The organism is Curtobacterium sp. ISL-83, assembly GCF_018613895.1.
Classification (GTDB): Bacteria; Actinomycetota; Actinomycetes; order Actinomycetales; family Microbacteriaceae; genus Curtobacterium.
The window spans coordinates 1-84,682 of the sequence record NZ_JAGGPH010000015.1; the positions used below are offsets into that span (position 1 = coordinate 1).

The 84,682-nt window shown below is 69.3% G+C and carries 92 protein-coding genes; 30 read left to right on the forward strand and 62 right to left on the reverse strand.

What is annotated here, in order from left to right:
- Positions 1-231: 231 nt before the first annotated feature.
- On the forward strand, positions 232-435 hold the full coding sequence (locus J7E22_RS14410) for a hypothetical protein (RefSeq protein ID WP_214982528.1): 204 nt from the start codon (positions 232-234) through the stop codon (positions 433-435).
- Positions 436-502: 67 nt separating this feature from the next.
- On the opposite strand, the gene J7E22_RS14415 is transcribed toward J7E22_RS14410, so the two are convergent.
- From J7E22_RS14415 to J7E22_RS14425, 3 genes are all read right to left on the reverse strand, one after another.
- Positions 503-808: a hypothetical protein gene (locus J7E22_RS14415; RefSeq protein WP_214982529.1), complete on the reverse strand. Its 306-nt coding sequence runs from the start codon at positions 806-808 to the stop codon at positions 503-505.
- A gap of 614 nt (positions 809-1,422) precedes the next feature.
- Positions 1,423-1,641: a hypothetical protein gene (locus J7E22_RS14420; RefSeq protein WP_214982530.1), complete on the reverse strand. Its 219-nt coding sequence runs from the start codon at positions 1,639-1,641 to the stop codon at positions 1,423-1,425.
- A gap of 105 nt (positions 1,642-1,746) precedes the next feature.
- Positions 1,747-1,941, reverse strand: coding sequence for a hypothetical protein (locus tag J7E22_RS14425; RefSeq protein ID WP_214982531.1), 195 nt, complete (start codon positions 1,939-1,941; stop codon positions 1,747-1,749).
- Between J7E22_RS14425 and J7E22_RS14430 the strand changes: the two genes are divergently transcribed.
- The gene (locus J7E22_RS14430) at positions 1,940-2,269 is read left to right on the forward strand and encodes a hypothetical protein (protein WP_214982532.1); all 330 of its coding nucleotides are present in this window, start codon (positions 1,940-1,942) and stop codon (positions 2,267-2,269) included. The two genes, J7E22_RS14425 and J7E22_RS14430, sit on opposite strands and share 2 nt — an antisense overlap.
- A 57-nt stretch (positions 2,270-2,326) precedes the next feature.
- On the opposite strand, the gene J7E22_RS14435 is transcribed toward J7E22_RS14430, so the two are convergent.
- The 11 genes from J7E22_RS14435 to J7E22_RS14485 all read right to left on the reverse strand — a co-directional run bounded on the left by J7E22_RS14435 (position 2,327) and on the right by J7E22_RS14485 (position 10,842).
- Positions 2,327-2,578: a hypothetical protein gene (locus J7E22_RS14435; RefSeq protein ID WP_214982533.1), complete on the reverse strand. Its 252-nt coding sequence runs from the start codon at positions 2,576-2,578 to the stop codon at positions 2,327-2,329.
- A gap of 418 nt (positions 2,579-2,996) precedes the next feature.
- Positions 2,997-3,188, reverse strand: a complete 192-nt coding sequence (locus J7E22_RS14440) for a hypothetical protein (RefSeq protein WP_214982534.1) — start codon at positions 3,186-3,188, stop codon at positions 2,997-2,999.
- A gap of 167 nt (positions 3,189-3,355) precedes the next feature.
- Positions 3,356-3,673, reverse strand: a complete 318-nt coding sequence (locus J7E22_RS14445) for a hypothetical protein (protein WP_214982535.1) — start codon at positions 3,671-3,673, stop codon at positions 3,356-3,358.
- A 210-nt stretch (positions 3,674-3,883) separates the two neighbouring features.
- Complete coding sequence (locus J7E22_RS14450) at positions 3,884-4,561, reverse strand: hypothetical protein (protein WP_214982536.1); 678 nt, start codon at positions 4,559-4,561, stop codon at positions 3,884-3,886.
- A gap of 108 nt (positions 4,562-4,669) precedes the next feature.
- Positions 4,670-5,713, reverse strand: coding sequence for a YeiH family protein (locus J7E22_RS14455; RefSeq protein ID WP_214982537.1), 1,044 nt, complete (start codon positions 5,711-5,713; stop codon positions 4,670-4,672).
- A 189-nt stretch (positions 5,714-5,902) separates the two neighbouring features.
- The gene (locus J7E22_RS14460) at positions 5,903-6,349 is read right to left on the reverse strand and encodes a hypothetical protein (RefSeq protein ID WP_214982538.1); all 447 of its coding nucleotides are present in this window, start codon (positions 6,347-6,349) and stop codon (positions 5,903-5,905) included.
- Positions 6,350-6,410: 61 nt separating this feature from the next.
- On the reverse strand, positions 6,411-6,920 hold the full coding sequence (locus J7E22_RS14465; RefSeq protein ID WP_251009204.1) for a GNAT family N-acetyltransferase: 510 nt from the start codon (positions 6,918-6,920) through the stop codon (positions 6,411-6,413).
- Positions 6,921-6,969: 49 nt separating this feature from the next.
- Entirely contained in the window at positions 6,970-7,692 is a 723-nt protein-coding gene (locus J7E22_RS14470; protein WP_214982540.1) for a VIT1/CCC1 transporter family protein, read from the reverse strand.
- A gap of 237 nt (positions 7,693-7,929) precedes the next feature.
- Positions 7,930-8,592 (reverse strand): response regulator transcription factor, encoded by a 663-nt coding sequence (locus J7E22_RS14475; RefSeq protein ID WP_214982541.1) that lies wholly within the window; start codon positions 8,590-8,592, stop codon positions 7,930-7,932.
- Complete coding sequence (locus tag J7E22_RS18305) at positions 8,589-9,896, reverse strand: histidine kinase (protein WP_214982542.1); 1,308 nt, start codon at positions 9,894-9,896, stop codon at positions 8,589-8,591. The genes J7E22_RS14475 and J7E22_RS18305 overlap by 4 nt, the downstream gene beginning before the upstream one ends.
- Positions 9,883-10,842, reverse strand: coding sequence for a type II CAAX endopeptidase family protein (locus tag J7E22_RS14485; RefSeq protein ID WP_214982543.1), 960 nt, complete (start codon positions 10,840-10,842; stop codon positions 9,883-9,885). The genes J7E22_RS18305 and J7E22_RS14485 overlap by 14 nt, the downstream gene beginning before the upstream one ends.
- Positions 10,843-11,158: 316 nt before the next feature.
- Between J7E22_RS14485 and J7E22_RS14490 the strand changes: the two genes are divergently transcribed.
- Positions 11,159-12,304 carry an esterase family protein gene (locus tag J7E22_RS14490; protein WP_214982544.1) on the forward strand — a complete coding sequence of 382 codons (1,146 nt, stop codon included), beginning with the start codon at positions 11,159-11,161 and terminating at the stop codon, positions 12,302-12,304.
- Positions 12,305-12,558: 254 nt separating this feature from the next.
- Entirely contained in the window at positions 12,559-12,915 is a 357-nt protein-coding gene (locus tag J7E22_RS14495; protein WP_214982545.1) for a hypothetical protein, read from the forward strand.
- Positions 12,916-12,962: 47 nt separating this feature from the next.
- Here the strand turns inward: J7E22_RS14495 and J7E22_RS14500 are convergent, their stop codons facing one another.
- From J7E22_RS14500 to J7E22_RS14520, 5 genes are all read right to left on the reverse strand, one after another.
- Complete coding sequence (locus tag J7E22_RS14500; RefSeq protein ID WP_214982546.1) at positions 12,963-13,151, reverse strand: hypothetical protein; 189 nt, start codon at positions 13,149-13,151, stop codon at positions 12,963-12,965.
- Between the two features lie 559 nt (positions 13,152-13,710).
- Positions 13,711-14,550: an ABC transporter permease gene (locus J7E22_RS14505; RefSeq protein ID WP_214982547.1), complete on the reverse strand. Its 840-nt coding sequence runs from the start codon at positions 14,548-14,550 to the stop codon at positions 13,711-13,713.
- Positions 14,547-15,470: an ABC transporter ATP-binding protein gene (locus J7E22_RS14510; protein WP_214982548.1), complete on the reverse strand. Its 924-nt coding sequence runs from the start codon at positions 15,468-15,470 to the stop codon at positions 14,547-14,549. The genes J7E22_RS14505 and J7E22_RS14510 overlap by 4 nt, the downstream gene beginning before the upstream one ends.
- Positions 15,471-15,674: 204 nt before the next feature.
- The gene (locus J7E22_RS14515) at positions 15,675-16,676 is read right to left on the reverse strand and encodes an ROK family protein (RefSeq protein WP_214982549.1); all 1,002 of its coding nucleotides are present in this window, start codon (positions 16,674-16,676) and stop codon (positions 15,675-15,677) included.
- The gene (locus J7E22_RS14520) at positions 16,673-18,145 is read right to left on the reverse strand and encodes an APC family permease (protein ID WP_214982550.1); all 1,473 of its coding nucleotides are present in this window, start codon (positions 18,143-18,145) and stop codon (positions 16,673-16,675) included. Before J7E22_RS14520 ends, J7E22_RS14515 begins: the two co-directional genes overlap by 4 nt.
- A 149-nt stretch (positions 18,146-18,294) precedes the next feature.
- Between J7E22_RS14520 and J7E22_RS14525 the strand changes: the two genes are divergently transcribed.
- From J7E22_RS14525 to J7E22_RS14545, 5 genes are all read left to right on the forward strand, one after another.
- Positions 18,295-19,530, forward strand: a complete 1,236-nt coding sequence (locus J7E22_RS14525) for an ROK family transcriptional regulator (RefSeq protein ID WP_214982551.1) — start codon at positions 18,295-18,297, stop codon at positions 19,528-19,530.
- A gap of 218 nt (positions 19,531-19,748) precedes the next feature.
- Positions 19,749-20,525, forward strand: a complete 777-nt coding sequence (locus tag J7E22_RS14530) for a LamB/YcsF family protein (RefSeq protein WP_214982552.1) — start codon at positions 19,749-19,751, stop codon at positions 20,523-20,525.
- On the forward strand, positions 20,522-21,151 hold the full coding sequence (locus J7E22_RS14535; RefSeq protein WP_214982553.1) for an allophanate hydrolase subunit 1: 630 nt from the start codon (positions 20,522-20,524) through the stop codon (positions 21,149-21,151). Before J7E22_RS14530 ends, J7E22_RS14535 begins: the two co-directional genes overlap by 4 nt.
- Positions 21,148-22,032 (forward strand): biotin-dependent carboxyltransferase family protein, encoded by an 885-nt coding sequence (locus tag J7E22_RS14540; RefSeq protein WP_214982554.1) that lies wholly within the window; start codon positions 21,148-21,150, stop codon positions 22,030-22,032. The genes J7E22_RS14535 and J7E22_RS14540 overlap by 4 nt, the downstream gene beginning before the upstream one ends.
- Positions 22,033-22,183: 151 nt before the next feature.
- A complete protein-coding gene (locus J7E22_RS14545; protein ID WP_214982555.1) occupies positions 22,184-22,486 on the forward strand; it encodes a putative quinol monooxygenase in 303 nt (100 codons plus the stop codon).
- Here the strand turns inward: J7E22_RS14545 and J7E22_RS14550 are convergent.
- Genes J7E22_RS14550 through J7E22_RS14560 form a run of 3 tightly spaced genes read right to left on the reverse strand, consistent with a single transcriptional unit; the run spans position 22,483 to position 25,380 of the window.
- Positions 22,483-23,610, reverse strand: coding sequence for a DUF2891 family protein (locus J7E22_RS14550; protein WP_214982556.1), 1,128 nt, complete (start codon positions 23,608-23,610; stop codon positions 22,483-22,485). The two genes, J7E22_RS14545 and J7E22_RS14550, sit on opposite strands and share 4 nt — an antisense overlap.
- Positions 23,597-24,667: a DUF979 domain-containing protein gene (locus tag J7E22_RS14555; RefSeq protein WP_214982557.1), complete on the reverse strand. Its 1,071-nt coding sequence runs from the start codon at positions 24,665-24,667 to the stop codon at positions 23,597-23,599. The genes J7E22_RS14550 and J7E22_RS14555 overlap by 14 nt, the downstream gene beginning before the upstream one ends.
- Positions 24,664-25,380 carry a DUF969 domain-containing protein gene (locus tag J7E22_RS14560; protein ID WP_214982558.1) on the reverse strand — a complete coding sequence of 239 codons (717 nt, stop codon included), beginning with the start codon at positions 25,378-25,380 and terminating at the stop codon, positions 24,664-24,666. Before J7E22_RS14560 ends, J7E22_RS14555 begins: the two co-directional genes overlap by 4 nt.
- Before the next feature lie 117 nt (positions 25,381-25,497).
- On the opposite strand from J7E22_RS14560, the gene J7E22_RS14565 reads away from it, so the two are divergent.
- On the forward strand, positions 25,498-26,133 hold the full coding sequence (locus J7E22_RS14565; RefSeq protein WP_214982559.1) for a GntR family transcriptional regulator: 636 nt from the start codon (positions 25,498-25,500) through the stop codon (positions 26,131-26,133).
- A gap of 93 nt (positions 26,134-26,226) precedes the next feature.
- Here J7E22_RS14565 and J7E22_RS14570 read toward each other — a convergent pair whose 3' ends face one another.
- From J7E22_RS14570 to J7E22_RS14580, 3 genes are read right to left on the reverse strand one after another with little or no spacing between them, the layout of a single operon-like run.
- Positions 26,227-27,663 (reverse strand): sugar porter family MFS transporter, encoded by a 1,437-nt coding sequence (locus J7E22_RS14570; RefSeq protein WP_214982560.1) that lies wholly within the window; start codon positions 27,661-27,663, stop codon positions 26,227-26,229.
- A 35-nt stretch (positions 27,664-27,698) separates the two neighbouring features.
- The gene (locus tag J7E22_RS14575) at positions 27,699-28,694 is read right to left on the reverse strand and encodes a Gfo/Idh/MocA family oxidoreductase (RefSeq protein ID WP_214982561.1); all 996 of its coding nucleotides are present in this window, start codon (positions 28,692-28,694) and stop codon (positions 27,699-27,701) included.
- 11 nt (positions 28,695-28,705) lie between these two features.
- Positions 28,706-29,593, reverse strand: coding sequence for a sugar phosphate isomerase/epimerase (locus tag J7E22_RS14580; protein WP_214982562.1), 888 nt, complete (start codon positions 29,591-29,593; stop codon positions 28,706-28,708).
- Between the two features lie 93 nt (positions 29,594-29,686).
- On the opposite strand from J7E22_RS14580, the gene J7E22_RS14585 reads away from it, so the two are divergent.
- Entirely contained in the window at positions 29,687-30,724 is a 1,038-nt protein-coding gene (locus J7E22_RS14585) for a LacI family DNA-binding transcriptional regulator (protein ID WP_214982563.1), read from the forward strand.
- Positions 30,725-30,819: 95 nt separating this feature from the next.
- On the opposite strand, the gene J7E22_RS14590 is transcribed toward J7E22_RS14585, so the two are convergent.
- Entirely contained in the window at positions 30,820-31,275 is a 456-nt protein-coding gene (locus J7E22_RS14590; protein ID WP_214982564.1) for a hypothetical protein, read from the reverse strand.
- Between the two features lie 198 nt (positions 31,276-31,473).
- Between J7E22_RS14590 and J7E22_RS18310 the strand changes: the two genes are divergently transcribed.
- A complete protein-coding gene (locus J7E22_RS18310) occupies positions 31,474-33,051 on the forward strand; it encodes a phospholipase D-like domain-containing protein (RefSeq protein ID WP_214982565.1) in 1,578 nt (525 codons plus the stop codon).
- A gap of 55 nt (positions 33,052-33,106) precedes the next feature.
- Here J7E22_RS18310 and J7E22_RS14600 read toward each other — a convergent pair whose 3' ends face one another.
- The 3 genes from J7E22_RS14600 to J7E22_RS14610 form a co-directional block, all read right to left on the reverse strand.
- The gene (locus J7E22_RS14600) at positions 33,107-33,679 is read right to left on the reverse strand and encodes a TetR family transcriptional regulator (protein ID WP_214982566.1); all 573 of its coding nucleotides are present in this window, start codon (positions 33,677-33,679) and stop codon (positions 33,107-33,109) included.
- Positions 33,680-33,778: 99 nt separating this feature from the next.
- Positions 33,779-34,780 (reverse strand): TerC/Alx family metal homeostasis membrane protein, encoded by a 1,002-nt coding sequence (locus J7E22_RS14605; RefSeq protein WP_214982567.1) that lies wholly within the window; start codon positions 34,778-34,780, stop codon positions 33,779-33,781.
- 195 nt (positions 34,781-34,975) lie between these two features.
- Positions 34,976-35,518: a hypothetical protein gene (locus J7E22_RS14610; RefSeq protein ID WP_214982568.1), complete on the reverse strand. Its 543-nt coding sequence runs from the start codon at positions 35,516-35,518 to the stop codon at positions 34,976-34,978.
- Positions 35,519-35,780: 262 nt separating this feature from the next.
- On the opposite strand from J7E22_RS14610, the gene J7E22_RS14615 reads away from it, so the two are divergent.
- Positions 35,781-36,074, forward strand: a complete 294-nt coding sequence (locus J7E22_RS14615) for a hypothetical protein (RefSeq protein WP_214982569.1) — start codon at positions 35,781-35,783, stop codon at positions 36,072-36,074.
- Between the two features lie 84 nt (positions 36,075-36,158).
- On the opposite strand, the gene J7E22_RS14620 is transcribed toward J7E22_RS14615, so the two are convergent.
- Positions 36,159-37,721 (reverse strand): MFS transporter, encoded by a 1,563-nt coding sequence (locus tag J7E22_RS14620; RefSeq protein ID WP_214982570.1) that lies wholly within the window; start codon positions 37,719-37,721, stop codon positions 36,159-36,161.
- Between the two features lie 123 nt (positions 37,722-37,844).
- Here J7E22_RS14620 and J7E22_RS14625 point away from each other — a divergent pair, with 123 nt between their 5' ends.
- From J7E22_RS14625 to J7E22_RS14635, 3 genes are all read left to right on the forward strand, one after another.
- Positions 37,845-38,831, forward strand: coding sequence for an aldo/keto reductase (locus J7E22_RS14625; protein ID WP_214982571.1), 987 nt, complete (start codon positions 37,845-37,847; stop codon positions 38,829-38,831).
- Positions 38,832-38,853: 22 nt separating this feature from the next.
- Entirely contained in the window at positions 38,854-39,807 is a 954-nt protein-coding gene (locus J7E22_RS14630; protein ID WP_214982572.1) for a DMT family transporter, read from the forward strand.
- Positions 39,808-39,965: 158 nt separating this feature from the next.
- On the forward strand, positions 39,966-40,190 hold the full coding sequence (locus J7E22_RS14635; RefSeq protein WP_214982573.1) for a cold-shock protein: 225 nt from the start codon (positions 39,966-39,968) through the stop codon (positions 40,188-40,190).
- Positions 40,191-40,379: 189 nt separating this feature from the next.
- On the opposite strand, the gene J7E22_RS14640 is transcribed toward J7E22_RS14635, so the two are convergent.
- Both J7E22_RS14640 and J7E22_RS14645 read right to left on the reverse strand, forming a co-directional pair.
- Positions 40,380-40,958 (reverse strand): hypothetical protein, encoded by a 579-nt coding sequence (locus J7E22_RS14640; protein ID WP_214982574.1) that lies wholly within the window; start codon positions 40,956-40,958, stop codon positions 40,380-40,382.
- A gap of 101 nt (positions 40,959-41,059) precedes the next feature.
- Positions 41,060-41,656: a TetR family transcriptional regulator gene (locus tag J7E22_RS14645; RefSeq protein WP_214982575.1), complete on the reverse strand. Its 597-nt coding sequence runs from the start codon at positions 41,654-41,656 to the stop codon at positions 41,060-41,062.
- A gap of 83 nt (positions 41,657-41,739) precedes the next feature.
- Here J7E22_RS14645 and J7E22_RS14650 point away from each other — a divergent pair, with 83 nt between their 5' ends.
- Positions 41,740-42,498: an SDR family NAD(P)-dependent oxidoreductase gene (locus tag J7E22_RS14650; protein ID WP_214982576.1), complete on the forward strand. Its 759-nt coding sequence runs from the start codon at positions 41,740-41,742 to the stop codon at positions 42,496-42,498.
- Positions 42,499-42,539: 41 nt separating this feature from the next.
- On the opposite strand, the gene J7E22_RS14655 is transcribed toward J7E22_RS14650, so the two are convergent.
- Together J7E22_RS14655 and J7E22_RS14660 are read right to left on the reverse strand one after the other, a co-directional pair.
- Positions 42,540-43,160: a hypothetical protein gene (locus J7E22_RS14655; protein WP_214982577.1), complete on the reverse strand. Its 621-nt coding sequence runs from the start codon at positions 43,158-43,160 to the stop codon at positions 42,540-42,542.
- Positions 43,157-44,098 (reverse strand): LysR family transcriptional regulator, encoded by a 942-nt coding sequence (locus J7E22_RS14660; RefSeq protein ID WP_214982578.1) that lies wholly within the window; start codon positions 44,096-44,098, stop codon positions 43,157-43,159. The genes J7E22_RS14655 and J7E22_RS14660 overlap by 4 nt, the downstream gene beginning before the upstream one ends.
- A gap of 119 nt (positions 44,099-44,217) precedes the next feature.
- Here J7E22_RS14660 and J7E22_RS14665 point away from each other — a divergent pair, with 119 nt between their 5' ends.
- Both J7E22_RS14665 and J7E22_RS14670 read left to right on the forward strand, forming a co-directional pair.
- Positions 44,218-45,201: a putative oxygenase MesX gene (locus J7E22_RS14665; RefSeq protein WP_214982579.1), complete on the forward strand. Its 984-nt coding sequence runs from the start codon at positions 44,218-44,220 to the stop codon at positions 45,199-45,201.
- 31 nt (positions 45,202-45,232) lie between these two features.
- Entirely contained in the window at positions 45,233-46,282 is a 1,050-nt protein-coding gene (locus tag J7E22_RS14670; RefSeq protein ID WP_214982580.1) for a methionine synthase, read from the forward strand.
- A gap of 210 nt (positions 46,283-46,492) precedes the next feature.
- Here J7E22_RS14670 and J7E22_RS14675 read toward each other — a convergent pair whose 3' ends face one another.
- From J7E22_RS14675 to J7E22_RS14695, 5 genes are all read right to left on the reverse strand, one after another.
- Positions 46,493-47,128, reverse strand: coding sequence for a CPBP family intramembrane glutamic endopeptidase (locus J7E22_RS14675; RefSeq protein WP_214982581.1), 636 nt, complete (start codon positions 47,126-47,128; stop codon positions 46,493-46,495).
- A 136-nt stretch (positions 47,129-47,264) separates the two neighbouring features.
- Positions 47,265-47,600 (reverse strand): SdpI family protein, encoded by a 336-nt coding sequence (locus J7E22_RS18435; RefSeq protein ID WP_374193281.1) that lies wholly within the window; start codon positions 47,598-47,600, stop codon positions 47,265-47,267.
- A gap of 36 nt (positions 47,601-47,636) precedes the next feature.
- On the reverse strand, positions 47,637-48,497 hold the full coding sequence (locus J7E22_RS14685) for a serine hydrolase domain-containing protein (RefSeq protein WP_308159267.1): 861 nt from the start codon (positions 48,495-48,497) through the stop codon (positions 47,637-47,639).
- On the reverse strand, positions 48,497-48,736 hold the full coding sequence (locus J7E22_RS14690) for a PLDc N-terminal domain-containing protein (RefSeq protein WP_214982584.1): 240 nt from the start codon (positions 48,734-48,736) through the stop codon (positions 48,497-48,499). The genes J7E22_RS14685 and J7E22_RS14690 overlap by 1 nt, the downstream gene beginning before the upstream one ends.
- 31 nt (positions 48,737-48,767) lie before the next feature.
- Positions 48,768-49,517 (reverse strand): hypothetical protein, encoded by a 750-nt coding sequence (locus J7E22_RS14695; RefSeq protein ID WP_214982585.1) that lies wholly within the window; start codon positions 49,515-49,517, stop codon positions 48,768-48,770.
- A gap of 314 nt (positions 49,518-49,831) precedes the next feature.
- On the opposite strand from J7E22_RS14695, the gene J7E22_RS14700 reads away from it, so the two are divergent.
- Together J7E22_RS14700 and J7E22_RS14705 are read left to right on the forward strand one after the other, a co-directional pair.
- On the forward strand, positions 49,832-50,821 hold the full coding sequence (locus tag J7E22_RS14700; protein WP_214982586.1) for a carboxypeptidase-like regulatory domain-containing protein: 990 nt from the start codon (positions 49,832-49,834) through the stop codon (positions 50,819-50,821).
- A 76-nt stretch (positions 50,822-50,897) separates the two neighbouring features.
- On the forward strand, positions 50,898-51,323 hold the full coding sequence (locus J7E22_RS14705; protein ID WP_214982587.1) for a PRC-barrel domain-containing protein: 426 nt from the start codon (positions 50,898-50,900) through the stop codon (positions 51,321-51,323).
- Positions 51,324-51,447: 124 nt separating this feature from the next.
- On the opposite strand, the gene J7E22_RS14710 is transcribed toward J7E22_RS14705, so the two are convergent.
- From J7E22_RS14710 to nrdH, 7 genes are all read right to left on the reverse strand, one after another.
- Entirely contained in the window at positions 51,448-51,738 is a 291-nt protein-coding gene (locus J7E22_RS14710; protein ID WP_214982588.1) for a hypothetical protein, read from the reverse strand.
- Between the two features lie 358 nt (positions 51,739-52,096).
- The gene (gene drt3b, locus J7E22_RS14715) at positions 52,097-54,076 is read right to left on the reverse strand and encodes an antiviral reverse transcriptase Drt3b (protein WP_214982589.1); all 1,980 of its coding nucleotides are present in this window, start codon (positions 54,074-54,076) and stop codon (positions 52,097-52,099) included.
- A gap of 43 nt (positions 54,077-54,119) precedes the next feature.
- Positions 54,120-55,409 (reverse strand): antiviral reverse transcriptase Drt3a, encoded by a 1,290-nt coding sequence (gene drt3a, locus J7E22_RS14720; protein WP_285439927.1) that lies wholly within the window; start codon positions 55,407-55,409, stop codon positions 54,120-54,122.
- 26 nt (positions 55,410-55,435) lie between these two features.
- On the reverse strand, positions 55,436-56,410 hold the full coding sequence (nrdF, locus tag J7E22_RS14725; protein ID WP_214982615.1) for a class 1b ribonucleoside-diphosphate reductase subunit beta: 975 nt from the start codon (positions 56,408-56,410) through the stop codon (positions 55,436-55,438).
- 128 nt (positions 56,411-56,538) lie between these two features.
- Positions 56,539-58,644 (reverse strand): class 1b ribonucleoside-diphosphate reductase subunit alpha, encoded by a 2,106-nt coding sequence (nrdE, locus tag J7E22_RS14730; protein ID WP_214982616.1) that lies wholly within the window; start codon positions 58,642-58,644, stop codon positions 56,539-56,541.
- Positions 58,645-58,661: 17 nt separating this feature from the next.
- A complete protein-coding gene (gene nrdI, locus J7E22_RS14735; RefSeq protein ID WP_214982591.1) occupies positions 58,662-59,078 on the reverse strand; it encodes a class Ib ribonucleoside-diphosphate reductase assembly flavoprotein NrdI in 417 nt (138 codons plus the stop codon).
- Positions 59,079-59,189: 111 nt separating this feature from the next.
- On the reverse strand, positions 59,190-59,423 hold the full coding sequence (gene nrdH, locus J7E22_RS14740; protein WP_022904483.1) for a glutaredoxin-like protein NrdH: 234 nt from the start codon (positions 59,421-59,423) through the stop codon (positions 59,190-59,192).
- Between the two features lie 322 nt (positions 59,424-59,745).
- Between nrdH and J7E22_RS14745 the strand changes: the two genes are divergently transcribed.
- Both J7E22_RS14745 and J7E22_RS14750 read left to right on the forward strand, forming a co-directional pair.
- Positions 59,746-60,951 carry an MFS transporter gene (locus J7E22_RS14745; RefSeq protein WP_214982592.1) on the forward strand — a complete coding sequence of 402 codons (1,206 nt, stop codon included), beginning with the start codon at positions 59,746-59,748 and terminating at the stop codon, positions 60,949-60,951.
- Positions 60,952-61,117: 166 nt separating this feature from the next.
- The gene (locus J7E22_RS14750; RefSeq protein WP_214982593.1) at positions 61,118-61,936 is read left to right on the forward strand and encodes an aldo/keto reductase; all 819 of its coding nucleotides are present in this window, start codon (positions 61,118-61,120) and stop codon (positions 61,934-61,936) included.
- 139 nt (positions 61,937-62,075) lie between these two features.
- Here J7E22_RS14750 and J7E22_RS14755 read toward each other — a convergent pair whose 3' ends face one another.
- On the reverse strand, positions 62,076-62,417 hold the full coding sequence (locus J7E22_RS14755; protein WP_214982594.1) for a hypothetical protein: 342 nt from the start codon (positions 62,415-62,417) through the stop codon (positions 62,076-62,078).
- A gap of 182 nt (positions 62,418-62,599) precedes the next feature.
- Here J7E22_RS14755 and J7E22_RS14760 point away from each other — a divergent pair, with 182 nt between their 5' ends.
- Positions 62,600-63,121 (forward strand): ribonuclease H, encoded by a 522-nt coding sequence (locus J7E22_RS14760; protein ID WP_214982595.1) that lies wholly within the window; start codon positions 62,600-62,602, stop codon positions 63,119-63,121.
- A 34-nt stretch (positions 63,122-63,155) separates the two neighbouring features.
- On the opposite strand, the gene J7E22_RS14765 is transcribed toward J7E22_RS14760, so the two are convergent.
- Together J7E22_RS14765 and J7E22_RS14770 are read right to left on the reverse strand one after the other, a co-directional pair.
- Positions 63,156-63,407 carry a DUF6458 family protein gene (locus tag J7E22_RS14765; protein ID WP_214982596.1) on the reverse strand — a complete coding sequence of 84 codons (252 nt, stop codon included), beginning with the start codon at positions 63,405-63,407 and terminating at the stop codon, positions 63,156-63,158.
- Positions 63,408-63,496: 89 nt separating this feature from the next.
- Positions 63,497-66,067: an RNA helicase gene (locus J7E22_RS14770; RefSeq protein ID WP_214982597.1), complete on the reverse strand. Its 2,571-nt coding sequence runs from the start codon at positions 66,065-66,067 to the stop codon at positions 63,497-63,499.
- 165 nt (positions 66,068-66,232) lie between these two features.
- Here J7E22_RS14770 and J7E22_RS14775 point away from each other — a divergent pair, with 165 nt between their 5' ends.
- Positions 66,233-67,246, forward strand: a complete 1,014-nt coding sequence (locus tag J7E22_RS14775) for an LLM class flavin-dependent oxidoreductase (protein ID WP_214982598.1) — start codon at positions 66,233-66,235, stop codon at positions 67,244-67,246.
- 668 nt (positions 67,247-67,914) lie between these two features.
- A complete protein-coding gene (locus J7E22_RS14780; RefSeq protein WP_214982599.1) occupies positions 67,915-68,778 on the forward strand; it encodes an NAD(P)-dependent oxidoreductase in 864 nt (287 codons plus the stop codon).
- 96 nt (positions 68,779-68,874) lie between these two features.
- Here J7E22_RS14780 and J7E22_RS14785 read toward each other — a convergent pair whose 3' ends face one another.
- Entirely contained in the window at positions 68,875-70,500 is a 1,626-nt protein-coding gene (locus tag J7E22_RS14785) for a methyltransferase (protein WP_214982600.1), read from the reverse strand.
- A complete protein-coding gene (locus J7E22_RS14790) occupies positions 70,497-70,862 on the reverse strand; it encodes a helix-turn-helix transcriptional regulator (protein WP_214982601.1) in 366 nt (121 codons plus the stop codon). The genes J7E22_RS14785 and J7E22_RS14790 overlap by 4 nt, the downstream gene beginning before the upstream one ends.
- Before the next feature lie 116 nt (positions 70,863-70,978).
- Between J7E22_RS14790 and J7E22_RS14795 the strand changes: the two genes are divergently transcribed.
- Complete coding sequence (locus J7E22_RS14795) at positions 70,979-72,241, forward strand: MFS transporter (RefSeq protein ID WP_251009207.1); 1,263 nt, start codon at positions 70,979-70,981, stop codon at positions 72,239-72,241.
- Positions 72,242-72,336: 95 nt separating this feature from the next.
- On the opposite strand, the gene J7E22_RS14800 is transcribed toward J7E22_RS14795, so the two are convergent.
- A complete protein-coding gene (locus J7E22_RS14800) occupies positions 72,337-72,759 on the reverse strand; it encodes a TIGR02611 family protein (protein ID WP_214982603.1) in 423 nt (140 codons plus the stop codon).
- Positions 72,760-72,923: 164 nt separating this feature from the next.
- Positions 72,924-73,256: a TraR/DksA C4-type zinc finger protein gene (locus J7E22_RS14805; RefSeq protein WP_214982604.1), complete on the reverse strand. Its 333-nt coding sequence runs from the start codon at positions 73,254-73,256 to the stop codon at positions 72,924-72,926.
- A 56-nt stretch (positions 73,257-73,312) separates the two neighbouring features.
- Between J7E22_RS14805 and J7E22_RS14810 the strand changes: the two genes are divergently transcribed.
- Both J7E22_RS14810 and J7E22_RS14815 read left to right on the forward strand, forming a co-directional pair.
- Positions 73,313-74,344: an LLM class flavin-dependent oxidoreductase gene (locus J7E22_RS14810; RefSeq protein WP_214982605.1), complete on the forward strand. Its 1,032-nt coding sequence runs from the start codon at positions 73,313-73,315 to the stop codon at positions 74,342-74,344.
- Between the two features lie 106 nt (positions 74,345-74,450).
- Positions 74,451-74,900 carry a DUF2510 domain-containing protein gene (locus J7E22_RS14815; protein ID WP_214982606.1) on the forward strand — a complete coding sequence of 150 codons (450 nt, stop codon included), beginning with the start codon at positions 74,451-74,453 and terminating at the stop codon, positions 74,898-74,900.
- Between the two features lie 25 nt (positions 74,901-74,925).
- On the opposite strand, the gene J7E22_RS14820 is transcribed toward J7E22_RS14815, so the two are convergent.
- The 9 genes from J7E22_RS14820 to J7E22_RS14860 all read right to left on the reverse strand — a co-directional run bounded on the left by J7E22_RS14820 (position 74,926) and on the right by J7E22_RS14860 (position 84,257).
- Positions 74,926-75,963, reverse strand: a complete 1,038-nt coding sequence (locus J7E22_RS14820; RefSeq protein WP_214982617.1) for a site-specific tyrosine recombinase XerD — start codon at positions 75,961-75,963, stop codon at positions 74,926-74,928.
- 12 nt (positions 75,964-75,975) lie between these two features.
- Entirely contained in the window at positions 75,976-76,563 is a 588-nt protein-coding gene (locus J7E22_RS14825) for an NUDIX hydrolase (protein ID WP_214982607.1), read from the reverse strand.
- Between the two features lie 187 nt (positions 76,564-76,750).
- Entirely contained in the window at positions 76,751-78,421 is a 1,671-nt protein-coding gene (locus J7E22_RS14830) for a CTP synthase (protein WP_214982618.1), read from the reverse strand.
- A 306-nt stretch (positions 78,422-78,727) separates the two neighbouring features.
- Positions 78,728-80,422 (reverse strand): DNA repair protein RecN, encoded by a 1,695-nt coding sequence (gene recN / locus J7E22_RS14835; RefSeq protein WP_214982608.1) that lies wholly within the window; start codon positions 80,420-80,422, stop codon positions 78,728-78,730.
- On the reverse strand, positions 80,419-81,345 hold the full coding sequence (locus J7E22_RS14840; RefSeq protein ID WP_214982609.1) for an NAD kinase: 927 nt from the start codon (positions 81,343-81,345) through the stop codon (positions 80,419-80,421). Before J7E22_RS14840 ends, recN begins: the two co-directional genes overlap by 4 nt.
- Complete coding sequence (locus J7E22_RS14845) at positions 81,342-82,136, reverse strand: TlyA family RNA methyltransferase (protein WP_214982610.1); 795 nt, start codon at positions 82,134-82,136, stop codon at positions 81,342-81,344. Before J7E22_RS14845 ends, J7E22_RS14840 begins: the two co-directional genes overlap by 4 nt.
- A 19-nt stretch (positions 82,137-82,155) precedes the next feature.
- Complete coding sequence (locus J7E22_RS14850) at positions 82,156-82,323, reverse strand: hypothetical protein (protein WP_214982611.1); 168 nt, start codon at positions 82,321-82,323, stop codon at positions 82,156-82,158.
- Positions 82,324-82,333: 10 nt separating this feature from the next.
- Entirely contained in the window at positions 82,334-83,308 is a 975-nt protein-coding gene (locus J7E22_RS14855; RefSeq protein ID WP_251009219.1) for an HAD-IIA family hydrolase, read from the reverse strand.
- 31 nt (positions 83,309-83,339) lie between these two features.
- Positions 83,340-84,257, reverse strand: a complete 918-nt coding sequence (locus J7E22_RS14860) for a hypothetical protein (RefSeq protein ID WP_214982612.1) — start codon at positions 84,255-84,257, stop codon at positions 83,340-83,342.
- Positions 84,258-84,305: 48 nt separating this feature from the next.
- On the opposite strand from J7E22_RS14860, the gene J7E22_RS14865 reads away from it, so the two are divergent.
- Positions 84,306-84,682 (forward strand): hypothetical protein (locus tag J7E22_RS14865; RefSeq protein ID WP_214982613.1); only part of this gene is annotated, 377 nt, incomplete at its 3' end.

Consider the following 84,682-nt stretch of genomic DNA (forward strand, 5'->3'; position numbering starts at 1 on the left):
CAGCATCCACACCCCGGAACGGCTCCTCGAAGTCGCCACCGAACTCAACGGACGACCACGCAAGACCCTCGGCTACCGAACCCCAGCAGAAGCCTTCGGACAGCTACTGTCAGACCCGAAACAACCACCCGTTGCAACGACCCCTTGAAACCGCCATCGGCTACCGGGACGGGAGCCTCGGTCGGGAAACCGAGTGCCGGCGGACACCGTGGTCCGAGTATGGTCCGCGGTATGCCAGGTGGATCGCTCGGTCAGCGACGACGACGTCAGTTCGCGCTGCTCGTTGGATGCGGTGCGCTGGTGCTGGGCGTCGTCACAGTCCTGAGCCACGATGTTCCACTCGTGATCGCCGGCGTCGTGATCCTCGTGGGCGCGGCGCTGACGGTGGTCACTGCAGCCGTAGGGCTTGCTCAAAGCGACAAGCCCCTGCGCTAAGGGATCGGCTACCGACACAGCTGCCGGTGTTCGCTGAGTGAGCTCAGGACGAGTATCGGCCGGCTACTTACACTTCCCTGGATTCCCGCCCGGCAACGTTCGTCTCCCAGTGCGCGAACACGATTGAGTCGCCCAGACTCAGTTCCCGAGCAATCGCCCCGGCCAGACGCTCACCCTTGAGCCGCTGCTCCTCGCCAGTCCGTGCATCGGGCCAGCCGGTCTCGTAGGAGTACAGCGATTCGAATGTCGCAGCCCACTGGCGGATGTCTGCCTCCAGCCACTCCGGTAGCTGCGGCTCCCCATCTGGCGCTCCTCCGTCATCCCGCCAGAGCGGCCAGTCCGCGCTGTAATCGTTCATGAGTCGGTAGCGCACCCTCACAGGATCGCACGGGCGCCTGCACCATGTCCCGGTGGCGGATCCTCAACTGGCACCGCGCTAGCTGAGGCAACCCGGTCGGCTAGTCAACCGGCTTTCGGGACACCAAGCGGTACGGCGGACACGCTGTTCCTCGCCACACCGAGAGGGCTCGGCCGCCCACACCGACAGCCGTGCAATCTAGACGGAGGCCAACCCGCGCTCAGCCCGTACATCTCACTCAGCAAGGAGCACACCTCGCGTTTCTTCAACGCCAAGAATCCGGTCACGGTTATCGTTCTTGGAGTCTTCTTTGCGGCGTTTGGCGTTTTCTACGCGCTATCGCCGTTCGACTCCAGCCCGAGGCCCGCTGCACAGATCGTCATCGCAATCGTCCTCGTCGTCATCGGTCTGCTCTTCGTGGTCCAGGGCGTCGGAAGCAGGAAACGGTAGCGAGGGCGGTTGGTCCAGCGACAGCCGGATCTGCTCACTTTTCGTACTCACACCCTGTATCCACATCGAGCGGGAGAAAAGTTCACACCGCAATCCTCTCCCGATGCTCCCGGCCCCTCCATGATTCCGATAGGCGATCGGCTACCGAACAGACCGGTAGCCGCTCATGTTCGCTTCGTTCAGTCGCGTTCGGATCGGGCGGACCCGTGAAGCGCGAAGCCGATCGCGCCGACCATCGCCGCCAGCAGTCCCATCCCAGCGATGACCAACCCGGCCGCTGAGAGCCCGACGTCACCGGCGCCGAAGACGAGGCCGAGAAGCGCGATGACGAGGCCCGCAACCAGAGCCCCGACGCCGAATGCAAGGGCGAGGACGCGAGGCTGGAGGTTGGATGGCATGCCTGGATCCAACTCCCTGCCATCCTCATCCGACAACCGATCCTCCACCGAGGCCAGAAGGTCGACCGCAATCGATCGGGTCGTCTTCTCTCAGCGGTCGCTTGACTAGTACTTTCCCCGGCGGTACGCGACGTGCAGAAGCGCCAGCACGAGTGCGCCGAGACCGACGAAGGCAACACCCACCCAAGCGCTCCTCGGGCCAACGATGAGGATGCACAGGCCGGCGACGACGAACGCTGCGCCGGCTACGAGGCGAGACGCCATCACGTAGTTCCAGCCCCGGTCCCCGCGTTGCACCATGCTGGCGACGGTACCCGACTGCGACGGGGTTCGGAGGGCGTCGTCCGACGAGGATGCAGCCGAGCAGCGACGTTCGTTTTTCGACAGCTACCAGACGCTATTCGGCGACGGTATCGTTCGAGCCGTGAGAGCCCCCGACCACGACGATCGCCCAGCCCGTGCACGTTTCAACCTGCTCGCCGGCGGATTGTTGGTCGTAATCGGCGTCGTCCTCCTCGTGGCAAGGTGGGACGCAGTCGCAGGTGTCATCTTCACCTTCTTGGGCGCGGTGATGCTCCTCGCGAGCTGGCTCTTCTCCTGGTCGCGCAAAGACCGCTCGAGCCGGTAGCTCAACGACAGCATCCGGTAGCCGATCACCTACCGAACAAGGTCCCGCCCGGCGTGATCATTCGCCGTGATCTTCCTCGCCATCCCATCCAGCACTGCGCTCGATTGCTTCGTCCGCCGCGCGAGTCATGCCTGCTCGTTGCGCAAGGCCTATCACCGTCGCGCACGCTGCAGCACCAGCAGCGAAGAGGGAACCCTCGAGAATGCGGCCTACGTCTCCGTGGGCAGAGGCTATGAGGGCGATTGCGACCCCGGCGAGTCCGAGGAACGGCAGCCCAAGAAGCCAGGAGAGTCCTACGAACCACTTCACGCCTCGATGGTACGTACCGGGAAGGGAACACGGCCGGCCCCTGGTTGATCGAAGGATGTGGTTCTCGGTCGCCGACGGCCTAGCGGACGCTTCTGGGCAGGAGGATGCTGGTCAGATGACAGACGAGGACGATACAAGCGGGACTCCACGTCGCTTCCGAACGCTGCGACCTAACCCTCTCCGGGACGTTCTCCCCTGGGTGGGCGTTGTGGTGGGAGTAGTCTTGGTTGTTCGAGGGGTCTTCGACCTCGCCAACCACCATGGGCCCGAACAGTTTTGCGTGGGCGCCGGCTTGGCAGTCATCGGCTTAGTCGTGTTCTTCATCAACCGGTGGCAGGCGAAGAGAGGACTCTGACGTCGTCTCGTTTGGGGAGCAACACCCCGCAAGCCTCATCGACGCTCGGGAGCCGACCGCGCTTCATCCTGAGCGGCGTGACCGAACGAGAAGCGCGATCCCCACGATGATCTCGACCGCTCCGAACGGCACCAGGATCTGCGGGATCAGCGTGTTCTGCGACCGAGGGTAGAGGAAGAACAACAACCCGAAAACCACGATGAAGAGGATCCCGCCACCGACGAAAATGAGGCCTTGCTTCCTCGTTCGTTGCACGACGTGAGACTAATCGCGTCGTTGGCCGTGAAACGCCCGTTGGATCGTTCCGACGGACGGTGTCCGCCGGACGCCGCCGGCGCCCTCAGCTCGTACCGTTAGGGGATCGGCCAACGAAACAGTTCGAGCGGCGTCCTCACGGGTTGCGATCCCGTCGGTCAGGCAGGTCAGCCGCGCTCTCGTCCGGGCAGCGACCCACCACCAAGGAACGCCTCGTAAGCAGCGCTTGCGTCGTCCTCGACGGTAGGCTTCCCGCGGCCGTATCGAGCGTCTGTCTTGTTGCGCTTTGGACCTGATACCCAGTAGCGCTCGCCCGACTCGACATCGTAGAAGTTGGAATCGAAGTTCGCGTGGGCAGTGCCGGTCACTCGCGCCAACGTGCGGCCATGGAAGTAGATCGTTGACCAAGACTTCGAGAATCGGACGCTGGCGATCCAGGACGGGCCCGCGTCTGTGTCGTAGCCAGTCTTGAGCTGGACGAACATGATCCTTTCGTTCACGACACATGACTCTAAGCCCGACCTGTCGCGCACACGACGACCCTCGACGACTCCGCGCGGCATGGGACTCCCGTTAGCGCTCAGTTCAACCGTCCGGTGGCGGATCGGCTACAGGGCACGTTGTAGCCGACCATGTACCCGGACGGGAGCCTCGCTGCTGCTGCAACGAAGTGACTCAGAGGGCCTCGGCAGGGATCATTCGAAGGAGCGGAGTGCACTGGCATAGTCGGTTACTTCAGCCCGCGTCTCGGCCGTGACCAGGAGTGCGTGGTCACCGACGCGACGAGTGAACGTTCCGTGGCAGGGGATCACGATGAGCTTTGTGAGCCCCGCTCGCCATGCGGGCACCAGCTGCTCAAGGCACTGCCGTTCCGGCTCCTTTCGCACCGCGGATGGCGAGGTCCGTTCCTCGAATCGGGCCAGGTTCCATTCCTCGTGCTGCTCCGTGAACGCGTCGCCTCCAAATGCGCCTTGCCACGACGGACCGTGGAGCCGAGACAGCAACTCAAGCCGTTCCTGCGGCCTGGTCGATGACGCTCGCAGCCGATCGAACACGCTCGCGTCTCGCTCCTCGGCGGCGTGGGTGAGGCAGGCACGCCAGATCTCGGGCCATGCGTTCGACCAAGCCTCGCGATCAGCGTCAGCCGACGCTGGTTCAGGGTTCGGCGTTGCGACGAGACGCGGCGGGAGCTCGCTCCCGACAGGGTCGAGTTGCCATGCTTCCCGAATCCAGAGGAGATCGAGCAGCGCCTGCGAATCGTCCTCGACTGTGATGACCATGTCCTGTGGCCACAGGTTCCCGGGCATCGGTGTTGGCGAACGCATCTGACTCCCCATCCCTCCCCCATAGCGAAGCAGGGTGAGCGTCTCCATACAAGACTCTCCTTCCTACTGGGCCGCCGCGCGCCAAGTCGTCCGGTAGCCGATCGCCGAACGGCCCGCCGTCCCCCGGTTAACTGGCCAGGCAAGGGCCGCCCACCGTCAGAGCTGCCCGAACGCCGCCTGCACGCCGAGACTCGTGGCCGCGACCAGTACCCACAGCACGACGCCGAGCAGCAGCGGGCGGAACCCCGCGCGACGCAACGCCCCGAAGTCCGTCGAGAGGCCGATCGCCGCCAGCGCCACCGTGATCAGGAACGTCGCCGCCGTGGAGAACCCGGGAGCAGCCGCGGCGGGCAGCACGCCGACGGTCCGGAGGAGCACCACCACGAGGAACCCGATGAGGAACCACGGCACCAACCGCAACACGCGGATGCCGCTCCGCGACCCGGTGGCGGGCGCGCGCTCCTCGAGGGCGGTGCGCCGTGCCTCCAGTCCGGCCAGCCCGATGACGATCGGGATGATCATCAGGGTCCGCACCAGCTTCACGACCACCGCCGTGTTGGTCGCCTGCGTGCCGTAGATCGTCGCCGTCGCGACCACCGAGGACGTGTCGTTCACCGCGGTCCCCGCGAAGACGCCGAACGCGTGCTGGCTGAGACCGAGCGCGTGCCCGATGATCGGGAAGACGAACACCGCGGCGATGTTGCACAGGAAGATCGTCGACATCGCGTAGGCGACGTCCGCCCCCACGGCGCCGACCACGGGTGTGACCGCTGCGATCGCCGAGGCGCCGCAGATGCCGGTCCCGACGCCGATCAGCGTGCGGAGCATGCGCGAGACGTTCAGCAGCCGACCGATCCCCCACGCACCGAGCAGGCAGACCGCGAGCGTGGAGAGCATCACGGGCAGCGTCTGGCCGCCGATCCGCAGGACCTCCCCGAGGGACAGCTGCGCACCGAGCAGCACGACGGCGAACTGCAGGACCCGACTCGACGCGAACTTCGCGCCCGGCTGGAGCCCGCCGAGTTCCCCGCTCCGCCGTCGCCGCACGAGCCACCCGACCAGCGCGCCGATGACGACCGCGGGGACGGGACCGCCGGCGACGGGGACCGCACGGCCGATGAGGGTCGCGGCGATCCCGATCAGGACGGCGAGGGCGACTCCGGGGAGGGCGGCGGTGACCGCCGGACGTGACAGGGGCATGGGTCCAGCATCGTCGTCACGGGACGGCTCGGGCCAGCAGACGCGCGTTGCGCTGCCGCAATCGGGGATTGCGGCGTCGGCCTGGAGGCACGGCTCGCTGATGCGGGCAGCGCACGTCCGCCGCGCTCCGGCTGCTCAGTGCGCGCTGGCTGGTCAGCGGGCGTCGGCTGGTCAGTGCGCGCTGTCTGGTCAGCCCGCGTCGCCGCAGCTCGGCCCGTTGGGGAGGTCACGGAAGTCGGCGCAGGTGGAGGTGCTCCATCCCCCGCCGCCGTACTGGTCGAACGCCGCGGTCGTGGAGACGGTGGTGCCGCGCGTCGTGATCCTGGCGAACGTCGGCGTCGGGTCACCCTCGGTCGTGCGGGTCACCCAGGCGAGCGTCGCCACGTCGCTCGACTGCTGCGCGGCGGTGACGCACGCGGTGGTCTTCGCGGAGAGCGGCTTGCTCTGGCTCAACTCGGCACCGCCGCAGTCGTGCCCCGTGCGGTGGGCGACCCAGGTCGGGGCGTCGGACAGGCCGCGGGCAGCAGCGACCGGGTCATTCGGGTTGGCGGCCAGCGACGAACACCCGGTGAGTGCGAGGGCGGCGGCGAGCAGCACCGTGGTGGTGGTCAGCGGTCTCGGTCGTCGCGGGTGCACGTGTTGAGCATGCCTCGCGGGGCTGCTCGGCACGAGTCACGATCCGGCAACGGCCCGATCGTCAGAGGACCAGGCGCCACAGGAGCGAGTCGCCGTGCACCGCATCGGGCTCACGCTCGCCGGAGTCGCTGAAGCCGACCTTCTCGAGCACGCGGAACGACGCTGTGTTCCATGCACGGACGGTGGCGACGAGAGATCGGTACCCGATGGTCCTGGCGCGTTCGATGACCACGTTGGCCGCTTCGGTCGCGTACCCGTGACCCCAGGACGCCTGCAGGAACTCGTACGCGATCTCCGGCTCCTCTGGGTGCCCGAGCGGGTTCGGGATGAGCCCGCAGTACCCGATCGAGGTCCCAGATCCGCGCTGCTCCACGACGAGCAGACCGGGCGTGGGCTGGTGGTCGCCGGTTCGGATGCGCTCTGCGAACTCCTCGACCGTGGGGTGTCCGGCGGGCGTCAGACGCCGATGTTCCGGGACCCGGGGATCGCGTTCCGTCCACAGCTGGTGCTGCAGCGTGGCGTCGGTGGTGCGCCATGGTCGCAGGCGCAGGCGCTCGGTCTCCAGGATCATCACGGCTTCGTCGCCGTGCGGAACCATCTCGGCCGCCGAGCGGTCAGCGTCAGAAGGCGTGCGCGCCGAGGATCGCGCCAGCGGCGTAGGTGGCGGCGAGGGCCAGCGCCCCACCGATCACGACCCGGAGCGTCGCACGACCACGCGGAGCACCACCGAGCGTCGCACCGGTGGTCCCGGTGACTGCGAGGGCGACCAGGACGGCGATGACCGTGACTGCCACCTTGATCGATCCCGGCGCGAGGAGCATCGCGAGGAATGGCAGGGCCGCACCGGCGGTGAAGGTCGCTGCGGAGACCCAGGCCGCACGCATCGGGCTGACGACCTCGTCCTCGGCATCGCGGAGAGCCGCTGCAGCACGGCGGTCACGCACCTCGGGACGCACGAGTTCCGACGCCACCGAGTCCGCGACCGCAGGCGAGACACCGAGCGACCGGTAGTGGGCGGCGATGGTCACCGCGTCCTCTGCTTCGGCCTCCAGGTGCGCCTGCTGCGCGGCCTGCCCGGTGCGCTGCGCGTCGCGGGCCCCGCTCACCGAGACGTACTCGCCGAGCGCCATCGACACGGCGCCACCGACGAGCGCGGCGGTCCCGGCAGCGAGCACGGGGCCGGTTCCTGCGCCGGCACCCGCGACACCAACCAGGACGGCGGCGACGGACACGATGCCGTCGTTGGCGCCGAGGAGTCCGGCGCGGAGCCAGTTGAGACGAGCAGCACTGGTCGAGTCGTCGTGCTCGACCACGGGAAGCGCGAGTTCCGTTGCAGTGGACATGGGATGAGCAAAGCACTCGAACAGCATCTGCGCCAGCAAGGGAAGGCTCCCCTGACCTGGGATTTCTTGGTCAGGCAAGGCTGTCCTCACCTGCCAGGAGACGCCCCCCGCCGTTTGTCCCGAGACGAAACCGGAGTGCTCGGAGACCGTCGTCGTCCGCGTCGTCTCAGGATTGAGACACAGAGTCAATGCGTCTCACCGCTGAGACGCCACCGCGGGCAGTCAAGTGGCCCGAGGTCAAGCCGGCGGGACCCGAACGATGTGGTTCTGGTACGCCCACACCACGGCCTGCAGGCGCGACCGCACACCGAGCTTCGGCAGCATCCGTGCCAGGTGCGACTTCACCGTGGAGACCTCCACCACGAGCGCCGCCGCGATCTCCTCGTTCGACATCCCCTGCGCGAGCAGGAGCAGCACGTCACGCTCGCGGGCGGTGAGCAGGTCGTCCACCAGGTCGCCGGACACCGGCTGCAACCGACGACGCGACACGAACTCGCGGAGCACCCGGCGAGTCAGGGACTGGTCGATCGTCCCGTTCCCGGCCGCGACCTGCCGCACGGCCCCGACGATGACGTCCGGCTCCGCGTCCTTCAGCAGGAACCCGGCCGCTCCCGCCTCGAGGGCGCCGAACACGTAGTCGTCCATGTCGAACGTCGTGAGCATCAGGACCGCGACCTGGGGGTCTGCACCCGACAGGGCGCGGGCGACCTCGATCCCGTCGAGCACCGGCATCCGGATGTCCAGGCACGCCACGTCCGGAGCGGTCTCGCGAGCGAGCTCGAGCGCTTGGCCGCCGTCGACCGCGACGCCGACGACCTCGATGTCCGGCTCCGCGTCGAGCAGTGCGGTGATGCCGGCCCGGACGAGCGGCTGGTCGTCGGCGACGAGCACCCGGATCACGCGACCACCTGCCCACCCGGGTCGGTGTCGTCGGCTGCGGGAGGAGCCTCCCGGCCGACCATCAGCACCACCTGCCATCCGCCGCCCTCCGTCGGGCCGACCGTCAGGTCACTGCCGACCAGCTCGGCACGCTCCCGCATCCCGCGCAGGCCGAACCCACCCGATGGCGCATCCGCGGATGCCGTGTGCGCAGACGGCCCGTTCGTGACCCGCACGGTCAATCGATCCGCATCGCGGTCGTCGAGCTCGACGACACAGCGCGCATCGGGCGCGTGCATGGCCGCGTTGGACAGGGCCTCTTGCACCGTGCGGTAGGCGGCGAGCTGCGCGAGCGGGCCGATCCCGGACCCGAGCGGGCGGACGTCGTCCTCCAGCACTCGGAGGTCGATCGCGGCCCGCCGGGGCGAGCGGGCAACCAGATCGGGGATCGCGGCGACCGTCTCCACGGCGAGCGTGGCGGCGGAGTCGTCCCGCAGCAGACCGACCAGCCGACGCAGGTCGTCGAGCACACTCGTGCTCTGCGCGCGCATCTGCCGGACGCCGTCATGGGCACGCTCCGGGTCCGTGTCGATCTGCCGGTCCACGACCCCCGCCATCAGCGCGATGCCGGAGAGGTGGTGCGCGGCGATGTCGTGCAGTTCACGGGCCATCGCGGCACGCTCGCGGGCGACCGCGACGTCCACCAGGGCGTCGCGCTCGCGGACCAGTGCGGACTGCTCCTGGCGTTGCGCGCGGCGGACCTCGATGCGGGACTTCGCCACGAGCGCCCCGAGCAGCGGCAGCCCCACGACGCCCACGCCCTGCACGAGCCCCTGCCCGATGCCACCGACCGCACCCGTTGCGTCGGCCACGACGGCGGCCGTCGTCTCACCCGCGGCGACGAGCAACGCGGCGAGCGCCAGTGCGGGCCAGAGCCCGGCGAGCGGTGTCGCGAGCACCGCGACGACGACGGCGACCATGACGGCGAGACCTCCGTCGCCGTGCAGGCTCGGCGGCACGACGACCGCGGGCACCACGGCGAGCGCGGCGACCACGACGACCGCGGTCCGCGGCGCGACCCGCGCCACCGTGAGCACGACCGCCTGCACCAGGAGCACGGCCGCGGTGATCCACCACGCGGCAGACCACGCCTGCGGGAAGGCGAGCGAGTCGGTGGACGGGTCGCCCTCGGCGAGTGTCGGGGCGGCGACCAGCAGGGCGAGGGCGGCCAGGGCCGTCGCCCCGGCCACGATCACGTCGCGGCGACGGATCGGGGCCCGGGAGCGGGTGGGCGCGGTCTCGCCGCGCGCCTCAGCGGTGGCCATCGCCGAAGTCTACGGAGTGGGCGGCGTCGTCGGCAGGCGCCGTCGTGTGCTCGCGCTGCGCCGGTCCGGGGTACCCGAGGCGCCCGCGGGTCGCGATCACGATGACGGTCGCCCCGACGGCGGCCATCGCGAACAGCCCGAACATCAGCTGGTTGGCCGGGATCGTCGGGTAGATGTCGGTCCAGAGCAGCGAGACGGTGTTGTTCACGCCGACGTGCAGCAGCATCGCGACGGGCAGGCTCTCACCGGTGCGGTTGAACACCCACGCCATCACGACGTTGAAGGTGATGCAGAACCCGGCGAACCAGACCACGTCGGTCCAGTGCGCGTTCGGCCAGCCGCCCCAGTCGCTCAGGAACAGGGGCATGTGCCAGAGCGCCCACACCGGTCCGAGGACGGCGGCAGCACCGAGCGGCGTGAAGCGCTGCTGCAGGCGGGGCAGGGCGAAGTCGCGCCAGCCCGGTTCCTCGGCCAGCCCGGTCGTCAGGAGCTGCAGGACCAGACCCGGCACGATCGAGACCAGGGCGAGCGTCGACGGTGCGTGCACGACGCCCCCGGAGAACGGCAGGCCGGACAGGACGACCAGGGCCGGCACCCCGACGAGCGCCAGTGCGTACCACTTCCACGAGACGCGCCACCGCAGCAGGCGCCCGACCCAGCGGCGCAGCCCCGGTCGGCCGTCGGCGAGCGCGGTCACCAGGAACGCGGATCCGAGCGGGCCGAGCAGTGCCCCGGGCAGCACGCCCGAGAGCTGGGACGTGCCGAGCACGGTCGGGAAGCGGAAGTCCCACACGCCGAGCCCGTTCTGCGACAGCACGTAGGGCAGCCACGCGAGCCAGCTCAGGCCGCAGGCCAGGACGAAGAAGGTCAGCAGCGGGTGGTCCGCGACCCGCTCGCGCACACCCCGCGCCCCGGTTTCGCGGCGGTTCTCGATGATCGTCGTCATGACGTCCTCCTCGGTCGGGTGGCCGTCTGTCGACCACACCCTCGACGCTAGGAAGGGCCAGGCACCGGGACGACCGGCGAAGGACGGGACGTGCGGGGTTGCATCGAAGTATGCAGGCGTCCTGCGGGTGGCCGGGAGGCCCGTGGCCGGCCCCGTCAGGCCCGGAACCGCTGAGGACCCTCAGACACAGCGACCAGTCCGGCAGGTGCTTCCCCGACGCCGCTCCCTAACGTGAGGAGTCGCCGGGTCGGCGCCGACGCGGTGTCCTCGTCGTCGTGCCCCACCGGTCGCGCCGCCCTCGTCAGCGGGAGCCCCCATGTCCAGCAGAACCGTCCGGAACCTCGTGCTGTGGCCGATCGTCATCGCCGTCGTTGCCGGGGCCTTCGGGGTGGGGACCGTCGTCGGTCGGCACGGCGCGGACGACGCTGCTGGAGCGGGCGGTGCCACGACCGTCGCAGCGGCCACCGGGACCCCGAGCCGCACGGCCTCGACGAGCACGCCGGCCGCGACGTTCGGTCCGGCCGAGAAGGCGGGCCCCGCGACGCCGCCTGCGGACGCGCAAGGACCCGAGGGCATCCCGGCCGCGGAGCACCCGACCGGCACCGCGCCCAGCAGCCTCGACCTCGCCTCCACCTGGATGCCGCCGACGACCATGCCGACCGTGGGCCGACTCCTCCGCGTGCAGATCCCGGGGACCCTCTCGCACTTCGCCGCCCGGACGGCCCTGCTGTACCTGCCGCCCGCTGCGCTGACCGCGGATCCGCCGGCGCTGCCCGTCGCCGTGCTCCTGTCCGGCCAGAGTCGCTACGCGTCGCCGGAGGACCTCGCGGACGGCGGCCAGATCGAGCGCACGCTGAACGGCCTCGCGGCGGTCCACTCAGGGCTCACGCCGATCGTCGTCGTCCCCGATCAGCTCCGCACCGGCAGCAACAACCCGATGTGCGTCGACGGGCCGCTCGGCAACAGCCGGACGTACCTGCTGCAGGACGTCCCGGCGTGGATCGGCAGCCACCTCCGGGTGCAGACCGGAGCGTCCGCGTGGACGATCGGCGGGTTCTCGCAGGGCGGGACGTGCGCGATCCAGCTCGGCGCCGGCGCACCCTCGCGGTTCGGGAACCTCATCGACGTCTCCGGCGAGATGGGCCCGACGCTCGGGACGGAGTCCGCCACGATCGAGCAGGGGTTCAGCGGCGACCGCGCCGCGTACGAGGCAGCGATGCCCGTTGCCCTGCTCCGGGCACACACGCCGTACGCGCACTCCGGTGCGTTCTTCGCCGCCGGGGCGCTCGACCACACCTACGGGCCGGTGATGCCGGTGTTGGCCGACCACGCTCGCACCGCTGGCATGCAGGTCGCGACGTGGACGCTGCCGGGAGGCAAGCACAGCTGGTCGACGGCATCGCAGGGTCTGGCAGCCGGGCTGTCCTGGGTGATGCCACGCTGCGGGTTGGCTCCGGCCTGAGCGGAGCGGTCATCGCCCCGCCTCCCGCCGTCCGGGACGTGCCCGCCGGCAGGTCGGGCTCTGTTCGCGCGCACCGGACAGGCCGCCGCCGTGGACCAATCTGTCCGCTCGTCCGCACCGGACAATCCGTGAACCCCTCCACGGTCTCGGCGTATTCTTTGATGTGGAAGCAACGACGATTCCGGCCCTCCCCCACGGCCCGAGCGTCCCACCGCTTCCGGGCCGGTCTCGACCAGACCCGAACAAGAGCCCTCGTGACCGAACACCTCATCGAGTACGTCGCCCGTGACCGAACGGGCATCACCGCCGTCGTGACGCCCACCGGCGTCGTCGACGTGGACACCGTCATCCGGAACATCCACGCCGGGCACGCCGGCTACTACGTCGCTGCCGACTCGTGGAAGCGCACGCCGGTCCGCAGCATGTCGTTCCTCGGCGGCGCCTACCTGTTCGCGAACTGGGACGGGTCGAAGCGCAACATGCTGCACGACCTGGCGTTCCGGGCCGAGACCCGGTCGATCCAGACCGTCAGCCGGCGATCGGTACGCCGGTCGTCACTCGGAGCCACCGTCCGGGCGTTCCTGCTCGGCGAACGCCGCCCCCAGCGCTGAGCACCGGGGCCGGTCACCGACCCACCGACTCGCTCGGGTCGTGCTGACTAGCTCGGGTCGTGCTGCTGCTCCGGCTCCGCCGGCTCGCCGCCGGAGTCGACGTCGCTGTCCTGCTGCGGGTCCTTCGTCGCGTCCCCCGTGCTCGAGCCGTCGCCGAGGGACTCGGTCCGCGCGGCTTCGGACTCCGACACGTCGGTCGAGCCGTCCGGGGTGTCTGCTGTCGATGCGTCTGTCATGGCGCGGACGCTACCCGTCCGGCGCGCACGGCCTTGCCAGGGCCGTGTCCCGCCCGCTCGACACGGCGGCGTCCGCGCGACGCGCCTCCACAACACCGAGACGCCGTCGAATGCCGCGGCGTCTCGCGCAGGGGGCGGCGTCTCCCGTTGACGGGGGCGTCTCGCGGTGACGGGGGCGTCTCACGTTGACGGACGCGTCCCGCCCGCTCGACACGGCGGCGTCCGCGGGAAACGCCTCCACAACACCGAAACGCCGTCGAATTCCGCGGCGCCTCGGGCGCGTGGCGGCGTCTCCCGTTGACGGGGGCGTCTCGCGGTGACGGGGGCGTGCCGCCCGCTCGACACGGCGGCGTCCGCGGGAAACGCCTCCACAACACCGAGACGCCGCCGAATTCCGCGGCGTCTCGCGCGCGGGGCGGCGTCCTGCGTCGACGCAGGCGTCTCGCGGTGACGGGGGCGCCTCGCGCGGACGGGGGCGTCTCGCGGTGAGACGGCACCGAGACGGACGGGAGGCGCGGTGCCAGCTGGCACCGCGCCTCCCGTCCGCCGGATGGTCGCGTCAGACGTCGCGTCGGCGCGCGGCGGTGAGCGCGAGCGCGCCGACCACCAGTACCTCGGCGGCGAGCACGGCGAAGCCGCCCCAGCCGTTCAGCATCACACCGGGCTGGGGAGGCGTCCCCTCGGTCGTGTACGAGTACAGCTGCGCGCCCGCCTCTGACGGAAGGAAGCGCGTGACGTCGTCGATCCACTGTGCGTTCGTCAACGCCGCGAAGAGCGACACGATGACCGGCAGCACGAGCAGCAAGCCGAGCGTGATCGCGATGCCGCCCGCGGTCGAGCGGACCAGGAGTCCGATCCCGTAGGCCAGCAGGGCGATGAGCGTCACGTACACCGATGCGCCGAGGATCGGCATGAACACCGACGGGTCGGCGATGTCGGCGTGCACTCCCTTGCCGGCCTGCAGCACCGCGGAGATCGCGACACCGATCCACGTGGCGACGACGCTCACGACGAAGGTCGTCGCCGCGAGCACGAACGCCTTCGCCAGGATGACCCCGGTGCGACCCGGGTCGGCCGTGAAGGTCGAACGCACCTGGCCGGTGCCGTACTCGCCGGTGATGATGACGGCCCCGAGGACCGAGATGACCAGCGCGCTCAGGTAGACACCAGCGGTGTTGATGTTGACGATGGTGGCGTTGGCCTGCGCCTGCGGGATCTGCCCGCCGTCGCTGCCGCTGCCGGCGAACGCCCCGAGCAGCATGGCCATCGCGATCGTGATCACCACGAGGATCGCGAAGCACCACACCGTGGAGCGGATGCTCCGGAGCTTGATCCACTCACTCCGCACCAGGCGGGGGAAGCTCAGGCCGATGGTCGTGGTCTGCAGTGCGGCACTCATGCGGCGCCCTCCGATCGGTACTCGACGTCGTCGCGGGTGAGGGCCATGTACGCCTCTTCCAGGCTGGCGCCCATCGGGGTGAGCTCGTGCAGCACGGCACCGACCTGCGCGGCGATCGCACCGACGGTCTGCGCGTCGGGGCCGACGACGACGAACGCGCCGTCCTCGCGCGGGGTGACGGCGGACGCGGCCGAACCGATCGCGCCGAAGAGGCGGTCCGGGTCCGGGGTGCGGACGAGCACGCGACTCGCACCGCCGTCCGTTCCGGCACCCGCCACGAACTCGGCGATCGGGGCGTCGGCGAGCACACGGCCGCGACCGAGCACGACCACGCGGTCCGCGGTCTGCGCCATCTCGCTCATGAGGTGGCTGGACAGGAAGACCGTCCGGCCGTCGGCAGCCATGCGCCGGGCGAGTTGCCGCACCCACACGACGCCGTCAGGGTCGAGGCCGTTCACGGGCTCGTCGAGAATCAGGGTCTTCGGGTCACCGAGCAGCGCTGCGGCGATGCCGAGCCGCTGTCCCATGCCGAGCGAGAACCCGCCGACACGCTTCTTGCCGACGGACTCGATGCCGGTCATGTCCATGACCTCGTGCACGCGCGACTTCGGGATGCCGTGGGTCGCCGCGAGCGCGAGCAGGTGGTTGTAGGCACTGCGTCCGGAGTGCACCGCCTTTGCCTCGAGCAGCGCACCGACCTGCCGGAGCGGATCGCGGAAGGTCTGGTAGGGCTGCCCGTTGACCAGGGCCCGTCCGGACGTGGGGCGGTCGAGCCCCATGATCATGCGCATCGTGGTGGACTTGCCGGCGCCGTTCGGGCCGAGGAAGCCCGTCACGCTGCCGGGGCGGACGACGAACGAGACGTCGTCCACGGCGAGCTTCGGGCCGTAGCGTTTGCTGAGATGGTCGACTTCGATCACGGGCATCACGCTAGGGCAGCGAGGGTAGACCGTGCGTCCTCCGCGAGACGGACATCCGTGGGAGGTGGTGTCCGTCGCCCGTCGGAGGGCTGGTGCGATGTGTCGGGCTTCGCGGAACGCGGGTCGCAGGGCGACACCGCCGCTGTCGCGCGACAGCGGCGGTGTCGTCTTCGACGGTGGTCGGCCGCTCGCTCGCCGTCACCGTCAGGGCGCGGTCGGCCGCTCAGGCCGCGTCGCCACGAGGACGTCGCGCCCGTACGGGTTGGCGACGTCCTCCGGGCGCCAGCCGGCAGCGTCGCAGGCGATGCGGATCGCTCCGAACAACGAGCTCTCGTCGGGGCGCGCGGACACCGACAGCTCCGGCGGGAACGGGACGTACTCGTCGAGCAGGCTCCGGAGCGGCGCCAGGAACGAGTCCGTCGCCGCCGCGATGCCACCGCCGAAGCAGATGCGATCGGTGTCGAGGGTGATCGCCAGGTTGGCCACGGCGCGGCCGAACTCCCGGACGAACTCGGTCGCGAGTCCGTGGAGCGGGGATCCGGGATCGCCGTAGCCGTCGATGATCGTGCTCGCGACCACGTCCGGAGACCCGCTCCGCGCCGCACGCGCGCGCAGCGCACGACCCGAGATGAGGTCCTCCAGCGGTGCCGCGCCACTCCGGTGACCTCGGTCGGACGGACCGCCCGGCAGCAGGTACGCGATCTCGAGGGCCGCTCCGTGGGCACCGTTCAGGGGACGCCCGTCGATGACCGCTCCCGCAGACAGGCCGGTCCCGAGGTTGACGTAGAGCCCGCTGCGCGCGCCGATGAGTCCGCCCCAGGAGTGTTCCGCCAGCGCTGCGGCCTTGACGTCGTTCGCCCACACCAGGTCCACCACACCGAGGGCAGCGCCGATCGAGCTCACCGTCAGGTCGCTCATCCCGGGGTTGTTCGGCGCGAGCGCGATGCCGCCGTCCGACACCACGCCCGGACTGACGAGCCCTGCGGCGACCACGGTGACGACTGCGCCACGTCGTTCACGGACCTGTCGTTCGAGCCGGTGGAGGCCCTCCCGCACGTCGGTGAGGAGGTCCGCGGCGTGCGTCTCCGGGCCGCTGGGCAGCTCGTCACTCACCAGGACGCCGGACTCGTGGTCGGCGAGCGCGATCTTGACCTTCGTGCCGCCGATGTCGACGGCGGCGAGGACCGGGAGCGGGTCTCGACTCATGCGACGACGTCGTCCTTGTTCGCCAGCTGGAGCTCCTCGTCGACCGCGCCCTTCTCGAGCGGGAGCGGTCCGAACGGCCAGCTCTTCTCGGCCTTGGCCCAGATCAGGAAGACGACCACACCGAGGGCGACCCAGCAGAGCGAGAGCTCGATCGGGTGCAGGCCCGGGGCGGTCTTGTCCGCGAAGACGTACACGGCGAGCCAGCCCGCACCGGCGATGATGACCGGCAGCGGGTAGAGCAGCATCTTGTACGGCTTCTTGATGTCGGTCCGACGGCGCAGGACGACGACCGCGACGACCTGACCGAACGACTGCACGATGACCATGACGGTCGTGAGCAGCTGGATGAGCGCGGTGATGTTCGTCGCACGGCCGATGAGGAACCCGACGGCGGTGACGACGACCATGGAGACGAGTCCCGCGATCGGGAACTCCTTGGTGCGGTGGAGCCGGGCGAAGGCGGAGAAGAAGACCTTGTCGCGTGCCGCGTCGTACGGCACCCGCGACCCGGCGAGCAGGCCGATCAGGATCGAGCCGAACGCGGTGATCAGGATCAGGACCGTGACGACGATGGCCGCCGCGGGGCCGAAGGACCGCTGGATGACCAGGGACACGACCGACTGGTACGCGACCGAGTCGGTGTGCAGCATCGCCTGCCACCGGACCACGCCGAGGATGCCGACCTGCATGAACAGGTAGATCACCATGATCCCGAGGACCGAGAAGATCACGGAGCGCGGGATCGTGCGGCCCGGCTGCCGCATCTCGGCGCCCATGTAGGCACTGCTGTTGTACCCGAGGTAGTCGTAGATGCCGATGGTCAGGCCCGAGACGAACGAGAGCCAGAAGCCGCCACGGCTCAGGTCGAACGCACCGGCGGGGAACGTCAGGACCTGTGATCCGTGGAAGTGCGTGTAGCAGGCGGCGAGGACCGTGAGCACGGTCAGGATCATGACGACCCAGATGACGACGCTGAGCCGCCCGAGAGCCTCGACCCGGCGCCAGAGCACGACGCCGACCAGGGCGATCAGGGCGAGTCCGACCCACGTGCCGGTCGCCTCGTCCATCCCGGGGGCGAGGTAGCCCAGGTACTGGACGAACCCGATGACCCCGGTGGACATCACCAGGGGGATGAAGATGGCCGCGGACCAGACGAACAGGAACGGCATGAGCCGGCCGGTGCGACGCTTGAACGCTTCGCGGAGGTACACGTACGTCCCGCCGGCGCCAGGCAGGGCGGCCCCGAGCTCCGCCCAGATCAGGCCGTCCGCGAGCGCCAGGATCGCGCCGGCGATCCAGCCGATGACCGCCTGCGGGCCGCCGAACGCGAGCACCATCGCGGGGATGGTCACGAACGGGCCGATCCCGACCATCTGCGACATGTTGATCGACGTCGCCTGGAACGACCCGATCCGACGTCGGAGCTGCGGGGTCGGATCGGAGACGGGGGGTGCGGAGGGTGACGCCATCGTGGAGCCCTTCTGGACGGGAGCGCCGGCGTCGTCGCCGGTGCGACGCAATAGTAAACAGCATTTACGAACGGCACAAGGCTCTGTCCCCAGCGGCACGGTAACCTCGCGCTGTCCCGGCACGACCAACCCGGGCGAGGGAGACGACGGTGGCCAACGACTCGGGGAACGGCAGGGGCGTCCAGGTCGCCGACCTGAAGCGGATGAACGCTCGCGCGGTCCTCGCCGCACTGCGCGCGACCGGTCCCGCCACGGCACCGGAACTCGCCGCACTCCTGGGGATCACGAAGCCGACGGTGAGCGCCTCGCTCAAGCGCCTCGCCGCCGCGAGCCTCGTCTCGAGCCTCGGGGTCCGTGCCGGTGGCATCGGGCGGTCACCGGAGGTGTGGGAGACGAACGAGCACGCCGGCGTGGTCCTCGCCCTCGACGTCGGCAGCCGCGTCGTGCAGGCCGCGATCGGCTCGCTCTCCGGAGCGGTCCTCGCCCGGAGCCGACAGCCCCTGCGGGACACGTCACCCGAAGCGGTCCTGGCGGCGATCTCGGCAGCGACCGACGCGGTCCTGCTGGAAAGCGAGGCGTGGGCGGCCGCGACCCCCGAACCCGCCTTCACGGTCATCGGCGTCCCCGGGGCCGTCAACCCGAGCGACCTCGGCATCCGCCTCGCGACGAACCTGCCGGGGCTCAGCGACCCGATGGTGACGGCAGCGCTGCGGGACCGGTTCGGCGAGCGCTTCGACCTGCAGAAGGACGTCTACCTCGCGGCCCGGGGCGAGCTCCGCGTCCGCCCGCCGGAGGCGCGTGACTTCGTCCTGCTCACGCTCGGCCGTGGTGTCGGTGCCGCCATCGTGCGCGACGGCGAGCCGGTCCTCGGCACCACCGGGTTCGCCGGTGAGGTCGGCTACCTCCCGCTCGGCCCGCACACGACCGCCTCACCGGACGAGCCCGCGCTTGAACGGGCCGCGTCACGGGACGGACTCCTGGCGGCGGCGGCGCGGGCGGGCCTCCGACTCGACGACGTGGGCGAGCTGTTCTCGGCGGCCGCGTCCGGGGACCAGCGTGCCGTCACCGTCCTCGCGGCGGAAGCCGACCTCGTCGCCTACGCGCTCGCAACCCTCGTCGTGGCGACCAACCCGGCCGGCGTCGTCCTCGCCGGCAGCATCGCCCTGCACGGCGGCGACCCGTTCTGCCGTGCGGTGCGCGCTCGACTCGACCAGCGCCTCCCGTTCGACGCACCGCCCGTCGAGATCGCCCGGACCGGCCCGGAGGCGACGCTCCTCGGGGCGCTCGCCGTCGCGGCGGAACGTGGCTGGGAGGTCCTGGCGGACGAGATCGACCAGCCGGACGCGGGCAGCCAGTCGTTGGCGCCTCAGCGCGCAGCGGGATGAGCCCCGCGCGCGCAGCCGGAGGCCTCCGGCGGTGCGTCGGCTTGGCAAGTTCACAGCCGAACCGCACCGGGTGGCAGCCGGCCGTCCGCTAGCCTGAAGACGTACGGGGGGCGCGCCTATCGGGGCGCCTTGTCTGGTTCGATTTCCGGAGCCCTCCACCATCTGCTCGTCCCTGCCGCTAGATTGTTGAACAACCTCAGCGACGACAGGGAGTCCTCGTGACGACGATCGACCTGAACAGCGACCTCGGCGAGGGCTTCGGTGCCTGGACCATGGGCGACGACTCCGCGATGCTCGACGTCGTGTCGAGTGCGAACATCGCCTGCGGGTTCCACGCGGGCGACCCGACGATCATGGTCGACACCTGCCGTGCCGCTGCGGCGCGAGGTGTCGCCGTCGGGGCGCACGTCGCCTACCGTGACCTCGCGGGCTTCGGCCGCCGCCCGGTGCACGTCACCCCGGACGAGCTCTACGCCGACGTCGTGCACCAACTCGGTGCGATGTCGGCGACCGCCCGGGTCGCGGGGACGACGGTGACCTACGTCAAGCCACACGGGGCCCTGTACAACACCGCCTGCGCCGATCCCGTGCAGGCTGACGCCGTGGTCCGTGCGGTCGCCGACGTCGATCCGACGCTCGCCGTGCTCGCCCTGCCGGACTCCGAACTGTTGCGCGCGGCCGAGCGGTACGGGCTGCGGGCGGTCAGCGAGGCGTTCGCGGACCGCGCCTACGAGCCGGACGGGTCGCTCGTGCCCCGGAGCCGCCCCGAGGCGGTCCTGCACGACCCCGACGCGGTGGCGGCCCGTGTGCTGCGCATGGTGACCGAGGGCATCGCGACCGCCGTGGACGGGACCGACGTGCGGGTCCGCGCGGACTCGGTCTGCGTGCACGGGGACTCCCCCGACGCCGTCGCGATGGCGCAGGCCATCCGGACGCTGCTGACCGAGCAGGGCATCACGATCGCGCCCTTCACCCGAGCCGGAACCGCCGGATGACCTCCCTCGACGTCCGCACGGCGGGCGGCAGCGCGGTGCTCGTCACGTTCGCCTCGCTGGCCGAGGTCGTCGCCTTTCGCGCAGGACTGCCCGACGCTGGCCCGACGGGCCTGACCGACGTCGTCTCCGGCGCCCGGACGCTGCTCCTCCGGTTCGACCCGACCCGCACGGACGCGACCCGCCTGCGCGCGGAGCTCGCGCAGGTCGCACCGGCGCCCGACGACGACGCGGCCGTCGACGCCGAGCCGGTCGTCGTCCCGGTGACCTACGACGGCGAGGACCTCGACACCGTCACGAGCCACACGGGCATGTCCCGTGCCGAGCTCGTCGCATGGCACACCGGACAGGTCTGGACCAGCGCGTTCTGCGGCTTCGCGCCCGGCTTCAGCTACCTGACCGGAACGGCCCGATCGCTCGACCTCCCCCGCCGTGCCACGTCGCGCACGGCCGTCCCGAGCGGCGCCGTCGCCCTCGCCGGGGAGTTCAGCGCCGTCTACCCGCGCACCTCCCCCGGCGGCTGGCAGCTCATCGGTCGCACCGAGGTCCCGATGTGGACGCTCGACCGCACCCCGCCGGCACTCGCCCCCGCGGGCACCCGCCTGCGGTTCGTGGACGCCGCAGCATGAGCGCGCTGACCGTCCTGCAGGTCGGGTTCGGCGCGACGATCCAGGACCTCGGCCGACCGGGTCTCAGCGACATGGGACTCGGCGCGGCCGGCTCCGCGGACCGCGGGTCCGCGGCCCTCGCCAACCGACTGGTCGGCAACCGTCCGACCGCAGCCGTCCTGGAGGCCCTGCTCGGTTCCGTCACGCTGCGCTCGGACGCCCACGTGGTCGCCGCCGTCACCGGAGCCGGCTGCCCGATCGTCATCGAAGGGGCGGACGGGCGCGTGCGTGGTGCGGCCGCGTACGAGGTCCTCACCCTCACCCCCGGCGACACCCTGCGGATCGGACTGCCGTCGACCCGGTTGCGGGCGTCCCTGGCCGTGCGCGGTGGCTTCGCGGTCGAGCCGGTCCTCGGCAGCCGCTCGTGGGACTCGCTGGCACACCTCGGTCCGGCTCCGGTGTCGGTCGACGACGTCCTCCCGGTCGGCGACGACGCCGAGGGGTGGCCGGTCGTCGACGCGGTGGCCCCGCCGCTCGACCCGTGGCCGGGCGAGCCGGTCGTGCTCGACGTCGTCGCCGGCCCCCGTGACGACTGGTTCACGCCGGCGTGGCGCGGGACCGTGACCGGGCAGGACTTCTCGGTCAGCGCGGACAGCGACCGGGTCGGGGTCCGGACGACGGCGGCGGTACCCCTGGAGCGGTCGGTGACGCACGAGCTCCCCAGCGAGGGCGTCGAGACCGGCTCGCTGCAGGTCCCCCCGCAGGGGTTCCCCGTGCTGTTCCTCGCGGACCACCCCGTGACCGGCGGGTACCCGGTCGTCGCGGTGCTCACCCCCGAGTCGGTCGACCGAGCAGTCCAGCTCCGGCCCGGCGACACGATCCGGTTCCGCCTGCGCCGCTGAGACACCGCGCGCCGCGCAACGCGCACCGCGCACCGCGCACCGCGCACCGCGCACCGCCGGCGCTCGACCGCGGCGCGCGGTTGACCGCTCGCCGCGGAACAACGCCGGTCGCGACCGGGTTGGCTCGGAGACACACGACGAAAGGTGTCCCATGTCCCAGACGGTCTTCCTCGAGGTCCAGCTCCGATCCGACGTCCCCACCGAGACCGTCGAGACGGTGATCCGCGAGACGCTCGCCCAGACGGCGGCCTTCACGGGCAACGAGTCCCTCGAGGTCCTGGTCGACGACGCCGACCCCACCCGGCTGGTCGTGCTCGAGCGATGGGCGACCGCCGCCGAGCACGACGCCTACGTCGCGTGGCGCGCCACGCCGGAGGGCGCGTCGGACCTCGGCACGATCATCGCCGCACCGCCCGTCACCCGGACCTTCGACCGGACGATCGGGCTGTCCTAGAGCGACCGGACGGCGCCCGCCAGGGTCAGCGGCTCGACCGACGTCGCTGACCCGGGCGGCGCAGGCGGCTCACCGAGCACCGTGCTCGCGGGCCTCCATCGCGTCCCAGGCGAAGCTCGCGAGCCAGTGGGTGGAGTAGTACTCCGCCCCGACACTGGCGCGAGGCCGGACACGAGCAGGTGGTCCGCGGCGCCGTCGAGCAGTGCCCCGAGCTCGGCGACCCCGGGCCCGGACTGCCGGAGCGCGTCGGCGATGCGCCGTGCAGCACCACTGCGCGAGAGGTCGAGCCCGAACAGGTGCACCTGCTGCGGGTCGTTCTCGTCCCGCACCTCGGCCGGGCGGAGGACCGCCACCCCGGGACGGACCTCGGACAGGAAGCCCCTCGCCCACACGGCGAACTCCTCGGCTGGCAGCACGGCGCGCATCAGGTCGGCCTCGGCAAGTCCGGCCGACAAGAAGTCGTGCCCGCTGCGCTCCCAGGCGAACGGCCATCCGGCATCGTCGCCGAACCACTGCACGGCCGTCTGCTCCACCGTCGCCACGAGGTCGGCCCGCCCCAGGGAACGAGCCCCCTCGAGTACCAGGAGGAGCCCGAACGCCGCGTTCGAGTGCACGCCGTGGCGTACCGGGTGGGCCGCGCCGACGACCCAGCGGGTGACCAGGTCCTCGAGCACGTCGACGACCAGGACGAACCCGGGCGCGAGGGCTCGGATCGTGGGGACCGCTGACCCGGACACCTCGGCCGCGAGCCGCATCAGCCAGGCCCAGCCGTACGGGCGCTCGAAGTGCGGTGTCGCGCGGAGGTACGCCGCCTCGGTCCGGAGCTGCTCCGCACCCAGGTGCGCCTGCAGGACCGAGGTGATCCGTTCCTCCAGGCCGGCCGACAGGCCGTACCCGACCAGCCGCGCAGCCAACCAGTGCATGTGCACCGACGAATGCCAGTCGTAGGACGTGGCGAACGCAGGGTGCAGCTCGACCGGCAGGGCGCGGTCCTCCGGTCCGGTCGTCGTGTGCTGCGCTGCGTACGGGTACTCGCGGGTGGTGTTGTCGAGCGCGACCTCGGCGAACCGTTCCGCCCACGCTGCCCGGTCCAGATCGATCGGGGTCTGCTCAGAAGGCGACAAGGTACATGACCCCCATGTTGACGACGAGCAGGATGGCGGCGGTCGGGAGCTGCGCCTTGATCGGCCCGTACTTGTCGCGCATCTCGAGCAGTGCCGCCGGGACCAGGTTGAAGTTCGCGGCCATCGGCGTGACCAGCGTGCCGCAGAAGCCGGCGAGCATGCCGATCGCGAAGACGGCGGCGGGGTTCCCGTGGAAGCCCTGCACCAGGACCGGCCACCCGATCGCGGCCGTCATGATCGGGAACGCGGCGAACGCGTTGCCCATGATCGCCGTGAACAGCGCCATGCCCAGGCAGTAGACCACGACCGCGGCGAGCAACGAGCCGTGCGGCAGCACCGCCTTGATGATCGTCCCGACGGCCGTGCCGACGCCCGCCTGGGTGAAGACGATGCCGAGCGTCGACAACATCTGCGGCAGGAGTGCCGCCCACCCGATCGCCTGGAGGAGCCGAGCGCCCTCGCGGACCGGGGTGGCCAGGCGGGGCGGCCGGAGCACGAACACCGCGATCACGACGGCGAGCACCGAACCGATGCCGAGACCGGTGAGCGTGGCACTCCCCGCGGCGAGCAGGGGCTTGCCGCCGATGGACACGAGCGGGCCGAGCGTGGCGACCAGGACCGCGACCACCGGCACGACGAGCGCGGGGATGAACAGCCGGTTGCCGAACCGGGCGGCGAACGCAGCCCGCTCGTCCGGACTCGTCGTCGCGAGCACGCTCGTGCTGGTGCTCGGACGCGCGGTCACGCCCGTGGGTTCCGCCGGACCCGTCGCAGCACCCGCGCCCGCACCGGGGACGCTGGCGACCCGGGTCCGGCTGGTGGCCCCGGTGAAGCCGAGGCCGGCGAGCGCCACCATCACCAGGACCGCGATGCCGAGCACCCACGCGGGGATGGCACCGGAGACGACGAACGTGCCGGCGAAGAACGACAGGCCGAGGATGCCCCAGAACGCCTCGTTGCCCAGGCGCTTCGCGTGCGAGGTGTCCGTCACGATCAGGACGGCGACGGCGATGAAGAACGCGCCGATGAGCCAGTACAGCCATTCGCTGGTGATCACGCCGTGCCTCCTGCGGGAGCGGTGGTGGACGACGGTGCGCGGACGTCCGCGGCCATCCGGTCGAGACGGCGGTCGAGCAGCAACAGCCGGGTGCCGTGCACCAGGAGCGCCGCGATGCCCGTCGGGATCGCCCAGAGCGCCAGGTTGATCGGCTCGAGGGACAACCCGTACGTCGTGTCGACGAACGTCGTGATGAGCAGGATCGACCCGACGGCGACGAACACGTCCTCGCCGAAGAACACACCGACGGTGTCCGACGACGCCGAGAAGCCCTTGATCCGCTCGCGCATCGGTTCGTCGATCCGTCCGTACTTCTTCAGCGCAGCGCCCTCGGCCATCGGGTACACGAGCGGCCGGACGGTCTGCGCCGGCCCTCCGATGCTCGTGAGCCCGACCGCGGCCGTGACCTGCCGCACCGCCAGGTACGCGGCGAGGATCCGGCCCGTGGTCATCCGGTCGAGCTTCGCGATGAGGTGCTTCGCCTGGTCCTGCAGCCCGTAGCGCTCGATCAGTCCGATGACGGGCAGGACGAGCGCGAAGGTCGTGACCGAGCGGCTGGACGCGAAGCCCTGGCCGAACGCGGTGAGGATGCCGACGGGGTCGATGCCGCCGATCGCGGCCGTGACGATGCCCGCCACGGTCACGACGAGCAGCGCGTTGATGCGCAGTGCGAAGCCGATGATGACGACGGCGACGCCGATGAGGACGAACATGCGGGACAGTCTGGCCCGCATTGTTCAACAATCTCAAGAGGGTGGCGCGATCTGTAACACGGCGGTCACACGAGCGTCGCTCACAGGACGTGTCGGTCACTCTGCCAAGATCAGCGCATGACCCGATCCGTCGGCGGCGCTGAATCCACTGCGGCGCGGCTCCGCTCCTCGATCGCCGCCGGCGCCTTCATGCCCGGCTCCCAGCTGTCCGAGGAGCGGTTGAGCGAGTCCCTCGGCGTCTCGCGGAACACGCTGCGCGAAGCGTTCCGACTGCTCGCGCAGGACCGCCTGGTCGAGCACGTCTTCAACCGCGGGGTCTTCGTCCGGCGGCTGTCGGCGGACGACGTCGCGGACCTCTACGCCGCGCGTCGGGTGCTCGAGCAGGCCGCCGTGCGGGTGTGCACGCCTGCGTCGGCCGCTCTCCTCACCGCAGCGGAGGCGGTAACGGCAGCGCGCGACGCGGCGACCGCTGGGGACTGGGCCGCGGTCGGGACGGCGGACATCCGGTTCCACGCGGCACTCGTGCGGGCCCTGCCGAGCGCGCGGCTGCACGGGCTGATGGACTCACTGCTCGCCGAGATGCGGTTGGCGTTCCTCACGACGGACGACCCCGCTGCGTTCCACGCGGGGTTCGTGGAGCGGAACGAGGCCATCGTCGACGCGCTGCGGGTCGGTGACCACGACCGGGCCTCGGCCCTGCTGGCCGACTACCTGGACGACGCCGAACGGGTGCTGCTCGCCGCAGCCGCCTGACGGCGGCGCGCTCGGGGAAGGCGCAACGGCCGACGGCCTGGAGGCACGGCTTCCGTCCGGCAGGCACCGTGCGTCCAGGCCGCCGACAGGCCGCTACCGCGCGGACTTGAGGTAGATCGCGCCGGTCGTCACGTCCTCCTCGAGGTTCTCGAGCGTGCGCCCCCGCGTTTCCGGCGCGAACCGCCAGACGAAGACCAGCGAGAGCAGGTTCACCACCCCGAAGGCGAAGAACGTCGACGTGATCCCGAGGCCGGCGATGATCGTCGGGAAGTACAGCCCGAGGAACGCGTTCGCGATCCAGAGGCAGAACACCGAGACGCCGATGCCGAACCCGCGCATCCGGAGCGGGAAGATCTCCGACAGGGTGACCCAGACGGCGACGTTGAGGAACGTCTGCATCGAGCCGACGAAGGCGACGATCAGGACGAGCAGGACCCACGGGCGCGCCGGGCTCCCGACGGGCAGGGCGATCGACCCGACACCGATCAGCAGGTGACAGACGGCGACGAGCGAGAAGCCGAGGATGAAGGTTCGGCGGCGCGAGAAGTGGTCCATGATCCGTAGGGCGATGACGGCACCGATGACCGCGACGATGCCGGGTGCGACGTTGGCGATGAGGGCAGCGCTCGACGAGAACCCGGCCTCCTTCAGCACGGTCTGGCCGTAGTAGACGACGGCGTTGATGCCGGTGAGCTGCTGCGCGACACCGAGGCCGATCCCGATGAGGAGGATCCGGATGAGCCACTTGTTCGTCAGGATGCTCCTGACGTCCATCTTGACGAGCTTCGACTCCTCGGTCGTGAGGGACTCGACCTCGCCGAGCTCCGCCACCGCACGTTCCTTCGTGCGCAGCGTCGAGAGGACCTGCAGGGCCTCGTCGTCACGGCCCTTGCTGACGAGCCACCGCGGTGACTCGGGCATCCGGAGCATGCCGATGAACAGCGCGAGCGCCGGGAGCGCCTCGACCGCCAGCATGACCCGCCAGACGCCGCCGCCCTCACCCCAGACGTTGCCGATGACGGCGTTGACCGCGAAGGCCGCGAGCTGGCCGATCACGATCATGAACTCGTTCCGCCCGGCGAGCGATCCGCGGATCTCGAACGGGGCCAGCTCGGCCAGGAACACGGGCACGACCGTCGAGGCGGCACCGACGGCGAGGCCCAGGATCACGCGCCCGACGACCATCACGCCGAAGCTCGGGGCGAACACGCACACCAGGGCGCCGATGAAGAAGAGCACCGACATCAGGATGATCGACTTGCGGCGACCCCACGCGTCGGAGAGCCGTCCACCGGTGATCGCGCCGACCGCGGCACCGAACAGCAGGGAGCTCGTGACGACGCCTTCGGTGAGGTTCGTGAGCCCGAGTTCCGTGACCATCGGCGACAGGGCGCCGTTGATGACCGCGGTGTCGTAGCCGAAGAGCAGACCGCCGAAGGTGGCGATGAGGGCCACCATCCCCAGTCGTCTGGAGTGCGGTCCCTTCGTCAGCGGGGGCAGGGGCACGGTGGCCCGTTTCGTGTCGGTCATGATGAACTCCTTCGTTCGGGTGGGCGTAGGGGGGGTCAGGAGGGGATGGTCTCGGTCCGGCCGGATCGGAGCGCGCGGGTCGCCGCTTCCGCGACGGCCTGCGCCCGCAGGCCGTCGCGGAGCGTCGCCGGAGGCTCGGTTCCGGTCTCCAGCGCGGCCACGAAGGCTGCGAGCGCGGCCGCGTAGGTGGGTCGCACCCGTTCGAACCAGCCGTCGTGCAGCGGGTCGGTGACGACGCCCGCTGCGGAGTACACGGCGACGTTCCCGCTCGGTTGTCGGCGCGACTCGACGAGGCCCGTGGACCCCATGACCTCGATCCGTTCGTCGTAGCCGTACCCGGTCCGACGCACGCTGTCGATCTGCACGAGCGCTCCGGACGGCATCGTGAGCACCGCGACGGAGGTGTCGACGTCACCGAACGCGGCGATGGCGGGGTCGACCAGGGCTGCGCCGGTGACCGACACCGACACCGGGTCCTGGCCGGTGATCCACCGTGCCAGATCGAAGAAGTGCACCGTCTGGTCGCGGAGCTGGCCGCCGGAGACGCGGAGGTAGTCGATGGGCGGCAGGGACGGTCCGCGCGAGCTCATCTGCACGAGCTCGACGACCCCGACTCCCCCGGAGTCCACGACACGCTTCAGGGCGGCGTGGTCACGGTCGTAGCGCCGGTTGAAGTCGACCATCGCCGGGACACCCGCCGCCTCGACGTACTCGACGACCGCGACGGCCTCCGTCATCGTCGGCGCGATCGGCTTCTCGCACATCACCGCGAGGCGTGCATCGGCAGCGGCCCGCAGGTGTTCGGCGTGGGTGTCGGTGGACGACGCGATGAAGACCGCGTCGACGACGGCAGCGTCGAACACGTCGGCGAGGACGGCGGTCGCTCGGGCACCGAACCGCGCTGCGAGGGCGGTGGCGCGAGGCAGGTCGACGTCGTAGACGACCTCGAGGCGGACGTCCGGGTTCCGGGCGAGGTTCTCGGCGTGGACGGTCCCGATGAACCCGGCCCCGATGAGCGCGAAACGTTGCACAGCGGGCCTCCTCAGCCGACCAGGGTCGCCAGCAGCGTGCGCATCGCCGTGGCGACGGCCAAGGGGTCCTGCTCGTCCGCCCGGGTCGAGAACATCTCGGACACCCACCAGCCGTCGTACCCGGTGCTCTTGATCGCGTCGACCCACTGCTGGAGCGGGATCGATCCGCCGCCGATGACGACGTTGCGGTGGCGGCTCTGGTCGGGCACCTCGGTCGCCCGGTCGAGCTCCAACCCGTCGGAGAGGTGCACCGCCTTGATCAGCTCCTTCGGCAGGGCCCGGACCTCGTCGAGCGTGTCCCCTGTCGTCCAGAAGTGCCACGTGTCGAGCGCGATCCCGACGTTGTCGCGGCCTGCCTGCTCGATCAGCTGCAGCGCATGGCGGCACCGGTTCAGCCGGGCCCAGGCGAGGGGCTCCAGGTAGACGTCGAGCCCGTGCTCGGCCGCGATGTCCGCAGCGTCGCGCACGTTCGAGGCCGTCACCCGGAGCGCCTCGGCCTCGTCGAGCCCGAGGGTGGCGCAGTAGCGCGGGTCATCGGCCTCCAGACGGCCGGCGCGGAAGTCCCGCACGACGTTCCAGTCCACCGGACCGGTGCAGAGCTGCACGAGCGGGGCACCGACGACGACGGCGACCTCGCACAGACGGCGGACCTCGGCGAGGAAGTCCCGTCGCGCGGCTCCCTGGCGTTCAATGTCGAGGACGGCACCGAGGCCGGTCACGGTCAGGCCCTCGAGCATCTCGGGGAGCGTCTCCACCGCGTAGCCAGCCGCCAGGTACCGGTAGAGCTTCGGACTCTGCAACTCGATTCCGGTGTAGGCGGCCGCCTTCGCGTGCTTGATGTCCGTCACGACGTTCCCGTGGAAGGTCGTCGTGACGTTCATCGAGATCTTCGGAGCCATGTCGTCCTCACGTCTTTGTGCTTTTGTCCTGACAACTCTGGACCGGTCCAGAATAGCTCTGCTCCGCGAGAAGGCAACCCCTACGCTGGAAACATGACGGCGAAGGGTGCGACGGAGCGCCCACCACGAGCGCCGACCATCCGGGACGTCGCCCGGACGGCAGGAGTCTCGAAGTCCCTCGTCTCGCTCGTCCTCCGCGACGACCCGGGTGTGAGTCCGGAACGGCGACGTGCCGTGCGAGCCGCGATGCGTGAACTCGGTTACGAGCCGAACCGCCTGGCCCGTGCCCTCGCCGGCAACGGGACCGGCGCGATCGGCGTCCTGCTCAACGACCTCCGCAACCCCTGGTACGTGGACCTCCTCGACGGACTGAGCACGGCGCTCGAACCCGCCGGGATCGCCCCGCTGATCGTCGACTCGGCCACGAACCAGCGCGTGGGCCGTTCCTCGATCGACATCCTCGTCCGGCAGCGCGTCGACGGCATCGTCGTCGTCGGCACTTCCGGCGAAGGCGCACGGTCATCCCCCACGCTGAGGACGACCCCGGTCGTGCTCGCGGGAACCTACGACCCAGACGACATCGGCGCCGACGTCGTCGTCAACGACGACGTCGCCGGTGCACGACAGGCGACCGAGCACCTCCTCGCCCTGGGACACCGACACGTGAGCCACCTCCGCGGACCCCAACACGTGGGCGAGCTGCGCGAGCTCGGGTACCGCCAGGCGATGGACGCCGCCGGACTGACGGCGCTCGTGCACGTCGAGTCCGCCGGCATGACGGAGGACTCCGGGCACACCGCGACACGGCGCCTCCTCGCACGGCATCCGCGGCCGACCGGCATCGTGGCCTACAACGACCTCGTCGCGATCGGAGCCCTCTCCGCCGCCTACGACGCGGGGCTGACCGCTCCCGAGGACGTCTCGGTCATCGGCTACGACGACACCTACTTCTCGAGCATCCGGCGGTTGTCGCTGAGCTCCGTCGAGAACGGCACGTTCGAGATCGGCACGCAGGCCGCGACCTTCCTGCTGGACCGCATCGCCGGACACGTCGGCCCGAGCCGCGTGCACCAGGTGCCGTCCCACGTGGTCGTCCGTGGGACCTCCGGTCCGGCACCATCGCCGCACTGAGGACGAACCAGCGCTCGCCCGGTCAGACGCACGGTGCCGAGCGCCAGCCCTGGAGGCCCGACTCGCGCCCGCCAGGCGAGACTCGCCGCGGACGGTCACCCGCCTCCGGCACCGTCACCAGGGCGCGAGCGTTCGAGCCGGTCCAGCCAGGGCTCGGCCAGCCGGTAGAGCACCGTCGCGACGACCGATGCGACCACTGCGCTCGCGAGGTCCGCCATGAGCGGAAGCAACACCAGCGCCAGCACAGCCGTCGCCGCCCCTTCCTTCGCGGCCTGCCGAACGCGACCACGTCGGCCGATCAGGCATTCCAAGGCCCGGTCGAGCGCACCGCCGAACACGACGGCCACCACCACGACCGCCATGAGTGCGACGGCGACGAACGGCTTCGGCACCGCCGGGTCGACGCCACCGAGGCCCGGGATCGCGTCCGCCGCGATGACCCCGAGCACGAGTGGCGCGCTCGCAGCGAAGACCGCGGCCGACAACCAGAGCAGGATCGCCAGCCGTCCACCCGCGGTCGGGCCCGCTTCTCCGCCACGATCGTCGCGCACGCTTGCTCCTTCCCGGCCCGGGGTCGGATCACCGACCAGAACGGTCGCTGGTCGCAGCAGGATGCCACCGCGCGCCGAGGACTGCAATGCTGCATTTCACCACGTCCTGCGCCGCAGAACGCGGTGCCGCAGGTCCGCAGACCGGAGGCACGGCGCCAACCGGCACCGTGCCTCCCGTCCGTCCCGTAGTGTTCGAGCGTGCCCACCGATCCGCGTGACTGGTTCCTCGCCCGCGACGAGCGGGGCAACACCGCCACCGAGGTCCACGCCGGAGGCGTGGACGCCACCGAGTGGTCCGAGGGCAACGCGGTCCGACCGCTCGTCCACGGCGCTCCCTACTTCGAACGGCTGTGGCAGGAGCTCTCCGGGCTCCAGGCAGGCGACCGGGTGTGGTTCACCGACTGGCGCGGCGACGCCGACGAACGCCTGCAGCCCGACGGCCCGACGATCGGCGACCTCCTCGCCGACCTCGCCCGAACCGGCGTCGAGGTGCGCGGCCTGATGTGGCGGTCGCACGGCGAACGCGTGTCGGCGTCGATCAGTGCCCGTTCGAACGAGCTGCTCGGCCGCAAGATCAACGACGCCGGCGGTGAGGTCCTGCTCGACCAGCGGGTCCGCGTGTTCGGGTCGCACCACCAGAAGTTCGTCGTCATCCAGCACCACGGCGACCCGTCGAAGGACGTCGCCTTCGTCGGCGGCATCGACCTGTCGCACAGCCGACGGGACGACGCCGAGCACCTCGGCGACCCGCAGCCGGTGTCGATCGACTCCCGCTACGGCGAGCACCCCGCGTGGCACGACGCGTCCATCGAGCTCCGCGGCCCCGTCGTCGCGGACGTCGTCGCGGTCTTCGCCGAGCGCTGGGACGACCCGCACCCGCTCGACCGCAGCCTGCCGTACCGGATGCTCCTGCAGCGGCTCACGCACATGCCGCGGCACCCGGAACCACTGCCGGAGCGGACCGATCCCCCGCCACCCGCCGGGGACCACGCCGTGCAGCTCCTCCGCACGTACGGGATCAAGCACCCGCCGTTCCCGTTCGCGCCCGACGGCGAACGGAGCATCGCCCGCGCCTACGCGAAGGCGTTCGCACGGGCTCGGTCGCTGATCTACATCGAGGACCAGTACCTCTGGTCGAAGGAGGTCGCGTCGGGCATCGCGGAAGCGCTCGAGCGGAACCCGGAGCTCGCCGTCATCGTGATCGTGCCCCGGTACCCGAACTCCGACGGACCCCTCGGCGGGCCGCCCGCGCGGCTCGGCCAGATCGAGGCCATGCGGACGCTGCGCCGCTCCGCGCCGGAACGCGTCGGGGTGTTCGACCTCGAGCACGAGGCCGGTCACCCGATCTACATCCACGCGAAGGTCTGCATCGTCGACGACGAGTGGAGCACCATCGGGTCGGACAACTTCAACCGGCGGTCGTGGACATCCGACAGCGAGTTGACCTGCGCCGTCGTGGACACGTCGCCGGGCGAGGGCTCACTCGCCCGCGACCTGCGGCACCAGCTCTGGGCCGAGCACCTGGCGACGACGACGGACGATCCGCGACTCGACGGCTCCGGGCAGGAGCTCCTCGCGCTCTGGCGGTCCCTGGCACGCGACGTCGACCACTGGCACGAGGACGGCGAGCCCGGCGCTCGTCCCCCGGGCCGCGTGCGACACCACGAGCCCGAGCCGGTCTCCGCGCTGCAACGACTGTGGGCGCGACAGGTCGCGCGGATCGCGGCGGACCCGGACGGCCGTCCGCGGGGACTCCGGGGCACGACCCGGTTCTGAGCGGTCCGCGGCGCGCTTGGCAGCAGCCCGGAGGCCACGCCGCTGCTGTCGTCGCTCAGCTACCGACGAGGGCTCCGACGGCGTCCACCACGATCTGACGGCGCCGCGCCGGCGTCACGGCCTGCACCAACGACTCGAACTCCGGACTCGTCGCACTCCACAGCGAGGCGAGGTGCAGGACGAGCCCGAGCAGCACCGCCGGACGGTAGGAACGCGGCAGCACCCCCGCACGCTGCGCCCGCTCGATGTCCGCGATCGCTCGGGCGTTCGTGCTGATCACGGCCTCGATCGGTGCGTCGTTCCCGCGCTCGAGTCGGTGCCAGGTCGCCAGGCGCTGTGCCCACGGTCGCCGGGCGTAGGAGTCGTGCAGCCGCCCGGCGTACTCCGGCAGGTCATCGGTGTCGAGCGGGACCGCGTCGAAGGTCTCGGCGACCGTCTGCGCGACGACGACGTCGAACAGCCCTTCCTTGCTGCCGAAGAAGTGGAAGATCTGCGCCTTGTTGCTCGCCGAGGCCGCAGCGATCCGCTCGATCCGCGAACTCGTCAGGCCGACCGCGGCGAACTCGTCGCGCGCTGCGAACAGCAGGCGTGCACGCACGGCGTCGGACGGGGGCGTGAAACTGGCCATGCGGACACGGTATCGACTCGGTCGGGCCTCCGCGGCGCCGCAGCGCCGCAGCGCACGGCCAGACGGGAGGCGCGGTGCCACCTGGCAGTGCGCCTCCCGTCAATCCGCGGTCCGGGCCCCCGCGTCATTCCGGGCAGCGTCCCGTCGCAGCCGGATGACGCTGGCGGCGGTCGCCGCCCCCATCGCCGCGACGATCACCAGCAGCGACGTCACCGTCGTGATCTCCGGCGCCCACGCAACGGGCTCCCCGCCGTTCAGGAACGGGAGCTCGTTCGCGTGCAGGGCGTGGAACACCAGCTTGACGCCGATGAAGGCCAGGATGAACGCGATCCCGTACTTCAGGTAGACGAGCCGCTCGAGCAGGCCGCCGAGCAGGAAGTAGAGCTGCCGCAGTCCCATCAGGGCGAAGACGTTCGCGGTGAACACGATGAACGCGCTCTGCGTGATGCCGAAGATCGCCGGGATGGAGTCGAGGGCGAACAGCAGGTCGGTGGTGCCGATCGCGATCAACACGATGAGCAGCGGCGTGAAGTGCCGCACGCCGTCCTGGGTGGTGCGGAGCTTCATGTCGTCGAACGTGTCGGTGATCCGCACACGACGACGCAGCAGCCGCACGATGACGCTGTCCTTCTGGTCGTCCTCGTCGTGGTCCCGGAGCTGCTGGATCGCCGTCCACACCAGCCAGGCCCCGAAGATGTAGAAGATCCAGGAGAAGTCCTCGATCAGCTGCGCCCCGAGCAGGATGAAGACGCCGCGGAGCACGAGCGCGATGATGATGCCCAGCATGAGCACCTCTTGCTGGATCTTCTTCGGGACCGCGAACCGGCCCATCAGGATCACGAACACGAACAGGTTGTCGATGCTCAGGCTGTACTCCGTCAGCCAGCCCGCCAGGAACTGACCAGCCGGCTCGCCGCCCGCGAAGACGAGCATCGCCACCGCGAACACCAGCGCGAGTCCGACGTACAGGCCGACCCAGATCGCGGATTCCCGGAGCGTCGGGACGTGCGGACGCCGCGCCACGATCAGCAGGTCCGCGAGCAGGATCGCGACGATCACGATCAACGATCCGACCTCGAACACGGCGGGGAGTTCGGGCATTCGCGGTCTTCCTCACTGCTGGTTCGACGTGCTGCGACTGCGGGTGCGCACGTCCGGGCGGAACGAGTCAATCCTGTCAGACCTCACAACGCGCTGACGCCGCCGGCCGCCGCCGTCGCGGGTAACGCAGATGACGGACGGGAGGCGCGGTGCGGGCCCGCACCGCGCCTCCCGTCCGTCATCGGACCGGCTGGATCAGCGACGCGCCTTGTCGAGGATGCCCGCCTGCGAGCGCTGCTGTTCGCCCTGCTGCGCACCCATCACGAGCAGCACACCGGTGAGCGCCGGCACGGTCCACTGCAGGATCTTCTGCTGGCGCTGCGCGGCCGCGAGCGTCGCCGAGGCGTTCGCACTCGGCTCGGTCGTGCCCTCCGCACCCTCGTTCGCGTGCTCGGCCATCTTCTTGCCGACCGATGCCGACCAGAACGACGCCACCAGCGCGGCGACGGTGAGCGTCAGCTTCACCGCGGTGTTCGTGCGAGCACCCTGCTGCACACCAAGGCGGCCCCGGTTCGCGACGATGAGGCCGACCCCGCCGATGCCGTGGACGGCGAGCGCCGCGAGCTGGACCGGCGCCCACTTCGCCCACCCGACGGACGACAGCGTGAGCCGCTCGACGGGGTCCTTCGCGCCGGCCGCTGCGGCGTTCAGGCCGACGGCACCCATGAGGTTGCCGCCGAACCAGGCCGCGAGGCCGAGGTCGTGCATGCTGCGGATGACGGTGTTGTTCTCGGACATGGTGTGACTCCCTGGTCAGGTGCAGGAGCGCGGCGACGAGGTGCTCCGCGCGGATGCGAGCGGGCGGCAGCCGGTGGCTCCGCCCGCGACGGACGTGCAGAGCGCGGATCGCGCTCGCCTGGTCTCGTCGTGGTGGGCGGGACGCTACGCGGACGCCGGATCGGCTCGGCCCAGGTCCGCGCGATGTGACACGGGGAGGTCGCGGCACAGTGCGCCGCCTGTGTCGTTGCGCTGGTGGCACTGCAGTGCCAGCATGTCGGTCATGCGACGAACACAGCACCTGAAGGAGACGTCGTTGCGATCGTTCACGTACACCGCGGTCAGCACCCTCGCCGGGCTGACGGTGGCGATCTTGACCTACGGCGTGCTCGGCCCCGTCGCCGCGGGCATCGTCTTCATCGCCGTTCTGTGTCACGCCTTCGCGGGCGACGGCGCGCTCGGGAACACCCCGATCGGGGACGTCCCGGTTGCCGCTCCGGAGGAGATCCGTCGCTACCGCCGAGAGCACCCCGGCACGACGATCAGCGAGGCCATCGCGATCCTCGGACGGCGCTGACACCGGGTGCCCGAACGGGCGACACGACGGACGGGAGGCGCGGTGCCAGCTGGCACTGCGCCTCCCGTCCGCCTGCGGTCGCGGTCAGACCGTTGCTTCGGTCCCCCGCACCTTGCCGACGACGACGTCGACGATCCCCGCGAGCAACGCCGCACCGACGAACCCGAGCGACACCCCGAGCCCGAGCGGCAGGCCCTTCGTGAAGTCCCCGTGCGAGCTGGCCAGCGTCGAGTAGAAGACGCTGCCGACCGCCGCGATCCCGACCGCGGACCCCACACGCGCCCCGACCTGGATGAGACCGCCGGCTGAGCCGCCCTGCTCCACCGGGACCTCGGACAGCGTCAGCGTCTGGTTCGGCGAGATCGTCAACCCAGACCCGATGCCCGCCACCAGCAGCGGCACGACCAGCCACCAGCCGAGGTCCGCCTTGTAGTGGTTCGCCACGACCCAGATCACCGCACCGAGCCCGAGGAGCACCAGGATCGTCCCCACGACGATGAGCTGCCGGCCGAACTTGCTGACGATCCGGCCGCCGAGGGTCGACGCGACGCCTGACCCGATCGCGAACGACACCGAGGATGCCCCCGCGAGCAGTGCCGAGTAGTGCAGACCCGACTGCAGCGCGAGCGTCAGCACGAAGAACAGCGGGGTGAAGCCGGCGAAGTACAGCGTCGCGAGCCCGACACCGAGCGAGAACGAGCGCCGCCGGAACAGCGCCAGGTCGATCACGGGTTCCTTCGACCGCGCGTACCGCCGCTCCCACAGCACGAACAGGACGGCCAACACGACGGCGACGACGAGCAGCCAGTACTTCGTGTTGCCCTTCCACTGCTGGGACTGCACGAAGGGCAGCAGCAGGACGACCACGGCAGCACCGAGCAGCACGATGCCGACGGGGTCGAAGTCGTGCTTCCGCCCCTTCACGCCGGGTGCTGCGGCGGGCAGGTAGCGGAAGGCCAGGAGGATCGTGACGAGTCCGACAGGCAGGTTCACGAAGAACACGAACCGCCATCCGTTCTCAGTGCCGAAGGCCGTGATCAGCAGGCCGCCGATCAGCGGGCCGAGGGCGGTGGCGATGCCGACGGTGGCCCCGAAGAGGCCGAACGCCTTGCCGCGCTCCTTCCCGCGGAACAGCTGCTGGATGAGTGCCGTCACCTGCGGGGTGAGCAGACCGCCGGCAAGACCCTGCACCAGGCGGGCGATCACCAGCACCAGGCCGTTCGGGGCGAAGCCGCACAGGGCACTGGCGACCGTGAACAGCGCGACCCCGACGATGAACATCCGGCGCCGACCGGTGACGTCCCCGAGCCGCCCGCCGGGGACCAGCAACAGACCGAAGGACAGCGCGTACCCGGAGAGGATCCACTGGACCGCCTCCGGCGAGGCGCCGGGCAGTCCCTTCGAGATCGACTGCAGCGCGACGTTGACGATCGACACGTCGAGCAGCACGATGCCACCGCCGAGCAGACAGATGACGAGGGCCTTCCAGCGGTTCGGGTCGGGCTGGTAGTCCTCGTCGCGCTGGGCGGTCCGGGGCGGGGACGACGGCGAGGTCGGCGGCGCCTCCGTCGCTGCGTGGTGGGCGGCGTGGTGCGTGACGGTGGGAGCCGCGTCGGGCTCGACGGGTTTGCGGTGTTCGGCTGTCATGGCGACTTCACGTTAGGCTCCCGGCCGTTCCGGGTCTTGAGCTTCGGGGGTACAGCAACGCGGGCTCCTGCTCCGGCGGCACCGGCGCGGGACTCGAAGGCAGCCGGGGATACGTTCGAGAGCATGAAGCACACAACTCTCGGAAGCGTCGACGGCGGCCTCGACGTCGGGCGCATCGGCCTCGGTTGCATGGGCATGTCCGCGTTCTACACGGGCAGCGGGACGAACGACGCCGAGTCGATCCGCGTCATCCACCGCGCGATCGACCTCGGCGTCACGCTCTTCGACACCGCGGACATGTACGGACCGTTCACGAACGAGAAGCTGCTCGGTCGCGCCCTCCAGGGCAAGCGGGACGGTGTCGTCATCGCGACGAAGTTCGGCAACGTGACCGACCCGGAGCAGCGCAAGACCCGAGCCGTCGACGGACGCCCCGAGTACGTCCACGCGAGCGTCGACGCCTCCCTGGAACGGCTCGGCGTCGAGTACATCGACCTGTACTACCAGCACCGCGTCGACACCTTGGTCCCGATCGAGGAGACGGTGGGCGCCATGGCCGAGCTCGTCACCGCGGGGAAGGTCCGGCACCTCGGCCTGTCCGAGGCCGCGCCCGAGACCATCCGTCGGGCGCACGCGACGCACCCGATCACCGCGCTGCAGACGGAGTACTCGCTGTGGACCCGGGACGTCGAAGCGGGCATCCTCGACGTCGTCCGCGAACTCGGCATCGGTTTCGTGCCGTACTCGCCGCTCGGCCGCGGGTTCCTCACCGGGAGCATCCGCAGCCTAGACCAGCTGGACGAGAACGACTTCCGGCGGTTCAACCCGCGCTTCCAGGGCGACAGCCTCGCGGCGAACATCCGGATCGTGGAGCAGGTCGACTCGGTGGCGCGCGAGCTCGATGCGGCGCCGGGGCAGGTCGCGCTGGCCTGGTTGCTGGCGCAGGGCGACGACATCGTGCCGATCCCCGGGACCAAGCGGCAGCAGTACCTCGAGGAGAACGTCGCCGCCGACGACCTCGAGCTGAGCGCCGACCAGCTCGCGACCCTGGACAGTGTCGCCGCGGTGACCGGCGATCGCTACCCCGACATGTCGACCGTCAACAAGTAGCGCCCGGGGCGCGGGAGCGGACATGAGCATGAGCGCGGCCGTGACGTCGCTGACACCGTTGCAGGAACTCGGCATCCCGGTCGCGCTGGTCGGGGCGGTGTTCCTCGCGATCGGCGCCGAGTTCCAGCAGCACGGCGTCGCGAAGGTGGCCAGCGCCGGTTCGGAGCGTCCGAAGCTGGGTCTCGGACAGGTGCTGGCGCTGGCCCGGCGTCCGTCGTGGCTGCTCGGGACCGTGATGCTCGGGCTCGCGATCGTCCTGCAGCTCGTCAGCCTGTCCCTGGCACCCCTCACGGTCGTGCAGCCACTCGGTGCGGTGGCGCTGGTGATCACCGCGCTCGTGACCGCACGGATGACGAAGCAGCGGCTGAAGGCGCCGGCGATCCGGGCGATCGCGCTGTGCGTCGGCGGCGTCGGGCTGTTCGTCACCATCGCCGCGATGACGACGACCTCTCGGCCGATCACCACGACGCAGCTGCTCATCGTGGTCGTCATCCTCGGGGTCGTCCTCGCGGCCCTGGGCGTCGTGCTCCTGCTCCGGCGGGGCAAGCACGTTCCCCGCCTGTTCACCGTCGTGGCCGCAGGCGTGCTGTTCGGGTTCGTCGCGACCCTGGCGAAGGTCTTGATCACGCGGGTCGAGACGATCGTCCAGTCCGGGATGCGGTTCAGCCCGGGCGAGTGGCTCACGCTCGTCTGCTTCGCGGGACTCATCGTGGCTGCGCTCCTGGGTTCCTACTTCGTGCAGACGGCGTACAGCACCGGATCCCCAGAGGTCGTCGTCGCGGGCCTGACGGTCATCGACCCGCTCGTCGGCGTCACGATCGGCATCGCGGTCCTCGGTGAAGCTGCGTCGACACCGTGGTGGGCGGACGCGGGCTTCGTGATCGCAGGCGTCCTCGCCGTCCTCGGCGTCGTCCGGTTGTCTCGTCTGCAACCTCCACCGGTGCCGCCGCGGAGGCGTCCTGCGCCGGGAGCGTGACCTCGGCGACGGCCGCGCGGTGATCTCATGCTGCTCAACCGAGGCTTCGTACTGCCCGGCCGGTACCTGGTGCTCCGCTCGAGGACTCACTGGGCGGCAACCGGAAAGCAGCGCAGCAGACGGCTCGTCACGCGCCGCGTTGCCTGTACCTTGCGATCATGCAGAGAGTCCAGGGCGTGTGCGTTCGTTGGAGTGATGACGACGGGTGGGGCGTGCTTCGTTCCGACGGAGTCGACTCGGAAGTGTTCGCCCACTTCTCCGAGTTGAACGTGACCGGCTTCCATGCCTTGCTCGCAGGGGACCGCGTGCAGTTCGACGTCGAGCCGTTCCCGTCCGGGCAGGACGGTTACTTCTACCGCGCGCACAACATCACGCCGATGTGACTCGCACCACCCCGACGGTCAGATGAGCAACCACGCACGGGCTCCGTTCCATGGGGCCGACGATCTGCGAGTGGCAGGGCTCGTTCTCGCAGCAGTCGCATTCGTGCGCGAGCGGCGGCAGGGCGGCCCCCGCTGTAGCCCGAACTGAAGTCCGGGACGGCGACCAACCCGCGATCCGGAGGCCGGCCCTCAGTACTCGACGCTGGGCCACTCCTGCAGTCGAGGGAATCGCGGGCGCGGAGGGATCGGCTCGTCATCGTCCAGGACGCGCACGCTCGTGATCATCGTGATCCGATCCGCTTCGTACGACCGATGTGCGATGCCGTCGCGCTCGTCGATGACCAGCGTCCTGCGGTGCGCGGGGTCGTGCTCGTGCTCGAACGTGAAGAGCAGCCAGTGGCCTTTGATGCGCTGAACGAGCACCGGTGAATAGCTTGCGGGCGGTCCCCACAGGAGGAGCATCTCCGGAGTCAGCATCCGAACGGCAGGGGCTACCGCGCCGCTGCGAGGGAAGCTGACCTCCCCCGGCCCGTCAACGGAGTGGAGCACACCGTCCGCATAACGGTCGCGATGTGTGTCCCCTTGCCGGTCGAACGTCCAACTCTCATCGCGATCGTCGACGACCGCTTGGAACTGCCATGGGCGCCCGCGTCCATCGCGACTGACACTGACGCCGCGCGCCAGTCGGCGCCGTGGGAGCCGGAGCGCAGCGACCTCGGTCGGCAGCACGGAGCGCTCAGCCTGGGTGAGCACGGTGTCGAAACGCACCTCACCATTGTGGGGTGATCCTGGACGGGCCATTTCCCTCAGCCTCGACCGCCGCATTCATCGGGCGTGGTGCACCGATCCCTGGGCGGGCTCCCCGCTCGTCACGAACGCGCGGGTGACGCGATTCGCTTCGCAGCCTCGACCACGAACCGCCGACGAGCGGCTCGTTCCTGCTCGTCGCCGGGTCCCGCCCCGGTGATCATCTCCGCGAGCTGCGGCACGGTCTGCCACCACGCGGCCAGTGCGATGAGCGAGAACACCAGGTGTGCGGGGCTGACGTCCGGGTCGATGAGGCCTTCCCGTTGGGCTTCGGCGAAGCGGGCGACCTTCTCCTGGTAGTGCTTCGTCCGGACCTCGGCACGGGCGGGCGGACCGGGCTGCAAGCCTTCCCACTGCAGCAGGCGGGCGATCTCGGGATGGGCTGCGTGGTAGTCGTACGTGGCACCGGCGAACTCCCCGATGTCCTGCAACCCCGCGCCGGACAGCTCCACGGCGGTGGCGAGACGTTCGAGCTCGGTGGTGAGCACGAGGTCCCAGAGCGCCTGCTTGTCGCCGAAGTAGCTGTACAGCCGCTCTTTGTTGACCCCGGACCGCGCAGCGATGGCGGCGACGGTCGTGCCTTCGAACCCGTGAGCAGCGAACTCCACCAGCGCGGCGTCGCGCAGGCGACGCTGCGTCCCTTCGACATCCCAGGCCATGCGGGAACTGTACCAACTCAGCGGTTGGAGTTCGGACCGGGGCGTCCTACACTGCAACCACATCGTTGGAGTTGGAGATTGACATGACCGAGATCACGCACCTTCCCGCTGAGCTTCGACCACCGGAACCAGGGACGATCGCCCTGGTCACCGGAGCGAGCAGCGGCATCGGACTCGAGACCGCCCGACAACTCCGCGACCACGGCCTGGTCGTGTGGGTCGCCGCGCGCGACGTCGAGCGCGGCCGAGCGGCAGCCGCACAGCTCGGCGCAGACGTGCAGTTCGTCCGGATCGACGTCTCCGACCCGATGTCAGTCACGGAGGCAGCGGAGCAGGTCGGCGCCCTGGACATCCTCATCAACAACGCCGGCGTGAACCCCGGCGGCGAGGACATCACCGGGACCTCGCTGGAGCAGTTGCGCAACGCCTACGAAACCAACGTCTTCGGCCTCATCGGTGTGACGCAGGCCTTCCTGCCGGCACTCCGACGGTCTGCGCATCCGCGCATCGTCAACGTCTCCAGCGGAACCGGGTCTCTCACGTGGAACAGCGGCCCGAACCCGCAGTTCGACTGGGAACGGCCGAAGGGTGGCGGACTGGCGTACCGGAGTTCGAAGACCGCGGTCAACGCCGTGACGATGCTCACGGCGCAAGCACTGGAGGACGGGTTCAAGGTGAACGCCCTCGCGCCTGGTCTGCGCCGCACGAACCTGGTCCCCGGAATGTCCGTCGGCGGTGACCCGACCGAAGCCGCCACCGGCGGCCTCCGTCTGGCGTTCCTCCCGGATGACGGCCCGACCGGCGCCCTCTGGTCGTGGGACGGAACCCGCGTTCCCTGGTGACCTCCGCGCCTCCCCGCCACGCGCCTCCCGGCTTCGAGCACTCAGGTGCCGAGCGCGGACTCGATTCTCGGGATCGTCCGGCGCATCGCGTACTCGTCGTGGTTCGGTTGGCCGTCGATCATCCAGAGACGCACGAATCCGGGTCCGGCGGCCCTCGGCGCCAACCGGACGGCGATCCCCCAACGAAGGGTGCTGCCGAGGGGAATCTGCTCGTCGAAGACCTCGAACCCGGTGATCTCCGGACGGGTGGCGATCAACACCCCTTCCCGCTCACCACGGCGTGACCAGGTCCGGAGACCGTTCCGGTCGAAACCGAGATCGCAGGGGAACCGGGGTCCGAGGCCGGGGCTCCAGGCCTCGAGTTCGGCAAGTGTCGAGTCCGTAGCGTGGGCCTCCACGAACACGGCACCCGGGTTCGCCTCGGTCTCCCGCTGCAACCGGTCTCGGCGTCTGTGGTTGACCACGCTGATGGCGAGCCCCGCGCCGAAGCCGATGGTGACGATGCCTCCCAGGCGCAGCACCTGGACGAGGCCGTCGGGATTCCCCGGGCCGACCAACACCGCGAGGACGATCGTCGCCGCAGCGAAGACGACAGTGAGCGTGGTGAGGAGGATCGTCGATGGCCGCACACGTCGACCCTGCCAGATCGTCTGCTTGCTCACCCGAGCGGCTCGACACCGTAGCTGGTGACCACCGCCCGCAGCTCGTCCAGGTACGTCTGCGCCTGCACGGTGAGGGGCACCGAGGCGTGCGCGATCCAGCCGATCTCGATGCGCTCGTCGACGTCGAGGGGGATCGCGACGATCTCGGGATCGAGGTCGTCGCTGATGAGACCCGTCGAGATCGTGTAGCCGCCGAGGCCGATCATGAGGTTGAAGATCGTCGCCCGGTCCGAGACGCGGATCTCCCGCTTGCTGGACATCGTCGACAGGATCTCCTCGGCCAAGTAGAAGGAGTTGTTCGCGCCCTGGTCGAAAGTGAGCCGAGGGAGGTCTTCGAGGTCGGCGAGGGTCGCACGTTCCCGTGACGCGAGCGGGCTCCGCCGGGCCACGAAGATGTGCGGTTGGGCGACGAACAGCGGCGTGAACACGACCCCGGCATCCCGCAGCAACTTCCCGAGGACCTGCCGGTTGAAGTCGTTGCGGTACAGGATGCCCACCTCGCTCCGCAGCGTCCGGACGTCCTCGATGATGTCCCAGGTGCGCGTCTCACGGAGCGAGAACTCGTACTCGTCCGCCGCCGCTCCTTCCACCATCCGGACGAAGGCCTCCACCGCGAACGAGTAGTGCTGCGCGGACACCCCGAGCAGTCGGCGGGACGGCTGCCCCCCGACGTAGCGCTGCTCGAGGAGGGAGACCTGCTCGACGACCTGTCGCGCGTACCCGAGGAACTCGACGCCGTCGACGGTGAGCACGACCCCCCGTGCCGATCGGGTGAAGAGCGGCCGACCGATCCGCGCCTCCAGGTCCTTCATCGCCGCGGACAGGGTGGGTTGCGCGACGTAGAGCAGATCGGCCGCTGCGCTGATGGAGCCCTCTGACGCGACCTCGATGAAGTACCGGAGCTGCTGCAGCGTGATGTCGTTCGAGACTCGGGCCATAGCGTGAGGCTATACCTGCGCATAGTGATTCCGGATTACCCGATGACCCCGTTGTCACGTCATGATCGAGGGACACCTTCCACAGTGCCTCCGGGCGCTCGACGTACGGACTGCCGACCATGGCGAACGATCTCACCTTCAGCATCACCAGGACCCGGTTCGACGAGGACTACTCCCCGTCGGACAGCTCCCGGCTGACCACGAACTTCGCCAACCTCGCGCGCGGCGAGCACCGCCAGCAGAACCTCCGCAGCGCGCTCGCGATGATCGACCGTCGGTGCAACGAGCTCGCATCCGCCGGCAACCCGGACGGCGACCGGTACCGCGTCGAGCTCGACATCGTCTCGGTCACGGCGCACTTCGTCGACGAAGGCACGGTCGGTGCGTTCCCGCTGCTCGAGATGCTCGACGTCACGATCCTCGATCAGCACACCGGGGAACGCCACCAGGGGATCCTGGGCAACAACTTCTCCTCGTACCTGCGTGACTACGACTTCGCCGTCCTGCTGCCGTCCGTCAAGGAGGACTCGGGGATCCCCGACGACTTCGGCCAGCTCCACGGCCAGCTCTTCCAGCGCTTCCTGGAGTCGGATGCCTTCCGCTCGCAGTTCGATGCCGAGCCCGTCGTCTGCATCAGCGTCTCCACGAGCCAGACGTACCAGCAGGCGGGGACCGTCCACTCGGTCCTCGGTGCCGAGTACCAGCACGAGCACTCCTCGCTGACCGACGACTACTTCGGCCGGATGGGCATGCAGGTCCGCTACTTCATGCCCCGGGGCGGGAAGGCGCCACTCGCGTTCTACACGCGCGGCGATCTCCTGAACGACTACTCGGACCTCCAGCTCATCGGCACGATCAGCACCATGGAGACGTTCCAGAAGATCTACCGCCCGGAGATCTACAACGCGAACACGGCCGCTCCGAGCACGTACCGTCCGAGCCTCCAGCACACGGACTACACGACGCCCGACGTCTCGTACGACCGGGAGGAGCGCAGCCGCCTCGCGATCACCCAGGGCCGGTACACCGAGGAGCACCTCGTGAAGCCGCACCGAGCACTCCTCGAGCGGTGGGCCACCGACGCCGCCGTCCCGACCCGTTGACCTCCATCCCACCCGACAGGACCACATCCGCATGAGCACTCTCCTGCCCACCTCGATCGTCGGCAGCCTGCCGAAACCGTCCTGGCTCGCCGAGCCCGAGCGGCTCTGGTCTCCCTGGCTGCTTGAAGGAGCCGCGCTGACCGAGGGCAAGCAGGACGCACTCCGGGCCGCGGTCCACGAGCAGGAGCGCCACGGCATCGACATCGTCAGCGACGGCGAGCAGACCCGCCAGCACTTCGTCACGACGTTCATCGAGCACCTCGACGGTGTCGACCTCGAGCGCAAGGAGACCGTCCGGATCCGTGACCGGTACGACGCGGCCGTCCCGACCGTCGTCGGTGCCGTGAGCCGTCGTCAGCCGGTCTTCGTCGAGGACGCTGCGTTCCTCAGGGCGCAGACCGACCGGCCGATCAAGTGGGCGCTCCCCGGCCCGATGACCATGATCGACACGCTCTCGGACCAGCACTACAAGAGCCGCGAGAAGCTGGCGTGGGAGTTCGCGACGATCCTCAACCAGGAAGCCCGGGAGCTCGAAGCGGCCGGCGTCGACATCATCCAGTTCGACGAGCCCGCGTTCACCGTGTTCCACGACGAGGTACAGGACTGGGGCGTCGCCGCACTCGAACGCGCCGCCGAGGGTCTGCGCGCCGAGACCGTCGTGCACATCTGTTACGGCTACGGGATCGAGGCCAACAACAACTGGAAGGCGACCCTCGGGCCGGAGTGGCGGCAGTACGAGCAGTCGTTCCCGCTGCTGCAGCAGTCGTCGATCGACATCATCTCGTTGGAGAGCATCCACTCCAAGGTCCCGCTCGAGCTCGTCGAACTCATCCGCGGGAAGAAGGTCATGCTCGGGGCGATCGACGTCGCGACCGAGACCGTGGAGACGCCGGAGGAGGTCGCGGAGGTGCTCCGTCGTGCGCTCGAGTTCGTCGACGCCGACAAGCTCATCCCGAGCTCCAACTGCGGGATGGCGCCGCTCGCGCGGGGTGCGGCGCTCTCGAAGCTCGGCGCTCTCTCCGCTGGCGCGGACATCGTCCGAGCAGAGCTCGTCGGCGCGGCCGCCCCGTCAGGACGCTAGTCACCCCAGCTCATTGCGTCGGCGGTGTGCTCGGCTCTCGATCCTGCCTGGAGGCACGGCTGCCGTCCGACCGACAGGTCGCGTTGGTACTGGTGTCACCCCTCTCCTCGAGCACGAACCCGGATTCGACCTGTGCTCGCGATGACGATCGTTGCGAACAGCGCTGCGACGATCCAGGTCCCGACGCCGAGCGGGCCCGCGAGCGCGAGGTCAGGCGGGGACTCGGCGGACGAGAACAGCAGCACGAGACCACCCGTGCCCGAGAACGGCGGGCCACACTGAGCCGTTCCAGATCCGGAGCCAGCCGAGGATCGTCCCGAAGGCCGTCGCTCCGACGATCATCAAGAAGACACCGAACACATCTGGACGATCGAAGTTGTAGCCCAGCAAGATGATCGGGCTGTGCCAGACGCCCCACACGACGCCGGTGATCAGCACTGCCGGCCAGTCGCCGAGAGGCCGGAGCGCCGGGAGGAGAAAACCCCGCCACCCGACTTCCTCACCGAACGCGAGTAGCCCGTTCAGCACTGCGGCGATGGGGATCGACGCGACCTGCACGAGGACGAGCACACCGGTCGGCGCGATGTCCCGCGCTTCTTCGGGGAGCATCGCGGCGTACCCGCTGAACGTGTCGAGGTCGAGGCGGACGAGACGCAGGAGCGCGGCGACTGCGATGCCGGCAACGACGACGAGTGGTAGCAGAACGATCGCGCCGAGCGAGAAGCGCACCAGCTTTCCGACGGGTCGCAGAGGGACGACGCCGAGCTGCCCGAGAGCCTGACGCACGGGAACACGTTGCTGCAGCAGCACGACGATCGCCGCTGCTCCGCAGGGTGTGAGCATCATCGTTGGCAGAACCCACAACGCATGTGCGGACGCCAAGCCTGCCGGATCGATCCGCAGAGGGAGACAGGCGAGCCAGCCGAAAGCGCAGGCCAGAACCGTGAAGGTCAGGACTGGCCTCCAGCGGACCGTCACACCGTCAACGCGAAGCATGAGGCGCCTTCCGGACTGCTCCGTGCGCGGCTGCCACGCTCCACAGACCTCCGGCCAGCAGGACCGCAGCGCAGAGGACCACCGCGGACACGCTGTTCGTTCGGCCCGTCGCGGCGGCGACCGTGCCGAGAACCACTACGGCGCCGGCAGCAACACTGGCCGGTAGGACGGCAGCTTGGTGTCCTCGGCGCCACGCTGCCGCGTCTCGCATGGTCGCTCTCGTGCGGACACCGACGAATGAATTCCGACCGACGACACCGCGTGCCGGCAAGACAACGGAGACCGCGGTCAACACGGCGGCAACCATCTCGACGAAGATCATTCTCTTTCCCTTTCTCAGATCGGCCGGGCCGAAAGTTCATCGGTCGCACGACCCCCGCACTTCCTGTTGGATAAGCGCCACCGCGATCGCGTCGGCCACGCGTGGAGCCTTTGCGAGTGTGTGGACCGCGGCAGTGACTCCGGCCGCGTTGGCGATGACCGCCCCCGCCGCTCGGACCTCTCCGTTGATCCAGGTCGATGCCCCCTCGCGCTGCCAGCTCACGGTGCGAACGGGTTCGGCTCCAGGCTCGAGCGCCCAGTCGGCGTATCGACACAGATCGTCGAACGTGGACCAGACGCCGCCTGCCGCCGCGAACGACGACTCCCCGAGCGCCCACGGCCTGATCGCACGACCGAAGAGCTTCGGCACCACGCGCTCTTCTCGCGCAGGCACGAGCGCCGCAGAGGTGATGCCCGCCGGCTCGAGGACCTGTTGACGCACGGCGTCGAACCAATCGCCTCGCACCTCGTCGAGCACAGCGCCGAGGAGCGCGTACCCGAGGTTCGAGTAGACGAACCGGCCGCGGGCCGTGACCGGTATCGCGGCTGCCAGCTCGAGAGGAACACCGACGGCCCTTCGGTACGGGTCGCCGAACAGGCCGTCACGCATCGTGGGCAGAAGTCGCGGCAGCCCGGAAGTGTGGTGGACCAGGTCCGCGACGGTCATCTCGTCGTCGGGCACACCGGGGAGGTAGTGCACGACCGGCCGCTCGACCTCGAGGGTGAGACAAGCCGTCGTGCCCACGACTCCCTTCGTGATGCTCCCCCACTCGAGTATCGAAGAGGTAGCGTACGGCCCGCGAGGCTCACGGACGGTTCGCCAGCCGTCGCCTGCGCGAAGGCTGGCTCGCCAATGTCCAGATGTCGTCCGTGCATCTCGCACGACGGCTCCGTCCACTACGAGCCGAAGCCGTCATCGTTGGGCTCGATCGATCGTTCGCGCTGCCGTGCTGCGAACCACGTTGCCGGCCCCATGATGGGGATGAAGAGGACGACGACCGTCCATGCGAGCAGACGGCGGCCAGAAGTCGAACTGGATTGGATCAGCGACAAGAACGCTGCGAGTGCGACCAACAGCGCAACAACGGACACGGTCATCAGCACTCCGTCGAGCGCTGTCGGAACGAGTGGATTCATCGTGTACTTCTCCGCCCGGGCATCATCTCGTTCACTCCCAGCGGTTGTACGTGATCGCGCCGTTTCCCTTGGCGCTGAGCCGCTGGACCGCGGAGTACGTGCTCCACGCGACCGTTCCCCATTGGGTAGGCACGCCACGCTTCACGACGACCTTGCACTTCGCGGTGGCCTGTCCTCCGCTGATGTAGCCGCTGCTCTTGGAGGTCGTCACCTGAGTGAACGGCTGGACGTTCCTGACCACCGTGCACGAGTAACCGAGCATCTTCCTCGCGGTAGTGCCGCTGTACTCGTACGACATCGAGACCTTCGTCTCGGTGAGCCTGATTCCAGCGAAGGCGAACCACTGCGTACCCCAGGACGACCGCGATGCCGCCCTCGTCCCGATCCCGAGGCCATCTTCGTTTTGCACGGCCCCCGACGGCTCCACCTCTCCCCACTCGAAGTCCCCGCTCGTGCGAACGGTCTCGGGGCCAAGCACCCTCTCGTCGGAGGCGGCAGTTGCGGCAGACGCAACAGCCGGATCCAAGAAGTACGAGGCGAGCTCGTGCCGTTGTTCACCGCTGAGGTGGTCGAAGGCCGCGACGTCCGACGAGGCTCCGGAAGCAACGAGGTCGGCTCGGATGGCCGACAACACTGCGGACGGCGTTCGCGGAGCGGCAACGTTGCTGGCGGCGGGCGGGGCGGCCGCGGCGCTGGCTGGTGCGGTACCAATCATGGAGGTGGCAACGACGGCGCACACTGCGCCGATCGAGACAATCCGTCCGTAGGTCGGCTGCTTCATGAACCTTCCCCTCACTCTCCGGCCCCAACGCCGGGTCTCGTGGTCGGCAGCGTGCTGACAGTGAGCAGTCAACTCGTCGATACATCAGATACGCAACATTAGACGCGGGCCGCGCGTGTCGCCCAGGCTCGGCGAGAGAGCGTGCGGCCGTGCGCCGGGCATCGCCCGAGGGATGACAATGCTCGACATGCTTCAGCGCGAGAAGTTGGCGGAAGCTGCCTCCCCGTGACCGCCTGTCGCGATGCGCTTCCCCGCAGTCCGCCAGCCGCGTACAGTCCCAGCCAACGCACCACTGGCGGAAGATGGGGGACGCGATGCGACTGATCACGGGGACGACACTGGTCGTCGCACTGGCAGCGGGAGCGCTGATCGGTCTCGCGCCACCAGCGACCGCGGCCGGATCGGGAACGATCACCGTGCAGCTCACGACGCTGGACGGCACCGCGATCCGGCTGGCGGACGTCGAACTCGCAGCGATCGGCGCTGACGCGGTCGTCGGGAACGCCACCACCGACGGCGACGGCACCGCGACGTTCACCGGCATCCCCGCGCCCGACACCGTCACGGTGGCGACACGGCAGCTCCCGCCGCACGGCGACGAGACCTACACCCCCGGGCTCCGCTCGGACATCGAAGTCCGCAGTGGTTCGACGGTCTCGGTCACCCTGCCGCTCGTGATCGGCGCCACCGTGCAGGGCGAGGTGGTCGGCCCAACGGGACCCGCCGCAGGACGACTCATGTACGCATGGAACGAGGACACATCGCAGGTGTTCCGGACGACCTCGGACAGCACGGGCCAGTACCAGTTCGTCGGACTCAGCACCGGGAAGTACCGCATCGAGGCGTACGCTAGCGGAACTGCGTCGCCCGCGGTCTGGAAGACCCGGGTGTACCAGCAGCGCGGGACGCTCCCGGCTTCGCAGGTGACGTTGTCGCGGCATTACGCGCACAACGATTACGACCTGACCGTCTACGCCGCCTCGGCTTCCCGCAACCCGTCGGGACAACTCAGTGGTGCGAGCGTCACCGTGACGAACGCGGCGACCGGAGCATCGTTCTCCACCCGGTTCTCCACGCTGCTCGACAACGAACAGACGGCGCAGTTTCAGATCCCGTCCGGGCAGTACTTGGTGGAGCTCCGCACGGCAGCGACATCCGCCACGCCCGCACAGGTGCTGTGGCTCGCACGACCCGGTGGCGTCTACCGATACGTCACCGACCGAGCACAGGCCGTCCCGGTGAAGGCCGTGTTCGGCGGTCACAACTTCTGGGGCGGGTCGTTCTCGGAGACAGCATCGCGCTGAGTGCCCCGTGAAGCCCTCGGGCTCGCCTCACGACCCCTGACACAGACGGGTCAGCCCTGGAGCGTTGACTACTCACATGATCACCAAGAGCAAGATTCACGAGGTCGAGAACGCGCCCGTCCGAGACCGCGACGGCGCGTCGGTCGGCAAGGTCGCGCAGGTGTTCCCCTCCGACGACGACGGCAGCGCCGCGTTCGTCAGCGTCGCGACAGGGCTGCTCGGGAGTCACCACACGCTCGTCCCGGTCGAGGATGCCACGTTCGACGGCACGGACCTGCACGTCGGGTACGCGAAGAGCGCGATCAAGGGCGCGCCCTCCCCCGGAGCAGGGAACACCTTGTCCGTCACCGAGGCGAGCGCCGTCCGCAAGCACTTCGGGCTGTCGCCCGCCGGCAAGGCGACCGGCGATATGGGCGACCCGCACGAGAACCTCGACCAGGCGGGCACCGGCCCGGCGGGCGCGGACGACACCGAGGGTGCGGGAACGACGCCACCTGCGTGAGCGCTTCTGGGGCTCGCGCTGTCACGCCCGCTGGATACGCGCCTCCAGACCCGGACTGGAGGCGCGGCAGTCGTCCGCCCCGCCGGTCACGTCGGCGCAGTGTCACCCTGGAGCGTGACCACGCTCAGTCCCAGGGGCGGTCCGTGGTGCGGAGGTGTTCCTCGCCGAGCGGCGTGATCGGCAGGGCAGCGAGGCTCGCGATCCCCACCTGCAGGAGCGCCGCGCGCGAGGTGCCGACGCGTCCGATTGCGCCCATCCCCTCGACGACCGCACAGAAGTAGGCGCCTAGCGCCGCCGCGGCGGCGGCGTCAGCCTCGACCTCGCCGGCCACCTGCGCATCGACGATGCAGGCCGTGCAGCCCGCGCGGATGGTGTCGAGGGCTTCGGGGAACGGTGGCGGCGATCTCGGGGTCACGGGCCGACCGCTCCATCGCCGCGCGAGCAGCAGCGAAGGTGTCACACGGCCCAGCACGGGCCCCCAACGGTTGCAACCACCCTTGTAACCGCGCTAAGACGAGCAGATGGCCGTCTACAGATCGTCCCCTCCTCGACCAACAGCGATAAGACCGACCTCGTCTGAGTAAGAGTGGAAAAGTGCGTCGGGGCCTCCGCCGATTAACTACTGGCTGGACGCAACGGAACAGAACCGGCCGTGGCGAGGTTCTTGTGACTGCTGACCGACGGTCGCAGCCACAAGAACCCGGGGAGGAGTCTCTCGGGTACCTCCCGACGCCGGTGTGTGCATCCCGAAGGATGTCCCGAGAGGCGCAGATTCAGTATACGTCATAAATCCGCTTCGACTGAAGAGTCGTATAAAGATCGAAGGACCACCAATCCACAAGCCCGGCCCCCGACGAAGCCAACTCCTCGACTATAGATGCGCTGGGCATTGTGGAGCCCACGCGGAGCAAGTCAGCACGCGATTCCGCCGAAATGTGTGGACAGTTGAAGAGACTCAGTGAGGCTAGCGCAACCGTGCCATCTTTGGTCGCGCTCACTGGTAACGCCGCGATCCAATCAGCAATCAGACGGCGCGCTTCGTCATGACCCGGTTGATCACCGATGTGCCGAAGAAGTGGAACCGCATTCAGCAATGACACACCCTCCGATTCAATTCCGGTCACGCGCAGCAATTCTTCTCCATCGAGAGAACCGATCGCCCCGAGCGAAGTCAGGCACTCAACGAGAAGCATTTGCTCAACTCCGCCACGATCGCCTTGCCCAAAGCGACGAAGCTGAAGAACAAGTTCCCTGACCAACGTTCCGTGAGCGGCCTCACGGCGGTCGATCGCGACATCCCTCAGCGAGTAGAAGGCCTGGACGGTGGTGACAATACGTCCAAGTTTTACGCCAGGGCTTGCTCGCCGCGACCCCGCATAGACGAAAAACGCCAGCTCGACCAGTTCGCCAATTGCTCGATCGACTAGTCGCTGACGCTCCCAAACGGGCTCCTCGCGGACGTTCTCGGCACCATTCTCAAAATAGGACGCTGCTCCCACCAGCCGGTCGACCGCACGCTCGACCCGCGTAAGAGCAAAATTGGCGAGGTCCGCAGGGTCTGCTTCGGTATCAATTAGGACACGCTTATACTCGGCGACCATGCGTGCCGCGGAGATAGCCCAAGGCCTGCCATCACGGTGAGGTTCGGCGTGTTCCGGAACATCGATTAGGAGGCGCAACCTTTCCTTAGCCACAGACAACGGCGAGAGCCAAGGAGTCTCCGCCGATTCGCCCTTCGCGGCATTCAGATGCAGCTTAAAAGCCCGCAACTCGTCCTCGAGGACATCGACAACCAGCCGTTCTCGATCACGGTTCGCCAAAAAAATGAAATAGTCGTCGACATAGCGGAGAACTTCGTAGTCGCGGCCAGAAATCAAGTCGTGTTGCCGGAGCCGTCGCTCAACGTTGTGGTCAACTCGCTGAAGAACTAACTCTGCGAATACCCGTGCATACTCGGAGCCAATCAATATACCCGACGTCTCGTCGTGATTTTGCGACTGCAGGAGGCTATCGAAAACAGCCCCAATTGAGTCGGCATCACGCCCAGCACGAAGATTGTCCTTTACTAGGTCACGCCCACTTGTAGCCCAGGCCACAGAATGAGTATAAATCGAGTCGAAGCATTTAGTTATATCCGCCTTGATCAGATATCCATATTTGCGCTCTAGGGATCTATATTCGCTTGACTCGTAAAACTGATGGATATTCGTGAACCGGTCATAGGTGAAGTAGGAGCGCACAACTACATCGGAACGACCGTGCTTCTCGACCTCGCGACGATCAGCATAGCCGCCATCGGAAACAGCAAACAACCAATCACGGTAGATCCCAACTCGAGCAATCGACTTGGGTCGACGCAGCGAAAAACGACTTCGCGATGAATGATGGAGGACTAGCGGGCCAAAGCGGGAATAAAAGTCAACGACATCTAGCTGCGATCGGGGGTGAGCAACTGCGAGCTGACGCCGCGAGCCCTGTTTGTGCCGGATGGAGAATTTGAACGGCACTGTCTGTGCGTAACGCTTCGACGGTGCGATCACGAGTCGATGCCGGCCACTGTGATCAACAGACGCCGCATCCACTCTAACTTCTTCACCAAAAACAATTGATAGGATCGCCCGATTCCCTTGCGTTAGACGCCGACCCCAATAGACGCCTGACTCGTCACGAACAAGGCCGATCGAGTTCAGGAATTTGAAAAGGCCCAGGTTCGAAAACGATGGCGGGAGTTCGTACGGCAGAACGTCAGACAAGAGAACCCGATACGAGCTCGACGGTAGCGCCCGCCGGAAGCGTTTATTCACCCCAGGCGGCCTTCATGTCATGCAGCTTCGCCGTGGAGAATTTGTGGAATCGACGACTTTCGAAACCTTCCACGAACGACATCCCGCGAAGAACAGTCTCAACCCGCGGACTAACCCCTGACTTCGTGATCAAGTGATTGTAGTACTTGTCTAATCCACGAAGTTGATCTAGATTCGTAATCTCTTTATTGGAGAAAAACACTCCAATCATGGCTTGCCTCTTATTGTAATGCAGGCGCGTATTACCACTTAGTAGCTTGACTCGGTCGAGCAGGAGCCCGTCCTCTTTTGTCTTCGCCCGCACATCGAAGGTTCGCCGCAACCGATGACGTATCCGCTCTAACCTCTTATAGGAGATTCGAATCGTGGGTCCGCTTTGCCCTGAAACGAGTTCGTATCCGAGATACTCGACCGCCCCGTGCCAACGACCGCGGGAGATTCGCGTTAACGAGGTCTTAGCCGGATTTGCTTCGAGCCCCTTTGCCACCAGCTTTTCTTCCAACTCGCGTTGGACTTGCTGACCTTTGCTTACCTTCGTTTGACGCTCGCCCGAGACAACCAGGATGTCGTCCACATACCGGATGTGGAGCAAGTGTTCTCCGGATTTACGGAGCCATTCATCAACGTCCGCAAGATAAAGCTCCGCGAGTTCGCTTCCCAGAGCAGTACCCCGAGGAACGCCGGTCTTCGACCCGGAGAGATTCGAGAATTCCTCCAAGAACAAGTCTAAGATTCGCGAGAGGGTCGGATCTAGAAGCATACTCTGCGCAATTGCTGATTTGAGTTGATCGTGAGGAATCGACTCGAAATAGGCGCGCAGATCCGTTCGTAGAACTGATTTGGGCAATGGATCAGTGAGAGACCGCATTACTTGTTGCACCGCAATGCTTCGGTCAGCGACAGAACCAATTGATCGATTGCGAATCCGGGCCGTAATCACCCGCTCGAGGAAGAATATCTCCGGAGACTTCGGCAGAGCAAAGCACTGTTTCTTGCCGACTATTGGCCCCCGGTGAAGGTCCCACGAAAAAGTCGGATCGACGACAAGCGCCCGTAACTTCTCACTCAGCTGGAACAGAAACACTTCTAGCTGAATCTCCCACTCATCACGAAGTTTAGCTAGGAGGACTTCGTCCTTCACCTTGCGCGCATTTTGAATTTTTTTGTAGAGCGGCTTCAAGGGAGGAGCGAAGGACAAAACATCGCGCCCCTTACGCGTCTCAAGCTCCCATAATCTACGCAAATTAGCGGTTGCGAAGTCCGCGGCTACTAGCTGGCTCATCTTCTGTCCCCCACCGAATCACCGGATCAAAAGTCCCAGTCCTCGTCCTCAGTGTTCACGGCCTTGCCGATCACGTACGACGACCCCGACCCGGAGAAGAAGTCGTGGTTCTCGTCGGCGTTCGGCGACAGGGCAGACAGGATCGCCGGGTTCACGTCCGTGATGTTCTTCGGGAACATCGCCTCGTAGCCCAGGTTCATCAGCGCCTTGTTGGCGTTGTAGTGCAGGAACTTCTTGACGTCCTCGGTCAGCCCGACCTCGTCGTAGAGGTCCTGCGTGTACTGCGCCTCGTTGTCGTAGAGCTCGTAGAGCAGCGAGAACGTGTAGTCCTTCAGCTCGTCGCGCTCCTGCTGCGTGACGCGCTCGAGACCCTTCTGGAACTTGTACCCGATGTAGTACCCGTGGACGGCTTCGTCACGGATGATCAGACGGATCAAGTCGGCGGTGTTCGTGAGCTTCGCCCGCGACGACCAGTGCATCGGCAGGTAGAACCCGGAGTAGAACAGGAACGACTCGAGCAGCGTCGACGCGATCTTGCGCTTCAGCGGCGACTCGCCCTGGTAGTAGTCCATCACGATGGACGCCTTCTTCTGCAGGTTCGGGTTCTCCTCGGACCAACGGAAGGCTTCGTCGATCTCCGGCGTCGACGCAAGGGTCGAGAAGATCGACGAGTAGCTCTTGGCGTGCACCGACTCCATGAACGCGATGTTCGTGTAGACGGCTTCCTCGTGCGGGGTGATCGCGTCGGGGATGAGCGACACGGCGCCGACGGTGCCCTGGATCGTGTCGAGCAGCGTCAGGCCGGTGAAGACGCGCATGGTGAGCTTCTGCTCGGCCGGCGTGAGCGTGTTCCACGACTGCACGTCGTTCGACAGCGGCACCTTCTCGGGCAGCCAGAAGTTGTTGACGAGACGGTTCCAGACCTCGACGTCCTTGTCGTCCTGGATGCGGTTCCAGTTGATTGCCTGGACCCGATCGACGAGCTTGAGCTTCTCGACCAACGCACGTTCCTTACAAGAGATGGTGATGATGAACCGGACTGGAGGCGCGGTGCGGGCTGGCACCGCGCCTCCAGGAAGTGGATAGTCGCGTCAGCGACCAGCCCGCAGCATGCGCGACGCCGAAGGCGTCACAGCATGCAGGAAACGCAGCCCTCGACCTCGGTGCCCTCGAGCGCGAGCTGGCGCAGACGGATGTAGTAGATCGTCTTGATGCCCTTGCGCCATGCGTAGATCTGCGCCTTGTTGATGTCACGCGTGGTGGCGGTGTCCTTGAAGAACAGCGTCAGGGACAGGCCCTGGTCCACGTGCTGCGTCGCCGCGGCGTACGTGTCGATGATCTTCTCGGCACCGATCTCGTACGCGTCCTGGTAGTAGTCCAGGTTGTCGTTCGTCATGAACGGCGCCGGGTAGTAGACGCGACCGAGCTTGCCTTCCTTGCGGATCTCGATCTTCGACGCGATCGGGTGGATCGACGACGTGGAGTGGTTGATGTACGAGATCGAACCGGTCGGCGGGACGGCCTGCAGGTTCTGGTTGTAGATGCCGTACTGCTGGACGGAGGCCTTCAGCGCGACCCAGTCGGCCTGCGTCGGGATCGTGATGTTCGCGTTGGCGAACAGCTCGGCGACGCGGGCGGTGGCGGGGGTCCACTCCTGGTCGGTGTACTTGTCGAAGAACTCGCCCGACGCGTACTTCGAGTCGCGGAAGCCGTCGAAGGCCTCGCCCGTCTCGATCGCGATGTTGTTCGACGCGCGCAGGGCGTGGAACAGCACCGTGTAGAAGTAGATGTTCGTGAAGTCGATGCCCTCTTCCGAGCCGTAGAACACGCGCTCACGAGCAAGGTACCCGTGCAGGTTCATCTGGCCGAGGCCGATGGCGTGCGACTTGTCGTTGCCGTCCTCGACGCTCCGGACCGACGAGATGTGCGACATCTGCGACACCGAGGTCAGACCACGGATGGCCGTCTCGATCGTCTTGCCGAAGTTCGGCGAGTCCATGGTCAGCGCGATGTTCAGCGAGCCCAGGTTGCAGGAGATGTCCTTGCCGATCTCCTTGTACGACAGGTCCTCGTTGAAGGTCGTCGGGGTGTTGACCTGCAGGATCTCCGAGCACAGGTTCGACATGTTGATCCGGCCCTTGATCGGGTTGGCCTTGTTCACCGTGTCCTCGAACACGATGTACGGGTAGCCCGACTCGAACTGGATCTCGGCGATCGTCGTGAAGAAGTCACGCGCCTTGATCTTCGTCTTCTTGATGCGCGGGTCGTCGACCATCGCGCGGTAGTTCTCGCTGATCGGGACGTCGCCGAACGGGACGCCGTAGACCTTCTCGACGTCGTACGGCGAGAACAGGTACATGTCCTCGTTGTTCTTCGCGAGCTCGAACGTGATGTCCGGCACGACGACGCCGAGGGACAGCGTCTTGATGCGGATCTTCTCGTCGGCGTTCTCGCGCTTGGTGTCGAGGAACTTCATGATGTCGGGGTGGTGCGCCGACAGGTAGACGGCACCCGCACCCTGACGCGCACCGAGCTGGTTCGCGTAGGAGAAGGAGTCTTCCAGCAGCTTCATCACGGGGATGATGCCCGAGGACTGGTTCTCGATCTGCTTGATCGGGGCGCCGGCCTCGCGGATGTTGGAGAGCAGCAGGGCGACGCCGCCACCGCGCTTCGAGAGCTGCAGCGACGAGTTGATCCCGCGGGAGATCGACTCCATGTTGTCTTCGATACGGAGCAGGAAGCAGGAGACGAGCTCGCCGCGCTGGGCCTTCGCGGTGTTCAGGAAGGTCGGGGTCGCGGGCTGGAAGCGGCCGGCGATGATCTCCTCGACGAGGTCGATCGCGAGCTGCTCGTTGCCCTGCGCCAGGCCGAGGGCGGTCATCACGACGCGGTCCTCGAAGCGCTCCAGGTAGCGCTTGCCGTCGAACGTCTTGAGCGTGTAGCTCGTGTAGTACTTGAACGCGCCGAGGAAGGTCTGGAACCGGAACTTCTTCGAGTACGCCAGGTCGTTGAGCTGTTGGATGAACTCCAGCGAGTACTGGTCGATCGTCGCCTGCTCGTAGTACTCGTTCTCGACCAGGTAGTCCAGCCGCTCCTTCAGGTTGTGGAAGAAGACGGTGTTCTGGTTGACGTGCTGCAGGAAGAACTGCTTGGCGGCCTCACGATCCTTGTCGAACTGGATGTTCCCGTCCGCGTCGTAGAGGTTGAGCATCGCGTTGAGGGAGTGGTAGTCCATCCCCGTCTGCGGCGACGTCAGATCGACGTCTGCAACTGCTGCGTCCAAAATGCATCCAATCCTGTGTTGACCGCCTGCACGTCGTCAGGGGTCCCGAAGAGTTCGAAACGGTAGAGAACGGGGACGCCGCACTTCTGTGCGATGACGTCCCCCGCCAGGCCGTAGGCCTCGCCGAAGTTCGTGTTGCCCCCTGCGATCACACCGCGGATGAGCGAGCGGTTGTGTTCGTCGTTGAGGAACTTGATGACCTGCTTGGGGACTGCCCCCCGGCCGTTGCCCCCGCCGTAGGTCGGGAGCACCAACACGTACGGTCCGTCCGCGTGGAGGAACGGGTCGTTCGGGAAGAGGGGGATCCGGTCCGCGTCACGGCCGAGCTTCTCGATGAAGCGTGCGGTGTACCCGGACACGCTCGAGAAGTAGACGAGGCCACTCATGTGTGCGCTCCTTGCGAGAGGTGCGGACAGCGGATCGGAGGGACCTGGCGGAGGTGATCCGTTCCTCCAGGCCGGCGGAGGTGGTGCGGGTCCGTCCGGACCCGCACCGACTCACGCGAGTTCGGCGCTGAGCGTCGCGATCTTGTCGGGACGGAAGCCCGACCAGTGGTCGTCGTCGGTGACGACGACGGGGGCCTGCAGGTAGCCGAGGCTCTTGACGTGCTCGAGCGCGGCTTCGTCGGTGGAGACGTCGTGCACTTCGTACTGGATGCCCTTGTTGTCGAGGGCCCGGTACGTCGCGGTGCACTGGACGCAAGACGGCTTGGTGTAGACGGTGACAGCCATGTTCTCCCCTGGTTCTGGGCCCGGTTCGGGGTCCGAAGTTCGTGTGCGGTGCTGATGGACGACGCTACTACATGTTGTGCTCGATCGAGCGGTCGACCACTAGAGAAAGTGTTACACGCTTGTAGTTTCCACAACCGTCTCCACAGCCCGGGCATTCCGTGAAGCCCGATTTTCCGCCACTCTCGCACCCACCACCGACAGTCCTCCACACCCTGTGAGCAGGCCTCTCCACCGAAGGTCGTGAACCCCCGTGGGCGTGTCGCGATCCACACCTCCCCCGGACGGGTGACACCCCGTTCCGTCCGGTCCGTACACTCGTCTCGTGAGTACGTACGGGCCCCTGCTGAAGACCCCCGGAGTCGGTCGCGTCATCGCCGCGCAGCTCACCGCACGCTTCCCGTTCGGCATGCTGTCGCTGGCCTACCTGCTGCACGTCGAGCACGTCTTCGGCTCCTACGGCGCCGCCGGTCTCGTCCTCGCGACCACGAGTGTCGGGCAGGCGCTGGCCGGCCCGCTGACCAGCCGGTGGATGGGCAGCTGGGGCATGCGTCCGGTGCTGATCCTGACGAGCACGGTGGCCCTGGCGAGCATGGTCGTCATCGCGTTCTCCCCGATGCCGCTGTGGGGGTACGTCGTCGTGGGGTTCGTCGGCGGCTTGGCGGTCCCGCCCGTGCAGCCGGCCGTGCGCACGATCTACCCGAAGATGGTGACCTCCGCGCAGCTCACCCCCCTGTTCTCCCTCGACGCGAGCGCGCAGGAGCTCATCTGGGTGGCCGGGCCGGTCATCACCACGTTCGTCGCCACGCAGATCGGGACCGTCCAGGCGATCGTGGTCGCGATGGTGTTCCTGGTCATCGGTGGCGTGTGGTTCATCGGCTCCCCCGAACTCGGGCGCGTGCGCATCCCCCGCTCCAAGCGGGCGTTCGGCGTGGTGCTGAAGCGCCCGTCGGTCGTCGTCGCGACCCTGACCGGCATGCTGCTCATCGGGGCGTGTGCCGCGGTCGAGGCGAGCGTCACAAGCGTCTTCGGCGAGGGCAGCCCGAACGCCGGCATCGTGCTCGCCGTCTTCGCCGTCGGTTCCCTCATCGGCGGCCTGGCACTCGGCCACCGTCCGATCTCGCAGAACACGCTCTGGACCCGAATGGCGATCGTGTTCGTCGGCCTGGCACTGGCCGTCGCCGGCACGAGCTTCTGGTGGCTGTGCGTCGCCCTCGTCATCGCGGGCGCCGGCATCGCGCCCGCCCTGGCGGTCATGTTCGGGTCGGTGTCGGCGACGGTGAAGTTCTCGGACACCGCCGAGGCGTACGGCTGGATGGGCACCGGGCAGCTCATCGGTGCTGCGGGCGGCTCCGCTGTCGCGGGCTTCCTGATCGACAGCCACGGTCCGACCGGTGGGCTGGTCGTGAGTGCAGCCGCGGCTGCGGCCGGCGTCCTGCTGCCCCTGGTGATGAAGCGGTGGCTGCCGGACCTACGCGGGCGGGACGCCAGCCCGATCCCGGACACCGAGCCGGTGACGCTGCCGAGCTGACGCGGCTGGCCCGGGCGGGCGGCTGGCCCGGTGGGCTGGCCCGCTGCGGAACGACGTCGCCGCTGTCGCACGACGTCCGCGGTGACGTTCGACAGCGGCTGGTCGCGTTCTCCACAGACCGCCGGGAGGCGCGGCGCACGCCCGCCGGGATCGGCAGGATGGGTGCATGGTCACCTCACTCCCCCTGCCCGGTGGCGCGTCGATCCCGGCGATCGGGTTCGGCGTCTACAAGGTCGACGACGACGCTGCCGAGACGGCCGTCGGGCTGGCGCTCGACGCCGGGTACCGCCACGTCGACACGGCCGAGATGTACGGCAACGAGACCGGCGTCGGGAAGGCGATCCGCGCCTCCCGGCTGGACCGGGACGACGTCTTCGTCACCACGAAGGTGTGGAACGACCACCAGGGGCGCGACGCGACCCTCCGGGCGTTCGACGCCAGCCTGTCGCGACTCGGCCTCGAGGCCGTCGACCTGTACCTGATCCACTGGCCGGCAGCCGCGAACGACCGCTACGTCGAGACGTGGCGCACCCTCCTGGAACTCCGCGCATCCGACCGAGCACGGAACGTGGGCGTCTCGAACTTCCAGATCCCGCACCTCCAGCGGCTCATCGACGAGACCGGCGAGGTCCCCGCCGTGAACCAGGTCGAGCGGCACCCGTGGCTGCCACAGGACGAGCTGATCGCGTTCCACCGTGCGCACGGCATCGTGACGGAGGCCTGGTCACCCCTCGGGCGCGGCCGGCTCATCGACGATCCGGTGCTGACGGGGATCGCGGACGCCCACGGCGTGAACGTCGCGCAGCTGCTGGTCCGGTGGAACGTGCAGCAGGGGGTGGTGGTCCTGCCGAAGTCGGGGACGCCCTCGCGGATCCGCTCGAACCTCGACGTCGATGGCTTTACGCTGACCGCCGACGAACTGACCGCGATCGCGTCGCTGGAGTCGGGGCAGCGGACCGGGTCGCACCCGGACTCGGTCTCCTGAGTCGTCCGTGCCCGCGTGCGGCGCGAGGATGTTCTTCGGCAACGCGTCGACGAGCTGGTCCGCGCACTCGACCTCGTGGCACGTGAGCAGCGAGAGAACGCCGGGGGCGGTTCGTCCTCACGCCGCCACTCGTCGCTGGCTAGCCGCGGCGGTCCTCCTCCGACTGCCACGGCAGGTGCAGGTCGCCCGGCTCGGGCTCGACGTCGCCCGCGTCGTCGGCGCCGCCCGTTCCGGGAGCTGCGATCACCCGCGACGGGTCGATGCCGTCCGCGCGCAGGTCATCGGCGTCGCGCTGTTCGGTCTGGGCCGCCTCCATCTCGCGCTCGCTCGAGGGGCTGTAGGACGTGTCCGCCGCACGTTGCTCCCGCCCGCCGACGCCGCCCGTGCCCTCGTGCGCTGCCGTTTCGCGAAGCGCGTCGTTGCGGGCTCGGTCGTCGGACGGTTCGGGCCCGGGGGCGTTCGGGACGTTGTCGTTGCTCATGCGCTGGACGGTAGCCCTGCGTCCCGAGTACCCGTCCTCAGGGACCGCCCCGCCCGGACAGCGCAGCGGCTCGGCGGCGGATACGGATGGCACGTTCGCGCCACCGATCCCGGACCGGACGCCGGCGCCCACGTGGTCCGTTACCGTGGACCAGCACACCGCCACAAGCAGGAGGTCCCACCGTGACGATCGTCGCAGCCGCAGACGGCTCAGCCCTCGGCAACCCCGGCCCCGCCGGCTGGGCGTGGTACGTCGACGACGACCGCTGGGCCGCGGGCGGATGGCCGCGTGGGACGAACAACCAGGGCGAGCTGACCGCCGTCCTGCAGCTGCTCCGCGCCACCAAGGACACCGGAGAGCCGCTGCACATCCTGTGCGACAGCCAGTACGCGATCAAGGCGTGCACCGAGTGGCTCGCCGGGTGGAAGCGCAAGGGGTGGCGGAAGGCCGACGGCAAGCCGGTCCTGAACGTCGAGATCATCAAGGAACTCGACGCCGAACTCCAGGGCCGGGCCGTCACCTTCGAGTGGGTCCGCGGCCACATGGGGCACGAGATGAATGAGGCCGCTGACGTCCGCGCACGGGGAGCGGCGACGGCCTACCAGAACCGGACCGAAGTACCGTCGGGCCCCGGCTGGCCGGGTGTCGAGATCGCTGAACCGGCACCGCTTCCGGACACCGCGCCGCCGGCCACCCTCTTCTGAGGGGACGACGACGCGGTTCGTGAGAACCGTACGGTCAGTACGTGCCGTCCCGGCGGTCCTGCCGCGTGATCTGCTCGCCCGACGCCGGGTCGATGCCGGACCGTGTGGTCGTCGTGGTCCGGCGTCCGCCGAACGCCACGGCGAGGCTGATGATCAGCAGCACGACACCGGCCGCCATCAGGATGTACCCGACCAGCCGCAGGTCGATCCCGGCCAGCTGGATGTTCAGGGCGAACGCCACGATGGCGCCGATGACGATCAGGGCGATGCTCGATCCGATGCGCATGGTGTTCCTCTCAAGGGTGCCGCGGGTTCCGCGGCTGGCGTCGAACGTACCCGGAACGGCACCGGGGTGTTCCGGAGCATCGCCTGCGGTCAGTCGACGTCCACCTCGGACCAGCCGTCGAACCGCCCGATCTCGGTGACCCGGACGACGGCTTCGCCCGCCGCGTCCGACGCGTCGAGGTCGATGGTCGCCGAGAACCCGAAGTCCCGGTCACCCTCCGGGTCGGCGAAGATCTGTCGCGCTCGCCACACCCGCGGGGATGCCGTCGCACCGGTCTCGTCGAGGACGAGGTACTGCATCGACCGCGCATCGGCGTCGATGCCCATGCGGTCGTGCTCGTCGTAGTACTCCTCGAGCGCGTTGTCCCACGCCGACCGGTCGAACCCGGCGGTGGCGTCGAGTTCCCCGAGGCCGTCGATGTCGTCCGACGCGGCGAGGAGCACCCGCTGGAACAGGGCGTTCCGGACGAGCACGCGGAACGCCCTGGGGTTGCCTGTCAGACGTGCGGGCTGCGGCGGCGCGATCTCCTCGTGTTCGGCCTCGGCGAGCGCGATGTCGCCGTTCATCAGCGCTTCCCACTCGTCGACCAACGAGGAGTCGGTCTGCCGCACGACCTCGCCCAACCACTCGATCAGGTCGTCGAGCTCCTGGTTGCGCTGTTCTTCAGCGATCGTCTGCCGCATGGTGCGGTAGGCATCGGACAGGTACCGGAGGACGAGTCCCTCGGAACGGGTGAGCTGGTAGAACCGCACGAAGTCCCCGAAGGTCATCGCCCGCTCGTACATGTCACGGACGACGGACTTCGGCGACAGGGTGAAGTCGAGCACCCACGGCTGCTCGGCGGCGTAGGACTCGTACGCGGCGGTCAGGAGTTCGTCGAGCGGCTTCGGCCAGGTGACCTCTTCCAGGAGCTCCATGCGCTCGTCGTACTCGATGCCCTCTTGCTTCATGCGGGCGACGGCTTCACCGCGCTCCTTGTACTGCTGCTGGGACAGGATCGCGCGGGGGTCGTCGAGCGTGGCCTCGACGATGGAGACCATGTCGAGCGCGTAGGTCGGCGACTCCGGATCGAGCAACTCGAACGCTGCGAGCGCGAACGGCGACAGCGGCTGGTTGAGCGCGAAGTTCGGCTGCAGGTCGATCGTCATCCGGTAGACGCCGTCGACCTTCTCGATCACTCGCGCGTTGATCAGCGTGCGCGCGATGGTGATCGCGCGTCGGGCCATCGCGAGCTGACGGGCGCGCGGTTCGTGGTTGTCGAACACGAGCGAGCGGACCTGCGCGAAGGCGTCCCCGCCGCGGGCGACCACCGACAACACCATGGCGTGGGTGATCTTCATCCGGGACACCATCGGCTCTGGCTCCGCCGCGATCAGGCGCTCGAACGAGGCCTGGCCCCACGACACGAACCCCTCCGGCGCCTTCTTGCGCTTGATCTTGTTCTTCTTCTTGGGGTCGTCGCCCGCCTTCGCGACGGCCCGGGCGTTCTCGATGTCGTGCTCCGGGGCCTCGGCCACGACGTCACCCTCGGTGTCGTAGCCCGCTCGTCCCGCACGCCCGGCGATCTGGTGGAACTCGCGGGCGGACAGCTGCCGCATCTTCGTGCCGTCGAACTTCGTGAGCCCGGTGAACAGGACCGCCCGGATCGGCACGTTGATGCCGACGCCGAGGGTGTCCGTGCCGCAGATCACCGGCAGGAGCCCGCGCTGCGCGAGCTGTTCGACGAGTCGGCGGTACTTCGGCAGCATCCCGGCGTGGTGCACGCCGATCCCGGCGCGGATGAGCCGCGACAAGGTCTGCCCGAACCCGGCGCTGAAGCGGAACGTGGCGATGGCCGCCGCGATCTCGTCGCGCCGTTCACGGGACGCCACCTTGGCCGACATGAGCGACTGCGCCCGCTCGAGTGCCGCTGCCTGGGCGAAGTGCACGATGTAGATCGGCGCCTTGTGCTCGTCCAGCAACCGCTCGACGGTCTCCTGCACGGGGGTCATGACGTACTCGTACTCGAGCGGCACCGGTCGGCTGACCCCGGTCACGCGAGCCGTCGGCCGGCCCGTGCGCTCGGACAGGTCGTCGGCGATGGTCGTGACGTCGCCGAGGGTCGCGGACATGAGCACGAACTGCGCCCGCTCGAGCACGAGCAGCGGCACCTGCCAGGCCCATCCGCGGTCGGGGTCGCCGTAGAAGTGGAACTCGTCCATCACGACGACGTCCACATCGGCGTCGGGGCCCTGTCGGAGCGCCAGGTTCGCCAGGATCTCCGCGGTGCAGCAGATGATCGCGGCGTCGGCGTTGACGCTCGAGTCGCCGGTCACCATGCCGACGTTGTGCGCGCCGAACAGGTCGACGAGCTGGAAGAACTTCTCGGACACCAGCGCCTTGATCGGTGCGGTGTAGTAGCTGCGCTTGCCCTCGGCCAAGGCGGCGAAGTGCGCACCGGCGGCGACCAGCGACTTCCCGGTACCCGTCGGAGTGCTGAGGACGACGTTGGCGCCGGACACCAGCTCGATGAGTGCTTCGTCCTGTGCGGGGTAGAGCGGACGACCGCTCGAGGCCGCCCAGTCAGCGAAGGCTTCGTACACGGCGTCGGGATCGACGGCACCGTTCACCGCCGCCGGCAGTGCGGCGACGAGCGGGGGCTGGGTGGTGACGTCGGTCATGCACCCATCCTCCCAGCCCGGTCACCGCAGTCCGACTGAGCCCACGCCGCCGGTTCCGGGCCGACGCGCCAGCGGCAGACCGGCCGTGCCGGTGGGGAGAGGCGCGGCATCTGTGCAGAAGCGGGGAACCATCCACAGATGGATACGGACGCATAGGGTTGGGATATGCGTGAACTCGGCTTCCTCTCCTTCGTCCCCAACCACGGTGGGACGGCCGGCGCGGCAGCCGCTCTCGAGGACGGCCTCCGGCTGTTCGAGACCGCCGAGGCCCTCGGGTACGGCACGGGTTGGGTCCGCGGTCGGCACTTCGAGCCGTTCCTCACCAGCCCGATGACGTTCTTCGCGGCCGCGGCGCAGCGCACGCGCACGATCGGGTTCGGCACCGCGGTGCTCGGCATGCGGTACGAGGACCCGGTCCGCCTGGCCGAGGACGCCAGCACGGTCGATCTGCTGAGCGGTGGCCGCGTCCAACTCGGGATCAGCACCGGCATCGCCGGGTACGGCCCGATCCTCGACCCGGTGTTCGGCGCGGTCGACCGCAGCTTCCGGGACGAAGCGGAAGCCCGCGCGGCCCGCCTGATCGAGGTCCTGCGTGGAGATCGCCTCGGCAGCGCCGGGAAGGGGTACGAGAGCATCCCCGCCGACGCCGACCTGACCCTCCAGCCGCAGAGCCCCGATCTGCTCCACCGCGTCTGGTGGGGTGGCGGGAGCATGAGCACTGCCGTCCGGACCGCCGAGAAGGGGCTCCTGCTGCACTGCTCGACCCTGAACACCGAGGACACCGGCGCTCCCTTCGCCCAGGCGCAGGCCGACCAGATCGCCGCGTACCGGGAGCGGTTCGCCGAGCACCACCCCGACCGCACGCCGAAGGTCGCGGTCGGCCGGATCGTCGTGCCGCTCCTGGACGACCACGACCGCGCCGTGCACGAGGAGTTCCTCACCGGGTACGCGTCCGGCATGGACGACGAGGGCCGCCCGCTCTCCGGAACGCCTCCGTTCCGGTTCAGCAAGGTCCTGTCCGGCGACCCCGCTGCGATCACCGACGCCCTGCTCGCCGACCCGGCCGTGCGCGCCACGGACGAGCTCGTCATCACCCTGCCGGCCAACGGCGACGCGGCGTCACACGAGCGGATCCTCCGGATCGTGGCCGAGGAGATCGCGCCCGCGCTCCAGCACTGATGCCCAGAAGCGAACCTCCACTGACGCGGCCCCGCACCGACGCGCCCCGTCGACCGACGCCTCCCGAGCGCAGTCCCTGGCCGAGCAGTCCCGGAGAGGGTGCATCCGGCGGGGCCACGCCAGGTCGGTGAAGCCCGGGGCCCCGACCGGATGCCCATCTCGTCCCTGATCCGGACGGGATGGTGCACTCATCGTTCCACCTGCGCATCGGTTTGTCATCGCTTTCCGCGTTCTCCGACGCGCAGAACGTGAACGATCTTCATGCGTGTTCATCGACCACCGCACTGAACCCACACGAACGCCCAACCGCCGCCGCCGGAAGAACGAATGCGCCCCCGCGCGGACGCGGGGACGCATTCTGGACGCACCCGGGCGGACCGGAGCTCGACGGCCGGATCAGGAGGCCGTGTCGCTCACGTGGCAACCCGTTCGCGGTGCGTGCGCCGACGGTAACCAGCCGTCTGGCGCTCTCCGATCGTACCCAGTTCCCGCCCTGTCGCACAGGAGCGCGGCGCACGAGGATCACTCCAGTTCGAGGGTCCCGCGCCCGGCGCCCCCGCGCGCCGACCGGACAGGTACCGCCCGTGCCTGGCTGCGTGCGCGATCGCGGGGCAGGATGGACCGAACCTGGTGACGCCAGGAGTCCGACGACGATGTGGAGTGACGCGATGACGCGTGTTGTGGTGACCGGTGGCAGCGGCAAGCTCGGACGAGCAGTCGTCCGCGACCTCGATGAGCACGGGTACGACGTGGTCCTGCTCGACCGCGTCCCCTCTCCGGACAAGCCCGAGTCGGTGCCGTTCCTCCGCATCGACCTGACCGACTACGGCCAGGTCCTGAACGCCCTGCTCGGCGTCGACGACCGGTACGACCACATCGATGCGGTCGTGCACCTCGCAGCGGTGCCCGCGCCCGGCCAGGTGCCGGACGTCGCCCTGATCACGAACAACGTGACCGCGTCGATCAACGTGTTCCACGCTGCCCGTGCCGCCCGGATCAAGAACGTGGTGTGGGCCTCGAGCGAGACGCTGCTCGGCATCCCGATGGGCGAGCACCACCCGCCCTACCTGCCCGTCGACGAGGAGTTCCCGGTCCGCCCGGAGTCTTCGTACTCCCTCGGCAAGGCCGTGGAGGAGGAGATGGCGCGCCACTTCACCCGCTGGGACCCGGAGCTGAAGATGATCGGGCTGCGCTTCTCGAACGTGATGGACGAGACCGACTACCCGGCCTTCCCGTGGGACGCCTCCCCCGAGGCCAAGACCTTCAACCTGTGGTCCTACATCGACTCCCGCGACGGCGCGCAGGCGGTCCGGAAGTCGCTCGAGGCGGACCTCACCGGCTTCGAGGCCTTCGTCATCGCCAGCCCGGACACGGTCATGGACACCCCGACGATCGAACTCGTCGAGCGCTTCGTCCCGGACATCGAGCGACGTGCCGAGATCGACGGCGTCAGCTCGTTGCTGTCGAGCGAGAAGGCGCGCGAGCTCCTCGGCTACGCACCCGAGCACAGCTGGCGCGACCACCGCGCCTGATCCGTTCCGGACGGGAGGCACGTGGCGGCCCGCCACCGGGCCTCCCGTCCGTCTCGGTGCAGCCTGCGCAACCGGAGGGACCGAACCGCTGCGACGTCAGGATGCCGGGATGAGCAGCCCGTCGAGCACGAGGTCCCGCGCACGCGGCAGCAGGTCGGCGGTGAGCGCGTCGTCGTCCGCACCCGTGATCTGGGCGATCGCCCCGATGATCGCTGCGACCGACAGCTCGCCGTCACAGGCACCGACGAACGCCGCGAGTGCGGTGTCCGCGTCCACGCGGCGCCCGAACCCGCCGCCCTGCACGAGCGTCATCACGGTCGGGTCGTCGTTGCCCGGCCAGTAGTACCGCTCCTCGGTGACGTCCCCGGCGACCACCAGGCGGGACGCCGCCAGGGCAGCGTCATCGTGGGTGGCCAACCAGGCGGCCGCGTCGAGCACGCGCGCCACGGTGGCGCCGAGCCCGGCCGGGTTGGAGCCGAGCGTCTCGGGGACGCGCTCGAAGCGCCGGAGCCCGGCCGGACCTCTCCCCACAGGCTCGGTCCGGGTCTTCCGCACCACGACGTAGCCGAAGCCGACGCCGGTGACGTGCCGCTCCTGGAAGTCGTCGAGCCAGGCGTCGACCAGCGCGTCGAACTCGGCCGTGCCGGGCTTGGTGCCGCCGTCACGGATCCAGGTCTCGGCGTAGGCCGGCGGGTCCTCACGCTCCCGCTCGACCACCCAGACGTCCAGCGCGGGGCGATCGGCGAACCAGGAACGGACCCGGTCGAGCCCGTCGACGCCCCAGTGGTACTCCCAGTTGCCGAGCAGCTGCGCAGTCCCGCCGGGTGCCAGGTGCTCGTCGAGCCCGCGGAGCACGGTCTCGACGAGCGCGTCGCCGACCATGCCACCGTCGCGGTACTCGTAGGCGGGGACGCCCTCGCGCCGGGGCGTGATGACGAACGGCGGGTTGGAGACGATGCGGTCGAAGCGTTCACCGGCGACGGGTTCGAACAGCGACCCGAGCCGGAGGTCGATCCCGTCGATGTCGTTCAGGTCGGCGTTGAAGCGGGCGATGTCGAGGGCGCGCTGCGAGATGTCGCTCGCGACCACCTCGTCGGCGAACCGCCGCGCGTGCATCGCCTGGATCCCGCACCCGGTACCGAGGTCGAGCACTCGCCCGACGGGCACCGGGACCTGCAGCCCGGACAGCGTCGTGGTCGCTCCCCCGATGCCGAGCACGTGCTCTTCACCGAGGGCGGTGCCGAGTGCGAGCTCGCCGAGGTCGGACACGATCCACCAGCTGCCCGCGCCGAGGTCGTCGACGAACGCGTACGGGCGCAGGTCCACCGTGGGGAACAGCCGCGCGTCGGCCGCGGAGGCCTCGCCGGCGTCGTCCGAGTCGTGCTCGACCCGGAGGAGCCCGGCCGCCACGACGGCGTCGACGCCCGCGGACGGGAACGCGACCGCGGCGTCCGCCCGTGGCACCGGGAGTCCGAGCACGAAGAGCGTCGCGAGGGTCGCGAGGGGCGTGGTCTCGCGCGCGGCGAGGGCGCGGAGCGCGGCGACGCGAGAACCGCGGTGCAACGAGGCGGCCGCTTCCGCTCCCCAGAGCGTGTCGAGCCGTTCGACGGTGAACCCCGCGGCCGCGAGGTCCGCGGCGAGCGCCGTCGTGGTCGCGCGGCCGGCGGCGATCGTCGGCAGGACGTGGTGCGCCGGCGTCGCTGCCCGGGGAGCTGCGGTCACGCCGCGGCCTCGACGCGCAGGAGTTCCGCGGGCACCTGCCACGCGGACACCATGTCGAGCAGTCCGGGGAAGCGTGCCTGGACGTCCTCGACCCGCACGCGGCTGGACCGGATGAGGCCCTCGCGGTGCTGTTCGAGCAGCCCGGCCTCGCGCAGGACGCGGAAGTGGTGCGTCAGCGTGGACTTCGGGCGGTCGATGCCGACCCAACCACAGCTGCGGATGCCCCCGGCTGCGTCGACCAGGTAGCGGTGCAGGATCGCCAGCCGGATCGGGTCGCTCAGGGCGGCGAGGACGACCGGCAGGTCCAGCTCGTCGACGGTCGGCTGCGGCAGCCGTTCTGCGGGTTCCACCAGTCCGGGCATACCTGCGACGGTAGCACCGTTCCGCTCACAGTACGACTTGCGTCGTACTATCAGTTTGCGGTACGAATGCAGTCGTACTTGCGGTACGTATGCAGTCGTACTACGGAAGGGTGCTCATGCAGTCAGCGCGTTCGGTCGCGGGGTTCTGGATCCTCGCAGCGATGCTCCTCGTGTCGGTGGCGTCGTCCGCCGTGCCGTCCCCGATCTACCCGGTCTACGCAGCGGAATGGCACCTCACACCGCTCATGCTCACGGGGGTCTTCGCCATCTACGTCGCCGGGCTCCTCGCGAGCCTGCTCGTCGCGGGCCGGCTGTCCGACCACGTCGGCCGGAAGCCCGTCCTGGTCGCCGGCGGCCTCGGCGTCGCGCTGTCGTTGGGGCTGTTCGCGGTGGCGGACGGCGTCGTCGCGCTCGTGGTCGACCGCATCGTGCAGGGCGTCTCGGTCGGGCTGCTCATCGGTGCGCTCGGTGCCGCGCTGATCGACAACTCGCTCGAGCGCCACCCGTCGCTCGCCGGCGTGCTGAACGGTGTCATCCCGCCGATCGCCCTCGCCACCGGCGCGATGTCGAGCGGCGCCCTCGTGGAGTGGGGTCCGGCACCGGAGCAGCTCGTGTACGTCGTCTTCGGCGTCTTGCTCGTCCTCATGGTGATCGCCCTCGTGGTCGTCCCCGAACAGGTGCACCGCCGTCCGGGAGCCCTGCGCTCCCTCCGTCCCACGATCTCCGTCCCCCGGTCCTCGCGCCGGTTGTTCCGCAGCGTCGCCGGTTCCCTCATCGCGAGCTGGGCGCTCGGCGGCCTCTTCCTCTCGCTCGTGCCGTCCGCCCTCGGCGCCGTGTTCGGGATCACGAACCACTTCGCCGCCGGAGCGCTCATCGCCGTCGTCACCGGGGTCGGTGCCCTGACCGGACTCGCGATCCAGCGGATGGACTCGCGCCACGCGGTCCTGCTCGGGCTGGTCGCACTGATCCTCGGGCCGATCGTCACCGTCGGCTTCGTGTTCGCCCACTCACTGCCCGGCCTGGTGGTCGGCAGCGCGATCGCCGGCGTCGGGTTCGGTGCGGGCTTCCAGGCGCCGCTCCGGATGCTGCTCGCCACCGCCGCCCCCACCCACCGTGCAGGACTGCTGTCCACCATCTACGTCGTCAGCTACCTGGCGTTCGGGGTCCCGGCGGTGATCGGGGGGCTCCTCGAACCGACGGTCGGCCTCGTGCCGGTGATCGCCGGCTACGGCGGGTTCATCGTGCTCGCGGCCCTCGTCGCCCTCGTGCTCCAGCTCACGTCGAAGCAGGCCGCCGCCGTCGAGGAGCACGCCGCCGAGATCGTCGAGCGCACCGCCACGGGTTCGATCCGCGTCACGCACGCCGCCCGCGCGGAGTAGCGCAGCCGGCCGCCTGGTGCGGGGTTGACGGCTCCGTGCGCGATCACAACCGTGCACGGGCCGATCAGCCTCGCACCACGCAGGACGGCAGCGCGTCAGAGGCCGGGGTTGCGTCGAACCCGGACGGTCCGCTCAGCCCCGGTGTGGGCGGCATCGACGTCGGCCTTGCCCCGATCGGCCGCCTTGCGCAACCACTGCGGTCCGTGCCTCTTCGCCCAGTCCCAGAACCGGTGCAGCTGCGCGCGGAGCCAGGTGATGATCCGGTGGAAGAAGTGGAACTCGCTCGCCAGGATCGTCAGGCCGATGAAGACGACGAGCCATCCGGGGCCGGGCAGCGGGACCAGGATCAGGCCGATCACGACGACGAGGCCACCGACGATCCCCACGAGCACCTTGTAGAAGAGGTGCAGGTGCGGGCGCGCCCGGATCCAGGCCCGCAGCTCGTGGAACCACTCGAACCGTGGCCGCGCCGAGGCGTCCCGGGGGCTGCCGGGGCGGTCGTTCGCGTCGCCGTCCATGCCCGGAATCTAGGGCGTGCGGCTGGGAATCCGCGGCGCAGCGGGTGCACGGGAGGTGCGTGTCCGTGCCCGCCGCGCCAGCGGAGTCGCCACCGCTGGCAGTCCCGTCACCGCGCGGTGCGCGCACGACGCGATCCGTGCCTCCCGACCGGCCTGGAGGCGCGTCAGGCGTGCGCGACGCACGTCGCGGCCCACGGGACGGCGGCCAGGCGTGCCTCCGGGATCGGCTCCCCACCCACGGTGCAGCGGCCGTAGGTGCCCGCATCCAGCCGCGCGAGCGCGGCGTCGACCTGCCGGATGCGGCGCTGCGCGTCATCCCGGACCGCGCCGAGCGAGCCGCGCTCCCACGCGAGCGTCGCCCCTTCCGGGTCGTGTTCGTCGTCCGAGTTGGCGTCCTGCCGGGCGTCACTGACGTCACGCATGCTCCGCTCGACGTCGGTCAGCAGGCGCTCCGCTCGGTGCCGTTCCGCGGCGAGCGCTGCGCGGGGCTCGTCCATGGCGCTCACGGTAGTCGCGGCGGAATGCGCGGTGGCTCGGATGCGTTCGCATCGACATGACCAAGATCGGGTTCCTGTCGTTCGGGCACTGGCGTGACGTGCCCGGCTCCAAGGTGCGCAGTGGCCGCGAGGCCCTCGTCCAGGCGATCGACCTCGCCGTCGCCGCCGAGGAAGTCGGTGTCGACGGTGCGTACTTCCGCGTGCACCACTTCGCCCCGCAACAGGCGGCACCCTTCCCGCTGCTCTCCGCCATCGCCGCCCGGACCAGTCGCATCGAGATCGGCACCGGCGTGATCGACATGCGCTACGAGAACCCGCTGTACATGGCCGAGGAAGCCGCCGCCACCGACCTCATCTCGGGCGGCCGACTGCAGCTAGGTGTCTCGCGTGGGTCACCCGAGACCGCTCTCGCCGGGTACCAGCAGTTCGGGTACGTGCCGGACGCGGACGACGAGAACGGCGCCGACATGGCCCGGGCGCACACCGACGTCTTCCGGCGCGCCATCGCCGGCGAGCCGATGGCGAACGCGAACCCGCAGATGACCGGTTCCGTCGGGTCGCTGCCGGTGTTCCCACTCGCCGACACGCTCCCCGACCGCATCTGGTGGGGTGCCGGCACGCGCGCCACCGCCGAGTGGACGGCCGAGCAGGGGATGAACCTGATGTCGTCCACCCTGCTCACCGAGGACACCGGCGTGCCGTTCGACGAGCTCCAGGCGGAGCAGATCCAGCGCTTCCGCACGACCTGGTCCGAGATGGGCTGGGAGCGGACGCCAAGGGTGTCGGTGTCGCGCAGCATCATCCCGATCATCGACGACGAGTCACGGCACTACTTCGGCGTCCGCGCCCAGGTGGAGGGGCAGGACCAGGTCGGGCACCTCGACGGTGGGCTCGCGCGGTTCGGTCGGTCGTACATCGGGTCGCCGGAGGACCTGGTCGCAGAACTCGCGGCGGACCACGCCGTTCGTGAGGCCGACACCGTCCTGGTGACCGTGCCGAACCAGCTCGGAGTGGACTTCAACGTCCGACTCCTCGCCGCCGTGCAGGACGTCTTCACCGAGGTGGACGCGGCGCCGCTCCCCGTCTGAGGACACTTGTCCCCCTTCCTGCCGACACCCGGGTTGGGACTGTGGTGGAACGGTGCGTCCTCGTAGCGTCGGAGGTGCATCATCCGCCGCACTCGAGGAGCACACCGTGACGCTGCCGGCCGCCGGCTGGTTCCCGGACCCCCAGGACGCCAGCCGCCTGCGCTGGTGGGACGGGCGCACCTGGGACGCGTCGACCCGTGCGCTGCCGAGCCGCTCCGAGCCGGTCGTGGCGCCGCTGGTGGTCGCGCCGGCCGGTCCGTCGTTCTCGGTGGACACGTCGTCGATCGGGGTCCGGTCGTGGGCGTCCAGCGCCTCCGAGGTGCGCCGCTACTGCGTGGTCACCCTCGTGGCGGTACTGCTCGCGCTCCTGTCCGTGGCCGTCAACCCGTTGGGGACGGTGAGCGCCGGGGCCGCCCTGGCCGGGATCATCGGCGCCGTGCACCCGGGTGCGACCGGCGGTTGGCGTGTGCTCGCGCGGAGTGTCGCGGCGAGTGCGCTCGTCCTCGCGGTGGCGACGGGTGCCGTGGCGGCGTCCGCCCAGTTCCACCTGTACTGACCGACGCAGCGGCGGTGCGGCGCTCCTACCGCCGCGCTCGCGGGTGCGCCGTCTGGTACACGTCCCGGAGCATGTCCGCGGTGACCATCGTGTAGATCTGCGTCGTCGCCACGCTCGCGTGCCCGAGCAGCTCCTGCACCACGCGGACGTCCGCCCCGCCCTCGAGCAGGTGCGTCGCGAACGAGTGCCGGAACGTGTGCGGCGACACGTGAGCGGTCAGGTCGGCGCGTTCCGCCGCCGCCTGGATCACGAGCCAGGCACTCTGCCGTGACAACCGGGCGCCGCGGGCACCGAGGAAGAGCGCTGGTGTTGACGGCCCCCGTGCCGCGAACACCGGTCGTGCTCGCACCAGGTAGGCGTCGACCGCGGCCCGTGCGAAGCTGCCGAGCGGCACGATGCGCTGCTTGTTGCCCTTGCCCGTGACGCGCACCACCGCGACCTCGCTCGGCCGTGCATCGCCGCCGGCGACCGCGCCGTCGGACGGGTCCGATCCGTCCGACTGCGCGGCGAGCTCGTCCGACAGCGTCGCGACGTCGTCCACGGCCAACCCGACGGCCTCCGAGATCCGCGCTCCCGTGGCGTACAGCAACTCGAGCAGCGCCCGGTCCCGCAGCTGGACCGGGTCGTCCCCCTCGACGGCCGCGAGCAGCCGTTCCATGTCGTGCACCGAGATCGCCTTGGGCAGCCGCATCGGGGCCTTCGGCGGCCGCACGGCGGTCGCGGAGTCGAGCGGCATCCACCCCTCGGCCGCGGCGAACGCGGTGAAGGACCGCACCGAGCTGAGCATCCGCGCCACCGACCGTGGAGCCAGCGCGCCCTCCGGTCGGGTCGTCAGGTGCGCGACGAACCCGGCGACGTCAGCCCGAGCGAGCTGGGCCACGTCCGGCACGACCGACGCACCGCCAGCCCGGTCGGCCCCGGCGGACACGACGGTCGGCGCCGACGCCAGCCAGTCAGCGAAGACGCCGAGGTCGCGCCGGTAGGCCGAGAGCGTGTGCGGGGAGAGCCCCCGCTCGATGGCGACGTGCCGCAGGTAGGTCTCGATGGCACGGTCGAGCGGGATCACCCCCCGAGGCTAGCGCCGCTCGATCGCGTCGCGCCGCTCGATGGCATCCACGGCGAGCGCCGCCACGGTCAGCGCAGAGTTGTGCAGTCGGCCCGCGAGGATCCCGTCGACGATCTCGGCGCGGGGCACCCACCGCAGCACGATGTCGGCTTCCTCGGCCTCGCGCTCGAACGCGGTGGTGGTGGCCCGGATGCCACGGGCCCGGTAGATCTGGATGAACTCGTTGCTCCCGCCGGACGACGTGTTGTACCGCACGAGCGGCTCCCACTCGTCGGCCTCGACGTCGGCCTCTTCGCCCAGCTCACGCTTCGCTGCGATCAGGTGGTCCTCGCCCGGCTTGTCGAGCAGGCCGGCCGGCAGCTCCCAGTCGCGGAGACCCACCGGGTGCCGGTACTGCTGGATGACCAGCACGCGCCCCTCGTCGTCCTCGGCGTAGACGCCGACCGCTCCCGTGTGGTCGATGTACTCGCGCACCATGGCGTCGTCGTTGTACGCGACGGTGTCCCGTCGGACGTTCCACACGGCGCCCTCGTAGACGACGGTGGAGTCGGTGACCTCGTAGGAGGCGGGTTCGTCGGCGATCGGTGCGTCAGTCACGTGCCCATCCAAGCACGCGCCTCCCCGGCAACCTGATCCGCGCACAGCCTCCGCGCGGGTGACCCGAACCGGACAGGAGGCGCGGTGCCAACTGGCACCTGGGCCCACGCCGGCCGGTTCCGGACAGACGCGCCAGCGGCTGGCCGGCCGTGCCCGGTGGGGAACCTCCCGTTCGTCTGTTCCTGCGTCACGCGACCGCGTCGGCGGACTCCTCCTGCGGGTCGAACAGGCTCGACGCCTCGTGCCGCTCGATCGCGGCACCGACGAGCCCCGCGAACAGCGGGTGCGCATTCGTCGGACGCGACCGGAGTTCCGGGTGCGCCTGCGTGGCGATGTAGAACGGGTGCACCGAGCGGGGCAGCTCGACGTACTCGACGAGCGTGCCGTCCGGCGAGGTCCCCGAGAACACCAGACCGGCGTCCGCGATCTGCTCGCGGTAGGCGTTGTTGACCTCGTAGCGGTGACGGTGACGCTCCGATGCCTCAGCCGTGCCGTACAGCTCCGAGGCGAGCGAGCCCTCCGTGAAGTGCGCCGGGTACAGGCCGAGGCGCATCGTGCCGCCGAGGTCGCCACCCGCGATGATGTCGACCTGCTCGGCCATCGTCGCGATGACCGGCGTCGAGGTCTCCGGGTCGAACTCGGTGCTCGACGCATCGGTCAGACCGGCCTCGTGGCGGGCGTACTCGATGACCATGCACTGCAAGCCCAGGCACAGCCCCAACGTCGGGATGCCCTGCTCACGCGCGAACTTCAGCGCGCCGAGCTTGCCCTCGATGCCGCGGACGCCGAAGCCGCCCGGGATGCAGATCCCGTCGACATCGCCGAGGTGCTTCGCGGCCCCCTCGGGCGTCGTGCAGTCGTCGGACACGACCCACTTCAGCGTGACCTTGGCGTTGTGGGCGAAGCCACCGGCACGGAGGGCCTCGGTCACGGACAGGTACGCGTCCGGCAGGTCGATGTACTTGCCGACGAGCGCGATCGTGACGTCCTTCGTCGGCTCGTGCACCGCGCGGAGCACGCCGTCCCAGCGCGACCAGTCGACACCGTCGGCCTCGAGGCCCAGCGCGTCGATGATGACCTGGTCGAGCCCCTGGTCGTGCAGCATCGACGGGATGTCGTAGATCGACGGCACGTCGACCGCGTTCACGACCGCGTTCTCGTCGACGTCGCACATCAGGGCGATCTTCTTCTTGTTCGAGTCCGACACCGGACGGTCGCTCCGCAGGACGAGGGCGTCCGGCTGGATGCCGATCGAGCGGAGCTGCGCGACGGAGTGCTGCGTCGGCTTCGTCTTCTGCTCCCCCGACGCGTTCATGAACGGCACGAGCGACACGTGCACGAAGAACACGTTGTTCCGGCCGAGCTCGTGGCGCACCTGCCGCGCCGACTCGATGAACGGCTGCGACTCGATGTCGCCGACCGTGCCACCGACCTCGGTGATGATGACGTCGGGCTGCGGGTCGTTCTCCGACTGCTCGCGCATCCGCCGCTTGATCTCGTCGGTGATGTGCGGGATGACCTGGACCGTGTCGCCGAGGTACTCGCCGCGACGCTCCTTGGCGATGACGGTCGAGTAGACCTGGCCGGTCGTGACGTTCGCGGCCTGCGACAGGTTGATGTCGAGGAAGCGTTCGTAGTGCCCGATGTCGAGGTCCGTCTCGGCGCCGTCGTCGGTCACGAAGACCTCGCCGTGCTGGAACGGGTTCATGGTGCCCGGGTCCACGTTCAGGTACGGGTCGAGCTTCTGCATCACGACCTTGAGGCCGCGCGCGGTGAGCAGGTTGCCGAGGCTGGCCGCCGTCAGGCCCTTGCCGAGAGACGAGACGACCCCGCCGGTCACGAAGATCTGCTTCGTCACCTTCGGGGTCTGGTTGCCGTGCTGAGAGGTGTTCTGGGTACCGCCGCTGAGAGTGTCCGCCACGGGATTCCATCGTACGTCAGAACGGACGGGAGGCGCGACCTCAGTTCGCTCCGGGCGTTGCGCCCGCCGCACGGCCGGCCGCCCGCCCGGCCGGCGCGCCGGCCGGCCGGTGCAGCCGAGCGATGGTGCGGGGTTGTCCGCTCGGTGCGAGGAACCAACCTCGCACCGAGCCAGCAAGTCGGCACCTTCCGGACGCGAGTGACGTCGAGGACGCGCGCCGCGCCTCCCGGCCGTCTGCTGCGGTCAGGCGGACTGGCCCGCGACCTCGAGGAGTTCACGAGCGTGCTCCATGCCGCTCGCACTGTCACCGAGCCCGGAGAGCAGCCGCGCCATCTCCTGCAGCCGGTCCTCGCCCTCGAGCCGCCGCACGCTCGACGAGGTGACCGCGCCGCTGGCGTCCTTCACGACGTTGAGGTGGTTGTTCGCGAACGCTGCGACCTGCGCCAGGTGCGTGACGACGATCACCTGCGTCCGCTCCGCCAGCTGCGCCAGCCGCCGTCCGATCTCGATGGCCGCCGCACCGCCGACACCCGCGTCGACCTCGTCGAACACGAAGGTCGGCACCGTCGTGCTGCCGGCCATGACGACCTCGATCGCCAGCATCACGCGGGAGAGCTCCCCACCAGACGCACCCTTGCCGATCGGCCGCGGATCCGTGCCGGAGTGCGGCTGGAGCAAGATCGCCACCTGGTCGCGCCCGTGCCGGCGGTACTCGCCGCCGTCGGACACCTCGACCACGAGCCGAGCACCCGCCATCGCGAGGCTCCCGAGTTCCGCGGTGACCCGTTCCGACAGTTCAGCGGCCGCGCGTTCCCGCGCGGCGGTCAGGTCGGCCGAGGTCATCGCGAGGACCTCTTCGTCGTGCTCCACCGCCTGCTGCAGAGCGGCGACACGGTCGTCGTCACCGTCCAGTTCGAGCAGGCGATCCGAGGCTCGCTGCCCGTAGGCGATGACGTCGTCGACGGTCTCGCCGTACTTGCGGGTGAGACCCGAGAGCAGCGCGCGACGCTCGTTGATCAGTTCGAGGTCGTGGCCCGCATCCGGCTCGAGGGAGCCGAGGTAGCTCGACAGGCTCGCCGACGCATCGGCAGCTTGGATCCCGAGCTCCGTCAGCTGCTCGAGCACGGGCTGCAGCGCGGGGTCCGAGCCGGCGACCCGCTCGATGGCTCGGCGGGCGGACTCGACGAGGCCGACGACGTCGCTCACGCCGTCGAGGGACTCGCTTGAGAGCGCTTCGTGTGCGAGACCGGCGGAGAGGCGGAGCTCCTCGAGGTTCCCGAGTCGTTCGGCGCGTTCCGCGAGCTCGACGTCCTCGCCGGACTGCGGGTCCGCCGCCTCGATCTCGTCCGACGCGGCCCGGAGCCGGTCCGCTTCCGCGACCCGGTCGTCTCGATCCCGTCGCAGCGACTCGAGCTCCGCGGCGTGCGCCCGCCACGCGTCGTACGCGCTGACGTAGGTGGACAGCGCGTCCTCGAGCACCCGTCCTCCGAACCCGTCGAGCGCCGCGCGCTGTGCGGCCGCGGACGTCAGCCGGATCTGGTCGGACTGACCGTGGACCGTCACCAGCTGGTCGGCGAGCTCACCGAGCACGGCGACCGGGGCGCTGCGACCGCCGACCGTCGCACGGCTCCGGCCCTCGGCGGAGACCGTCCGCGTGAGGATGAGCTCGCCGTCCTCGACGGCACCGCCGGCGTCCTCGACCCGCTCGGCGACCGCATCGTGTCCCGGGACGTGCCAACGCCCCTCCACGACCGCGCTCGACGCGCCCCGACGGACGGACCCGGCGTCAGCCCGGGCACCGAGCAACAGCCCGAGCGCGGTGACGATCATCGTCTTCCCGGCACCGGTCTCCCCCGTCACCACGGTGAAGCCGGGACCGAGCTCGAGCGTGGTCTCACCGATCACGCCGAGGTCGGAGATGCTGATCTCCTCGATCATGCCAGGCCTTCGTCGTCCTGCTGCGGGCCGCGCCATCCGGTGACCGGCAGGCCGAACTTCGCGACGAGACGGTCGGTGAAGGGGGCGTCCTTGAGCCGGGCGACGCGGACGGGGTCCGGCGAGCGGCGCACTTCGACGCGCGCGCCTGGAGGCAGGTCGTGCGTCCGTCGGCCGTCGCACCAGAGCACGCCGACACCGCTGGTGCGCCGCAGCACCTCGATCGCGAGCGTGCAGTCCGGCCCGACCACGATCGGACGCGAGAACAGTGCGTGTGCGCTCAACGGCACCATGAGCAGCGCGTCGACGTCGGGCCACACCACGGGGCCGCCGCCCGAGAAGGAGTACGCGGTCGATCCGGTCGGCGTCGACACGACGACCCCGTCGCAGCCGAAGGACGACAGCGGACGCCCGTCGACCTCGGTGACGACCTCGAGCATGCGTTCCCGCGAGGCCTTCTCGATCGTGGCCTCGTTCAGCGCCCAGGACGAGTAGACGACCTCGTTGCCGACGACCACGTCCACCTGCAGGGTGACCCGCTCCTCGACGTGGTACTCGCCGGTCAGTGCGCGCTCGACGGTCTCGGCCAGGCCGTCGCGTTCGCTCTCCGCCAGGAACCCGACGTGTCCGAGGTTCACGCCGACGATGGGCGCGCCGGTGCCGCGGACGAGTTCGGCGGCGCGGAGGATCGTGCCGTCGCCCCCGAGGACGATGACGATCTCGAGCGCGTTCGCTTGGACGTCGACACCGAGGATGTCAACCTGGCCCACGGAGGCCTCGGCACGTCGGATGTCGGCGTACTCGTCGAAGGGCATCACCGGGGTGAGGCCCGCGGCGTGCAGGATGTCGCACACCTCCACCGCGGCGTCGATCGAGTCCCGCCGGCCCGTGTGGGACACCAGCAGGATGTGCCGTTCGTCGCTCATGCAGGCCCTTCCGCCAGGTCCGTCGCCCGGTCGATCCATTCTGTCGGATTGACACCGACACCGCGCTGGAAGTGGGCGAGGAACTCGTGGTTCCCGTGCGTCCCGATGACCGGGGAGGCCGCGAGACCGGACGTCCCGAGACCGAGGTCCCACGCCGCCCAGAGGACGTTCATCAGGGCGTCGTTGCGGAGACCGGCGTCGCGCACGATGCCTTCCCGCACACCGCTGCGGCCGACCTCGAACTGCGGTTTCACGAGGAGCACGTACTCGTCGGCCGGCACCGCGGCTGCGAGTGCGGGGAGCACCATGCGCAACGAGATAAAGGACAGGTCCCCGACGACGAGCGACGTGTCCGTCGCTGCGGAGTCGAGTGCCGAGTAGTCGTCGGCGGTGAGGTTCCGCGCGTTGACGCCCTCGACCGACACCACCCGGTCGTCCAGCGCCACGAGTGGATCGAGCTGGCCGTGTCCGACGTCGAGCGCCAGGACGCGACGCGCACCGCGTGCGAGGAGCACCTGCGTGAAACCGCCCGTGCTCGCCCCGACGTCGAGCGCGACCCGCCCGTCCGGATCGACCTCGAACACGTCGAGCGCGCGGACGAGTTTCTGAGCGGCCCGCGACACCCACTGATCCGCGTCGTCGACCACGATCACCGCTGCGGGGGACACCGGCGTCGCCGGCTTGACGACGGTCGAACCGTCGACCGTCACCCTGCCCGCCTGGATCAGCTTGGCCGCCGCGGTGCGGGACTTCACCGAGCCGAGGGCTGCGAGCAGTGCGTCGAGTCGCATCGGCGCCTCGGGATGCGCGTCAGGCACTCGCCGAGCCGCCGCTCTCGAGACGGGTCCGGAGTTCGTCGTGGAGTGCCGCGAACGCGTCGGCCCGCGCGTCGAGGGGGAGCTGCTCCGCTGCCGCCGTGCGGTCGGCGAAGTCGTGGGCAGATCCGCCGCCCACCGTCTGCTCGTCGTCGTTCGGCACGTCCGACACGCTACTCGCCGCCGTACAGCTTCGGGTCCACGTCCAGACCGTAGATCGCCAGGCCCGACTCCCAGATCAACGCCGCACCCGCACGGAGCAGGTCGAGCTCGTCGTCGCCGGCGTCGAGGACGCGGACGACGTGCCCGTGCATCGCGACCGTGGCGTCCCGCACGGTGGCGTAACGCGTGCCGTCCGGGTCTTCGCGGCGAACCGTCACCGGGTAGGGCTGCGAGAGCTCCCGGAGGTCACCGAGGACGAACGTGGGGCGCGAGCGCTCGTCGGCCGCGAGGACCTGCTTGGCCTTGTCGATCCCCGTGAGCACCAGGACACTCGGGATCCCGACGTCGTTCGCGCCCTTGATGTCCGTGTCGAGCCGATCGCCGATGAAGAGTGGACGCTCTCCGCCGAACCGGGCGAGCGCCGCGTCGAAGATGGGCCGCTCGGGCTTCCCGGCGACCACCGGCATGCGGCCGACTGCCTGGTGCACCGCAGACACGAGCGTGCCGTTGCCGGGCGCGATGCCGCGCTCGACGGGGATCGACCAGTCCATGTTCGTCGCGACCCAGGGCACGGACGGATCGGCCAACGCGAACGAGGCCTCGGCGAGCTGCGTCCAACCGAGGTCCGGTGAGAACCCCTGGATCACCGCGGCCGGCGCGTCGTCAGCGCTGGCCGTGACCGTGAACCCGGCCTCTTCCACGATGCTCGTGAGCCCGAGACCCCCAATGACCAGCACCGTCGAACCAGCCGGCACGAGGGTCGCCAGCAGCCGCACGCCGGCCTGCGACGACGTCACGACGTCCTCCGCGGAGACCTCGAGGCCGTAGCGCTCGAGGTGCTCTGCAACGTCCACCGGTCGGCGTGACGCGTTGTTCGTGATGTACCCGACCCGCGCCGTCAGCGAGGCACGGGTGAGTGCCTCCACCGCGTGTGGGATCGCGTTCCGCCCGCGGTAGACGACGCCGTCCAGGTCGGTCAGGACCAGGTCGACGCCGTCCGTCGGTGCCGCCGGTCCGTCAGTCGGCTGCGGATCCGTCGACGTCGCGGGGGTTGTCGTCGTCGACCTCGCCGGGTTCGTCGGCAGGGCCGGGCTCGTCGATCCCGTCGTCGGGCTCGTCGAGTTCGTCGAGGTCGTCGAGTTCGTCGACGTCGTTGAGCTGGACCGCTCCGTCGACCCGACCGGGCTCGTCGGCCCGTTCGGGTCCGTCGGACCGTTCGGGTTCGCCGGGCTGCTCGAACTCGTCGGACCGCCCAGGCTCGTCTGGCTGCTCGAACTCGTCATCCCCGTCTCCGGGTTCGACTTCGATCGTTTCCTCGACCACATCAACTGTCTCCCAAGCGTTCTCGTCGGAGGCCTCGGCGAGGGCTTCGGCCGCCCGATCGACACGGGCCCACCACTCGTCGGCCTCGTCCTGGCGACCGAGCTCCTCGAGCGTGGCCGCGTAAGCACTGTAGAGCGCCGGAGACCACGTGTAGGCCGTCGACGGGTCGAGCTGTGGAATCTCCAGCTCGCCGAGCGCCGCTGTGGGATTCCCGAGGTCGAGACGAGCTCCGGACATGGCGATCGCGAGCTCGACCTGCACAGGGACGTCGAGCGAAGCTCGGTCGACCGATCGGCCCAGCTCGAGCGCACGTTCGGGACGTCCGAGACCGCGCTCGCAGTCGACCATCATCGGCAGCTGGTCGTTCCGCCCGGAGATCCGACGGTACGTCCGCAGTTCGCGGAGCGCCGTCGCGAAGTCGCCCAGCCGGTAGGCCGTGATCGCCGCGGTCTCACGGACGACACCGACACGACCGGCACGCCGGGCGGCACTCAGGGCGTGCTGGTTGGCGGTCTCAGGGTCGTCGTCAACCAAGAGCGCGGCGGCGATCAGGTGCCGGGCGACCCAGTCCGCGTTGTCCTTGCTGAGGGTCTTGAGTTCGGCGCGGGCCACCTTGTCGAGGTCGCGCGCATCGATCTCCTCGGGGATCTCGGGGTCCTCGTGCCTCGGCCGGATCGACTTGATGCCGTAGGGGTCGCGGTCTTCCCAGTCGTCACGGGCTGCCTCACCGAAGCGGGCGCCGACGTGACGTGTGCCGTCCCCGAAGCGCCGCCGCTCGTCGCCATCCCGCGCCGGCCGGTCGGAGCCCCCGCGGAACGGACGATCGCCGTCACGCCGAGGCCGGTCGCCATCGCGGGAAGGACGGTCGGAACCGCCACGGTACGGACGGTCACCGTCACGAGCCGGACGGTCAGAACCACCACGGTACGGACGGTCACCGTCACGAGCGGGACGGTCAGAACCACCACGATACGGACGGTCACCGTCACGAGCGGGACGGTCAGAACCACCACGATACGGACGGTCACCATCACGAG

Bases quoted from the DNA above. Each gene is read 5' to 3' on its own strand.
- J7E22_RS14665 (WP_214982579.1), top strand. From the start codon at position 44,218: ATGGCGAACGATCTCACCTTCAGCATCACCAGGACCCGGTTCGACGAG.
- J7E22_RS14670 (WP_214982580.1), top strand. From the start codon at position 45,233: ATGAGCACTCTCCTGCCCACCTCGATCGTCGGCAGCCTGCCGAAACCG.
- J7E22_RS14430 (WP_214982532.1), top strand. From the start codon at position 1,940: ATGCTGGCGACGGTACCCGACTGCGACGGGGTTCGGAGGGCGTCGTCC.
- J7E22_RS14755 (WP_214982594.1), bottom strand. From the start codon at position 62,417: ATGAGCAACGACAACGTCCCGAACGCCCCCGGGCCCGAACCGTCCGAC.
- J7E22_RS14660 (WP_214982578.1), bottom strand. From the start codon at position 44,098: ATGGCCCGAGTCTCGAACGACATCACGCTGCAGCAGCTCCGGTACTTC.
- recN (WP_214982608.1), bottom strand. From the start codon at position 80,422: ATGATCGAGGAGATCAGCATCTCCGACCTCGGCGTGATCGGTGAGACC.
- J7E22_RS14545 (WP_214982555.1), top strand. From the start codon at position 22,184: ATGTCCCAGACGGTCTTCCTCGAGGTCCAGCTCCGATCCGACGTCCCC.
- J7E22_RS14705 (WP_214982587.1), top strand. From the start codon at position 50,898: ATGATCACCAAGAGCAAGATTCACGAGGTCGAGAACGCGCCCGTCCGA.
- J7E22_RS14585 (WP_214982563.1), top strand. From the start codon at position 29,687: ATGACGGCGAAGGGTGCGACGGAGCGCCCACCACGAGCGCCGACCATC.
- J7E22_RS14445 (WP_214982535.1), bottom strand. From the start codon at position 3,673: ATGTTCGTCCAGCTCAAGACTGGCTACGACACAGACGCGGGCCCGTCC.
- J7E22_RS14630 (WP_214982572.1), top strand. From the start codon at position 38,854: ATGAGCATGAGCGCGGCCGTGACGTCGCTGACACCGTTGCAGGAACTC.
- J7E22_RS14605 (WP_214982567.1), bottom strand. From the start codon at position 34,780: ATGCCCGAACTCCCCGCCGTGTTCGAGGTCGGATCGTTGATCGTGATC.
- J7E22_RS14500 (WP_214982546.1), bottom strand. From the start codon at position 13,151: ATGACAGACGCATCGACAGCAGACACCCCGGACGGCTCGACCGACGTG.
- J7E22_RS14520 (WP_214982550.1), bottom strand. From the start codon at position 18,145: ATGGCGTCACCCTCCGCACCCCCCGTCTCCGATCCGACCCCGCAGCTC.
- J7E22_RS14770 (WP_214982597.1), bottom strand. From the start codon at position 66,067: ATGACCGACGTCACCACCCAGCCCCCGCTCGTCGCCGCACTGCCGGCG.
- J7E22_RS14420 (WP_214982530.1), bottom strand. From the start codon at position 1,641: ATGCCATCCAACCTCCAGCCTCGCGTCCTCGCCCTTGCATTCGGCGTC.
- drt3a (WP_285439927.1), bottom strand. From the start codon at position 55,409: ATGAGCCAGCTAGTAGCCGCGGACTTCGCAACCGCTAATTTGCGTAGA.
- J7E22_RS14470 (WP_214982540.1), bottom strand. From the start codon at position 7,692: ATGTCCACTGCAACGGAACTCGCGCTTCCCGTGGTCGAGCACGACGAC.
- J7E22_RS14615 (WP_214982569.1), top strand. From the start codon at position 35,781: ATGCGACGAACACAGCACCTGAAGGAGACGTCGTTGCGATCGTTCACG.
- J7E22_RS14490 (WP_214982544.1), top strand. From the start codon at position 11,159: ATGTCCAGCAGAACCGTCCGGAACCTCGTGCTGTGGCCGATCGTCATC.
- J7E22_RS14675 (WP_214982581.1), bottom strand. From the start codon at position 47,128: ATGATGCTCACACCCTGCGGAGCAGCGGCGATCGTCGTGCTGCTGCAG.
- J7E22_RS14515 (WP_214982549.1), bottom strand. From the start codon at position 16,676: ATGAGTCGAGACCCGCTCCCGGTCCTCGCCGCCGTCGACATCGGCGGC.
- J7E22_RS14840 (WP_214982609.1), bottom strand. From the start codon at position 81,345: ATGAGCGACGAACGGCACATCCTGCTGGTGTCCCACACGGGCCGGCGG.
- nrdE (WP_214982616.1), bottom strand. From the start codon at position 58,644: ATGGACTACCACTCCCTCAACGCGATGCTCAACCTCTACGACGCGGAC.
- J7E22_RS14765 (WP_214982596.1), bottom strand. From the start codon at position 63,407: ATGCGCATCGGATCGAGCATCGCCCTGATCGTCATCGGCGCCATCGTG.
- J7E22_RS14810 (WP_214982605.1), top strand. From the start codon at position 73,313: ATGACCAAGATCGGGTTCCTGTCGTTCGGGCACTGGCGTGACGTGCCC.
- J7E22_RS14775 (WP_214982598.1), top strand. From the start codon at position 66,233: ATGCGTGAACTCGGCTTCCTCTCCTTCGTCCCCAACCACGGTGGGACG.
- J7E22_RS14805 (WP_214982604.1), bottom strand. From the start codon at position 73,256: ATGGACGAGCCCCGCGCAGCGCTCGCCGCGGAACGGCACCGAGCGGAG.
- J7E22_RS14485 (WP_214982543.1), bottom strand. From the start codon at position 10,842: ATGACGACGATCATCGAGAACCGCCGCGAAACCGGGGCGCGGGGTGTG.
- J7E22_RS14455 (WP_214982537.1), bottom strand. From the start codon at position 5,713: ATGCCCCTGTCACGTCCGGCGGTCACCGCCGCCCTCCCCGGAGTCGCC.
- nrdI (WP_214982591.1), bottom strand. From the start codon at position 59,078: ATGAGTGGCCTCGTCTACTTCTCGAGCGTGTCCGGGTACACCGCACGC.
- J7E22_RS14700 (WP_214982586.1), top strand. From the start codon at position 49,832: ATGCGACTGATCACGGGGACGACACTGGTCGTCGCACTGGCAGCGGGA.
- J7E22_RS14570 (WP_214982560.1), bottom strand. From the start codon at position 27,663: ATGACCGACACGAAACGGGCCACCGTGCCCCTGCCCCCGCTGACGAAG.
- J7E22_RS18435 (WP_374193281.1), bottom strand. From the start codon at position 47,600: ATGATCTTCGTCGAGATGGTTGCCGCCGTGTTGACCGCGGTCTCCGTT.
- J7E22_RS14610 (WP_214982568.1), bottom strand. From the start codon at position 35,518: ATGTCCGAGAACAACACCGTCATCCGCAGCATGCACGACCTCGGCCTC.
- J7E22_RS14425 (WP_214982531.1), bottom strand. From the start codon at position 1,941: ATGGTGCAACGCGGGGACCGGGGCTGGAACTACGTGATGGCGTCTCGC.
- J7E22_RS14410 (WP_214982528.1), top strand. From the start codon at position 232: ATGCCAGGTGGATCGCTCGGTCAGCGACGACGACGTCAGTTCGCGCTG.
- J7E22_RS14625 (WP_214982571.1), top strand. From the start codon at position 37,845: ATGAAGCACACAACTCTCGGAAGCGTCGACGGCGGCCTCGACGTCGGG.
- J7E22_RS14565 (WP_214982559.1), top strand. From the start codon at position 25,498: ATGACCCGATCCGTCGGCGGCGCTGAATCCACTGCGGCGCGGCTCCGC.
- J7E22_RS14450 (WP_214982536.1), bottom strand. From the start codon at position 4,561: ATGGAGACGCTCACCCTGCTTCGCTATGGGGGAGGGATGGGGAGTCAG.
- J7E22_RS14800 (WP_214982603.1), bottom strand. From the start codon at position 72,759: ATGGACGGCGACGCGAACGACCGCCCCGGCAGCCCCCGGGACGCCTCG.
- J7E22_RS14580 (WP_214982562.1), bottom strand. From the start codon at position 29,593: ATGGCTCCGAAGATCTCGATGAACGTCACGACGACCTTCCACGGGAAC.
- J7E22_RS14695 (WP_214982585.1), bottom strand. From the start codon at position 49,517: ATGAAGCAGCCGACCTACGGACGGATTGTCTCGATCGGCGCAGTGTGC.
- J7E22_RS14635 (WP_214982573.1), top strand. From the start codon at position 39,966: ATGCAGAGAGTCCAGGGCGTGTGCGTTCGTTGGAGTGATGACGACGGG.
- J7E22_RS14535 (WP_214982553.1), top strand. From the start codon at position 20,522: ATGACCTCCCTCGACGTCCGCACGGCGGGCGGCAGCGCGGTGCTCGTC.
- J7E22_RS14465 (WP_251009204.1), bottom strand. From the start codon at position 6,920: ATGATCCTGGAGACCGAGCGCCTGCGCCTGCGACCATGGCGCACCACC.
- J7E22_RS14645 (WP_214982575.1), bottom strand. From the start codon at position 41,656: ATGGCCTGGGATGTCGAAGGGACGCAGCGTCGCCTGCGCGACGCCGCG.
- J7E22_RS14650 (WP_214982576.1), top strand. From the start codon at position 41,740: ATGACCGAGATCACGCACCTTCCCGCTGAGCTTCGACCACCGGAACCA.
- J7E22_RS14560 (WP_214982558.1), bottom strand. From the start codon at position 25,380: ATGTTCGTCCTCATCGGCGTCGCCGTCGTCATCATCGGCTTCGCACTG.
- J7E22_RS14600 (WP_214982566.1), bottom strand. From the start codon at position 33,679: ATGGCCAGTTTCACGCCCCCGTCCGACGCCGTGCGTGCACGCCTGCTG.
- J7E22_RS18305 (WP_214982542.1), bottom strand. From the start codon at position 9,896: ATGGCCACCGCTGAGGCGCGCGGCGAGACCGCGCCCACCCGCTCCCGG.
- J7E22_RS14750 (WP_214982593.1), top strand. From the start codon at position 61,118: ATGGTCACCTCACTCCCCCTGCCCGGTGGCGCGTCGATCCCGGCGATC.
- J7E22_RS14845 (WP_214982610.1), bottom strand. From the start codon at position 82,136: ATGCGACTCGACGCACTGCTCGCAGCCCTCGGCTCGGTGAAGTCCCGC.
- J7E22_RS14690 (WP_214982584.1), bottom strand. From the start codon at position 48,736: ATGAATCCACTCGTTCCGACAGCGCTCGACGGAGTGCTGATGACCGTG.
- nrdH (WP_022904483.1), bottom strand. From the start codon at position 59,423: ATGGCTGTCACCGTCTACACCAAGCCGTCTTGCGTCCAGTGCACCGCG.
- J7E22_RS14620 (WP_214982570.1), bottom strand. From the start codon at position 37,721: ATGACAGCCGAACACCGCAAACCCGTCGAGCCCGACGCGGCTCCCACC.
- J7E22_RS14795 (WP_251009207.1), top strand. From the start codon at position 70,979: ATGCAGTCAGCGCGTTCGGTCGCGGGGTTCTGGATCCTCGCAGCGATG.
- J7E22_RS14540 (WP_214982554.1), top strand. From the start codon at position 21,148: ATGAGCGCGCTGACCGTCCTGCAGGTCGGGTTCGGCGCGACGATCCAG.
- J7E22_RS14780 (WP_214982599.1), top strand. From the start codon at position 67,915: ATGACGCGTGTTGTGGTGACCGGTGGCAGCGGCAAGCTCGGACGAGCA.
- J7E22_RS14790 (WP_214982601.1), bottom strand. From the start codon at position 70,862: ATGCCCGGACTGGTGGAACCCGCAGAACGGCTGCCGCAGCCGACCGTC.
- J7E22_RS14505 (WP_214982547.1), bottom strand. From the start codon at position 14,550: ATGAGTGCCGCACTGCAGACCACGACCATCGGCCTGAGCTTCCCCCGC.